The organism is Methylorubrum rhodesianum (assembly GCF_014199985.1).
GTDB lineage: Bacteria > Pseudomonadota > Alphaproteobacteria > Rhizobiales > Beijerinckiaceae > Methylobacterium > Methylobacterium rhodesianum.
This window is the reverse complement of the sequence record NZ_JACHOS010000005.1, coordinates 104,989-218,097: the sequence shown is the minus strand read 5'-3', so window position 1 is coordinate 218,097 and position 113,109 is coordinate 104,989. Positions and strand designations below refer to the sequence as shown.

Genomic DNA, 113,109 nt, shown 5'->3' with positions numbered 1-113,109 from the left:
CGTGTCCCATGCCGGCTACGTCAAGCGGGTGCCGCTCTCGACCTACCGGTCGCAGAAGCGCGGCGGCAAGGGCCGGACCGGCATGGCCACCCGCGACGAGGATTTCGTCACGCGGCTGTTCGTGGCCAACACGCACACGCCGGTGCTGTTCTTCTCCGACCAGGGCCAAGCCTACAAGGAGAAGGTCTGGCGCCTGCCGGTGGCCGCCCCGAACGCCCGGGGCAAGGCGCTGGTCAACATCCTGCACCTGCAGAACGAGGGCGAGCGCATCACCACGATCATGCCGCTGCCCGAGGACGAGGCGTCCTGGGAGACGCTCGACGTGATGTTCGCCACCGCCTCCGGCAATGTCCGTCGCAACAAGCTGTCGGACTTCGTCCAGGTCAACCGCAACGGCAAGATCGCGATGAAGCTCGATCCGGGCGACCACATCGTCCATGTCGAGATCTGCCGGCCCGACCAGAACGTGCTGCTCACCACGGCGCTTGGTCAGTGCATCCGCTTCCCCGTCGAGGACGTGCGCGTGTTCAAGGGCCGCGACTCGACCGGCGTGCGCGGGATCAACTTGGGCAAGGACGACACCGTCATCTCGATGGCGATCCTCAACGCCTTCGACGCCTCGCCCGAGGAGCGCGCCGGCTATCTGAAGATGCGCCGCGCCGTGATCGGCGAGGCCGAGGCCGAGGGCGATGCACCGGAGGCCGAGGAGGTGACCGCCGAGGCGGCGATCTCGCAGGAGCGCTACACCGAGATGAGCGCGCACGAACAATTCGTGCTGACGCTGTCCGAGCGGGGCTTCGGCAAGCGCTCGTCCTCCTACGAGTACCGCACCTCGGGCCGCGGCGGCAAAGGCATCACCGCGATGCGGGTCAATGCCCGCAACGGCAATCTCGTCGCCTCCTTCCCCGTCGAGGCCTCGGACCAGATCATGCTGGTCACCAATGCCGGCCAGCTCATCCGCGTGCCGGTGGACGACATCCGCATCGTCGGCCGCGCCTCGCAGGGCGTGACGGTGTTCAACACCGACAAGGCCGAGCGCGTCGTCTCGGTGGAGCATATCGAGGGCGAGGAGGAGAACGGCGAGGACGAGGCCTGAGGCCTGCTCTCGTCATCCCGGGGCCGCGCAGCGGAACCAGGATCCATCCGTGATGCGGAGCCGGAGCACACGGATGGATTCCGGGTTCGCCTGCGGCGCCCCGGAATGACGGAGGGGTGTGACGAGGCGGAAAGCCATCGGGTTCCGTTTGCGGGGAAAATGCTCTAGGCCCGTTCCCGTGACGACCCGCACCGCCCTCTATGCCGGCTCCTTCGATCCGGTCACCAACGGCCACCTCGACGTGGTGCGGCAGGCCTGCCGCCTCGTGCCGCGGCTGGTGCTGGCCATCGGCGTGCATCCGGGCAAGGCGCCGCTGTTCTCGGCCGAAGAGCGCGCCGCCCTGCTGCGCGAGACCTGCGGGCCGCTGGCCGCCGCCGAGGGAGCGAGCCTGGAGGTCGTCACCTTCGACGATCTCGCCGTCTCGGCCGCCCGGCGCTGCGGCGCCCGCCTGTTCATCCGCGGCCTGCGCGACGGCACCGATCTCGATTACGAGATGCAGCTCGCCGGCATGAACGGCGCCATGGCGCCCGAGGTTCAGACCGTGTTCCTGCCCGCCTCCACCGGGGTGCGGCCGATCACCGCCACCCTGGTGCGCCAGATCGCGGCCATGGGCGGCGACGTCTCGCCCTTCGTGCCGCCCCTCGTCGCCGCGCGGCTCGCCGCCCGCTTCGCCAAATCCTGACCCCCACCACGGAGCTTCCGCCCGCATGAACCGCCGCCACGCCGTCCTCGGCCTCGCCCTCTCCGCCATGCTCCTCGCCGCCCCGGCGCGGGCCGGCGAGAACACCGTCACCCTCGAGACCAAGGATGGGCGGGTGACGATCGAGCTGCGCCCGGAGATCGCGCCGAAGCACGTCAAGCAGCTCAAGACGCTGATCGGCCAAGGCTTCTACAACGGCTTGAAGTTCCACCGGGTCATCGACGGCTTCATGGTCCAGACCGGCGATCCCAAGGGCAACGGCACCGGCGGCTCCAGCCTGCCCAACATCCCCGCCGAGTTCTCCTCCGCCCCGTTCAAGCGCGGCACCGTCGGCATGGCCCGCTCGGGCGATCCGAACTCGGCCAACTCCCAGTTCTTCATCTGCATCGGCGACGCCGAGTTCCTGAACAACAACTACACCGTCGTCGGCGTCGTCACCTCCGGGATGGACGTGGTCGACAAGATCAAGAAGGGCTCCAAGGCCAATAACGGCACGGTGCAGGATCCCGACAAGATCGTGAAGATGACCCTCGGAGGCGGCCAATAGCGGCCGGACGCACCGCGTGTCGCCGGGCCGGCCGTCGCGCCGGCCTCTTCGCGGCCGGGCTTGCCGTGTCCGTCATCTCGCTCGCGGCCCCGCTCATACCGGGCAGGGCGAATGCGTTCGAGGGCATTGAACCCTGGCGCACCCTGCCCCAGACCTTGCGGGGCACGCAGCGGGTGCCGTTGCCTGCGGCGGGACCGGAGCCGGCCCCGGCCGATACCCTGCGGGCGCTCTATCCGGCGCTTGCCGCCTGCTGGCGGGTGCCCGAGGGTCTGAGCCGGTTCGAGCGGGCGGAGATCACGGCGCGGCTCTCGCTGCGCCGGGACGGCTCGGTGATCGGCACGCCGCAGATCACCTTCGCCAAGGCGCCGGGCGACGCCCGGACCCGGGACATCCTGATACGGGCGACGCTCGACGCGATCGCCCGCTGCACGCCGGTCCGGATCACCCCGGCTCTCGGCGGCGCCATCGCGGGGCGCCCCCTGGCGCTGCGCTTCATCTACGACGGACCCAGAGGACAGGGAATTTAAGCCATGGCAGAGACGAACGAGACCATCGTCCTGGAGACCACCAAGGGCCGCGTCGTCATCGCGCTTCGCCCCGATCTCGCCCCGAACCACGTCGAGCGGATCAAGACCCTGGCGTCGCAGGGCTTCTACGACGGCGTGCCGTTCCACCGCGTCATCGACGGCTTCATGGCCCAGACCGGCGATCCGACCGGCACCGGCTCGGGCGGCTCCGAGCTGCCCGACCTCAACGCCGAGTTCAACGCCGAGCCGCACGTGCGCGGCACCTGCTCGATGGCGCGCACCAACTTCCCGCACTCGGCGAACTCGCAGTTCTTCATCTGCTTCGCCGATGCCCGCTTCCTCGACCGCCAGTACACGGTCTGGGGCAAGGTGATCGAGGGCATGGAAGTGGTCGACACGATCAAGCGCGGCGAGCCCGTGCGCGATCCGGACCGGATCGTGAAGGCGACCGTCGCAGCGGCGTAAGCGAAATGAACCCTCCCCCTTCGCGGGGAGGGTGCCCTGCGGAGGCAGGGCGGGACTCGGGCGGGTTTCGCACGTTCCGGCGGTGGCCCTCGCCTTAACCCGATCCCCCTTCCGCGGCTCCCCTCTCCGGCAGAGGGAAGAGGAACGAAGCGGCGGCGCTCAGCCCTCCGGCGGATGCCTGAGGCCCGCGGCCTCCTCCAGCCACGTCAGGATCTCCGGCGCACGCCAGGGCTTGGGCATGAAGGTCGCGGTGACGCGCAGGTCGCTCGGCTGGTCGCCCGCATCGCCCGAGGTCAGCAGCATGCGGATGCGCGGCCAGGTCACGCCGATGATCCGTGCCAGCTCGAAGCCGCCGATCGTGCCCGGGGTGCGCACGTCGGAGAACACCACGTCGATCCCGTCGCCGCGCTGGCGCAGGATGTCGAGGGCGCGCTCGGCCGTCTCGGCCTCGATCACCTCGAAGCCCTTCTCCTCCAGGAGCTCGGCCGCGAGGTAGCGCTCGTCGGGCTCGTCCTCGACGACGAGGATGACGGGCCGGCGGTCTGTGGGTCGTGCGTCACTCATGACCGGTCACTCATGACCCTGGCTAATCTTGAGAGCCTGCGGAAAGACGCAAATTGCGCATTCCACGCGGCATCCTCCGGCAAAGTCCCCGGCAGACAATACGATAGAACGGTGGGGGCGAACGTCTGTCGTTCGGCGGCAACAGCAGGCGGTTTTGTTGCATCCGCCCCGGTGACACATGCGAATTCGAGGTGGGGTAAGCCGTCGCACCCGCGCTGCGTGCAGGGCTTCATTCGCGAAATTCCCGACGACTCGGTGGTCAAGTCAAAGTCCGGAATAAAATCCGCATTTTCAACAGGGATGGCAACGAATGGGCGGTTGACGGGTTACGGCTCAGGTGTGTTCACTCTTTGTTCTAAAAGCAGCCGCGAACGCCAACCCCCGTACCCGGACCCATGCCCCCTCCCCGCTCCCCCGACGCGCCGACGCTGGCCGAGCTTCGTCGGCTGACGGAACCCGCCGGGCTTGGTGCCGGGTCCGGCGCCGGGACCGAGGCCGTCCCCACCCTGCCCTTCGGCGTCGCGGAGCTCGACGCGGCCCTGCCCGGCGGCGGGCTGGCGCGCGGGGCACTCCACCAGATCCACGAGGGCGGCCCGCGCGGGCGCTACGCTGCCACCGCCGTGCTGTTCGCCGGCGGCATCCTGGCTCGGCTCGACGGTCCGGTGCTGTGGTGCCTGCACAGCCGCGACCTGTTCGCTCCGGCGCTGGCCCGCGTCGGCCTCCACCCCGACCGGGTCGTCTACTGCGAGACGTGGCGCGATGCCGAGGTGCTGCCGGCCATGGAGGAGGGCCTGCGCCATCGGGGACTGGCCGGCGTCGTCGGCGAGCTTACCCGCATGACGCTCACCCCCTCCCGCCGGCTGCAGCTCGCGGCCGAGGGGTCCGGCGTCACCGCGCTCGTCGTGCACCGCCTTTGCGCCGGCGAGGCCGCCGATCCGGAGCCCTCCGCCGCCCGAACCCGCTGGCGGGTGGCGCCCGCTCCCTCGGACAGCATGAACCGTCGCACGGACCGTCATATGGGCCGCCCGCGCTGGCGGCTCGAATTGCAGCGCAGCCGCGGCGGGTCCCCGGGCGCTTGGATCGTGGAGGCCTGCGATGCCCAGGGTCGTCTCGCTGTACCTGCCGGCCTGGCCGACCGACCGGCTGCGCCGGAGCAGGTCCAGCGCCGCGCCGCCCGATGAGCCGCTCGCCACCGTGGCGCAGGACGGCGCCCGGCGCGTGCTGGCCGGCGTGGACGCGGCCGCGCGCCGCCTCGGCCTGTCGCCCGGCATGAGCGCGGCCCATGCCGGGGCGCTGGTGCCGGGCCTCCACCTGGTCCCGGCCGCCCCCGAGGCGGACGCGGCGGCGCTGGAACGGCTCGGCCTGTGGTGCCAGCGCTACGCCCCGATCGTGGCGATCGATCCGCCCGACGGGCTCCTGATCGACGTCGCCGGCGCCGCCCATCTCTTCGGCGGCGAGGCATCCTTGCTCACCGATCTCTCCGCCCGCCTGGAGCGAACGGGCATCGCGGCGCGGCTCGCGCTCGCCGACACGCCGGGCTGCGCTTGGGCTCTGGCCCGCTTCGGCGCGGGCGGGATCGTGCCGCCGGGGGGCGCGGCGCAGGCCCTGGCACCCCTGCCGATGGCGGCCCTGCGGCTCGGCCTCGAGGCTTTGCGCGGTCTTCGGGATGTCGGCCTGACGCGCGTCGGCCAGCTCGTCGACAAGCCGCGGGCCGCCCTGCGGCTGCGCTTCGGCCCCGAATTGCTGTTCCGCCTCGACCGGGCGCTCGGCCGCGAGCCGGAGCCGCTGACGGCGCTCGCCGCGCCCGAGACCCCGCGCGCGGCCCTGCGCTTCGCCGAACCGGTCGGTGCCCGCGAGAGTCTGGAGCGGGTCACCGCCGATCTTTGCGCCCGGCTCGTTTCGGAGTTGGAGCGGCGCGGCCTCGGGACGCGACGGCTCGATCTCGTCTTCACCCGCGTGGACCGCCTCGACCAGGCGATCCGGATCGGCACGGCGAGGCCGAGCCGCGATGCCGCCCATCTCGCCCGGCTGCTGGCCGAGCGCCTCGCCCTCGTCGATCCCGGCTTCGGCATCGAGGAGGCGGTTCTGACCGCCTCCCGCGTCGAGCCGCTGGCCGAGACCCAGGAAAGCCATCTCGCGAGCCATCTCGCTGCCGGCCCGCAGGTGCCGGACCTCGCCGCTCTGGTCGATACCCTGCTGGTGCGCCTCGGCGCCGCCCGCGTCTACCGGTTGGCGCCGGTGGAGAGCGACCTCCCCGAGCGGGCGGTGCGGCGCGTGCCGGCGCTCGCCGCCCCTCTCGGCGCGGTCTGGCCCGCCGACCTGCCCCGCCCGGTCCGCCTCCTCGCGCCGCCCGAACCCGTCTCGGCCGTGGCCGAGATCCCCGACGCGCCGCCCCTGTTCTTCGTCTGGCGCAACATCCGTCACCGCATCGCGCGGGCCGACGGGCCGGAGCGCATCCTCGGCGAGTGGTGGGTGGCGGAGGCGGAGACCGACCTCACCCGTGACTATTACCGGGTCGAGACGGAAGACGGCGAGCGCTTCTGGCTGTTTCGCGACGGGCCGATGGAGGCGCAGGGGCGCTGGTGGCTGCACGGGCTCGGCGAGGCATGAAACCGGCCGGCGATGATCCATCGCTGGCCGCCCCCGCGACCGCGGGGCGGCGGTGGTCCGCCGAACGCATCACGTCCGACTTCGGTCGGACGTGATGCACATCAACATGACCATCCCGGAGCTTCAGGTCACGACGCACTTCTCCTTCCTGCGCGGGGCATCGAGCCCGGAGGAGCTTTTTTCCGCTGCGGCTCTGCTCGGCATCCCGTCTCTCGGCGTCACCGATCACGGTTCGCTCGCCGGGATGGTGCGGGCACATCAGGCGTCGAAGGTGACGGGCGTGCGCCTCGTCGTCGGCTGCCGGCTCGACCTCGACGACTCTTTGCCGGTGCTCGTCTATCCGACCGACCGCGCCGCCTATGGCCGGCTCTGCCGCCTGCTCAGCCTGGGCAAGGCGCGGGGTGGCAAGGGCCGCTGCCGCCTGACTTGGGCCGATCTCGAACAATGGCAGGAGGGGCTTCTCGCCATTCTGCTGGCCGAGCATCCGGAGCCCGGCCTCTCCGCAGCGCTCGTCCAACTCAAGAAGACGTTCGGCGCCCGCGCCTCCTGCGCGCTGACCCGACGCTTCCGGCCCGACGACGCGGACCGGCTCGATACGGTGGCCGCCGCCGCGCGGGCCGCCCGGGTGCCCACCGTCGCCACCGGCGACATCCTCTACCACGTCGCGGGACGGCGGCGCCTGCAGGATGTGGTGACCTGTATCCGGCTCGGGCTCACCATCGACCGGGCGGGCTTCGCCAAGGAGCGTCACGCCGACCGCTTCCTCAAACCCCCGGAGGAGACCGCGCGCCTGTTCGCCCGCTTCCCCGAGGCGCTGGCGCGGGCGGGCGAGATCAGTGCCGCCTGCACCTTCTCGCTGGACCACCTCGCCTACACCTACCCGACCGAGGTCCGCGAGGACGGGCTCTCGCCGCAGGAGCGCCTGGAGACGCTGGCCTGGGCCGGGGCCGAGACGCGCTATCCCCACGGCGTGCCGGAGGCGGTGGCGCGCCAGCTGCGCCACGAACTCGACCTGATCGGGCGCCTGGCTTACGCGCCCTACTTCCTCACGGTCGAATCGATCGTCCGTTTCGCGAACGAGCAGAAGATTTTGTGCCAGGGCCGCGGCTCGGCGGCCAATTCCGCGGTCTGCTTCTGCCTGCGGATCACCTCGATCGACCCGATGCAGCAGAACCTGCTGTTCGAGCGCTTCGTCTCCGAGGCGCGCCGCGAGCCGCCCGACATCGACGTCGATTTCGAGCACGAGCGCCGCGAGGAGGTGATCCAGTGGATCTTTCAGACCTACGGCCGCCACCGCTCGGCGCTCACCGCCATCGTCAGCCGCTTCCGCTCGCGGGGGGCGCTCCGCGAGGTCGGCAAGGTGATGGGCCTGCCCGAGGACGTGACCGGCGCCCTCAACCGCATGACCTGGTCCTGGAGCAGCGAGGGCGTCGGCGAGCGGGAGCTGCGCGAACTCAACCTCAACCCCGACGACCGGCGCCTGCGCCTGACGCTCGAGATCGCCCGCGAGCTGATCGGCACGCCGCGCCACCTCTCGCAGCATCCCGGCGGCTTCGTGCTGACGCTGGACCGCCTCGACGAGCTGGTCCCGGTCGAGCCCGCGGCGATGGCCGACCGTCAGGTCATCGAATGGGACAAGGACGACATCGACGCCCTGAAATTCATGAAGGTCGACGTGCTCGGGCTCGGCATGCTCGGCTGCCTGCGCCGCGCCTTCGACCTTCTGGCCGAGGTCAAGAACGACCCGTACGACCTCGCCTCGATCCCGCCGGAGGACGACGCGACCTACGCGATGATCCGGCGCGCCGATACCCTCGGCGTGTTCCAGATCGAGAGCCGCGCGCAGATGGCGATGCTGCCGCGGATGAAGCCCAAGACCTTCTACGACCTCGTGATCGAGGTGGCGATCGTGCGCCCCGGCCCGATCCAGGGCGACATGGTCCATCCCTACATCCGCCGTCGGGAGAAGCGTGAAGAGGTCACCTACCCCACACCTGAGCTGAAGGCGGTGCTGGAGAAGACGCTGGGCGTGCCGTTATTCCAGGAGCAGGCGATGCAGGTGGCGATGGTGGCCGCCGGCTTCTCGGCGACGGAAGCCGACGAGCTGCGCCGCTCCATGGCGACCTTCAAGTTCACCGGCGGCGTCCACCGCTTCCACGACCGCCTGGTCGAGGGCATGGTCGCCAACGGCTACGCGCGCGATTTCGCCGAACGCACCTTCAAGCAGCTCGAAGGCTTTGGATCCTACGGCTTCCCGGAGAGCCATGCCGCCTCCTTCGCACTCCTGGCCTACGCCTCCTCGTGGATGAAGTGCCACCACCCGGACGTCTTCTGCGCTGCGCTCCTCAACGCGCAGCCGATGGGCTTCTACGCCCCCGCGCAGATCGTCCGCGACGCCCGCGCCCACGGCGTCGTGATCCGTCCCCTCGACGTGAATTATTCGGAATGGGATTGCACCCTGGAATCCCTCGGTGATGGCCGAAAATTGTTCGCGGTGCGCCTGGGCCTGCGCCTCGCCGGCGGCCTGCCCGAGCGGGACGGGCAGCGCCTCGTGACGGCGCGCGGCCGGCGGCCCTTCGCTGCCCTGTCCGAGCTGTCGGACCGGGCGGGCCTTCCGGCGGCCTCCCTCACCTGCCTCGTGCGGGCCGACGCGTTCCGCTCGCTCGGCCTCAGCCGGCGCGAGGCGGCCTGGGCGGCCAAGGCCCTGCGTCCCGATCCCCTGCCCCTCTTCACCGCTTTATCTGAAACCAAGGGAGCCGACCCGGCGCAAGGAGCCGAACCCGCCGTGTCGCTGCCCGCGATGAGCGCGGGTGGCGAGGTGGTGGCCGATTACTGCGCCAAGGGCCTCAGCCTGCGCGCGCACCCCCTCGCCTTCCTGCGCGAAACCCTCACCGGTCTGGGCGCGCAGCCCTGCGCGGCGCTGGATCGGGCGCGCGACGGGGCGGGCATCGTCGTGGCCGGGCTCGTGCTGATGCGCCAGCGGCCGGGCTCGGCCAAGGGCACGATGTTCATGACCCTGGAGGACGAGACCGGCATCGCCAACCTGATCGTCCGCCCCGAACTGTTCGACCGGCAGCGCCGGGTCGTGCTCGGCGCCCGGCTGATGGCGTGCCGCGGACGGGTGCAGCGCTCCGGCGCGGTCGTCCACCTCGTGGCGGCGGAGCTCTACGACCGCTCCGGCCTGCTGCGGCGGATCGGCGAGGACGAGGAGACCATCGCGCTCCGCACCGGCCGCGGCGACGAGACCGGCCAGGGCGTCCGGCCCGACCCGAGGGCGTCCGCGCTGCCGGTGCGGGCGCGGAATTTCCGGTAGAACCGGCATCCGCTCGGCCTGACCCTACGGGGAGCCGCACGCGACTCGTCGCGTTGCAGCCCTCCCCCTTCATCCGGCGTTCCGAGCGCTCACCCCCGGCCTAGCCCCGACGGGGCTCAGTTCGCCCCCTCGTCGGGGATTTTCAGCAGGTTGCCGCAGGCCTTGCAGTGCACGGCGTCGGTCTCGTGGCGCTGCAGACCGCAGGCGTTGCAGGGGAAGCGCACTTTGTAGGGACGGAACAACACCTGGGCGAGACGGAAGAACAGCGTCACGCCGCAGATCATCACAAAAACCGAGAGCAGCCGACCCGTCGGTCCCGGCAGGGTGATGTCGCCGTAGCCCGTCGTCGTCAGCGAGGTGACCGTGAAGTAGAGCGCGTCGATCGGCGTGTGGATGGCCGGGTTGGTGTTGTGCTGCGTCGCGAAGACGATGCCGGTCATCGTGAACACGAACACCACCAGGTTGGTGGCGGCCAGAATGACGTCCTCGTTGCGGCGGAACAGCTTGCTGTCCTGCCTCAGTCGCTCCAGCAGGTGATAGGTCCGGAGCAGGCGCAGGGTGCGCAGGATCCGCAGGAAGCCGACGCCCTCGACAACCAGAGGAGCGAGGAACGAGGCGATCGCGATCACGTCGGTCCAGGTGCTCAGGTGCAGGAACTCGCGCAGGGGCGCGCGGCTGATGCGGAGACGGGCGGCGAAGTCGAGCAGCACACAGAGGCCCAGCAGCACGTCACAGACGATGATCCAGGGCATCAACGGCAGGAACGAGGTGACGATGACGAAGGCGATCGTCGCCACGTCGAACACGAGCAGAGCGTAACGGAAGCGGTGCGCCCGGCCCGTATCGCCTTCGTACAGGTCGTGCAGCGTCGCGGTCAGATTTGCCATGGGTCGCCGGATTGAAGGGAGCGGAGCCTACGAACTCCGTGTCGGCAGGTATCCGGCCACAAAGCCCTTTGCGTCGCCCGTCAGCCACGACAACAGCAGCAGGGTGACCGCCGCCAGCAGGACCACGCCCGAGATGGCCAGAAGCAATTCGGACAGACGAGTTTCCATGGCGCCCGGACGGCGCTTCGGCAACTGACGACGCATGGGGAGATCACCCCTGTTTCCAGAGAGAGAGGGACGGGCGGGGCTGCCCCCGCCGATCGATGCCGCGGAGACGGATCTCAGCGGCGGGCGGGGTGCTGCGGCGCCAACCGGAGCACGATGGCGCCGGCGGCCATGCAGACGAGCGAGCCGACCAGCACACCGATCTTGGTCTCTGCCTCCAGCTCGGGCCGCAGCGCGAAGGCCAGCAGGCCGATGAACAGGCTCATGGTAAAGCCGACCCCGCACAGCAGGGCGACCCCGTAGATCTGCATCCAGCCCGCCCCGGCGGGGCGCTGCGCCCAGCCGAAGCGGACGGCCGCCAGCACGCAACCGAACACACCGAGCTGCTTTCCGAGGAACAGGCCCAGCGCCACGCCCAGGGTGACCGGGTCGAGCAGCATGTGCGGGCTGAACCCCGCCAGGGACACGCCCGCGTTGGCGAAGCCGAAGATCGGCAGGACGAGGAAGGCCGACCAGGGCTGGATGGCGTGCTCGAGGATGTGCAGCGGCGAGGTCGGGTCGTCGGGCTTGCCGACGCTCAGCCGCAGCGGGATCGTGAGAGCCAGGAGAACGCCGGCGATGGTCGCGTGCACGCCCGACAGGAGCACGAAGCCCCACAGCACCAGCCCGAGAGCGAGGTAGGGCCACAGGCGGCTGACCCCGGCTTTGTTCAGCCCATAGAGCACCGCCAGGGTCAGGGCCGCTCCGCCGATCATCGGCAGCGACAGATCGGCCGTGTAGAACAAGGCGATGATGATCACCGCGCCGAGATCGTCGATGATGGCGAGCGCGGTCAGGAACACCTTGAGCGAAACCGGCACGCGGGAGCCCAGCAGCGCGAGCACACCCAGCGCGAAGGCGATGTCGGTGGCGGCCGGAATCGCCCAGCCGCGCAGCGTTTCCGGCGAGTGCCAGTTGACGGAGGCATAGACCAGCGCCGGGAGCAGCATGCCGCCGAGCGCGGCAAAGCCCGGCAGGATCCGGTCGGGCCAGGTGCGCAGCCGGCCGTCCAGCAACTCGCGTTTGATCTCCAGGCCGACGAGCAGGAAGAACACGGCCATGAGGCCGTCATTGATCCAGTGCAGCACCGATAACGGACCGAGATAGGTCTTGAGTGCGCCGAAATAGGCATCGGCCAGCGGCGAGTTGGCGACGATCAGGGCCAGCGCGGCACTGGCCATCAGCACGACACCGCCCCCTGCCGCACTCGTCAGCAAGGCACGCAGGGACGACAGAGGACGACGGGTGGGTGACGACACAGGCACAGCTTTCCTGCCGCTGGCGGCCCGACCAGCGCGAAAACCTGCCGGTCCGACTGTCGGACCGCGCACCCTGGCGGGGCTATTGCACCGATTTTCCTGCCCTGCAACCCGCGTCCTCGACCTTGCCCGCCCCGTGTCGAGGGGCGGGCCGAGGCTTGCTGCGACGATCCTCCACCGGCGCGACGGAAGACCGATCGGCAGAACAGGAAGGCGTCCCGCCGGGTTAGCCCGAGGGAAAGGGACGCCACGATGATGCTGCGGACGGGCGCGATCTGGTTCGGGCTGCTCGCCCTCTATCTGGGGCTGGCGGGCCAAGCCGGACTGCACGAGGCGCTGACCGGCGCGATCGTCGCGGGCCTGATGACGGCCTGGGCCGGGCGCATCCGGGGGCACGCGGCGCGGCGCTACGCCTTTCCGGCGGGCACGCTCCGCCAGGGCGGACGGGCGCTCGCCGGCCTCCTCCCGGCGACGGTACGGACCGGGCGGGTGCTTCTGCGCGCGGCGGTCTCCGGTGCGCAGCCGGGCCACGCGCTCCGCCGCGCCTTCGCGCACGGCCCCGAGACCGATCCGGGCGAGCGCGGGCGCCGGGCCTGCGCCGTGCTCCTCGCCTCGCTCACCCCCGACCGCTTCGTCCTGCGCGCCGATCCCGGCCGCGACGAGGCGCTGGTCCACTCGCTGGGCCGGCCCGGCCCCGCGCCCGATCCCAGATGGCTGGTATGAGGTGGCTGGCATGACCGGACTCTGGCTCGCCGCGGCCCTGGCGCTGCTGCCGCCTTTCGCCCTCGCCGTGGTCGCGAGCGGGCGCGCCGCCCTGCGGTTCCGCCTCGTCGCCGTGCAGTTCGCAACCTCGCTCGCGACGCTGCTCCTCGTCGCCTTGAGCTTCGCCCTCGATCAGCCCGCGACCATCGACCTCGCGCTGATTCTCGCGGTGCTGACGCTGCCGGGCACCCTGCTCTTCGCGCTGTTCCAGGAGCGCTGGCTGTGAGCCTGGGCGTCGCGCTCTGCCTCGCGCTGGCGGTCCTTTCCGCCTGGATCGCCGCGGCGGCCCTCTGGCGACTGCGCACGCCGCTGGAGCGGCTGCACGCCGTCACCTTCGTCAATGTCGCCGGGGGCGGCGCGGTTCTGCTCGCCGCCGGCCTGACCGACGGCCTCTCGCCGCGGGTGCTCAAATGCGCCGCGATCTGGCTCGCGATCCTGCTGATCGGCGCGCTCCTTGGCCACGTGACGGGACATGCCCTGCACATCCGCGATGGGGAGCGGCGATGACCCTGCTCGTTGCCGCGCTCCTGCTCCTCGCCGCCCTGTCGGGCCTCCTCGTGGTGCTGTCCCGCGATCCGCGGCGGCAGATCTTCGCGATGGCCGGCAACGGGCTCGTCCTCGGCTTGCTGTTCCTTGCGCTCCAGGCGCCCGACGTCGCCCTCTCGGAGATCGCCGTCGGCACCGCCGTCACGCCGCTGCTGTTCCTGGCCGCGCTGGCCGCCATCCGCATGGACCGCGCCAAGAGATGATGGCGCCGGGACGGCCGCGATGACGCCCCGCTGGCGTCTCCTCCTGCTCGCGCTGGCCCTGCTGGTCCTGGCGCCGGCCGTCCTGCGGGTCGCATTGACCTTGCCCGCATTCGGCGCGCCGACCGCCGCCCTCGGCCAGACGGTCAACGCCCTGGCGCCGGAGCTGCGCCACGTCGCCAACATGGTGGCGGCGGTCAATTTCGACCTGCGCGGCATCGATACGCTGGGCGAGGAATGCATGCTGCTCTGCGCCGTCACCGGGGCGACGGTGCTGCTGCGCGGGGCCCGCGGCGAGCACGACACCGCGCGGGCCGGTCGCCTGCCCGGCCGGCCGGTGACGCCACGGGCCGACGCCACGGTCCTGGTCTGCCGCATCTTCGCGACGCTGACCCTGATGGTCGGGCTCTCTGTGGCGCTCCACGGCATGACCACGCCCGGCGGCGGCTTCCAGGGCGGCGTGATCGCCGCCTCCGGCCTGCTGCTGCTCTATCTCGGCGAGGGCTACGCGGGCTGGCGCGCGCTCGTTCCGCCCCCGGTGCTCGTCGCGCTGGAAGGCGGCGGCGCCCTCCTGTTCGTGCTCTGCGCCGGCCTGCCGCTGCTCGCCGGCCATCCGGCGCTCCAGAACCGGCTGCCGCTCGGCGAGTTCAGGGATCTCTATTCCGGCGGCCTGATGGTCCTCGTCAACGCCGCGGTGGCCCTCTCGGTGGCGGGCAGCTTCGGCCTGCTGCTCGTCGAGTTCCTGGAGGAGACCCGCGAGGCCGGCGACGACCCCATCTCCGACGAGGAGGACCGATGAGCACCCTGTCGCCGGGCGCCCTGCCGATCAGTGCCCTTCCCTGGCTCGTCGCCGCGTGGCTGTTCGCGGTCGGCCTCTACGGCATCGTCACCTCGCGCCACTGTGTCCACCTCGTCGGCTGCCTGACGGTGTGCCAGTCGGCGACCTACGTGCTGCTTCTGGGACTCGGCTACGTCCGCGAGGCCGGGCCGCCGGTCTTCTACGACCACCCGCCCGGCACGCCCGCGGTCGATCCCGTGGTGCAGGCGCTCGTGCTCACCGACATCGTCGTCGGCGCCGCCGTCACGGCGCTCCTGCTCGCCATCGCGATCCAGGTGCAGCGCCGCCGCGGCACCCTCGACCCGCAGGCCCTGCGCCCCCTGCGCCCGCCGCCGCCTTCCGCCGAATGAGCCTCTCCGAGACGCTCCTGCCCGTCGCGGTACTGCTGCCGCTCGGGGCCGCGACGCTGATGCTGGCGCTCGCCCACTGGCTGCCGCCCCGGCTGCCGAAGATCGTGGCGATCTTCGTGGCGCTCGCCGTCTGCGCGATCTGCCTCGGCCTCGCCCATGCCAGCCTCGACGGGCCGGTGCGGCACTGGTTCGGCGGCTGGACGCCCGACGCCGCTCACCGGCCCGGCGTGGTCCTCGGTATCGGCTTCCAGGCCGATCCGGCGAGCGCGGCGCTCGCCGCCTTCTGCGGCCTGATGTTTTCCGCCTCCTTCGTCTTCGCCTGGGGCTATTTCGACACCGAGCACGCGCATTTCCACGTGCTGATGCTGCTCTTCCTCGCGGCCATGGTCGGCTTCTGCCTGACCCGAGACCTGTTCAACCTGTTCGTCTGGTTCGAGCTGATGAGCATCGCGGCCTTCGCGCTCACCGCCTATCCGCTCGGCCGCAGCGCGCTGGAGGGCGCCTTCACCTTCACGGTCACCAACGCGCTGGCGAGCTTCCTGATGCTCGCCGGCACCGGCCTGCTCTACGCCCGCACCGGCACCTTCGACTTCGCGACCATGGGCGAAGCGGTGGCCCGGACCGGCTCCGACCCGGTTCTCACCGGCGGTTTCGTGCTGGTGGCCGCGGCCCTGCTGACCAAGGCGGCGATCCTGCCCTTCCATCTCTGGCTCGCCGATGCCCACGCGGTGGCGCCGAGCCCGGTCTCGGTGATCTTCTCCGGCGCGATGGTGAGCCTCGGCCTGTTCGGCCTCGCCAAGCTCGTCGCCCAAGTCTTTTCCGGGAGTGCCGACGTGACCGGCCTCGTGCACGGCCTACTGCACGGGCTCGGGCTCGCCACGGCCCTGGTGGCCGGGGTGATGGCCTTCGCGCAGCGCCACCTGAAGCGGCTCCTCGCCTTCTCCACCATCTCGCATCTCGGGATCATGCTGACCGCGCTCAGCGCCGGAACCGACACCGCCACCGCGGGGCTGCTGCTCTACATCCTCGGCCACGGGCTCACGAAGGGCGCTCTGTTCATGGTCGCCGGCACGCTCCTGTCCCTGCGGCAATCGGCGGACGAGATCGTGCTCTACGGCCAGGGCCGGGGCCTGTGGGCGCCGGCGCTCGCCATGATCGGCGGCGGGCTCCTGCTCGGCGGGTTGCCGCTCGGACTGATGCACGGCGCGACCGGGCTCATCGAACGCTCGGCGAGCGCACCGGCCCAGGCGATCACCACGCTCGCCACTGCGCTCACCGGGGCGGCGATCCTGCGCGCCGCCGCCCGTATCTTCCTGCGCGCCAGCGGCGTGCCGGGACCGGAACTGCTGGCGCCGACCGAGCGCGAGCACGAGAAGCCCGACCGCCCGGTCTGGCTGATGGCGTTTCCCGCGCTCGCCCTCGTCGCCCTGGCGCTGGTGCCGCCGGGGGCCGCCCTGCCCTTCCTCGGCGCGGCGACGGCACGGCTGCACGACCCCTCCGCCCCGCCCCTCGCCCTGCCCGAGGGCGGCTCGGTCAACCTCGTCCCTTTGGGCCTTACCGCAGCCCTGTTCGCCCTCGCCCTGCTGCGCCGCCGCGCCCTGCACCGTCCGGCCCGGGCCGTCACGCGCGCGGAGCGGGCGGGCTTCCGCGCGCTCCAGGCGCTGCATAGCGGACTGGTGGGCGACTACGTGACGTGGATGGCGGTCGGGCTCGCGCTGTTCGCCCTCGCCAGCGCGCTGTGAGGCGGTGGGCTCAGGCCGCCTCCGGCCTGTCCTGCGTGGCGTCGACCGCCTTGAGGCAGGCCTCGACGCCGTCGCGCAGGGACGAGACGTAGACGTCCGCGCCGAGTTCCCGCCCCAGCGCCGCGTCGGTCAGCACCCGCTCGCCGACGGGCCAGAGCCCGACGAGGATCGTCACCTCGGGCGCCCGGCGGCGCAGACGCTCCAGCAGGTAGCGCAGATGCGCCGGGCTGCCGCTGATGTCGAGGTAGGAGATGCAGACCATCGCCACGCCCGACAGGTCGAGCTCGCCGATGCGGCCGCGGGCGACCGCCTCATGCGGCACCGTGCGGGCACCGAGGCCGTGCTTGCGCAGGAGCTGGGCGAGGATGGTCGAGGCGGCCTCGTCGAGCGGGCCGCGCCCGGCGATGCACAGGACGGGAGACTCGCCGCGCCAGGCCGGGGCGCGCTGCTCCGGAGGCGGCGCCAGGCCCGGCACCGCCTCGTTCTTCGGGTGCGCCTGCTCGGCGAGCGAGGGCACGTCCGCCGGGCCGCCGCTCTTGTCCTCCTGCTTCGGCTCCTCGTCCGGCCGCCCCTCGAAATCCTCGACGAGGTTCTGGCAGGAGGTCTTGATGTTCTCGAGCTGCGCCCCCGAGACGACGCCGCGGGCGTAATCGTTGGCGGCGAGCTGCAGGCCCTTCAGCGCCACCTCGTCGTAGTAGGAGGACAGCGAGCGCTCCTTCAGCATCTGCTCGCCGAGGTCGCGCGCCTCGTCCGGATCGCCCGCCAGCATGCGCTGGTAGAAATTCTCCACCGGCGTCAGCGGCGGCCTGTCGCCGAGCAGCACGTCGAAGAATTCCAGGCTCTCGACGTGGCGTCCGAGCACGACGAGGCAGACGGTGAAGGGCGTCGCCAGGATCAGGCCGACCGGCCCCCACAGGAAGCCCCAGAACAGGGTCGAGACGATCACCGCGAACGGCGACAGGCCGGTCGAGTGGCCGTAGAGCAGCGGCTCGATCACGTGCCCGAACAGCGGCTCGGCCACGAGGAACAGGAGGGCGGTCCAGACCGCCATCGACCAGCCCGGATCGACCGCCGCCGCCAGGGCCACCGGCAGCAGCCCGGCGATGAAGGCGCCGATATAGGGCACGAAGCGCATCAGCGCCGCGAACACACCCCACAGGATCGGGCTCGGCACGCCGATCAGCCACAGGCCGATCCCGATCAGCAGGCCGAAGGCCGCGTTCATCCCGAGCTGGGCCAGGAAATAGGTGCCGAGCCGCCCCGCGGCGTCGTCCATGGCCACGGTGGTGCGGTGCAGATCGCTCGATCCGAACAGGCGGATCAGGCGGTTGCGCAGATCCTCGCGCTGCATCAGCAGGAAGATCACCACGACCAGCACGATGCCGACGGTGGTGAGCGGTTCGACGATCGGGCCGAGGATGTTGTGGGCGAGGGTCAGCGGCGACGGATCGGGCTCCTGCACCCGCACCAGCTGCGCCTTCGGGGTCTCGCCGCCGGGATGGGTCGCGGCCGTCGTGCCGGCGGCCGAGGCTTTCTGCGAGGCGTCGTGGACCTGATGGTTGATCCGCTGCAGCAGGCGGTTGGCACGCCCGAGGACGCCCTCCTGCAGGCCGGCGATCTTCGTCTGTACGGTCGCCTGATACCGCGGCAGGTCGCCGGCCAGCGTCGCAACCTGGGTGCCGATCACGGCGCCGATGCCCAGGATGACGCCGAGCGCCAGCAGCACCGCCACGATCACCGAGGGCACCCGCCCGAGCCGGATCCGGCGCAGGAAGGCGACGACGGGGGCGAGGACGAAGCTGAGGAGCACCGCGAGCACGAGCGGAATGAACACCTCGCGCCCGAAATACAGCGAGGCGATCACCACGACGCCGACGGCCAGGGTGAGCAGGCCGCGCAGACCCGGCGTGACCGGTGGTGGAACCTGGGCGGGTTGACGCGGGGCCGGCGAGGACGGGACGGGCGTTCTGTGCGCGAGGGCCGGCGTGGACGACATCTCGAACTCCGATGTGGGCTTCCGGCGATCCGGTCGCTCCCATCGAAACTTCGCCGGGGGCATTTTGGCTCACGAAATCCTCGCCGGTCTGTCCGGTGTTCCGCCCACCCCGTACCGAACCCTGTCCCGCGCCGGCCGGTTAAACCGCCCGCCTAAGTGTGGGGCCACAGTGAAGATGAAAGGTTCGTCCGATCAATGCAGACCGAATCCCAACCGCGCGACATCGCCCTCGTCTTCGGCGGCGGCAATGCGCTCGGCGCCTACCATGCCGGGGCGTTCGAGGTTCTGCAGGCCCGCGGCATCCGGCCGGATTGGCTGGTGGGTGCGTCCATGGGCGCGATCACCGGGGCGATCATCGCCGGCAATGCGCCGGAGGACCGGATCGAGCGGCTCCACCGGTTCTGGAACGAGGCGACCCTGCAGACCGGCCTCTCCGGCACCGACCTCCTCAAGCCGCGGCAGTACTACAACGCCCTGCACTCGCTCCTGACGCTGGCCTGGGGGCGGCCGAGCATCTTCACGCACCGCTATCCCGGCCTGTGGTCGGCGCTGCCCTGGGTGCCCAACGACGTCGCCCTGTTCGATCACCGGCCCCTGCTCGACACGCTGGAGCGGCTGGTCGATTTCGAGCGCCTGAACCGGGCCGAGATCCGGCTCACGATCGCCTGCATCGACGTGGCGACCGGCGAGGAGGTCTTCTTCGACAACACCCGCCAGAGGATCCGGCCCGAGCACATCCTCGCGAGCGCGGCCCTGCTGCCGGCCTTTCCGCCGGTCGAGGTGGACGGGCGGCTGCTGTGCGATGCCGGCTACACCAACAACCTGCCCCTCGACCCGTTGTTCGAGCCCGAGCCGACCCGCGACCTGCTCTGCATCGCCCTCGATCTGTTCTCCCTGCAGGCCGACCCGCCGCGCTCGCTCGACGCGGTGCTGGAGCGGGCCAATGACCTCATCTTCGCCAGCGCCGCCCGGCGCGCGGTGGCGGGGCTCCGGCGCAACTACGCGCTGCGCGAGCGGCTCGATCCGGACGGGCCGGTCGCGACGCTGCTGCACCTCGTCTACCGGGCCGGCGCCGACCAGCTCGCGTCGAAGAGCTTCGACTTCTCGCCCTCCTCGATCCGCGACCGCTGGCAGGCGGGTGCCCGCGACATGGAGCGGGGACTCGATCGGCTCGCGGCCCTGCCGGCTGCGCGGGGACGCTTCCGCTACGCGTGTCCATGACGGCACGGCGGCAGCGCGTGCCAGTCGCCATCGTTTGAAAGGTCGGCGCCGGGATCCGACGACGCGAGGCGGCCGCAGCGCCGTCTCTCCGGGCGCGCGCGGCGCCTGAGCGGAGCCGAACCCACCTTCCTGGAGGATCAGGGAGGATCGGGCAGGCAGGCTGGCTTCCCGACCGGTGCCGCGCGTCGCCATCCTCCCCTCAATGTATCGTCTCACCGTATCGACCCGGAAATCGGGGCCAGGACGATGCGCCAGGCCGTTGCGGTGACCCGACTTTTCCGAGAGTCCGAAGGCCTCCGTTCGGGTTGGTCGTTCAGATCTCGATCCGCCCGCCGCCCGGCGCGCCTCCCGCATCGAGTGCCACGCTCTTCACGATCGCGAAGACCGGGCGCCCGACCGTGAGCCCCAGGTCGCGGGCGGAGGCGCGGGTCAGGCGGGCGGCGAGCGTCGCCTCCCCGCAGGTCACCTCGACGAGACAGGCCGTCCCTTCCTCCCGCAGCGCGGCGACGCGGCCCGGCAGGACGTTGCGGGCGCTCAGATCCCCGGGCCGGGCGAGCGCCAGCAGAACGTCGCGGGCAGGCACCCGCAGATTGAGGCGGCGGCCCTCGGGGGCGTCGATCAGAGGCAGGTCGAGGGGGCCGGCCGGTCCGGTCAGGCGCGTCAGGCCGATCTCGGGATCGTGGCGCTCGACCCGCATGGCGAGCACGCTGCCGGCTTCCGCGCCGTCGGGGATGAGGTCGGGCCGGCGCAGCACGGTGTCGACCGGGCCGCTCGCCGCCACGCGGCCGGCCTCCAGCACCACCACGGTGGAGGCGAGGCGCGCCACCTCCGCCACCGAGTGGCTGACATAGACGATGGGCAGGCCCGCCTCGTCGCGCAGCCGCTCGATATAGGGCAGGATCTCGCGCTTGCGGGCCTCGTCGAGGGCCGAGAGCGGCTCGTCCATCAGCAGCAGCCGCGGGCGCGCCAGCAGGGCCCGGCCGATCGCCACCCGCTGCCGCTCGCCCCCCGACAGGCCCGCCGGGCGCCGCTCCAGAAGCGGAGCGATGCCGAGGAGATCCGCCACCGCGTCGAGGGTCGGCCCCCCTGTTCCGCGGGCGAAGAAGCGGCCGAAGCGCAGGTTCTGCCGCACGCTGAGATGCGGCATCAGCCGCGCTTCCTGGAACACGCAGCCGATCCGCCTGCGATGCACCGGCACGCGGATGCCGTGCTCCGTGTCGAGCAGCACCGTGCCGTCGGCGACGATGCGCCCGCGCTGCGGCCGGATCAGGCCGGCGATCAGGTCGATCACCGTGGTCTTGCCCGAGCCCGAGCGCCCGAACAGGGCGGTGAGCCCGGCGCCGGCGCTGAAGGCGACGTCGAGCGCGAATCCGTCGCGGCGGAGGGAAACGTCGACGTCGATGGTCATGCAGCCTCGGCCCGGAACCGTGCGGCCGGCTTCTCAGCAAAACCGGTGCGGAGACAAGAGGCTCGATGTCCGGCCTGCCGCGTTGTCGGCGCAGGATCGAACAAGGCGCACGATGATCACCGTCCACCATCTGGAGAACAGCCGCTCGCAGCGGGTGCTGTGGCTGCTCGAGGAACTCGGGCTCGACTACACCGTGCAGCGCTACGCGCGGGACCCCGCGACGATGCTGGCGCCGCGGGCGCTTCGGGCGGTGCATCCGCTGGGCAAGTCGCCGGTGATCGAGGCCGATGGGCGGGTGGTGGCGGAGACCGGTGCCATCGTGGAATTCCTCACTGCCCGGGCCGACGGCGCGCTGGTGCCGCCGCCCGCCACGCCGGAGCGGGACCGCTACACCTACTTCCTGCACTACGCGGAGGGCTCGGTGATGCCGCCGCTCCTGCTCAAGCTCGTGTTCTCGCAGCTCGCTCCGCGAAGCCCCGCCCTGCTGCGCCCGCTGGTGCGGGCGATCGCGACCCGGGTGACGGGCGGCTTCGTCGATCCGGAACTGCGCCGCCACGCTGCCTATTGGGAGGCGGAGCTGGCCGAGCGAACGTATTTCTGCGGCGACGCCTTCACGGCGGCCGACATCATGATGAGCTTCCCGTTGGAGGCGTTCGCCGCCCGGGGGACGGGCGCGGGGCCGCGGGTGAGCGAGTGGCTGGCGCGTCTCCACGCGCGGCCGGCCTACGGGCGGGCGCTGGAGCGGGGCGGGCCCTACGCCTATGCGTGAAGCGGGCCGCCGATGACGACCCTCGCCGGCCTCGCCGCATCCTCTCCCGCGACGGTCGGTTCGGCGGGCATCGCACGTCCTGGGATCGGTCCTTGCCAGGGGCCGATCCCAGAGGGGCCGATTCCTGAGAGCCGGCCGCACGCGGTTTCAGGGTCTCGGACTGATGCGATCGCATTGCCGGCAGCAAGGCGCTGCGGGCCGCCCCCGATCACCTGCGGACCTTGTCGTTCGATGAGGATATCGCTCCGACAGGATCGGTGATCGTGTCACGCAATCCCGTTCAACAGCCGACGCAGATGTCCTTCATCAGGAAACTGTCCTTGAACTGGGTCTCGGGCTTCGGCACGGCCTCGCCACGCGTCTGCGTATCCACCATGCGCGGGCGCGGCATCACTCGCCCCGTCGGAGCGGTGTGTGGCGCTGTTATCGTCGTCTCCGGGCCACCGCCTGTGCCGGTCCGGGCCGGCTGATTCAGGGCCTGTGCGGCCGTGTTCGAGATCAGGCCGCACAGGCCGACGAGCGCGATTTTGAGAAGTCTCGTTGCGGTCACGCATCCCCTCCCGTGCTGGTGCCGAGTTGGCTCTCTCGTATGATTCCAGATGTGTTGATTGCACTACTGGGATCGTTCGCTAATACAGTGATAAAACATATCTTTTATCTTATTGAATGATCAGAATAAACCTGGTTGATATTCGTTGGACGTGTCCAAACATGTAGTTATGTATTGATAAATTTATCGGGTTCCGGGCAGATAGCAGATCAACGGGTTCGCTCGACGTCCGCCACTTTGATAGCTCTTTGCATGGCCAATGGAGCCGGTCATGTCCTGTGTCGGATTTCCGCCGGGGCGTTTCACGACGATGTCGCAGTAGGCGCGATTGGGATCGGATGCGCTGTGGAGATCCATCGTGCGCCGCGCCGTGGCCGAGGTCGGAAGCAGGGCCGATCCCGCCGCAACAAGCATAGCGAGGGCATAGGTCAATCCGCGAGGCAACAATTCTCTCCTGACTTGTAGAGCTAAGCCCAAATATGAGTCGTATTGCCCAAATATACATCTGGTTTTCTGAGCCAAGTGCGCAAGAACACATCCGGAATAATGCAATCATTTTGAGCATATCCTAAATTTTTGCACGGATTAAATCTTCATTTTGATCGTGGTGCCTGCTCATAGAGGCGCGAACAGTCGGACAATACGATTGGAGGCGCGGGGAGGCGGATAGGCTGCGCATCGGACCCGGCGGCGCTTCGAGCTGTTGGGTCCGGTCTCGGCGAGCGGCCTCGCGCCACGCCCGCCGTTGCCGCGCACGGTCGAGCCGGGGGACGAGGCTCTGCGGCTGAAGCCGTCGCCGGGATTGAGCTGCGCGGTTTCCTGTTCCGCGGGCATTCGCGCGCCTGCCGCGCTCGGGCGGTACGCGCCGCTGCCGGCCTCTTTTGTGGTGCACGGGTGTGGCCACGTCGGGACGTGTGGGAGAAGGTCGCCGGCCCGGTCGATGGGCCGCGTTCGCCGTCGCCCTGCCGATCGGACAGCCGCCCTCGGCTGTCCCTAACGCGCGGCCCCGATCCGCCGGCTCACCCGCCGCGCCAGCGCCTCCGAGGCCACGAGGGCCAGCATCGAGACTGCGACCGAGATCAGGGTGAGGCGCAGCGCGCCCGCCTCCCCGCCCGGTACCTGGGTCAGCGTGTAGATCGCCGAGGGCAGGGTCTGGGTCTCGCCGGGGATGTTGGAGACGAAGGTGATGGTCGCACCGAACTCGCCCATTGCCTTGGCGAAGGCGAGCACCGCGCCCGCCAGGATTCCCGGCAGACTGAGCGGCAGGGTCACGCTGAGGAACACCAGGGATGGTGGCGCGCCCAGCGTCGCCGCCGCCTGTTCGAGTCGGCGATCCACCGCCTCGATCGACAGGCGGATTGCCCGCACCATCAGCGGGAAGCCCATCACCGCGCAGGCGAGCGCCGCCCCGGTCCAGCGGAACGAGAATACGAGGCCGATCTCGGCCAGCCACGCGCCGAACCATCCGCGCCGGCCGAAGGCGAGCAGCAGCAGGTAGCCCGTCACCACCGGCGGCAGGATCAGCGGGAGGTGGACGAGGCCGTCGAGCAGGGCGTGGCCCGGAAACCGCCGCCGCGCCAGCAGCCACGCCGCCAGCAGGCCCAGCGGCAGGCTTGCCAGCGTCGCCACGGTGGCGACGCGCAGGGACAGCAGGAGGGCGGTCGTCTCATCGGGATTGAGGCCGAGCCAGTCCGGCAGGGCGCTCAAGGCGCCCTCCCCGGAGAGGGGCGCGCCGTCATGGGCCGAGCCTCGTCCTCACCGGCCGATGCCCGGCAACGCCCGCCTCGCCGCCCGCCTCATGGCTTCCGCCTCACAGTCCGGCGGCGGCCTTGAGGGCGGCGTTGATGCGGTCCTGCCAGCCGGGGCCGTCCTTCTGGAAGTGCTCCAGCACCGCCCGGTCGATGCGCAGGGAGACGGTCTCGCGCGCGCCGGGGACGACCGGCGCCCGGACGACCTCCGGTGCGGCCTCGGGAGTCTTGCGCGTCACCGCCCGGAAGGCGGCCTCGGCCGCTTGGCGGGGGTCGCTCGGGCGGCGGGTACGGTCGATGGCCATGGGTTCAGGCCGTCGCCTTCTTGCGGCCGCGCTTGGGCGCAGGCGGATTGGCGGCCCGCTCCGCCGCCTCCTCGGCTTCCTTGGCCAGACGCAGGGCCCGCAGGCGCACGGTGCGCTCGTCCACGGCCTTCACCGCGGCCAGATGCTCGGCCATGGCCTGCTGGCCCTCGCGGGCCATGCGCTCGGCCCGCTCGGCGCGCTCCGCTGCGCGGGTCTTGGCGTCGATGTCGTCGCTCATAAAAAATCTTTCGGCGAGAACTCGCGCCGCGTGAAATCCCGGCGGCGGCGCGCGGCGTCCCGACGCGGAAGGGATCGTGCGTGGGACGGCGAAAAACCCCGAGCGGGAACGTCGAGGATTCCTGCCCTCGGACTTAGCACGAAAGCGCCGGCAAAGACCAATTCGGCCGGAGCAGAGCCGGTTTTCCCCCGCTCTTCGCGCACCCGCTCGGAACGGAAGCGCGAACCCGTCGCGGCATCACCCGCCGCGCCCGGAACGCCCCGCTCAATCCCGGTCCGCCCGCCGCAGGGACCAGTGCAGGACGCCCTGCGCATCGACGAGCCAGAGCGCATTCGCCCGCTCGTCCTTGGTCGAGAGATCCTGTGCGTTGGCGAGGCGGACGGCCTCGTTCGGGTGGTCTGCCGTGATCGTCTCCTCGAACAGCGGCGGCCCGATCTGGCCGTCCGCCGTGCGGTGAGCGCCCCTGAGAACGAAAACCGGCATGCCTGTCTCCCTCATCCTCCCGGCAAACGCTGCATAGCCTCGGCCGCGTCGCCGGTCACCTCCGTCACCACGGAAGGGAGCGGGACCGGTCGCCTTGAGAGCGTCGGCGCCGACCGGCGGGCCCATCATCAGGGGGGAGCCGGTGCGGTGCTGCGCTGCCCCTGCAGCCGGGCGATGGCCGCCGTGGCTTGGCAGGCGAGGGCTTCGAGGCGCGACACCGTTGCGGTATCGAGCCAGACCATGGCGCACCAGTAGGCGCCGAGCGCGGCCACCGGCTCGGGCGCGCCGATCGGAACCATCACGAGGCTCCGGATCGCCTTTGAGGCATAGGCGCTGATCGGGATGCGGGGATCGGTGCCGATATCCGGCACCACGGCCGTCTTCCGGTTCAGCATCGCCCAGCCCGAGATGCAGGTCTCGAGCGGGAAGCGGCGTCCCTTCCACAGCGGTTCGATCGCGTCCTCGGCGACGTAGGCACAGACATCGTCCTCGCGCAGCACGACGGCGATCCCGTCGGAGCCCGCGATCCACCGGCCGGTCCGCGTCAGGATGGACACGACATCCGCGAGGGAGCCGGCCTCGGCCATCAGCTCGGCTGTTCGCGCCAGCTGCGGGTCGGCCTGGGAATGCTCCTCAAACATGAATGCAAACTAAGGGTTTTGACACGCTCCGTACAGGCGGCCCTCCGCGCCCAGGGGCGTACGGATCCGATCCGCAGGGCGCTGTAAGGGCAGCCATGGTCGCCGTATCGGCCTACGAACTGGTCGGCAGTCCGGGGCAGCGCCGCCACCGGCCGAAGGCGGATCGGGCGGAGGTCGGGCGCGATTGGCGCCGTGCCGCGAGCACGAGGTAGACGAGGGAGGCGAGGTGCCCCGCGCCCACCGCCGCCGCCGCGCCGCTGACGCCGCCGGCGCGTAGCAGCGGGACCACGACGGCGACCGATACGACCATGCTCACGCACAGCGACTCGAACAGCACCCGGGTGTTCTGCTTGGCCCGGAAATAATTGGCGGTGAGGTCCCGGGCGAGCACGATCACGACGCTGACCGAGAGGATGTGCAGGCAGTGCGCGTAGGCCGCGTATTCCGGCCCGAAGATCAGCCGCAGCCACATCTCGCCCGGAAGGGCGAGAACCGCCAGGATCGCGACGATCGGCACGCCGAGCTTCACGCCCGTGCGCAGCAGGTACGCCCGCAGGGCCGCATCCCCGCCCTCCGCGTGGGCGCGGGCCGCGGCCACCGGCAGGACGTTCTCCGTGGCGGACAGCAGCAGAAGCACCGTTCCGACGAGGTACTGCGCCGCCCGCAGGCCGCCGAGTTCCTCGAGGCCGAGCGTCGAGCCCGCCACCAGCCAGATGAGCTGCTCCTGCACGAAGGTGACGAAGACGATGGGCAGGAGCCAGCGCGCGAGCGGAATGTGGCGCCGGGTGACCGCCCCGATCTGCACGCAGCCGGGCCGGCGCAGGATCGGGCGTCCGAACGCGACGACGAAGGGAAGGCAGGTGGCGAACGAGGTCGCGGCGAGCAGCCAGACGAAGCCGTTGCCGCCGATGACGTCGTGTTCCAGCCAGATCACCACGGCGACGAAGGGGAAGCTCGCCGCGCGGGCGAAATCCATCAGCAGGGCCTGCATCCCCCGGCCCTTGGCGAAGAGCAGGCGGCGCAGGGTGAACTGGAGGTTCTGCGCCAGCATCAGGGCGCAGGCGGCCAGGAGCGTCTCGCCCGACATCCCGGCGATCAGGAGGGCGATCACCACGAAGACGGCGCCGGGCACCGAGAGCAGGACGGCGCCGGCGATGATGGTCGCGGCATAGGCCGTCGACACGCCGCTGCGGGCGCCGACGAGCGTCATCATCGGGGCGGTGATGAGGGCGTTGTGCAGGGCCTGGGCGAAGGTGAGCACGATCAGGATCATCGCGAAGTGCCCGAACTCGGCGATCCCGAGCAGCCGGGCGGCGGCGATGCCGCTGACGAAGCCGAAGCCGCTCACGACGCCCTGATCGGCCAGGGCCGTGAGCGCCGCCGGCGGATGCCGGACGAGGCCGGCGGCGCGCCGGAGCGGGCCGGTGGGGCGGAGAAACGCGCTCGAGGCCTTGGTCACGGCGGATCTCCTGCTCAGCGCGCGGCCAGGATGGCCGTCGCGGCGCGGCGCATCGACCGAGTCCGGCTGAAGAGCCAGAGCGGGTTGGCCGCGACGGCGTTGCGGCACACGCCGCGCTTGAACTCGTAGACGCCCGGGTTGCCGGCCGGGTCTATGCCGCCGAGATCGAGCACGGAGGCCCCCTCGCGCTGGGCCCGCTCGATCAGGCGCCAGAGCGCGAGGCGCCCGGCGCCGGTGACCTTGGCCCGTTCGTTCGAGGCGACGTAGAAATCGGTCCAGCGATGGACGGCCCGGTGGACGATGCGCACCAGGATCGGTTCGCCCCGCTCGCGAATCTCGAGGAACAGGAGGTTCGGGTCGTGGGCGGCCAGATCGCGGAAGGCCGCCGGGTCAAGGCTGTTGCGGAACCCCTTGCGCCGTTTCAAGGCGGCGTACAGGCGGCTGAAGGTTTCGAAGGCGGACAGCCGATCGGCCGGGTCCGTCGGGAAGCCGGTCGACAGGTCGGGGTTGGCCTCGGCCGCCTTGAGCACGTCGCGCCAGCGGCCCTCCATGCCGGCGCGGATCCGCTCCGCCTCTCGGGTCAGGTCGAGTTCCAGCGTGTGCGTCCGGGTGGTGACGACCGGTGCGAAGCTGTGGCCGAGCAGGGCGAGCATCGCCGCCGGCGTCTGGAACTGCTGGTAGTTCACGCCGAGCAGATCGAGGCGGCCGAGCCTGAGATGGTCGAGGAAGGCGCGGAACACCGCCTCCGCCCGCCGCTCGCCGAGGGGCGTCAGGATCGGACCGCCCTGTGCCAGAACGACGTGACCGAGCCAGCGGCGTCGGCGCTGGATCTGCGCGAAGGCGAGCGCCTGCCCGTCGCAGGAGCGGATCGCGAGCCGCCGCACGTCCCAGCCAATGCGGCGCTTGTACTCGCCCCAGCGACGCGACGCGTAGATGCTGGCGCCCGGTTGCTGCCAGATCGCCTCGTCCCAATCGGGATCGTTCGTCAGATCGACGACCGTCGCTTGACCCACTCTACAGACCCTTCGCGTGCTCGATGTCCCGAGCCGGGACACTCCATGGCCCGCCTCCCTCCACTCAGCAAGCGATGAGCCACGACGCTCGTACCAATAGCGAAACCAACAAGGCAGATTAACCACGGTATTCCGGGATTATTTATGCAGATGCCATCAGAACATTTTCGTGATAGCCGAGTGGTTCGGGGATGAGGGGCCGGATGAAGCATTGGGTCAAATCGACGTTGCGGCGGGCGCCGGGCGTGCGCGCGCTCGCCCTGCGCGGCGCCGCTCTGTTCAAGTCGCTGGCCTATGCCGAGTCCGGCCTCTACACCCTGTGCTACCATCAGGTGCCGGACGCCCAGCAGGATCTTTTCGCCGCGCAACTGCGCCATCTCGGCCGGCACGGAGACTTCATCGATGCCGACAGCGCCGTCGACCGTCTCGCCGCGGGATGGCCGGCCGGCGAGCGAGCCTTCCTGATCACCTTCGACGACGGCTATGCCGACACCTTCGAGGTGGCGCGACCGGTCCTGAAGGCCCTCGGCGTTCCGGGCATCGTCTTCCTCGTCAGCGATTGGATCGACGTGCCGCCCTCGACACCGCCCGGTCTCGATCGGACGCCGTCCCTCGCCCCGAGCGGGCGCCTCTACATGAACCGATCCGAGGTGGCGGCCTGGTGCGCCGACGGCCTCGATATCGGATCCCACACCGCCACCCATCCCCGCCTGAGCCGGCTCGGCCGCGATCGGGTCGCCGACGAGATTGCCCGTTCCCGGCGCGACCTCGCCGACCTCACCGGCCGGGAAATCCGCCATTTCGCGTGCCCCTGGGGCGTGGCCGGACACGATTTCCACCCGGAGCGCGACCCGGCGCTGGCCCTGGAGAGCGGCTACCGCACGTTCTTCACCACGCGGCGCGGCCGGGCGCTGAGCCCCGCCGATCTTCCGATGCTGCCCCGCCATGTGGTCGAGCCGCACTGGCCGGTCTCGGACTTCGACGCCCTGATGGGCGGCCGCAGGACGGGATGGCCGGCGGCGGGAACAGCAAAGGGAACGGCTTGAGAAGATTTCCGATCTATCGCTGATCATCGAAGCGAGACCGGTTCGCGCCCGCAACTCCCGACTCGAGGTCCCCGTCCATGGCAGCCGGAGCGAGGCCGTCCGACATCCTCCCCGATGCCTCCGGTCCGCGCCCGGTCGTCGTCGTGACCGGGGCGCTCGCGCCCTATACCCACGTCCTCTACGAGGGTCTGGCGGAGCGCCTCGCTGGGCGTGACGGACGGGCCCTGCATGTCCTGTCCTGCACGCCGCGCGAGCGGGCGCGGCAATGGGTGATGCCGCCGCCGCGCCTCTACCGGCACGCGGTGCTGCCGGGCCTGCGCTGGCACCGCTCCTCGATCCGCAACCTCTACGTCAACCCGGTGGTGGTGCCGCGGCTCGCCGCGCTTCGGCCGGCGGCCCTCGTACTCAACGACTTCTCGCCGACCATGCTGTTCGCGCGCGGCGCGGCGCGGCTGCGGCGCATCCCGACCCTGGTCCGCACCGACGGCGTGCCCGAGACCGATCCCGGGCAGCGCTCGGCCCCGCATCGCTGGCTGCGCCGCGCCATCGTCTCCGGGGCCGCCGCCGGGATCGGGCCGAGCGCGGGCAGCGGCGCCGTGCTCGCCCGATACGGGCTGCCGCCCGAGCGGTTCGTCCTGAGCCCGCTCTTCCCGGCCTGGACGCCGCCCGCCCCGCCGCCGCCCGATTCCGCGCGGCCCTACGACCTCCTGTTCTGCGGCATGCTGAACGAGGAGGTGAAAGGCGCCCGCTTCTTCACCGAGGTGGTGCTCGGCTGTCGTGACCGCGGCCGGCCCCTGTCGGTCCGTGTCGCGGGCGACGGACCGCTGCGGGCGGAGATGGAGGCGCGTTTCGCGCAGGCCGGCCTCTCCGCCCGGTTCGACGGCTTTCTGGGCCAGGAGGCGCTGCCCGAGGTCTACGCCTCGGCAAGGCTCTTCCTGTTTCCGAGCCGCGGCGACGTGTGGGGGATCGTGGTGCAGGAGGCCCTCCAGAGCGGGACACCGGTGCTGGCCTCCCCCCATTCCGGCGCGGGGCGCGGCCTGCTCGAAGCCCATGGCTGCGGCGCGGTGCGGCCGATGGTCGTGGCGGATTGGGTCGCGGCGGCCCTGCGTCTCCTCGACGACGGGTCGCTCCGCGAAGACTTGCGGCGCGCGGCCGAGCGCGTGCTCCCGCACTTCACGGCGGAGGCCGCCGTCGCGGGCTATCTCGCCGCTCTCGAACCGCTTCTGCACGGGCGCCCGTGATGTCGCCCGCCTGATCCGGCGGGGGCCGTGTCGAGGCTCGAGATCGTCGGGCCCGGCGGCCCAGGCTGCTGGAGTAACGCGAAACCGCGTTCGGAAAGATGCATAAATTACATTCGTGGTATTTTTGATACATCGGGCTGGAAGGTAAAACTCGGCAATTTAGCCATCGAAAATTTGTCTTGCCTCGGTACTTTGTCCTGCACGAATGTGGTGTTGCGGATCATTCCTCCCCCGCATGTATCGGCCCGGCCTCCATCTCGCGATGAAAGCTCTTGGAAATGGACATCGTCAAGAAAATGCGCTGGGAGCGTCCGCTCGAACTTGACCAGTTCGAGTCTCGAAATGCGACCATCGTGTCTCAAGACGACCAGAAGGCAGCGGATAGCCTGACGAGTATTCTGCGTCTCGTGCAATCGGATGCCGGGGCAGGCGCCGCCGCGGCGGTCGGGACGCCCTCGTCCCCCCAGGACTGGACGAGCCTGATCGAGCGCGTGAGGGCCGCCGCGCACCGGACCCGCGAGGTCGAGGCGCAGGCCCAGGAGCAGGAACAGCGGGTGCACGAGCTGCTGGAACGCGTTCGCGACGACATCAAGCTCGCCAGCGAGCGGGTGCGGGCGGCCGAGGCCAGGGCGGCCAATATCCAGGCCCTGGCCGAGCAGCGCATCCGGGCGGCGGAGGAGCGGGCGGACGCCGCCGAGGAGCGGGCGCGCATCGCCGAGGATTGGCTGAAGCAGGTTCACGAAGCCATCGTCAGCGAGTTCTCGACCCTGACGGAGGCACCGTCCAAGGCTGCGTGATCGTCCGTTCGACGGGAGGGATCTCAGCGCCGCGGATGGGTGAAGGGCGAGGGCGGCAGTTCGTCCCGCCGCAGGGTCTCCGGATCGGGTCCGAGCGCGATGCCGCGCCCGGCGGCGAGGCGGGCGAGCGCGGCGAGGTCGCCGGATCGCGGGGCCGGACCGTCGAGGCGGGTGTTGAACAGGATGATCTGCCGGCCCGCCTCCGCCTTTTCGCTGAAGGTGACGAGCTCGCCGCCGATGGTCACGTTGTCGACGATCTGGTTGTTGCGCGCCACGCCCGGATGATCGGAGAGGGCTTCCGCCAGCTTCGGAAACCGCATCCGCCAGGGCGGCGAGTCCAGCGGCATCGCGGCGAAGGCGGCACGGAACTCCGAATCCGCTTGCGTGAGCGACGGCGCCATCCAGGTCAGGCCGCGCGCATCGAGGGCCACCATCGGGCTCGACGCGACGAAGACGTTGCGGGTGACGGTGTTGTCGCTGCCGCCGCCGATGAAGACCGGCTGCTGGACATCGACGAACAGGTTGCGCCGGATGGTGAAGCCGCTCGCCATGTCGTCGAGGTAGACTCCCTTCACCTCCATCCCCGGCACGGTGCGGATGTCGTGGATGTAGTTGTCCTCGATGATCGAGCCGCGGGCGGTGAAGTCGCGGCCCGCATAGATCGCGCCGGTATCGCTCAGGCCGTGGATGAGCCGGGCCACCTCGTTGCGGCGGAACACGTGATCGTTGCCGCGCAGATAGACCGCGTAGCCGACCGCGTCGGCGATGAGGTTTCCGCTCGCTTCCGCACCGACGCCGTCGAGTTCGATCGCGGAACTCTGGGTCCGGCTCAGCCGCGAGAAGCGGGTGAAGCGGCAATCGCGCACGAAGAGCCCGCCGGGCCGGAGGGTGGCACGGTCGCCCCCGACGAGGCGGACCGCGCTCGCGCCGATGTCGTGGATCGCGCTGCCGGAGACGCCGCCCCGAGCAACATCCTCGAACACCACCGCGCGCCCCGCCGCCCAGGACAGGTCGCTCGCCCGGATCTCAATGTCCTCGCCGCCGCGGGCGACGATCAGGTCGCCGCGGGCACGCTCCAGCCGCAGGCGCTCGATGCGCAGGTGCCGAACGCCCTCCGCGAGGATCAGCCCCTCGGCGAGGCTCGCTTCCAGTTCGGTCGCGCCGGGGGACGGCCAAGCGAGCAGCAGGCCGCTGTCGCGGTCGCGCCACCATTCGCCGGCCTCGTCGAGGGCGGCGAGCGCGTGAACCAGCCGCATCCGGGCGCCCTCGCGGATTCCCTCATAGGGGGGCGCCTCCAGCTCGAAACGGCGGTGCCGGTCGACCCGCGCGACGGGCAGCGTCTCGAGAAGCCAGTCCCACCGCCAGAAACCCTCGGCCCAGAGCTCGCGCTCGCGAGTCAGATCGGGCAGAGGCGGCGCGTCTCCGAGGGTGAAGTCCAGACCTCCCGGTGCCGCGGTCGCGATCGTCGGCCAGACGCCATCCGGACCGGACTTCCCGGCATTCGGCCACTGCGCCGGCCGCAGGGCACCGCCGGGATCGAAGATCTCGGTGATGCGCGGATGCGTCTCGCGCAAGCGCCGCGGGGCGCGGAAGGCCGGCTCCCGGCGCAAGGCTTCCGGCAGGCGGTAGGCCCGCACCTCGTCGCGCGCGGCCGCGGGTAGGCGCTCGCGCAAGCGCGGCGGCAGCGGCGCGGACGGCAAGGGGACGCTGCCGACGAGCCGGCTGGATCCGTCGGCCGCGCCGCGCAGGGTCAGGGGCGTCCCGGCCGCACCCGAATGCTCGGGGCCGATCCGCACGGGCGCGGCGATCCGGTGCGTGCCGGGCTCCAGTTCCACGACGATCGCCCGCCCCTCGCCCTGCCGGCGCAGGGCCGCCACGCGGGCGAGCGCCTGCGGCAGGTCCGCGAAGCGGTCTTGCCGGCCGGTCCCGGTCGCTCCGGTGGGGGCGACGCGCAGGACCAGGGATGCCCGCGCGTCCCCACCCTGGACCGATCCGACGAAACCGGGAGCGCAGACGCCGGCGAGGACGGTCGCGGCGAGCGCAGCCCCGATCCGGAACGGCCCGAGGCTCACGCCTCGGCGTCCGCGTCGGTCATCACGAGATGCACCCGCGGGTCGCGGCCGATGGCATCGAGCGCCCGCCGCAACCGGCTCACGGCGCTGCGGGTGGCGCTCGCCGTCAGCAGCAGCGCGGGAAAGCGCTGGTCCTGGGCGAGGCGCTCGGCGGCGATGTCGGTGCCGATCAGCCCGATATCGACGAAGACCGTGTCGAACGCTGCCGCCGCCGTCAGGACCGCCCCGGTAAAGGCCGCGGTGCCGAGGCTCAGGGCCGCGTCGTCGAACGGCAGGATCTTGAATCCGGCCGGCCCGTCCACGAGTGCTTCGCCGAGCCCCGACTGCGTCCGCAGCGCCTCGGCGACGCCGCGTCTGGCCGCGCTTCGCAGATCGCGCGAGATCAACGCCTCCGGATCGGCATCGACGACAAGCACCCGCTGGCCGTCGAGCGCGGCCGAGGCGGCGAGGCTGCGCGCCAGTTCCGACTTGCCGGTCCGGTCGTCCGCCGAGGTGATGAGAACCACCGTCGGCCGCGGGGCCGCGAAGTCGCGCTGGAGACGGCTGCCGAGGCGCGCCACGGCCAGGTCGTAGGCGGTGTCGGCGCGCAGGGCCTCGCCGCCGGCCCGGCCCCGCGTCCGGGTTCGCACCCGGGCCGGCAACGCCGCGATGACCGGGAGGCCGGCGAGTTGCTGGAGCCGACGGCGCGAACCGACCCGCCCGGCAGCCGGCACCGCAAGGAGCGCGAGCGCGACGCCAATGCCGAGCCCGGCCGCGACCGCCGCCGCGAAGATCGCCGGGATCGGCGGGCCGAGCCGGCGGGCCGGGAGCGAGGCCGGCGAGATGATGCGCGAGGTGGAGGTGTCGAGGCGCTGCTGCTCCTGCAATTCCCTGGCACGGACGAGGAAGGCCTCGTAGACCGCGCGGCTCGCCTCGACCTGCCGTTCCAGTTCGCGCAGGCGCACGAAGCTCCTGTCGACGGACAGGGCCTCCTTCTTGCGGCTCTCCAGGGTGGCGGCCAGCGACGCCTCGTTGGCGAGCGCCGAGCGGTAGTCGTTGCGGGTCGCCGCGGCGATGCGCCGGATCTCGGCGTTGATGTCGTTGCGCAGGGTCTGCACCTGCAGCTCGCTGGTGCGCAGGGTGGGGTGGCGCGGCCCGAGATTGGACACCGTGTCGGCCCGCGCCGCCTCGATCTGGGCGAGCTGGGAGCGCAGCTGCGCGATGGTCGTCGATTGGACGATCTCGGTCACCGAATTGAGATCGGCCCGCCCGTTGGCGACCGCCTCGATCTGGGCGAGGCGTCCGCGCAGTTCACCGGCCCGGGCGCGCGCGGCGCCGAGCTGCTGGTTCAGCTGGGTCAGCGCCTGCTCGCTGACGAGCTGCCCGCGGGTTCCGACGAGGTTGTTGGCGGCACGGAATTTCTGCGCCTTGTCCTCGGCCTCGCGCAGGTCGTCCTGCAGCTCGCCGAGCCGGCCCGCCACCGCGTCGCCGGCCTTGCGGGTGACCTGCGCCTGCGCCTGCGAGACGGTGGCGAGGTAGGTCTCGGCGATCGCCTGGGCGAGATCGGCGGATTTCTGGCGCGACTGGGTGGTGACGGCGAGTTCGACCACGAAGCTGCGCTCCAGGCGTCGCGCCGCGGTGCGGTCGCGCAGGGTGCGCAGGGCCGTGAGCGTGTCGTCGGACGGGCCGCCGGAGGCACCGAGCAGCGAGGACAGGCTGCCCTTGAGGGCGTCCAGCGGCGACGAGGAGCGGACGAATTCCGGGTCCTGATCGAGCTTGAAGTGGCTCACGACCTGACGAAGGACATCATCGGAGATCAGGACGCGGACCTGGCTGTCGACGAGGAGCAGGCTCGCATCGCTCGCCTGATCGGAGGGCGTCACGCCGTCCTTGACCACCTGGATGCCGCGCGGGTCGATCAGGATCTGCGTCACGGCGGCGTAGAGCGGCGGCACCAGGGCGAGCCACGCCACCGCCCCCACCAGGAGCAGGACCATCGGGGTCAGCACGAGGGCCCAGCGCGCGCGCAACGCCCGCCCGATCTCGCGCGGATCGAGAAACCAGGGTTCCGGCGTCACGTCGGGCTTGCCCGGCTCGGTGCCGACGAAGAATCGCGAAGGCATCCGCTCGACCATCGTCATCGCAAGACTTTCGAACAAAGGGCTTCCGCGGGCTCAGCCGGCCCGCTGCGATCGATCCGGCCCGCTGTTTCCGTCCCGGAGCGGATCACTCGGGATGATCCTTCCCATTTCGGGACATCGGCCGCGCGCCGGATGTCGGTTCGGGGCTCAAGCTTCAAGATGCGCGCCAGCCCGCCTGCCCAGGGACGTCATGCGGGCGCCGCCCGTCGGACGGCAAAGGGAGCGGTGTCCCGCGCGAGCGCGCCCGCTGGCTCGCAGCGCAGGGCGCCGATGCGGGCATAGGCCAGCACGCCCACGAAGGTGAGGACGTTGATGTTCCAGTCCTGGAAGATGCCCGGCGTCGTCATGCCGTTGAGGATCAGGAAGAAAACGCAGGTGGCGACGAGGCGCCGCCCGGCACGGTCGAGCTTCATTCCCCAGCGCATTGCGGCGCCCAGCACCATCGCGCAGAGGCCGATTCCGATCACTCCGGTGCCGGCCCAGGCGCTCAGCAGCATGTTGTGCGAGCTCGAGATGAACACCGCGTCCCGGGCCAGCGTCTCCGCCAGCGCCGTGGTCGGGATCAGGAGCTGGATGAAGCGGTCGCCGGCCGCGTAGCCGGCGCCGACGAAGCGGTCCTTGGTGGCCTCGATGAAGACCGGCCAGAAGGTGCCGCGCCCGGTGGCGTCGGCCAGCTCCTCCGGCGGCTTCTGCAGCACGGTCGAGATCACGTCGAGAAGCGCGGGGAAAGCGGACAGGCCGCCCATCAGCACGACGAACGCGGCGAGGTAGACGGTGAAGCCGGCGTAGCCGAGGAGGCGCAGCCGGCGATGCTGCGACGCCACCATGATGCCGGGAACGGCCGCGACCAGGGCGGCGGTGCTCGCCGCCGAGCCGGCAATGACGAACCCGGCGAAGGCGAGGAGGAGGTGGGCGCCCCGATGCCGGATGCGATCGTCGAAGATGACGAGGAAGGCGTAGGTCGCGCAGAGATAGGGGACGAGGTTGTGCTTGGCCGACGAGAACACGATCCCGTGGGCCAGATTGTCGAGGATGATCGGTGCCGTGGCGATCAGCCAGAGGACGATGAACGTCGCGAAGAGGTTCGGCAGCCGCCGCTCGATGTCGCTGCGGTCGAAGATCATGATCGAGGCGAGGGTGAAGATCGCCAGCTCGACCGTGCGGTAGATCGTATAGGTCGGCACGATCGACCAGGCGGTGCTGACGCCGTTCACGAGGATCATCAGCGTGAACGGCAGATACGGCATCGAGAAGGCCACCAGCAGGACGCGCCGATCGACGGCGATGCGGACGGCCAGATAGAGCCCGGTCAGACCGGTCATGGCGACGAGGGCGATGTTGGAGGCCGTGAGCCCCTGGTCCAGCACGGCGTTGCCATCGTCCCGAGGGACGTTGAAGACGAGCGGCAGCAGCGCGAAGATCGACATCAGGGCGAACGGCACCGCCACGGGTCCGTTCAGCGGTCCGAGCCGGGTCTCGAGACGGTGGCGCGCCAGCGGGTAGAGCAGCGCGAACCAGACCACCACGGCGACGACCAAGAGCAGATTCAGCATTCCGGTGGTTCCATCGGCTGGTTTCTCGGGCTGAACCCCCGGACGTCTCCTCAGCTTGGCGGGACGAGAAGGAAGCCGACCGGATGCCGCGTCGATCCCGTGCCCGCCAACACTGCGTGGAGTCTTGGTTTACGGCGCCTTTCGGGCCGCCAGGGCCGCGCGTGACGCCGTGACCCTGCGGCTTCGGGCCGATATTTCGGTTAAGCCGGTTGCGGGCTTGCCGACATGCTTTCCAGAGCCGTAACCACCTCGATCGCGTGAAACCGACGTCGCAAGGTCCTTGCTCTGACGCGCCTCCGCACGACGGGCTGGCGAGCGCTTCGTCGAACGCTGCTCTAGGCGCCGAATAGGACGGCCTCGGTATAGGTGAGGTCGCCCGTTGCCGGCGGGTTGGGGCCGCGGGCATATTTCGGGGCCCGGCCGTCGAAGAAGCGCCCGGCGATCCCCGGCAGCTTCCCCACGGCATCGAGCACGAACCATGGCATGGCGTGGCGCAGGATGAGGTGCCGCCCGATCGCGCCGAGGAAGGCGGGCAGGTCGAGGGCGCTCGAGCGGTAGACGAGCTGGAGGCAGGGCAGGCGCGGCCAGCGGGTCTCCCCCGGCCGCAGCCTGATCGCGCGCCGCTGGAACAGCACGGCCCAGGCCCGGTCCCCCTCCGAGCAGACGAGGCCGATGCAGCCATAGGCGATGTGGTCGGCCACGAGCCGGGCCTCCGGCTCCGGCAGCAGGCGCAAAGTCTCGGCGTCGGCCGCCCGCACGCGGCGTCCGCGGCCGAAGCCGGCCAGCAACGGCATGACGAGCATCTGACCCGAGCAGACCGGCTTGAAGCCGCGCGCCTTGTGCATCTGCCACGTCTGCGGGGCGGGCGAGACGTTGGTGTAGGTCACGCGCCGGTCACGCATGGCGAAGCCGTCGAGCAGCGTGCCGAGCGCCCGGAATTCCGGCAGCACGTACCAGCTCGACAGGTTGCAGCGCAGATGCGTCCCGGCCTCGTCGGTGACCGTTCGATAGAGCGCGAGCAGGACGCCGACGATCGCACCGTCCCGATCCAGCACATAGCCGTAGCGCGGCACGTCGTCGGGCAGGGGCTGGCTGCGGTGCCGTTCGAGCCCGGTCCGCCAGTAGGCTTCCGAACGGTCGGGAAAGCCGATCCGCAGGAGCCGCACCACGGAATCGAGGTCGTCCTCCTCGATGTGGCGGCAGCGGACCTTCACCCGTGTGGCTCGAACGCCCTCCTCCTGGGCCGGGACATCGACCAGGGCGTCGTTCACTCGATCCATCGTTGGCCTCCTAGGGCTGATCGCGCTGCCCGGCATCGGTCCGGCTCAAGGATCGATGCAATCGTCCGATGGAGACGGACGCATTCTCGTCCCGCGCCCGGACAAGTCCGACATCAAGCGAAATCGATGCCGTCCGCCGAGTGCCGTTTCGAGACGGCTCTTCTCGGTGGATGATTGATCTGATCGATCGGGAATAAGGGGCACAGCGTGGTCGAATACTGATTTCAGGGATTTCGTTGCCGCCCCGTCTCGCGGAACGAGGCGGCACGGCCCCGCGGCGCACCTCACGCAGTGCTTCCGGCATCGATGGTGAGCACCGTCCCGGTGACGTTGCGGGCCCGGTCGGACATCAGGTAGGCGACGGCGTCGGCCACATCCTGCGGCTCGGCCAGCCGCTTGAGGGCGCTGCGATTGGCCACCCGCCCGCGCTCGGCCTCGTCCATCTCGCCGGTCATCGCCGTCTCGATGAAGCCCGGCGCCACCGCGTTCACCGTCACCCCGAGGCGCCCGACCTCGCGCGCCAGCGACTTGGTGAAGCCGATCATCGAGGCCTTGGTGGCGGCGTAGACCGAGAGCGCGTTGTAGCCGGTAAACGCGATGATCGAGCTGACGTTGACGATGCGGCCGGCGCCGGCCGTCATCATTCCGCGGGCGAGATACTTGGTCAGCACCATCGGCGCGAGAGTGTTGAGATGGACGAGTTCGGCGATCTTGCTTGCCGGCATCGTCGTGAGCAGGCCGGGCGTGCCGAGGGCCGCGTTGTTGACGAGGCCGTAGACCGGCCCGTGCTCGGCCCGGATCCTCTGAGCGAGCCGCTGGAGCGCGTCGATCTCGCCGAGATCGGCGGCCATGAACTCGATCCGGCCGGTGCCGGCGGCCCCTTGCGCCGCCTCCAGCGCCTCGCTCGAACGCCGGGCGAGCGCCACCACGCGAAACCCGTCGGCGGCGAGGGTGCTCGCCGTGGCGAGGCCGAGCCCGCGGCTCGCTCCCGTGACGACGACAAGGCGTCCGGATTTGAGATCGTCGCTCACGCGCCCCTCCGCACCAGCTTGCCGCCCGCGGTGATCGGCAGCGCGTCGACGAACTTCACGCTCGCCGGCACCTTGTGGCCCGCGAGCCTCGGGCGGCAATGGGCGATGATCGCCTTCTTGAGCGCCGCCAGGTCCGCGTCGGCCTCGGCGCACAGCACCACCTCCGCCTCGACCACGGCGCCGAGGATCGGGTTCGGCCGGGCGCGCACGCGGGACATCGACACGCCGGGAAAGACGTTGATGACGGTCTCGACCTCCTCCGGCTGCACCTTGGCGCCGCCGACATTGATCACGCCGCTGCGCCGGCCGAGGAAGTGGTAGCGCTCCCCCCTCCGCTCCACGAGATCGCCGGTATCGATGAAGCCGTCGGCGGCGATCAGCGTCTCCGGCGCCTCGCCGAGATAGCGCCGCCCGGTTCGGGAGGAGCGCACGAACAGGCTGTCGTCACGCACGGTGATCTCGATCCCCGAGCGCGACCCGATCAGGGTCGCCGGGAAACCCTCCTGCCCGTCTTCGACGGTGAAGCCGACCCCGCCCTCGGTCGAGGCGTAGGCGTGGGCGATGCGCGCCTGCGGGAAGGCGATGCGCAGGGCATCGAGGACAGTCTGGTCGGCGATCTCGCCGGAGAGCCGCACGTAGCGGGGGTTCAGCCGGTCGAGCGCCGCGCTCATCAGCGCGAGGCGCCAGTGGGAGGGCGTGCCGAGGATGTGGGTGACGTGCCGTTCGCCGACGCGGATCAGATAGTCCCGCACCGGCTCGCTCGCCTCGGACAGCACGAGCGAGGACGGGCCCAGCATCGCCCGCAGGAAGACCTGCAGCCCGCCGTAGCGGCGAATGTCGTAGAAGGTGCTCCACACCGTGCCCGCTTCCGGGGTCGCGGCGGTGTTGATGCCGCCGGCCAGCCCTTCGAGGGTGTGGGCGACGAGCTTCGGGGCCCCGGTCGTCCCGGAGGTGGCCAGAGCCCATTCCGTCTCGCGCGATGACGCCGAACCCGCGCGAAAGACGTCTTCGGCGTCGATGCGGGGCAGGCCCGGCAGTGCGCCGGGGGGCACCCCCTCGGCGTCGGTCACGCAGATCTCGGCCTCCGCGTCGGACGCGATCCGGGCGATATGCTCCGGCGCGAGCTTCGGCGGGACCAGGGCGAGCCGGGCGGCGAGGCCGTCCAGCGCGATCATGGCGCGGGCCGCCGCCATCTGCCCACCGACGGCGAGCAGCACCCGGCGGCCGGTAAGGGCCGCGGTGACGGTCGCGTCGCGCCCGCCGGAGACGATCCCGGCGAGATCCCGTTCGCTGCGGTGGTCGGACAGGAACAGGCCGTCGAGACCGCCCGCCGCCAGAAGTCTCTCGCGCAGGATCATCGCGGTCAGGCCGCCAGTCGGGTCGCGGCGCGGTCGTAGAGGGCGACGAGGTCGCCCACCGTCACCGGCAGGTCGGAGGCGTCCATCTCGCCGAACGGATCGGCGCCGGTGAGATCCTCCATCCGCGCCACCAGCAGGGCGAAGCAGAGCGAATCGAACTCGGTGTCGAGCATCACGAGGTCGTCGGTGATCGGCGGCATCCGCTTCTCCTGCTCGGCGGCGATGGCGGCGATCTCGGCGAAGACGGTGGAACGCAGGGACATGGGGCACTCCTCAGGGGTGGGCAGGAAGGATGGGGCGGGTGGAGGCGCCGCGAAGGCATTCGCCGAAGTCGCGGGCGATGGCCGACAGGATCGGTTGGCCGCGCGGCACGAGCCGCCCGAGGCCGTAGAAGAAGTGGATCATGCCGCCGTGGCACGTATGCGCGGACCCGACGCCCGCCCGCTCGAGGCGCTCGACATAGGCCGCGCCCTCGTCGCGGACGGGGTCGAATTCCGCCGTGTGGATGCGGGCCGGCGGCAGGCCGGTGAGGTCCGCCTCCCGCAGGGGCGAGAGCCGGGGCGAGGGCGCGGCGGCCGCAGGACCGCAGGCGGCGAGATCGCCCTGGATCGTCGCCTCGTCGAGGAGGTAGCCGCGGGCGAAGTCGCGGCGCGAGGCGCGGGCGCCGTGCACGTCGAGTACCGGACAGATCAGGAGCTGCGCCCGGATCGCGCCGCCGCGCCGCTCCTGACACACCCGTGCCGCGAGCCCCGCGCCGGCGGAATCGCCGCCGATCCCGAGCCGGGCGGGATCGATCCCGACTTCGTTCGCATGCGCGGCGACCCAATCCGTCGCCGCCAGCGCATCGTCGAGGGCGGCCGGGAACGGGTGTTCCGGCGCGAGCCGGTAATCGATCGAGACGACGCGGAACGAGCCGGCGGCGGCCAGAACCCGGCAGATCCCGTCATGGGTGTCGAGGTCGCCGGTCACCAGCCCGCCGCCGTGCAGGTAGACCAGGCCGGGACCGCCCTCGCAGCCCTCCGGCGCGTAGAGCCGCGCGGCGAGCGGCCCGGTCGGGCCCGGCAGGACGAGATCGCAGCTCCCCACGCCCTCCGCCGTCAACCCGGCGAGACGCGCGAGCCCGCGGATCGCCCCCCGGCGGCCGTCGAGGGTGAGGCCGTCCGCGCGTCCGAGCGCCATCATGTCGAGGAAGCGGCTGACATGCGGATCGAGCGGCATCGGACGGCTCCCGGCGCTTCGCGGGTCAGAGCTTGAGCGCCGAGCGGACCGAGGCCGGCCACGCGTCGATGCTGCCGCCGTGGGTCGCGAACAGGGCCACCGCGAGGCGGTCCATGCCGAAGGCGACGCAGCCGGTATGCGCGGGCTCGCCGTCCTCGAGGTTCAGCCCCCAGGTCGTGCCGAAATGCTCGCGGTGATAGTTGAAGCTCATGCAGGCGGTGCCGGCGGCCGCGCCCCGGAGCGGGATCAGCAACTCGAACTTCAGCGCCTGTTCGAGCTGGCTGAAGGCCATGATCTGGCCGAGGCGACCGAAGAACGGGTCGCTCGCGGTCTCGACCGTGTAGGGAAGCCCGAGCGTGTCGGCCATGGCGGTGGCGGTCTCGATCCAGCTCTCGCGGAAGGCGACGATCTGCTCCGGCGTGCCGATCCGGACGTATTCGCGCATCCGGAAGGATTGCAGCCGGTCGAGGTGGCGCGACGGCTCGCGGCGGAAGCAGTCGCAGGCAACGTCGAAACGGTAGCCGGTGGCCGGCACCGCGCCGCGGGCGGCGGCGATCGGGTAGACCGGGTAGCAGGCGGCCGGCGTCAGCACGAGGTCGGCGGTCTGCAGGTCCGCGGTCCAGTCGCCGCCGGCGAGATGCTTGTCGGCCGAACTGCGGATCTCCGTCTCGGTCCCGTCGAGGCAGGAGACGCAGCCGAGCAGGTTCGGGAAGCTCTTGAGATAGCCGTGCCGCTCCAGATGCGCCCGGCTCATCACCGGCGGGAAGCGGAACACCTCGGTGCCGTCCTCGCGCCGGGCCGAGATGAAGGCGGAGAGCGCCTCCACCACCGCCTCGTAGGCGCCAGTGCGGGCATAGACCCCTTGCGCGTTCATCGGCTTGAACATCACGTCGAACAGGGCGTCGAGCGGGTCCGTCGCGGGGGGCGAGGCCGGCGCGTTCATCACGGGCATGTTCATGGCGGGCAAGTCCTTCGTGCGGGAGAGCAGGCGCCGGTGTCAGGCGCCGAGCGAGGCGGCGACGGGGGACATCAGCGTCGCGGTGGCGAGGTTGGCCACGATCCGGTCGTTGTGGATCATGATCGGCGCCGAGAGGATGTCGCGCAGCGCCCGGCCGACGCTGAAGTCGCCATCCTGGCGATAGCCGGCCAGCCCGGTGGCGCGCAGCGCGCTCGACACCGTGGCGACGGCGAGTTCCGAGACCTCGACCTTGAGCATCGTCAGCGCGGTCTGCACGTCGAGGCCGGCGAGCGCGGCCGGGTCACCCTCGGCGCCCTCGAAGGTGTCGAGCGCCTGCGTGATCAGAGCGCGGGCCTGTTTCAGGCTGGAGACGGCCCGGGCATAGTGCAGCGCGCCGGGCGGGGCGACGCCGCCGGCGCCGCGCATCGCCGTGCGGGTGAAGGCCTGTGCGCGGTCGACGGCGGAAGCGCCGATCCCGGCCCAGGCGCTCGACCACAGGATGTGCGAGACCGGCGTCATGGTCTGGTTGTGGATGTCACCGTAGCGGGCGGCGAGCACCTGCTGAGGCAGCCCGCGCGCCTTGAGGCGGAAGCCGCTGCTGCACGTGCCGCGCATGCCGAGCGTCTCCCAGCCGCTCAGGCGCTCCAGGGTGTAATCCTCCTTGAGGAAGACGCAGAGCACCTGGTCGGACGGCCCGGCCTCGGGCGAGCGGCGGGCGACGGTGACGACGCCGTCGGCCTGGGCGCCGTAGGAGATCACGGTGGCGGCCCGTTCCAGGGTGACCGCCGCGCCGTCGGCCTCGATGGCGGCGGCGGAGGAGCGGACATTGCCGCCGCCCTGGCCCTCGGTCGTCGAGGAGGCCATCAGGAGCTGCTCGTCGGCGATGCGACGCAGCAGCCCGTCCTGCCAGGGCTCGCCGCGTCCGTGCCGGATCAGGCAGGCGACCTTGGTCTGGTGCATGGCGAAGATCATCGCCGAGGAGGCGCAGGCTCGGCCCAGCCGGTAGGCGATCTCGGCGAGCGTGCGCACCGAGGCGCCCTCCCCGCCGAATGCGATCGGCACGGCCGCGCCCAGCAGGCGTTGCGAGCGCAGGGCGGCGACGGCTTCCTCGGGGAAGCGTCCGTCACGGTCCACGGCCTCGGCATGGGCGGCGGCGGTCGCGGCGGCGGTGCTCGCACGGGTCAGGAGGTCGGCGGCACCGTCGGCGAGTCCGTCCGGCCGGGGCGTGGGCTGCATGGTCATGGCGGGGCTCCGTAGAACTGAAGCCGGCCGGGCCGGCGGCACGTCAGGGGTGTTCGTGAGGCGGCGCGGTGCGCGCGCCGTTCAGGCGTTCAGGCCGCGCACGCTCTCGACCATCCGGGCGATGGTCTCGATCGAGTAGAAGTTCTTCGGCGTCAGGCTCGCCGGCGGAATCATGATGTCGAACTCGGCCTCGACCGCGACCATCAGGTTGACGAGATCGAGCGAGGAGAGACCGACATCGACCAAGGCGTCCGCCTTGTCGAAGTCCGGCTTGATCGCGTGGCGGGCGGCGATCGCGTGCGCGAGGCTCATGGTGCGATCCGCGACGCTGACTGACAGCGCTTGGGTCATGACGTCGTATCCCCTCGGTCTGCTCTGACTGGATCGGCTTTCGGTATTTTTCGGTATCGTTGTGGTGTTGTCTGACAATTACTATTATAAGATGCTAATTGAAAGCAAATATTTGTGACGGTTGTGTCAATGGTTAATTTGAGTCTATTATAGATCAATTATCGACGGACTTGCCGAAACTTGTTCAGTCCGGCGGGATCCCGATGAAGCGACCGGCGCCATAGGCCAGGGCAGGCTGCTCCGCCTGATTCAGCCGCACCTCGCGAACCGCGCCGAGGAGAATGGCGTGGCTGTGCCGCTCGATGACCTCTTCGAGGGCGCAATCGATGATGGCCTGGGCCTCGGTGAGTCCCGAGGCGCCCGATGCCATGACCGTCCAGTCCGCGCCGAGATAGCGGGCGGCGCCCCGGTGCCCGCCGATGCCGGCGAAGCGCTCGGCGATCGCCCGCTGCCCTTCGCCGAGAATGCTGACGCAGAAGTGCCGCCTCCGGGCGATGACCGGCCAGGTCGAGGTGCTGCGGTTGACGCAGACCAGCATGGTCGGCGGATCGATGGAGAGGGAGGCGGCCGAGGTTGCGGTCAGGCCGATCCGGTCCTCACCGATGCCGGCGGTGACGACGACAACGCCGCCCACGAGGCGGCGCATCGCCTGCCTGAGGAGTGTGCCGTCCGCGGAGAGCGGGGGGAGCAGGGCGGCGGCGGCCATCACGCGCGCTCTGCGGCGAGGGGGGCTGGCGCGCGGACGGTCCATCGTCCGGCCGAAAGGCGGGATATCGGTGATCTCCGGCGCGCAATCATGGGTCGCAATCCGTTCGACGAACTGAAATCGGTCTTCGCGAAACCTGTCCGTTCCGGTCCGGCTGGGTGTCTCCGGCAAACCCCCGGTCCTGCCGCGCCCGAGTGCGGGACGATCGGCGACCGTGAGGTTTGCGAAGCACTCCGAAACCGGACGTTATCGGTTCATCTCTATGTCGTTGCCTGTCCTTGCGGCTCATCTGTGCAAGTCCAGGGCCCGGCCGGATCGGCCGGAAACTGTTCAGTTCCGGTACGGACCGGAGGATGAGCCGGGGGACGGTCCCGAACCGGGACGCGTCCTGCCGTCCAGCGAGATCCCGCCGATGTCCCAGAGCCGAGAAGCCCTCCCTGCCCGACGCAGCGGGCGGACCGCCGCCCAGGCGCTGGTGGATCAACTCGCGGCCAACGGCGTCACCCACGTCTTCGCGGTGCCCGGCGAGAGCTACCTGCCGGTGCTCGACGCGCTCTACGACTCGGGCATCGCGCTCACCGTCTGCCGCCAGGAGGGCGGCGCGGCGATGATGGCGGAGGCCCATGGCAAGGCCACGGGGCGCCCCGGTATCTGCTTCGTCACTCGCGGACCCGGCGCCACCAACGCGTCCGCCGGCATCCATATCGCCCAGCAGGATTCGACGCCGATGATCCTGTTCGTCGGGCAGATCGAGCGCGGTCTACGCGACCGCGAGGCGTGGCAGGAGGTCGATTACCGCGCCGCCTTCGGGCCGATCGCGAAATGGGCCACAGAGATCGAGACCGGCGCGCGGGTGCCGGAATACGTCTCCCGCGCCTTCCATACCGCCACCGGCGGGCGGCCGGGCCCGGTGGTGATGGCGCTGCCCAAGGACATGCTGAAGGATGCGTCCGAGGGCCCTCTGGCGCCGTCCTTCGAGCCGGTCGAGGCGGCGCCGGGCGCGGAGGATCTGGAGCGCCTCGCCGCCCTGCTGGCGGAGGCCCGAAATCCGTTCCTCGTCCTCGGCGGCAGCCGCTGGAGCGAGCAGGCCTATACCGAGATCCGCCGCTTCGCGGAGGCTTTCGATCTGCCGGTCGCCACGAGCTACCGCCGGCTGCCGCTGTTCGATCCGCTGCACCCGAACTACGCCGGCGATCTCGGGCTTGCCGCCAATCCGAAGCTCGTGGCCCGTGCCAGGGCCGCCGACCTGATGATCGTGCTCGGCGGCCGCCTCGGCGAGGTCGCGAGCCAGACCTATTCGCTCCTCGACATCCCCGCGCCCCGCACCCGGCTCGTCCACATCCATCCGGGACCGGAGGAACTCGGCCGGGTCTACGTGCCCCATCTCGGCATCACCGCCTCACCGGTTCGGATGGCGGCGGCGCTGGCGCGTTTCGAACCGCCGGCGGGTCTGCCGTGGTCGGCGGCGACGCGGGCGGCGCATGCCGAGTACCTGGCGTGGTCGGACGTGCCGACGCCGCAGCCCGGCCCGGTCAATCTCGGGGTGGTGATGGTGCATTTGCGCGATGCGTTGCCGGCGGATGCGATCCTGTGCAACGGCGCGGGCAATTACGCGGCCTGGATCCACCGCTTCTACCGCTTCCGGCGGCAGGCCACCCACATGGCGCCGACCTCGGGCTCGATGGGTTACGGCGTCCCCGCGGCGGTCGCGATGAAGCGGGTCTTCCCCGACCGTACCGTGATCTCGGTCAACGGGGACGGCGACTTCCTGATGAACGGGCAGGAGTTCGCGACAGCCGTGCAGTACGGCCTGAACATCGTCTGCATCGTCGCCGACAACGCGAGCTACGGCACGATCCGCATGCATCAGGAGCGGGATTTTCCCGGCCGCGTCCTTGCCACCGACCTCGTGAACCCGGATTTCGCCGCCTATGCCCGCGCCTTCGGCGGCGTCGGCTTCACCGTGGAGCGCACGGAGGATTTTCCGGCAGCACTGTGCGACGCCCTGGCGGCGCGGCGCCCGGCGATCATCCACGTGAAGATGTCGGTCGACGCGATCGCGCCGAGCATGAGCCTCACGGCGATCCGTGAGCGGGCGCTGGCGGGGACGTGAGCGCGGGGGCAAAACCCCTCTCCCCTCTGTGGGAGAGGGTGGCACCGAAGGGGTCGGGTGAGGGGAGCGCCGCTTCCGGAATGACCTGAGCCGACCCCTCTCTCCCACCTGCCCCGCAGGTGCCCTCCCCCGCGAAGGGGACGCTTGCCGGTGCGTTCTACGCCAGCCGCCCGTGCGCGAAATCCCAGTATAGTTGCCGCGCCTGCCGGAACACCGGTCCCGGCTCGAAGCGCATGTCGTCGAGCCCGGTGACGGGGGCGACCTTGGCGAAATTTCCGGCGGTGAAGACCTCGTCGGCGCCCAAAAAGTCCTCGTAGCGCAACGTCTTCTCCACCACCTCGACGCCGGCCCCGCGCAGGAGCGCGATGACGCGGGCGCGGGTGATGCCGGCCAGGAATGTCCCGTTCGGAACCGGCGTGTAGACCACGCCGTCCCGGGCGAAGAAGGCGTTGGCGTTGGCGAATTCCGCGACGTTGCCGAGCCCGTCGAGCATCAGGCAATTGGCGAAGCCGCGCGACAGCGCCTCGGTGAGCGCCCGCGCCCCGTTCGGATAGAGGCAGCCCGCCTTGGCATCGACCGGCGCCACCTCGATCGAGGGTCGTCGGAACGGCGAGAGCGTGGCCTTGATGCCGGAGGGCAGCGGCATCGGGGCGGTGTAGAGCGACAGGCACCAGTTGGTGGAAGCAGGATCGAAGCGGACGCCGCCGGCGAACCCGCTCTCGGCCCAGTACATCGGCCGGATGTAGAGTTCGGCCTCCGGCGCGAAGCGCGCCAGTCCCTCGGCGACGAGGCGAGCCCATTCCTCGAGCGCGACCTTGGGCGTCAGCCCGAGGGCGCTGGCGGAGCGGTTCACCCGGGCGAGGTGCAGGTCGAGATCGGGCGTGACGCCCTCGAAGGCGCGGGCGCCGTCGAACACCGTCGAGCCGAGCCACGCACCGTGGGTGCGCGGCCCCATGATCCGGACATTGCCGGGGTGCCACGCGCCCTCGAAGAACGTCCAAGTGTCGGGCGGCGGGTCGGCGGGCATCGAGGGATCGGGCGTCGAGGGGACGTGGTCCGGTGTCGTCATCGCAGCCGAGCCTCCGTGAAAACCTGCCTCAGGCGGCTTCCAATTGCCCGCCCGCGTGGCGGCTCAGCATCCGTTTGGCCCTGCCGGCGGCGCGCAGGGCGAGCGCGACGACCCTCGGCTGCGTCTTCCGGCAGAAGGCGACCTTCCGCACGTAGCTTTCGACATGCCAGTGGCAGACGGCGCCGCGGGGGATGAACAGCACGTCTCCGGCCCTGAAGGTCTTGGGTGGCGAGATGCCGTCGCTGATCGTGGCCGAGCCTTCGATGAAGTGAATCGTCTCGTCGATGTCGTAGTGCCACTCGAACCGGCCGGCGGTGCAGTCCCAGACCAGCGTCCAGGCCATGCCGTCGGCGCTGCGCGAGAGCATCGTGTTTCGGGCCATCGGCCGGCCCTCGTGGATCCAGCTCGGCTCGATCGGCGCGGAGCGCAGCTCGCCCGAGGTCACGGAGGGAATCATCGCTGTGGTCGCCACGTCATCCTCGCTGTGTGGGGCTGGTGCTCGGGTGAGACCCGCTGGCGTTCAAACGATCCGAAGCACGATCGTGGCCGGGTCACAAGTCGATCCTTGCAACATGACTAACGGGTGCGGGATTGATGATTGCTGAGTTCTCACGAATTAGAATATTCGGCAGAATAGATCCGAATTGGCACGCCTGATCCATTTCGGGACGGGCGGTGGAGAGGGGTCTTGCCGCCGGTTGGGGCGGTGGAACGCCGCCGCAACCGCGGGCCTGAGGCCGCTTTCCCTCACCGTCCGGAGAGGCGGATCTCGATCGTCGCCGAGCCGATGCCCGGTACAGGGCCGGCTCCGGTCATCCCGTTCCGGCACGGAACAGCGTGGTCCCGGCCTTGCGCCTGAGGCTTCGACTCCGCGGTTTCGGGACGGCTTCAAGACATGCGCAGCGAAACGATCGCCCTTCATGCCGGCTTCGAGCACGACCCGGCGACGCATGCGGTCGCGGTGCCGATCTACCAGAGCGTGGCCTATGCCTTCGACAGCGCCGACCACGGCGCCGCCCTGTTCAACCTGGAGGAGGAAGGTTTCCGCTACAGCCGGATCGCCAACCCCACCGTCGCGGTGCTGGAACGCCGGGTGGCGGAGCTGGAGGGCGGGCATGCGGCGCTCGCCGTCGCCTCGGGACAGGCGGCCCTGCACTACGCCATCGCGACGCTCGCCGACCACGGCGGCAACATCGTCTCGGTGCCGCAGCTCTACGGCACGACGCACACGCTCCTCGCCCACGTCCTGCCGCGCCAGGGCATCACCTGCCGCTTCGCCGCGAGCGACCGGGCCGAGGACATCGCCGCGCTGATCGATGGCGAGACCCGCGCCGTCTACTGCGAGTCGATCGGCAACCCCGCCGGCAACATCTGCGATATCGAGGCGCTGGCGGCGGTGGCCCACGCCCACGGCGTGCCGCTCGTGGTCGACAACACCGTGCCGACCCCGATCCTGATGCGGCCGATCGATTACGGGGCCGACATCGTTCTCGCCTCGCTCACCAAGTTCATGGGCGGCCACGGCACCACGCTCGGCGGTATCATCGTCGATTCCGGACGCTTCGACTGGACGGCGCAGGCCGACCGCTTTCCGATGTTCACCCGGCCGGACGCTTCCTATCACGGCCTCATCTACGCCGATCATTTCGGCCCCGGTGCCTTCGCGGCGCGGGCGCGCAGCGTCTACCAGCGCACCACCGGCGCGGTGCTGCCGGCGATGTCCGCCTTCCTGCTGCTCCAGGGCATCGAGACGGTGGTGCTTCGAGTGGAGCGCCACGTCGAGAACGCGCGCAAGGTCGCCGAGCACCTGCGGGCGCACCCCCGGATCGCCTGGGTGAACTATGCCGGCTTCCACGACAGCCCGAACCACGCGATGGCACGAAAGTACCTGCGCGGCGAGGGCTCCTCGCTCCTCACCTTCGGCGTCGCGGGCGGATTCGAGGGCGGCAAGGCGTTCTACGACGCGCTCAAGCTGGTGAAGCGCCTCGTCAATATCGGCGACGCGAAATCGCTGGCCTGCCATCCCGCCTCGACCACGCACCGTCAGATGACCCGCGACGAGCAGCGGATCGCCGGCGTGCTGCCGGAGACGATCCGGCTCAGCGTCGGCATCGAGCACATCGACGACATCCTTGAGGACCTCGACCAGGCGCTCGCGGCGGTCGTCCCGGCCGCGCTTGCGGCCTGACCCTTCCGACACCGTATCCGGAGGAGATCCGCCATGCTGGACCACGGCCCCTCGATCCTGCCGGCGAACCTGCCCGCGGTGACGCTGGATCTCGGCGGGTCTGCCGCCTCCTGGTCCGAGCCGGCCCGCGTGGCGCCGGTCCTGCGTGTCGGCCTCCTCAACAACATGCCCGACTCGGCTCTGGTGCAGACGGAGCGGCAGTTCCGGCGCCTGATCGGCTCCGGTGTCGATCTGCGCCTGTTCAGCCTCGAGACGGTGCCGCGCGGCCCGCTGGCCCGCGCCCATCTCGACCGCTTCTACGCGACGGAAGGCGCGCTGGCGGGCGCCGGCCTCGACGCCCTCGTCGTCACCGGCGCCGAGCCGCGAGCCCGGCAGCTTGCCGACGAACCGTTCTTTTCGGCGCTCACGGCAGTGGTGGATTGGGCGGCGTCGAACGCGGTCCCGACCCTGTTCTCGTGTCTCGCCGCCCATGCCGCCGTGCTGCACCTCGATCACATCGAGCGTCGTCCGCTCCCGGCGAAGCATTCCGGTGTCTATGCCTGCGCGGCGGTCGCCGACCACCCGCTGCTGGCGGGGATGCCGGCGAGCGTGCCGGTGCCGCATTCGCGCTGGAACGACCTGCCCGAGGCGGAGCTGACGGCGCGCGGTTACCGCATCCTGCGCCGCTCGGACGCCGTCGGCGTCGACCTGTTCATCCGGGAAAGGGCGGGCAGCGCCCCGATGGTCTTCCTCCAGGGCCACCCGGAATATGAGGGCGACACCCTTGCCCGCGAGTATCGGCGCGATATGGGCCGCTTTCTCGACGGCGAGCGCGAGACCTGTCCGGCCCTGCCGGAGAACTACTACACCGACCAATCGGTCCGGCATCTCGACGCCTTCGCCGCGACGGCACGGGCCTACAGGTCCTCCGCCCTGCACGCCGACTTCCCGACGATGGCCGAGACGCCACCCCGGCTCGCCGGCTGGCAGGAGGGAGCCGCCGGTCTGTTCCGCAATTGGCTCGCGTTCGCCTCGGCCCGCGCCGCGCTCGCCGCGTGAGGAGCACAGACGTGGACCAGTCGTTCCCCGCCCCGTCCCCGCCCGATCCGCGCGCCGAGGAGCGGGAGCCCGACGGCGCGGTCCCGGCGGCCCGCGCCTCCTCCACCGCCGGCTGGCTCGGGGCGCTTGCCCGGACGGCGCGGATCGACGCGCATCCGCAGCGCATCTTCCCGCTCGTGCTCGATACCGTCGCCGCCGAGCACCCCGGCGCGCCGGCCCTGATCGGCGGGGACGAGACCCTGAGCCATTCGGCGCTCGCCGCCCGCCGCAACCGCTACGCCCGCTGGGCACTGGCGCGCGGGCTCGCCAAGGGCGAAACGGTCGCCCTCCTGATGCGGAACTGCCCGGATTATCTCGCGGTCTGGCTCGGGCTCACCCGCGTCGGCGTCTGCGTGGCGCTGCTCAACACCAACCTGCGCGGCAGCGGCCTCGCCCACTGCCTCGCGGTGGCCGCGCCCCGCCTGATCATCGCCGCCGCGGACCTTGCCGAAGTCCTGGCATCCGCCCTGCCCCACCTCGCCGAGCAACCGGAGATCGTGTGGCAGGACCCGGCCGCGCAGGCGTCGCTGGCCGCGGCGTCTGCGGATTTCGGCGAGGATCCGCTTGGGCCCGACGAGGCGCCGTCCGTCACGCTGCGCGATCCGGCGCTGCTGATCTACACCTCCGGCACGACCGGCCTGCCGAAGGCCGCGCGGGTGAGCCACCACCGGGTGATGATGTGGACCCATTGGTTCGCCGGGCTGATCGACCCGACGCCCGACGACCGCATGTACGATTGCCTGCCGCTCTATCACAGCGTCGGCGGCGTGGTGGCGCCGGGCTCGGTGCTGCTCGGCGGCGGATCGGTCGTCATCCGCGAGAAGTTCTCCGCCAGCCGGTTCTGGGCCGATGTCGGCGAGAGCGGCGCGACCCTGTTCCAGTATATCGGCGAGCTGTGCCGCTACCTGACGCTCGCCGCCCCCGATCCGGCCGAGGCTCGGCACCGCCTGCGGCTCTGCACCGGCAACGGGATGCGCCCCGAGGTCTGGGAGGCGTTCCAGGCGCGCTTCGCGATCCCCCGCATCCTCGAATTCTACGCCGCGACCGAGGGCACGCTCTCGCTCTACAACGTCGAGGGGAAGGTCGGAGCGGTGGGACGCGTGCCGCCCTTCATGGCCCGGCGCTCGCCGGCCCTGATCGTGCGCCACGACGCGGCCACGGGTCTGCCCGCCCGCGATGCCCGGGGCCGATGCATCCCGACCGAGTTCGGCGAGGCGGGCGAGCTCCTCGGCCGGCTCTCGGACAGGGCGGAATACACCTTCGAGGGCTATACGAGCGCCGCCGAGAGCGCGCGCAAGGTGCTGCGCGACGTAATCGAGCCCGGTGACGCCTGGATGCGCACCGGCGATCTGATGCGCCGGGACGCGCAGGGCTTCTTCACCTTCGTCGACCGGATCGGCGACACCTTCCGCTGGAAGGGCGAGAACGTCGCCACCACGGAGGTCGCCGAGGCGCTTCACCGGGTCGCGGGCGTGCGCGAGGCCAACGTCTACGGCGTCGCCGTGCCGGGGACGGAGGGCCGGGCCGGCATGGCGGCCCTCTCGGTCGAGCCCGGTTTCGACCTCGCGCATCTGCACGCCGCGATGACGACCCGGCTGCCGGCCTATGCCCGGCCGCTGTTCCTGCGCCTGTGCGCGGAACTCGGCCACACCGAGACCTTCAAGCAGAAGAAGGGCGCGCTGGCCGAGGAGGGCTTCGATCCGGAACGGACCGACGACCCGCTCTACATCGACAGCGACGGCGCCTACCGCCGGATCGACGCTGCACTGTACGGGCAGATTGCCGGAGGTCGGCTGCGGCTGTGACCCGGTGCGGCGCTGCCCGAGCCGGGGTGGCGAGAGAAGACGGATCCTTCCGCCGGTTCTGGCAGAGTCCCGGCTGGAGGGCTGCCGCGGTCAGGCGGGCTGCAGCCGGCCCAGCGGCAGCGATGGGGCTCTGAGCGTCCGGCGCAGCAGCCCGGCGAGGACGAGGCAGACCAGCACCTCCGCCGTGATCGCGACGCTGAGCAAGCCTTGGATGCCGAACCAGCGCACCGCCGGATAGACGAGAGCGAGGTTGAGCGCCGCCGCCGCGGCCGTGGCGGCGAAGACCGCGCCGGTCCGCTCCAGGGCGCGGAAGGCGCAGATCTGCGCGAACGAGACCAATGAGACCGGAAACAGCAGCGAGTACCACGTCACGACCCAGGCATAGGCGGCCATGTCGGGTCCGAAGGCCACGGCGAGCAGGCTCTTGCCGGTGAGCGCCAGCAGCGCCGTGAAGCTGAGGCCCCCGACGAAGCCGATCGCGGCGGTGACGCCGATGACCGCTCGCAGGCCGTCGAGGCCGCGCGATGCCAGCGCCCGGCCGGCGATGGGCGGAACGGTGTTCTCCAGGGCGTCGCGGATCAGGTTGAGGACGCCGAGGATACTCTGCGCCGCCCGCAGCACGCCGATCAGCGTCACGCCGAGCAGCGCTCCGGCGATGAGGAGACCCGCGTAGCCGCTCAGCCACTGCATCAGCCCGGTCAGAACCAGCCAGCGGCCGGACTGCCATTGCCGCCGGCTCGCCGCGCCGAATTCGCCGGCCCGCCATGCCAGCCGCCCGCGGAACGGGATCGCGCAGACACAGGACAGGACGGCCGAGGCGGCGACGACCTCCAGGGCGCGGGCCGGCGAGAGCATGTCGCTGCGCGCGAGCAGCACCAGTAGCGCCAGCTTGACCCCCTGGTTGAGCGCGTCGATGCCGAGCACCACCGGCGGCCGGCCGCGGGCGAACAGGTAGCGGCGCGAAAAGTCCTGGGCGAGATGGGCGGCGCAGGCCGCGCCCGCCGCGAACGCGAGCGCCCAGTCGCCGAAGGCCAGGGCGAGCCCGACCGCGACGGCGCTGCCGGCGAGCGCCAGGAAGGCGGCCTCGTGGACGAGCACGATGGCGTAGTAGCTCTGCCCCGCCTCGCCCGGCAGGCCCGGCCCGATGCTGATCATCGGGCAGACGACGAGGCCGAGCTGCAGGCTGACGGTGAGCAGCACCACGATCCAGGCCGTCGAGAACAGGCCGAACGCCTCGAGGCCGAGGGCATGTGCCAGCACGATGGTGGTGGCGAAGTTGCACGCGCTCACCAGCGCCTGATCCGCCAACGAGAGCGCCGGCCCGGCCGCACCGCGCCCGACGACCATGCGCCCGATCGCCGAGCGGCAGGTGCCGGCCAGGGCACGGAGGTCGCGCGGAAGGGCGGGCATGCTGTGTCCGGGTGATGGCAAGGTGATGAGGGCGGCCGGGGGAATGGCCCGGCGACCCTAGACGAGGCGTGCGCCGGCACCACGCGGACATCGGGAGGTGCGGCGGGAAATCCTCGATCCTTCGGGGTACGTCCGAAGTACGGGCCGGCCCGCTCCCGATGCGCTGCCGGCCCCGATTGTCAGGAGGCGCCCTGCCCGCGAGATTCCCGTCTCGGGACTTCCCTCCGCAAGGCTTCCCTCCGCAAGGCTCGCCGCCCGACCGGACCGGTGAGCGGCGGTCGACGTGCACCTTCCGACGGGCGAGGGCTGATGGCGACGACGACGACCGTCCACGCTCTGCCGCGGGAGAGCCGCCTCGCCGAACTGTTTCTGGCCGCGCTCGGCATCGCGTTCGCCGGATACATGATCTTCGGCAAGAGCTTCGCCTATCTCGGCCTGCCACCGCTCTATGCCGGCGAATTGCTTTTCCTGTTGGGGCTGCTCGCGGTGTTCCGGGTCCGGACGGGGCTCAACCTCGCCGCCGGCCTCGCCACCGCACCCGCGCTCTGCGTCGCCGCGCTGATGGGCTGGGTGCTGCTGCGGACACTCGCCGGCCTGCGCGAATACAAGGTCGATGCCCTGCGCGACGGCGCGGTCGCGCTCTACGGCGGCTACGCCTTCGTCCTGATCGCCCTCCTGCTCGACGATCCGCGGCGGCTCGGTGTGCTCCTGCGGATGTTCCGCTGGCTCGCCCGCGTAGTGATCCCGTTCGCGATCATCGCCTTCATCCTCGGCGACGTCCCCTTCTTCGCGGCGCGGGCGGGCGAGCTCTCGGCCCATCTGGCGGGAGCCATCGTCCTGGCGCTGGTCGGCCTCGTGCGGGTCGGGCCGGGCTGGTTCGCCTTCGCCGGCCTGGGCGCGGTTCTGGCCGCCGCGCAGAACCGCGGCTCCATGCTGGCGATCGCGGTGCCGGTCTGTCTCGCCCTCGTGGCGATCGGCCAGTGGCGGCGACTGGCGGCGACGCTGATCCTCGGTGCGGGCCTTCTCGGCGCCGCCGCCGCCCTCGATGTCGAGGTGGAACTGCCCAACAGCGACCGGCCCGTCAGCGCCGCGGCGGTGGTGAACAACATCGTCAGCATCGTCGCGCCGAGCAGCGGCGGCAACCTCGACGACACCAAGCAGTGGCGGCTGCGCTGGTGGAACAGCATCGTCGGCTACACGGTGCACGGACCATACTTCTGGACCGGCAAGGGCTTCGGGCCGAACCTCGCCGAGACCGACGGATACGTGGTCGGGCTCGAGAACGGCGGGCCGACCCTGCGCAGCCCGCACAGCATCCACATGACCTACCTCGCCCGCGCCGGCGTGCCGGGCCTCACCCTGTGGCTTCTGACCTGCGCCGTCTGGATGGCGGCGATGCTCGCCGCCTTCTGGCGGGCGCGCCGGCTCGGCGAGCGGCGATGGGAGAGCTTCTTCCTGTTCATCGCCTGCTACGTCGCCTCGATCGTCATCGATGCGAGCTTCGACGTCGCCCTGGAAGGGCCGATGCTGGCGGTGCCGTTCTGGACGCTGATCGGCATCGGCATCGGCGCCGCGATGATCTTCCGGACGCAGGCCGAGCCCCTCCCGCCCGACACGCCGTCGCGGCCCGGACGCCGGCGCGGAGCCTCGTTGCGAGGAGCACGAGGAAGCGTTTTGAGTGCGCTCGTCGCCTTCGCGCTCCTCGCTCCCTGGTCCGCCGCCCCGGCGCGCGCGGAGGATGGCCGCGCGGCGGAGGCCCGACGCAGCCTCAGCAACCCGTCCGGCCCCTGTCTGGTCCTGAGCGAGATTTCCGACCGCACGATCGAGAATCTCGACCTCGGGCCCTGCGGCGGCGAAGGCGTGCGGATCGAACACGGGCGCAACGTGACGATCCGCAACCTCACCATCCGCGATACCGGGGATGTCGGGATCTATGTCGAGGGCAGCGACGGCGTTCGCATCGAGGAGAATACGATCGAGAACGCCCTCTCGGGCATCCGCGCCCTCTCCTCCACGGGTATCGAGGTTCGCTGCAACAGCGTGCGCAACGTGCGGGGGCCGATTCCCGCCGGCCAGTTCGTGCAGTTCGACAAGGTGACGGGGCCCGGCAACGGCATCAGTTGCAACATCGGCGAGAACGAGCCCGGTCGCGGCGTGCCCGAGGACGCGATCAGCCTGTTCCGGTCGCGCGGCGAGCCCGGCTCACCGATCCTGGTCAGCCGCAACCGTCTTGTCGGCGGCGGCCCGAGCCAGTCCGGCGGCGGCATCATGCTCGGCGACGGCGGCGGCGGCTATCTCGAGGCGCGCGACAACCTCCTGATCGATCCGGGCCAGTACGGGATCGCGGTGGCCAGCGGAGATCACATGACGATCGCCGGCAACGTCGTGATCGCCCGGCCCCAAGCCTTCACCAATGTCGGCATCTCGGTCTGGAACCAGTACGCGGAGCCCTGCCACACGGTCACGGTGAGCGCCAACAGCGTCGATTGGCGCGCCCGCACCGGCCGGGCCAATCCGTGGTGGGATGCCAAGAACTGTGCCGGCACGCTCTGGAGCCTCAACCGGACCCTCCCGCTCGATCCGCAGCGCGAGATCGCGGCTCAACCCCCCTGCGCCTGCCGGAACGCGGGGCGGACCGCGCCGCCCGAGAGCACATCCAAGACCTCGAAGGAAGCTGCCCGATGAACGACCCGGTGAACGAGGAGCGGCCCGACATCGCGGTGCTGGCCCTGGCGCGCAACTGCGCCGCCACCCTACCGGCCTTCCTGCGCTTCCTGGCCTCGCTGCGGGCGGCGGGGCTCGATTGCCATGCCTTCGTCGGCGAGAACGATTCGCGCGACGGCACCGGGGCGCTGCTCGCGGCGGCGCAGGCGCGGGGCGAGCTGCGCCACGTTCCCACCGGCTTCATGGCCGGGACGCCGGGCCGGCTGGCGCGGATGGCGCTCGGGCGCGAGCACCTCAAGCAGGTCCTCGACGCGCAGGGGCCGCCGCCGGCCTTCGTCTGCGTCGCCGATATCGACAATGTCATGGCCTGCCCACCCGGGGCGGACGCCGTCCTGACGGCCCTGTCGAAGCTGGAGCGGCCGGGTCTGTTCGCGGTCTCGGCGGCGTCGCGCCCGCACTACTACGACCTGCTCGCCTACGAGGACGAGGCGGTGAGCTACGAGCACCTGCTCGACGATATCGCCCGCCACCGCCGCGGGGCGCTGGGCTACTACCGCTTCTTCGCCGACACGATCTACCCGGCCCAGAGCGCGCTGACGCGCGAGCGCGAGACGACCTGCCTCTCGGCCTTCAACGGCCTGACGCTCTACCGCGGCGCCGATTACCGCCTCGGATCCTATCGCGACGAGGTTTACGCGCGCTGCGAGCACCTCACCTTCAACCGCCGCATCGCTGCCGCCACGGGCCGGCGGATGCTGGTCGATCCCGGGCTCGTCCTGCGCACCCCCGGCGACCATGCCCAGCGCGGCCTCGTCTCGTTCTACGCCAGCCGGGTGCGCAAGCTGGCGGTCGCGCGGCTGCGGGGATAGCGCCGGCCGCCCCGGAATCGTCGCGGCGAAGGCCGGCGGCGCCCGTGAGGTAGGGATCCTCCCAGGTCGGCGCGCCAAGACCCCAAGCTATGCGCGCCAATCGACCGCCGACGAAGGCGTCGATTTCGACGGACTACGCGTCCATCTGCGGGAGAGGAGCATGGGCCCCATCGTTCCCGGTCGCTCAGCCGCACGTGCCGGATTTGCGACCACAACAGCCGTGACGGCGAGCGCTCGTGCAACGAGCCACCTTCTCTCGCCCTCAGGATGTCCTCTGCATCATCACCCGTCACTCAAAACTCGCCGACGCCAGCGCGTCAGCGGTTGCTACCACCGCCGTCATCGGATTCTCATATTGATCGGACCGACATGCCAGTTCGAACTATGAGCGAGACCGAACTGGTCAGGTCGCGGCAACGTTTGTCTCATGGAAAATTTGTGCCATAGACTGGCTACTATATGCGAATCGTGCCCAGTAAGCATTATATTATTATGGGTATTGAACGGAGAAGCATGAAATCAAAGCACCCGGCGGGAGATTTGGGCCGGCGAAGGGCTCTCGCGACAGCTGCTGCATAGAGAGTTGCTGCTGCAAGCAGTCCCGGATGCCGAAAGCTTGGCTTTTTCGCGCCCGGTCTCCAAAACTTCGTTTTTCTGGTGCAACGGAGTAACGGATGGTAACAAATTTAAATTGACACTGCAGGATTGAGTGTATTGACTGTGAATCGCTTCGACGGACCGCTCGGACATCGTCTGGTTTGGGGTTGGGGAGGCGTCCATGAGCAATTCGAACGTTCCCGCTCAGGAAAATTATTGGCCATTAATCCAAGCGGCATTTTTCGATTACTGGATCATCGTGATTGGTCTGGTAACCCTTTATTTTTGGGGCCGCTACCATTTCAACACGCCAAACTATGCCCTTGGCGGCAACGCCGATACAGGGGATCGGTCATCATCAATCGATCCTACAATATCGAAAATAAATGGCCTTGTGCCGCCAATGTATACAACCACAATATCACAATACTGGAGATATATGTTTAGATACATTTTGATATTGCAAATCGTCTTCATACTAGTGACATTTTCTCGTGAATTTACAAGCGTGATCGGACAGTATGTCGGAGGTTCTAATTTCAAAGCGGAGCACGTTCCTGCGGCAATGCGAGAGCGCGCTGTTTGGGCCTTGTTTTTACTGACGGGACTCCTAACCTCATTTCCTGTCCTAAAACAACTTGATGGATTTATTCTTCGCACGCTGCATAAAAGTGCAAATGTGCCTGACGGCGTCGAAAATACAGCTCAATATTTGCTCGAAGCAAAATATAAACCTTCTCAGGCAATAAGCGATGATATATTTGCGAGCATAAGGACGCATCATTTTCGGGAAGTCATCGCCGGGCGTGAAATAGGTTCGCTCGAGAGTTCCTGGTTCGAATTGCGATGCATCCGCGAGGTCGTTAAAGACTATATTCTTGCCAATCAAATCCCTGTTTTGCAGAATGTACTGCAGTCCGATGTCGAAGAGGCCAGTCATCGCGTCGACGACATGCGAGATCACCTCTTCAGATATTCCAAAAACCAAGACAGGCTTCTTCCGGCATCAATCGACAATGTCGATGAATATCTCATGGAGCATACGGACGATCCTGAGATGCAGGACCTCCTCATTCAGAGGCGAAAATTCATATCTGAAGTTAAGGCTTTGAAGTTGAGATTTTGCAGGCTTTGTTCTCTGGCCGTCTTTGCAAATGAAAGGCGATCGGAAAGTATCGACCAAATCCTAAAAAATCTTGGATTTGGTGTTCGAGTTGTCGATGTCCCCCGATGGCATTGGGAGTCGATATTCAAGGTGGCGCTTCTTGTGCTGCTGGCAACTTCGATCCCGAGTGCAGTTTATGGAACAATCGCTCACATCTGGACGGGAGGCGATCTGGGAGACCTCAGTGTTCTTATTCCTGCCGGTCCACGACAAGTGTTTGTCTGGGCGATCATGGCTGCGACGCTCCATACAATTGCGGTTGTTGTTGCGCTCGCCGTGAAACGCTTCTATGCGCGGCGCCGCTCCCCGAGGCAGAGTTCGGATATTCCAGAGAACATCGTGTGCTTGGTGTCTTGCTATGTGGTCTGCTTGCTCATCCAGATATTTTTTACGTACATTTCCAAGGCGCCGATCGAGATGGCGTTCGCATGGGCCACGCTCCCAGCTGCTACCGGCTATTATGTGGGAAAATATATAGACAAATCGAGAGATGGACGTCCAATCTCGAATTTGCGTTCGATAAAGCAGGCTGGAGTGACAGCGGGTCTCGCCTTGTTTGCCAGTATCGTGACTCTCATCAATGATTTTAGTTTCGACGATGTTCCTCTGATCGTGAAGATCTTTATTGTCTATGCGCCGATCGTGGGTGGCTCCATCGGCTTCGCCGTGGGCCAGACATTCCAGCGGGCCTACAGTCACAGCATGTGGACAGAAGATCTAGCCGTGAGGCCTGACGTGATCGAACGATCCGGCGCTCGGATTATCGGAGACTTTATCGTCCAGAAATGCGATAACGACGCCCGTCCTCAGAGGATTCTGCCGCTATCAGGAGGAGCGGGAATTTAGCCCCGTTGTCGAGTCGCGGAGGCGTAGGAAGGCCTGCGGATCCGTGCACCTGACGGGCGAGTTCCTGCACCGAGGCCCCGCACTCGTCGGCCTCGGCGGCGACCGTGCCGGCGTCGGACGATACCGGCTTCGGCTGCTCGAGTTTGCCCGCGGTGCAACCGTTTGCCGGGCCGAGGCTCGCCGCCCGCCTTTCGCAGCCTTACGGCTCCGGCGGCGCGCCCGGGTTCTTCTCGGTGCGGTCGCGGTGGGCGGCGGCGCGGGCGAGCAGCAGCATCGTCACCGGCGTCGTGAGGGTGATGAACAGGCCGATCAGCGCGTCGCGCAGGACGATGTGGCCCTCAACCAACGACAGCAGCAGCATCGAGCCGGCCAGGATCAGGAAGGCGCCCAGCGTGGCCCCGAGCGTCGGAGCGTGGACGCGCTCGTAGAAGGTCTTCAGGCGGATCAGCCCCAGCGCCCCGGTCAGCGAGAAGCCGGCGCCGCCGAGCGCCAGCACCACCACGATCCACGCCGCCCAGGCGGGCAGGTCGGGGCCGTTCACTGGATCACCTCGCCCTGCATCAGGAACTTGGCCAGCGCCACGGTGGCCGTGAAGCCGATCATGCCGAGGATCAGCGCCGCCTCGAAATAGAGCCCGCTGCCGGTGCGCATGCCGTGGACGACGATGGCCAGCATGCCGTTGAGGTAGAGCGTGTCGAGGCCGAGGATGCGGTCCTGGGCGCGGGGGCCGCGCAGCATCCGCCACGCGGCGAGCGCCATCGCCAGCACCAGCATGCCTTGGGCGAGGCCGAGGCCCCAGTCGAGGACGGTGGAGGCGCTCACGCGAAGATCTCCATCAGGGGGCGCTCGTAGCGGTCCTTGACGCGGCGGACCCAGCCCGCGCTGTCGGTGCTGTCGATCAGGTGCATCAGCAGACGCCCGGTATGGGAATCGTACTGGACCCAGAGGGTGCCGGGCGTGGCGGTCAGGATGATCGACAGCAACGACAGGCCGAACGACGACGTCATGTCGAGGGGGATCGAGACGAAGCCCGTGCGCCGTTCGCCGCGGCGGAGGCCGAGGATGATCGCGGCCACGTCGAGGTTGGAGCGCAGCATGTCGTAGAGGACGGTGAACAGCAGCCGCACGGCGAGACCGGGGCGACGCACCCGGACCGGTGCGGGGCGCAGCGCCCGCATCACCGCGGGCACGATCAGCCCGATCAGGAGCGCGAGCACGATGCTGCCCGGGCTCGGCGGCGCGTTCAGCACCAGCCACATCAGGGTGAGGCCGGCGGAGAGGAAGGGGTGGGGCAGCAAGGTGCTCACGAGGCCGCTCCCGCCGTGCTTCGTGCCGCGCCTCTGTCGGAACCCTTGCTGGTGGCACCTTTGCCCGCACCCGCGTCGAGCACGGCGCGGACATAGTCCTGCGGCTGCGACAGCCAGCGCACCGTGGCCTCGGTAAAGGCCAATGCCGGCCCGGCCCAGAGGGCGAGCGCCACGCAGGCCGCGAGCAGAACGGTCAGGCTCGCGAATTCCGGCGAGCGCAGAACCGGAGGCGGGTCGTCGTGGGGCACCCAGAGGCTGAAGATGCCGAGCCGGACCAGGGGGATCAGGGTTCCGAGGCTCGACAGCGTGAGCACGGCGATCAGCCACCAGGCCGGAGCGGTCATGGTGCCGGAGGCGAGGCCCGAGAACATCGCCAGCTTGCCGACGAAGCCGGCGAGCGGCGGAATGCCGGCGAGCATCAGCGTGCAGAGCAGGAAGCCGCTGCCGAGGATCGCCACGGTGGCGGGAATCGCCCGGCCGATCTCGGTGGTGCCGGCATCGTCGAACGGGTCGCGGTACTCGTCGGCGAAGACGGGCTGTGTCGCATCCGCCGGGTCACGGCCGCGCTGAAGGATCTCGGCCAGCAGGAACAGCGCCGCGGCGGCGAAGGTCGAGCCGACGAGGTAGTAGAGCGCGCCCGAGAGCGCCCCGGCGCTGCCGGTGCCGAGCGCCGCGAGCACGGTGCCCGAGGAGATCATCACCGCGTAGCCCGCCGCTCGCGTCAGTTCGCGCGCGGCCAGGATGCCGACCGTGCCGAAGGCGATCGTCGCGAGCCCGGTGACGAGGATCCAGGTCTGGCCGAACCCTTCCGAGGTGCCGGCCCCGAACAGGAGCAGGCTCAGGCGGATCACCACGTAGACGCCGACCTTGCTGAGGATCGCCAGGACCGCCGCCGCCGGGGCGGTCGCGGCGGCGTAAGTGGTCGGCAGCCAGAAGCCGAGGGGCCAGGCGCTGCACTTGATGAGGAAGGCGACGCCGAGCACGGCGCAGCCGACCTCGAACAGCGCCGCCTCGGCCGGCGGGCTCGCCAGGCGCCGGGCGAGGTCGGCCATGTTGAGCGTGCCCATCGTGCCGTAGATCAGGCTGACGCCGACGAGGAAGAACAGCGAGGCGACGAGGTTCACGGCGATGTAGCCGAGGCCGGCGCGGATGCGCGTCTCGCCCGAGCCGTGCAGCACGAGCCCGTAGGAGGCCGCCAGCATCACCTCGAAGAACACGAACAGGTTGAACACGTCGCCGGTGAGGAAGGCGCCGTTCACCCCCATCAGGAGCAGCAGGAACAGGCCGTGGAAGCGCGGCCCCGCCCGGCTCCAGCGGGCGAAGGAGAAGACCAGGGCGGACAGCCCCAGCACGCCCGCCAGCGCCAGCATCATCGCCGAGAGCCGGTCGGCCACCAGCACGATGCCGTAGGGCGCGGCCCAGTCGCCGAGGCGGTAGACCTCCGGCGCCTGGGTGACGCGGGCGACGAGGACGAGGGCGGCGGCGAGCATCGCCAGCACGGTGGCGAGGCTGAGCGCCGCCTTCAGGCGATGCCGCCGCTCGTCCATCAGGAACATCGCGCCGGCGACCGCGATCGGCAGCACGATCGGCAGGACGATGAGGTGGTCGGACCACAGGACCGCGCCGGGTCCGCTCAGGAGGGGCGCGGTCATGGGTGCGGTTTCTCCGGCGTCGGCTCGGCATGGTGCGGTTCGCGGCCGTCGACGTGATCGTTGCCGGTCACGCCGCGGGCGGCGAGCAGCACGACGAGGAACAGGGCGGTGAGCGCGAAGCTGATGACCAGCGCCGTGAGCACCAGTGCCTGCGGCACCGGATCGTCGACCGAGACGGTCTCCGGCCCGGTCTTGAGCACCGGCGGGGCGCCGACGGTGAGCCGGCCCATGGCGAAGATGAACAGGTTGACGGCGTAGCTCAGCAGCGACAGCCCGAGTGCCACCTGGAAGGTGCGCGGGCGCAGCATCAGCCACACGCCGGAGGCGGCCAGGATGCCGATGCCCGCCGACAGCACGATCTCCATTACGCCGTCTCCTCGGCTGCCGGCTCGGCTTCCGCCTCCGCGCTGCGCGTACGGCGCAGGGATTGATGGGCGAGTGCCACCAGCATCAGGGCGCTCGCACCCACCACCAGCACCATGATCCCGAGATCGAACACCAGGGCGCTCGCCGCCGGCACCTTCCCGAGCAGAGGCAGCTCCCAATAGGCGAAGTAGGCGGTGAGGAAGGGCCGCCCGAACAGCCACGAGGCCGCGCCGGCCCCCGCCGCGATCAGCAGGCCGAGGCCGATCCACGCGATCGGCTGGATCCGCAGGCGCTCCTCCACCCACTGCGCGCCGCAGGCCATGTATTGCAGGATGAAGGCGATGGTGAGCGCGATGCCGGCGGCGAAGCCGCCGCCGGGCAGGTCGTGCCCGCGCAGGAACAGGTGCAGCGACAGGAGGATGATGAAGGGGAACAGCCACGTCATCACCACCCGCGGCACGAGCAGCGCGTCGGCGGCGGTGTCGCCGGGCTTGCGGCCCTCGCGGGCGCGGTCGTAGGCGTCGTGACTGTGCTGCTGCTTCGGCCGCTCCAGGCTGTCCGGCGCCGGGCGGAAACGGCGCAGCAGGGCGAACACCGTGAGCCCGACGATGCCGAGCACCGAGATCTCGCCCAGCGTGTCGAAGGCGCGGAAATCGACCAGCAGCACGTTGACGACGTTGCGTCCGCCGGCCTGCGGATAGGCCTCCTCGACGAACCAGCGGGCGATGCCGTCGCCGGCCGGACGGGTCATCACCGCGTAGGCGAGTCCGGCGAGTCCGAGGCCGGCGAAGGCGGCGATGCACAAGTCGATGATGCGGCGGCGGCGCGCACGCGCCCGCTCCGAGGGCGGAGCGGGGATCGCCGCGTCGCGCTTGGGCAGCCAGCGCAGGCCCAGCAGCAGCATGACCGTGGTGACGATCTCGACGAGGATCTGCGTCACCGCGAGATCCGGCGCCGAGAGCCAGAGGAAGGTCAGGCTGCTGACCAGCCCCGCCCCGCCGACGAAGATGGTGGCCGAGAGGCGATGATACTTCGCCCGCTCCGCCGCGCCGACCGCGCAGGCGGCGCCGACGATCCACATCAGGGCGAAGGCGGGATCGAAGGGCGTCAGCCGGCCCGGCGCGAACAGGTCGAGCCCGCGGGCGACGCCCGCCGCCAGCGCGGCGAGCAGGGCGGCGAGGAACAGGATGCGCAGCTGCGGCTGGAGCCGCTCGGCACCGAACCAGAGTTCGAGGGCACGCGCGCCCCTGGTCAGGCCGGTCATCGACCGCTCGAACAGCCAGCCGCCATCGAGCCGGTCCATCAGCCAGGGACCGCCGCGGGGATTGGTGTCGATGCGCTTGCCGAACAGGACATAGAGCAGCACGCCGCCGCCGAGCGCGATCATGCTGAGCACCAGCGGCAGGTTGAAGCCGTGCCAGATCGCCAGGCTGTAGGTCGGGGCGTCCGCGCCGAACACGGCGGCGACCGCGCGCCCGAGAGCCGGACCGATGGTCAGGTTCGGGACGAGGCCGATGGCGACGCAGGTGAGGACCAGAAGCTCGATCGGGATGCGCATCCAGCGCACCGGCTCGTGCGGCGTCTCCGGCAGATCGTGCGGCGGCGGGCCGAAGAAGGTCTGGCGGATGAACCGCAGCGAGTAGAGCATGGTGAAGGCGCTGGCGAGCGTCGCCAGAACCGGCAGGGCGATGTGGATCGGGTGGTCGCCCATGTTGTCGACCGCCTCGGACAGGAACATCTCCTTGGAGAGGAAGCCGTTGAGCAGCGGCACGCCGGCCATCGCCGCGGCGGCGACCATGGCGAGGGTGCCGGTATAGGGCATCGCCCGCCACAGGCCGGAGAGGCGGCGCATGTCGCGCGTCCCCGTCTCGTGGTCGATGATGCCCACCGCCATGAACAGCGACGCCTTGAAGGTGGCATGGTTCACCGTGTGGAAGATCGCGGCGACGACGGCGAGCGGCGAGTTGAGGCCGAGCAACAGCGTGATCAGCCCGAGATGGCTGATGGTCGAGTAGGCGAGCAAGCCCTTCAGGTCGTGCTGGAAGATCGCGCTCCACGAGCCGACCAGCAGGGTTGCCATGCCGGCGCTGCCGACGATCCAGTACCATTGCTCGGTGCCCGAGAGCACCGGCCACAGGCGGATCATCAGGAAGATGCCGGCCTTCACCATCGTAGCCGAGTGAAGGTAGGCGCTGATCGGCGTCGGCGCCGCCATGGCGCGCGGCAGCCAGATGTGGAACGGGAATTGGGCCGACTTGGTGAGCGCGCCCATGAGCACCAGCACCAGGGCCGGCAGATAGAGCGGGCTGTTGCGGATGGTGTCGCCGGAGGCCAGCACCGCGTCGAGGTCGTAGCTGCCGACGATGCGCCCGATCAGGATCGTGCCGACGAGTAGGCACAGGCCGCCCGCGGCGGTGATGGTGAGCGACATCCGCGCGCCGTCACGCGCGGCGGCGTTGTCGTACCAGTAGCCGATCAGCAGGAACGAGACGATGCTCGTCAATTCCCAGAACAGGACGAGCTGGATCAGATTGCCGGACAGCACGATGCCGAGCATCGCGCCGACGAAGGCGAGGAAGTAGGAGTAGAGCCGCGGCACCGGGTCGGCGGCGGCCATGTAGTAGCGCGCATAGAGCACCACCAGCGCGCCGATGGCGAGCACCAGAACACAGAACAGCCAGGCGAGGCCGTCGAGCCGCAGCACGAGGTTGACGCCGAGGCTCGGCAGCCACTCGACCGCATGGACGACGGTGTTGCCGCCGGACAGCTGCGGCGTGAGCGCGAGGATGCAGCCGAGGCTGGCGAGCGTCACGAGCCCGGCGAGGACGGCGGCGGGGGTACGGGCCCGGCTCGGCAGGGCGCCCGCGAGCACGGAGCCTGCGAAGGGTAGGATCGCGGCGGCGGCGAGAAGGGCGTTGGACGACATCAACCCGGGCGAGATGCAGGCTCGGGAGCGGCCTGTGTGGCGAGGAGGGGCGGCGCGTGCGAGCGAGGCCTCTCGCCCTGGCGGGCGCGGCGCTCGTGCTCGCACTTAAGGCATGCCCGAAGGTCCGACCGCAAGTGAAGCACGAGAAATGGCGAAATCGCTCCGGTGGTTGCGCGGCGTGAGAATCCACACGTCGCCGGTCAGCGCATCCGGGACCCGCGGTGCCGATGATCGCACCCCCTCCTCCCTCTCTCTTCCGCTTCCGGCCAGACATCTGCCCGCGTGCGCGGCGCGGTACCGGCCCTCGCCTCGACCCTAGAGTGGGAAGGCCGACAGCGCCTGCTCGAGCGCCCGCCGCGCCATCTGCCGCGCGGCGGCCTCGGTCTGCGCCTCCGATTCGATGGCGGGCACACGAACGGTCGCCGCGACCTCGACCACGTCGCGCCCGTCGTCCGGGGGGCCGAAATGGACCCGCACCACCACCTGCCGCCGGCCGTCGATCGCGTCCTGCGTTTCCTGAGTCATCCGAACCGGCATCCGCGTGTCCCTCCATAGGCGGCGGCGCCCGGCGCGCTCCGCCCTCTCCGGGAGGACGAACGAGGCGCGGTGCGTTGCGTTGCCTCCGCCGGGCGGGAAACGACTGAGGCTATGGGCCGCGCGCAGGAGGCGGGAAGGGCGCTGGCGGGCGCGACCGTCTGCGCGCACCGGCCGTCGATCAGCAAATACTCAGTCAGACGAAGGCCGGTCTTTTACCGTTCGAAGTCCCGAAATCTCCCGGTGGCGCGGTCGAAATGTCCGAAAATGGACCGTTGATCCCGGTTTGATACGAATTTTGAGGGGCACGCACCTTGCTGAAACGGCGTGACACCGTCGTCGGCTGTTTCGGTCGTCCGGGGATGGAGGATGACGCTCGGTCCGCCCGGCGCCGGATTTCAGGTCAGGTCGGAATTTCGAAGATCTTGCAGACGGGACCCAACATGGACGCGAGAAAAGCTCCGAACGTCGTCATCATCGGTCTCGGTTACGTCGGCCTGACCCTGTCCGTCGCCCTGGCGCGTCGCGGCGTTCAGGTCTACGGCATCGAGAAGCGGCCGGACGTCGTCGAGAAGACCAATGCCGGGGTCCCGCACTTCGCCGAAGTGGGGCTCAAGGCGGCCCTCGCCGACGTGGTGAAGAAAGGCCGTTTCGTCGCCAGCACGACGACGCGGGATGTGCCGCGGGCGGCGTACTACATCATCACCGTCGGTACCCCGCTCTATCCCGGCTCGCACGAGCCGCGCCTCGACATGATCGAGGAGGCGACCCGCGAGGTCGCCGAGCACTTCACCGAGGGGGCGACGGTAATCCTGCGCTCGACGGTGCGGATCGGGACCACGACGGGCGTGGTCAAGCCGATCCTCGACCGGACGGGGGTCGCCTATCACCTCGCGATGTGTCCCGAACGCACGCTCGAGGGCGACGCCATGCGCGAGCTCATCAACCTGCCGCAGATCATCGGCGGCGAGACGCCGGACGCGTCCGATGCCGCCGCCGCCCTGTTCAGCCGCCTGACCCACACCATCGTCCGGGTCGCGAGCCCGGAGACGGCCGAGATGATCAAGCTCGTCGACAACACCTCCCGCGACGTGCATTTCGCCTTCGCCAACGAGGTGGCGCGGGCCTGCGACGCGCTCGGCATCAACGCCAACGACGTGATCCGCTACGGCAAGCTCGGCTATGCGCGCACCAACGTCGCCGCCCCGGGCCTCGTCGGCGGCCCCTGCCTGGAGAAGGACCCGCACATCCTGCTCTCCTCGGTCTCGGGCAAGGGGGTGAATCTCGAGATCACCGCGGCCTCGCGCCTCGTCAACGAGCGCCAGCCGGCCGAGACGGTGGGAAGCCTCGTCGATCGTCTGCGGGCGCGCCGCCCCGGACCGTTCAAGGCGGTGGTTGCCGGCCTCGCCTTCAAGGGCCGTCCGGAGACCGACGACCTGCGCGGGTCGATGTCGCTCCATGTCATCCGCGAGATGATGGGAACCGAACAGTTCTCGGAGATCCGCGTCTACGACGGCGTGGTGCCGATGGACCATATCCGGGCGATCTCGTCGGGGCTGACCCCCTACGACACGCTGGCGGCGGCCTGCGAGGGTGCCGACGTGCTGGTGATCGCCAACAACCATCCGGAATATTCGAAGATCGATCTGGAAAAGATCATCGCGACGATGTCGCACGATGCCTTCGTCTACGATTACTGGAACAACCTCAGCGAGATGCCGGCGGAGGTTCTGGAGAATCGCTACGTCACCGTGGGCAACCTCGTAGGTAGATTTCAATGAGCAGGCTGGCTGTCACCGGGGCGGGCGGATTCATCGGCGCCCACCTCACCCGCGCGCTCCTGGCCGAGGGGCACGCGGTCGTCGCGATCGACAACTACATCCGCGGACAGGCCTCGCGCCTGGCCGGCGCGAAGGGGGCGATCGAGCGGGTGACGCTCGACGTGCGTGACCGGGAGGCGCTGGTCGAGGCGCTCCGGGGCGTCGAGTGCGTCTTCCACCTGGCCGCCGTCAACGGCACCGAGAACTTCTACACGCAGCCGCAGCTCGTGCTCGATGTCGGCGTGCGCGGCGCACTGGCCGTCACCGAGGCCTGCATCGAGGCCGGCGTGCCGGATCTCGTCGTCGCCTCCTCGGCCGAGGTTTACCAGACCCCGCGCGTGGTGCCGACGAACGAGGACATCGAGATGGTGATCCCCGACTCGCTCAATCCGCGCTACTCCTACGGGGGCTCGAAGCTGATCTCGGAGCTGATCGCCTTCAATTACGGCCGCGACAAGCTGCGCAAGATTCAGGTCTTCCGGCCGCACAACGTCTACGGGCCCGACATGGGCTGGAAGCACGTGGTGCCGCAGCTGATCGAGAAGATCGTGGCGGCCGGCGACGGCGGCACGATCACCCTTCAGGGCGACGGCAGCGAGACGAGGGCCTTCTGCTACGTCAGCGACGTGGTGGACGGCATCGTCCGGATGTGGCGCGACGGCGAGAGCATGAACGTCTACCACATCGGTTCGATGGAGGAGGTTGCGATCCGCGATCTCGCCCGGATCACGGCGGAAGCGCTCGGCACCCGCGTCGATCTCGTCGCCGGGCCGGCCGCCGCCGGGGCGACGCCGCGCCGCTGCCCCGACATCGGCAAGATGCGGGCGATCGGCTACGCCCCCTCCGTCTCCCTGGTCCAGGGCATCGAGCGCACGGTCGCGTGGTACCGCGAGCACCCGGCGCCGACCGATTCCAACCCGCTTCTGTGAGGGCCGACCCGATGGAGAGCTTGGCGGGCAAGACCGTCTTCGTGGCCGGACATCGCGGCCTCGTCGGCAGCGCCCTGGTCCGGCGCCTGGAGAGCGAGGATTGCGAGATCCTCACCGCCACCCGCGCGGAACTCGATCTGTGCGATCAGGCCGCCGTGCGGGCCTGGATGCGGGACCGCCGGCCGGACGCAGTGTTCCTGGCGGCGGCGAAGGTCGGCGGAATTCTCGCCAACGCGACCTATCCGGCCGACTTCCTCTACGAAAATCTGATGATCGAGGCTAACGTCATCGAGGCGGCGTTCCGCGCGGATGTCGACAAGCTGCTGTTCCTCGGTTCGAGCTGCATCTACCCGAAATTCGCCGAGCAGCCGATCGTCGAGGCGAGCCTGCTCACGGGGCCGCTGGAGCCGACCAACGAGTGGTACGCGGTCGCCAAGATCGCTGGGATCAAGCTGGCCCAGGCCTATCGCCAGCAGCACGGCCGCGACTTCATCTCGGCTATGCCGACCAACCTCTACGGGCCGGGCGACAATTTCGACCTCAATTCCAGTCACGTCCTGCCGGCCCTGATCCGCAAGGCGCACGAGGCCAAGCGCGGCGGCGCCAAGGAGATGGTGATCTGGGGCACCGGCTCGCCGCGCCGCGAGTTCCTGCACGTCGATGACTGCGCCGATGCCTGCGTCCACCTGATGAAGCACTACTCGCAGGCCGAGCACGTCAATGTCGGCTCGGGCGAGGACATCCCGATCTACGATCTCACCCGCCTCGTCTGCGACGTCGTCGGCTTCGGGGGCGAGATCGTGCGCGATCCGACGAAGCCCGACGGCACGCCGCGCAAACTGATGTCGGCGGACCGGCTGCGCGGCCTCGGCTGGGCACCGAAAGTCCCGCTGCGGGAGGGCATCGCGGCGACCTACGCGTGGTTCCGGGAGCATGTGGCCGATGCCTGAGATCGAGGGAAGCCTGCGCATGAGCGGGGCCGCTTCCGTTCCGACGTCGGAGCCCTACGCGCTTCGGATCAACCGGAGCGATCCCCACTTCGTGCCTGCGGACGGGGCGGCGCATCGCCTGCCGGCGACCCGCATCCTCGGCGTGCCGGTCAGCGTCATCGACATGCCGTTCGCCGTCCGCACCCTGAGCGGCTGGGCGCGGGCGCGGCGCACCAGCATGGTCTGCGTGCGCGACGTGCACGGCATCATGTGCGCCCAGGACCAGCCCGACCTGAGGGCGGCCCACGAGCGGGCCAGCATGATCACCCCGGACGGCGCGCCGCTGACCATCATCAGCCGGTTCTTCCGCGCGCACGGCACCGGCCGGGTGCCTGGCCCCTCGCTGATGGAGGAGATGTTCGCGGCAACCCAGAACACCGGCATCCGCCACTATCTCTACGGCGGCAAGGAGGGCGTGGCCGAGCAGGTCGCGGCCAATTTTGCCCGCAAGTATCCCGGCACGCAGGTCTGCGGGCTCGCCTGTCCGCCCTTCGGTGCCGTCGCGCCCGACCTCGACGCGCGGCTCACCGAGGCGATCAAGGCGGCCGAGCCGCATATCGTCTGGGTCGGCATGTCGACGCCGAAGCAGGACATCTGGATGAACGACCATCTCGACCGGCTTCCGGGCATGGTGCTGATCGGCGTCGGGGCCGCCTTCGATTTCCATTCCGGGGCGGTGAAGCGCGCGCCGAAGATCATGCAGGTGCTGGCCCTCGAATGGCTGCACCGGCTCCTCAGCGAGCCCCGGCGGCTGTGGCGGCGCTACCTCGTGATGGCGCCGGTCTTCCTCTGGAAGATGGCGCGGCAGCCCGAGCCGCGCCGGTCTTGAGGAGCGGAGCGTTGCGCGTCCTCATCGTTCACAATCACTACCAGATCCGGGGCGGCGAGGACGCGGTGGTGGAGCACGAGGCCGCGGCCCTCGCCGAGGCCGGCTGCACGGTCGAGACGCTGGCCTTCCACAACGACGACATCCGCACCGCGATCGACCGCCTGCGCACGGCCTTCGAGGCACCGCACGCCCCCCGCGGGATTGCCCGCGTCGTCGAGGCGGTGCGGCGGTTCCGGCCGGACGTGGTCCATGCCCACAACACCTTCCCCCTCATCTCGCCGGCCGTGCACGGGGCGGTCCGGGCGCTGGGGCCGGTCACGGTGCAGACGCTGCACAATTTCCGCCTCGCCTGCGCCGGCGCGATGCTGATGCGCGACGGCGCTCCCTGCGAGACCTGCCTCACCGGTTCCTCCTACGCCGCCGTTCGTCACGGCTGCTATCGCGGCTCGCGGCTGGGCACCCTCGCCGTGGCGCGGATGATCGACCGGCACCGCCGCACCGGCACCTGGACGCGGGACGTCGACGCCTTCGTCGCGCTGACCGAGTTCGCCCGCGGCCGCTTCGTCGCGGCGGGGCTCCCGGCGCACCGCATCTTCGTGAAACCGAACGGCCTGCCCGATCCGGGGCAGCCCGACGCCGGGCCGCGCGACGGCATCCTGTTCGCCGGCCGCCTCAGCCCCGAGAAAGGCGTCGAGATCTTGAAACAGGCCGCCGCGCGGCTCGCCGCACCGGTCGATGTCGCCGGCGAGGGGCCGCTGCGGGAAAGGCTGGAGGGGGCACCGGGGCTGACCCTCCTCGGTGCCCTGCCCCGCGGGGCGATGCGGACGCGGATCGGGCGGGCCGCCGCCCTCGTCGTGCCCTCCCTCTGGTACGAGGGGCTGCCGATGGTCGTGGCCGAGGCCTTTGCGGCGGGCACGCCGGTCATCGCCTCGCGGATCGGTGCCCTGGCCCATCTGGTCGAGGACGGCGTCACCGGCCTCCTGGTGGCGCCGGGCGATCCCGCCGCCCTTGCCGAAGCCATCGAGCGGCTGCGCGGACGGCCGGAGGAGGCCCGACGGATGGGTGCGGCCGCCCGCGCCGCCTATCTGCGCGATTGGACCGAAGAGGCGACGACCGCCGCGCTGCTGACGATCTACCGGAAGGCGCTCGCCGCGCGTCAGCGGGACCGGCGCGTGAGCGCGTGACGTCCCGGAGCGCTCAGCCGGATCGGTCAGGAGATCGCTCGACGACCGGGTTCACCGACAGGCCATGAGGCTGATCTTGGCGGCCATCACCCGGCATCCGGCCGCGGAGAAGGCGCCTTCGTGGCCGAAGCCGGGGACGCTGACGGATTCGCCGTTCTCGGCGAAGGCGCGCCAGCCCAGCATCGGGTCGAGCGCCGGGCCGACGGGGATGCTCTCGCTGCGCACGACAAGGACCGGCCCGGGATGAGGACGCGGCTCATAGGCCAGGGCCAGCGCGTCGAGATCGTCGGTCAGCTGCCAGAACGTCTCCTCGGGGTTCGGAGAGGCGAACCCCGCGCGATGCAGGATGCGCCGCATTCGCCGCCAAGCCCGGCTCGAGCGGAGCCGGAGATGCGTCCGCGAGACGAGGTAGGCGGCCCCGTCGCGGCGCAGATGGCGGAGGAGCGCGGCGAACCGTCCGCGCCGGTAGGCGGAGGCGGCCCGGACACGCTCGTGCGGCGCAAGACGGCGGAAGTAGCCGGGCTCCCAGCAATCGATGAGGACGACGAGCGCGACGTCACGGCCCCGTTCCGCGAACTGACGGGCGATCTCGAAGGCGAGGACGCCGGAGCGGCAGAAGCCGACGAGGCGGATCGGTCCTCGCGGCTGGGCGGCATCGATGGCGTCGCGATAGGCGCCCGCGAGCCGCTCCAGCGTCTCCTCCTGCGGAGGAAGCCGGCTCTCGAGCTGCAGGGTCGCGAAGGGCTGATCGGCGCCGAGGGCCTCGGCCAGCGGCCGGTAGAGTTCGTGGTCGGCGGCGGCGTGATGAATCGCGGTGAAGCCGGGCCGATCCGCTGCCCTCGGTACCTCCTGAAGCGAGCGGTGCCGTACGCCCGCCGTGGCCTCGCCCGCGAGCAGGGCGCAGAGCCGCGCCACCGTGCCCGCCTCGAAGAAGGACCAGAGCGGAACCGATCGGCCCGTCGCCGCCTCGATCCGGGCGACGAGGCGGGCCGCCAGCAGAGAGTGGCCGCCCGAGGCGAAGAAATCGTCGTCGTCGGAGAGATCCGGGCGGCCCAGCATCTCGCGCCAGATCGCCCGCACTTTGATTAGGAGCGCGTCGGATCCGCCGTCGGGCTCGGCCAGGGTTTCGGGGCGGTCGGGCGCGTCGTTGGCTGCGTCCATCGGACGATCCGGTGATGCGTCCAGGGGTGGGGGGCCAGCCGCTCCGCCCGAGGCCTCGCCCGCGAACGGCGCCGGATTGGGGAGGCGGGCGCCGACCGCCGCGTAGGCGGAGCGCTCGAAATCCGCGAGCAGGGCGGCCACGGTGGCGGCCTCGTAGAGGCCGGCGTCGTATTCGCAGACCAAGCTCCAGCCCGCCTCGGTCGGCGCCAGCTCGAGATCGAGGTCGAAGAAGCTGCCGCTGGCGGCATAGTCGAGATCGACGAGGCGGATCGGGGCCGATCCTTCGGCCGACGCGAGCGCCGGCCGCGTCGGTCCGGGCGCAGGGCGGAGCCGGATGTTGACCGACACCAGCGGCGGCCGCAATCCGTCGCGGCAGGGCGCCAGGGCCTGCACCACCCGGTCGAACGGGGCGAGCGCATGGTCGCAGGCGTCGAGGATCGTGTGCCGCATCGCCGCGAGCCGGTCGGCGAAGCTCTGCTCCGTCCGCAGATCGCTCCGGAGGACCAGCGTGTTCACGAAGGTGCCGACGACCCCTTCGAGTTCGACCTCGTCGCGCCCGAGCACCTGTGTGCCGATGGCGATGTCGCCGCGTCCGGTGCGCGCGTTCAGCAGACCGAACAGGATCGTGCAGGCGAGGACGAAGGGCGTGACGCCGTGCTCCCGTGCGTAAGCCTCCATGCGGGCGCCGAGTTCGGTGGGAAGCCGGCGGGTCTCGGCGGCGAAGCGCCGCTCCCGGCCCGGGCGGCGCGGATGGTCCGGCGGCAGCTCGAACGGTGCCAGATCGCGCAGCGACTGCGCCCAGAAGGCGAGGTCCCGCTCCGCCGCTGCGGCGATCCCGGGCGCGATCTCCCATTCGGCGAAATCGGCATAGTGCAGCGCCGGGGGCGCCGGAGCCGGTGTCTGCCCCCGGATCAGAGCGCCGTAGATCGCCACGAACTCCCGCGCCAGCACCACCATCGACCAGCCGTCGCAAATGCTGTGATGGGCGGTGACAAGCAGCAGGGAATCCCCGCGCCCGAGCCGCAGCAGCGTCACCCGGAGCAGCGGCGCCCGCGCCAGATCGAACGGCTTCAGGGCCTCCGAATCGGCGATCGCCCGGGCTTCCCCCAGCCGGTCGCCGGGCAGGCCGGACAGGTCGATTTCCGAGAACGGCAGCGGCACCGATGAGGCGATCCGCTGCACCGGCCGGCCGCCCTCCCCGACGATGGAGGTACGCAGGGCCTCGTGCCGATCGATGAGGATGCGGAAGGCGCGGGTGAGGGTTTCGGCGTCGAGGCGTCCGGCGATGCGCCAACGGGCGGCGACGTGCAGGCTCGGATCGCCCGGCCGCAGCTGGTCGAGCAGCCAGAACCGCGTCTGGCTGTGGGAACAGCGGGCGGTGAAGGCATCGCCGCCGTGCGCTTCGCCCGGCACCGCCGGTGTCTCCTGCGTGAAATGCCGCATGCCGCCGGCCCTCACCCCTGGCCGACCGCGGCGCGCTCGGTGTCCGCCGGCCGCGGGCGCCGGATCGGGGCGATCGGCACGCGGGGCGCCGAGGCGTCCCCGCCCTCCTCCATGCGGCCGTGCAGCAGCGCGGCGATCCGGGCGATGGTGCGTTCCTGGAACAGGTCGCTCGCCCCGACCGGCAGGTTCTCCCGCCGCGCCCGTGCGACGATGCGGAACACGGCCAGCGAATCCGCCCCGAGCGCGATCACGTCGTCGTCCCGCGCGACCGCGGACAGGCCGAGCACGTCCCGCCAGATCGCGGCCAGCCTCGCCTCCAAGCCCTCATCCGCCGTGCGCACCATCGCCGGCTTCAGCGGCAGCGGTGTCGCGGCGGGGGCCGGCTCGGCGGCAAGGCCGTGGGGCTGGGTCTCCGGGGCGGGCAGCGCCTTGCGGTCGATCTTGCCGCTCGCCGTCAGCGGCAGCTCCGGCAGCCGGACCCATTGCGAGGGGATCATGTAGTCCGGAAGCTCGCGGGCGAGCGCGGCGCGCAGGGTTCGTAGGGTCGGAGCCGCCTCGCCTTCGGCGCGGACGAAGTAGCAGACGAGGCGATCCTCCCCTGCCGCGTCGGCGCGCAAAACCACGACGGCGTGCAGTCCGGTCTGGCGCAGCAGCACCGCCTCGATCTCGCCCGGCTCGATCCGGTAGCCGCGCAGCTTGATCTGGTGGTCGGCCCGCCCCAGGATCTCGATGCGTCCGTCCGGCCGGTAGCGGGCGCGGTCGCCGGTCCGGTAGAGCCGCGCCCCGGCGCATTCCGGCAGGCGGCTTTCGATGAAGCTCCGCTGCGTCAGGTCTGGCCGCCCGAGATAGCCGCGGGCGAGCCCGACGCCGCCGATCAGCAACTCGCCCGTGACGCCGACCGGCACCGGCTCGCCCTGAGGGTCGAGGATGAACAGGCTCGTGTTGTCGATCGGCCGCCCGACCGTGATCGTCTCCGCGCCCGGATCGACCCGCTCGGCCGAGGACCAGATCGTCGTCTCGGTCGGCCCGTAGAGGTTCCACAAGGTGCCCCCGCCCGCGGTCAGGCGCCGGGCCAGATCGAGTGGGAGAGCCTCGCCGCCGCACAGCATCGTGAAGCCGGGGCGGGAGCGGAAGCCCGCCTCGAGCAGGAGCCGCCACGTCATCGGCGTCGCCTGGAGCACGGTGGCCTCGCTCGCTTCGAGGCAGGCGAGGAGCGCATGTCCGTCGCGCGCTTCCTCGGCGGAGGCCAGCACGATCTGGGCGCCGCGGATCAGCGGCAGCAGCAATTCCAGCCCGGCGATGTCGAAGGTCACCGTCGTCACCGCGAGCAGGCGGTCCTCGGGCCCGAGCCCCGGTGTCCGCGCCATCGAGAACAGCAGGTTCGACAGGCCGCGATGGAGCACCTCGACGCCCTTCGGCGCGCCGGTCGTGCTCGACGTGTAGATCAGGTAGGCGGCGCGATCCGCCGGGACGCGCGGAAACCGGGTGCGGGCCGGTCCGTCGAGCCGGTCGACCTCGATGACGCGCGGACCGCCCTCCGGCATGAGCGTGCGGTCGGCGGCGAGGGTGAGCATCGCTCCGATCCCGGCATCCGCGACGATTGCCGCGCGGCGGGCGGGTGGCATGGCCGGGTCGAGGGGGACGTAAGGGATGCCGGCGCGCAACGCGCCCAGCATCGCCGCGACCAGGCCGGGCGAGCGGCGCATGAGAAGGCCGACGCGGGCGCCCTCGGGCAGGGACCGCCCGAGCAAGGCGGCGGCGATGCGGTCGGCCCAGCGGTCGAGGGCGGCGTAGGAGACGGTCTCCTCGCCGAAGCGGATCGCGATCCGGTCGGGGGTGCGCCGCGCATGAAGCCGGAACGCGCGCATCGCCCCGACATGGAGCGGGTGAGCCCGCTCGGTCGCGTTCCAGTCCGAGAGCATGGTCTGCCGCTCGGCCGGATCGAGGAGCGGGGCCCGTCCGATCGGCTGCGCCGGATCGCGGGCGAGATGCCCGAGAAGGGTGAGGTAGTGGCCGATCCAGCGCTCGATCGTGGCAGGCTCGAACAGGGCGCGGTTGTAGGTAGCGTCGAGCGTCAGCCCGTCGGCCGTCTCGCTGAGACTGACGGTGAGCTCGAAGGTCGAGTATCGCTTTGGGGCCGGCGCCAAGACGCCGCGCAGCTCAGCCCCGAAATCGAGGGCCTCGGGCCAGCGCTGGAGGTTGAACTGCACCTGCGCCAGCGGCGGACGTGCGGGGTCGTGCGGCCGGTCGAGATGACGCAGCAGCCGACCGAGCGTGCAATCGGCATGGGCTCCCGCTTCGGCCAGGGCCGCGGCGGTGCGGGCGAGATGGGCGGCGAAAGGCTCTGCGGGGTCGAGCCGGGCCCGCAGCGGCAGGAGGTCGGCACGGTGACCGACGAGCCCGGGCTCGCCCAAGCGCGGCTGCCCCGCCACCGGCACGCCGACGACGAGATCGTCCTGGCTGGAGAGCCGCGCGAGCAGCACCTGGAAGGCCGCGAGCAGCGTGGCGGTCACGGTCTGCCCCTGCCGCGCCGCGAGTGCCCTCACGGCGGCGACCAGCGTCGGCGGCAGGGCCGCGCTCCGGGTGTCGCCGACAAAACCGCGCAGCTTCGGTCGCGCCCGGTCGGTCGGCAGGTCGAGCGGCTCGGGCGGGCGGGTATAGAGGTCGGCCCAGTAGCGCAGCGCCCGGTCCGCCTCCGCCTTTGGGGCGACGGCGCCATCGACTTGGGGAACCGGCGCCAGCTGATCCAGGCCGGCGCGATAGGCATGGGCGATCTCGTCGGCCAGGACCGCGAAGGACCAGCCGTCGCAGGCGATATGGTGGGCCGAGAGAACGAGGACGTGGCGCCGCTCGCCGAGGCGAAGAAGGTCGGCCCGCGCCACCGGGCCGGCGACGGGATCGAACGACAGGCCGGCCAGCCCGTGGAGCTCAGTGGCGAGCGCGGCCTCCGGCTCCACCTCGCACGAGAGATCGGCGGAGCGCACCGGTACGGTCCCGGCGGGATCGACCCGCACCGTTTCGCCGCTCGGGGAGAAGCGGCTGCGCAGGGCGCCGTGCCGGCCGAGCACGGCGCGCAGGGCGGTCAGAAGGCGCTCCGCGTCGAGGGGGCCGTTAATCCGCAGGGTGACGATCTCGGTCATCGCGGCGTTGGCCTCGGCGCCGAATTGTGCGGCCAGCCAGATCTCGGACTCGCCGTCGGTGAGCGGCCGCGGCTTTTCGCAATCCGCCCGCGCCGGAGCCGGGGACGGTTCCACCGATGCCCGCGGCCCGGACAGGTTCACTCGCGCGGCCATGCAGGTTCGGGTGAGCGTGCGAAGCTGCTCCTCCACGACCCGGCACACGGCATCGAGCTGGTGCCGGAAGACCTCCTGCAATTCCTGCGGCGTCATCGTTGCGGGTGGCGCGGCCGGTCGGCTCTCCTCCTCGGCAACGGGCACGGTGCGCGGGGCTGCGACCGCCTGGAAAACAGCCTCGCCATCGATGCAGGACATCCCGATCCTCGTCTGGCCGTGCGGCTCGTCGGCGACGGGCGGGGCGGCGGATACTCGATCCGCCGGGCATCCCTGACCGGACGCCCGCCGCGCCGCCGGATTCCAGCCGGGCGCTCGGCGATCGGGCGTCCGATGAGGCACACCTGCCGTCGCATCGTGAGCAGGAGCGTCATCGCGTCGCCAGGAGTGTGGCGGCCGTTGTCTCGGCCGGTCTCATTCAAGCCCCCGGAAGACGTCGCCGCGACCATAGCAGCGAGGAGAGGGCGATCATCTGCCTCGTTGGGAGTAGTGCTTCTCCTCTATCCGCGCGTCATCACGCCGGGACAGGCCGGTGCTCGCTGCGGCAAGTTCCTACAGCGCCGAGTTCGCTGGCGACTGTGACGAGGCGCTGCCGGAGAGGCGCGCCTCCAACCGCTCGATCGCCGCGCTGACGAGGGCTTTCGAGGCCTGCAGGGTGCCGAGTTCGACCGAAGACATCGCCAGCATCACGGGAAGGAGATTGTCGGTCGGGCGCCCGTCGTCGCGGAAGAGACGGAGATCGTCGTCGGGCTTGAGGCCGACGCTGCCGGCAATCCGCGCCGCGTAGTTGCGAATCCGCGTCTCGTCGCCGGCGCAGACCGGAGCCGGCAGGCTCAGATCGAGCAGGCTGCCCTTCGGCAGCGAAGCCGCGATCGAGGGCAGCGCCGCCGCTTCCGCGGCCAGCCGGTCGGGGGCCAGCAGGGCGGCGGGATCGGCCGCGCCGGCGGCGACGGACGAACGGATTACGGAGGCCGGCGGCGTCGGCGCCTTCGGGGCCGCCATATGCGCAATCTTCGGCGTCGCGGCGGCATTTCCGGCGCTCGTCCCGGTCAGGCCCGTCGCGATATCGGCGGCCGGCTTGGGCAGGGGGACGGCCGGTCTCGCCACGGCCCGGGCTGCGCGTCCGGGATGCCCGGCGAGCCGCGCACGGGCCGACCAGGGCTGCACCCGCAAGCCTCCCGTGGCGACGGGGGCCGCCCGCGCGACGCCGCCCCGTCCGTGCCGGGCGAGGAACCGGGCGCGCAACGTACCGCCGATGCCCTGCGGCGCGATCGTTTTCGAGACCGCGGCCACCGGCGTCCGCCGGGCCGGCCGCTTGGACGCTGCGCCGGACGACCCGGCCGCCGCGCTCGCCGCCACGACCGGGCGGGGCACACCGCATTCTGAGGGCGCCCAGCGGCGCACGATCGCGAGCGCCGAGCGCCGCCCGAAATCGCGCTGGTAGCGGCGAAGGAGCTGGACCGCCGCATCCGCCCCGTCGGCGGCGGTGGCGAAGCCGGTATGGCCCTCCGCGTCGCCGCCGAGTTCGCCGGACCAGCGCGCCTGCTTGATGCACCAGTAATTGTTGAGCCGCACGCAGCGGGCGACGAAGCTCGGCTCGGTCGCCGCGTGGCGGACGACGAAGGCGAGTGTGCCCGGCGCGAGGTTCTCGCCCGCCTGTTCCCGCCAGTTGGAGACGGCCCGTGCCACTTGGCTGAAGCTCGGAGCCGGCGCGGGCTCAGCCTCCGCGGCCTGCGGAAGAGCCGGCAGGCGGGCCCACGCGGCGTCGATCGCAGGCTCGATCCGCGGCACCAGGATCGTCACGGCAAGGAGCGTTTCGAGGAGCACGCCCGTCTTCCCTCACGCGGTGTCAGCTCGGCTGTTCTCGTCAGGGAACGGCGCGAGGCGGTGAAGGGTTCGATGGCCCCCTCCCGAAACCCGTCAATCGTCGTCCATCTCCGCCGCGAGCTGGCGCGGGCGCACGAATCGCACGAGACGCCCGGCGCCCGCAGCGATCGGCTCCCAGCCCTGCGCCTCGAATTCCAGCACGGCGAGCGCTGCCGTCGGGAATTTGTCGCGAAGGTCGTTTCGCAGCTCCTTCGGCCCCTCCCCCGCGAGCCGCAGAGCGAGATCGCCGAGGCCGGGATTGTGGCCGATCACGAGCAGGCTTCGCGCCTCGGCCGGGGCGGAGCGGATCGCGTCGAGGATGCGCCCGGCTGGCGCCTCGTAGATCGAGGGCACCGTCTCCATCGGCGTCTCGGGCCACTCCGCCCGCACCGCCTCCCAGGTTTCCTGCGTGCGGCGGGCCGGCGAGACCATGACATGGTCGGGCGTCAGCGACTCGCGGGCGATATAGGCGCCCATCAGCGGCGCGGCCTCGCGCCCGCGGGCATTGAGCGGGCGGTCGATGTCGCCCACGCCCTGCGGGTAGGCGGATTTGGCGTGGCGCAGGAGCAGAAGGCGGCGCATCACTGGAATCCGACCACGGCGTGAGGAACATAGGGGGCTTCGAGCCGCGCGATCTCGTCCGACGTCAGCTTCAGGTCGAGGGCCGCCGCCGCGTCGTCGAGATGCCCCGGCTTCGAGGCGCCGATGATCGGCGCCGCGACGCCCGGCTTCCGGATCACCCAGGCGAGCGCGACCTGCGCCCGCGGCACACCGCGGTTCTCCGCCACCTCGGCGACCGCCTCGACCACCTTGCGGTCGGCCTCGAGCGTGGCGTCGTAGAGATTTCTTCCGACGAGATCGCTCTCCTGGCGGGCGCTCCCGGCGTAGAAATCGCGGGTGAGCCGCCCGCGGGCGAGCGGGCTCCAGGGCAGGAGCGGGATGTCCTGGTCGGCGCAGAGCGGAATCATCTCGCGCTCCTCCTCGCGGTGGAGAAGGTTGAGATGGTTCTGCATGGTCGAAAACCGCGTCCAGCCGTTCAGGTCGGCGGTGTAGAGCGCCTTCGAGAACTGCCACGCGAACATCGAGGAGGCGCCGATATACCGGACCTTACCCGCCTTCACGACGTCGTGGAGCGCCTCCAGCGTCACCTCGATCGGTGTGGCGTAGTCCCAGCGGTGGATCTGGTAGAGATCGACGTAATCGGTGCCGAGGCGCTTGAGCGAAGCATCGATCGCGGAAAAGATCGCCTTGCGCGAGAGGCCGCCGGCATTGGGCTGATGCTTCAGCGGGTAGTACACCTTGGTCGCGAGCACGATGCTGTCGCGGTCGGCATAGTCCTTGAGCGCGCCGCCGACGATCTCCTCCGAGGTGCCGTCGGAATAGTAGTTCGCGGTGTCGAAGAAGTTGATCCCGAGATCGAGCGCCCGCTTGATCAGCGGCCGGCTCTCCTCCTCCCGCATCGTCCACGGATGCGGTCCCCGCTCCGGCACGCCGTAGGTCATGCAGCCGAGGCAGAGAGGCGAGATGTCGAGACCGGTGCGGCCGAGTTTTTTTGTCTGCATGGAGTGCATCACGCGGGAGGACGACGCGCCCTTACATGGGGCGTTGCCGCCGATCGTCACCGCAGGATCGCGCGGTTCGCACCATCGGAGATCGATCAACGAATGACGGCACCGTGACGGGCATCTTGCTTGCAAAAAGATTGCGCGCAACTCATGAAGAGGGGCGTACTGCTTGTCGCGATTCTAAACCGAGAGAGTGTCCCATGATCCGGCTTCGCATGCTCCTCGGTTGCACCGCTGCCATCGGCTGTCTCCTCGGCCCGGCCATTGCCGAGGAGGCCGATCCCGCCGCCATCGTCGCCGGGATGTTCGCTGCCGGCGGCAACCATACGGGCGTGCGCGCCAGCGGCGCCAAGGGCGTCTGCCTCAAGGGCGAATTCACTCCCGCACCCGGCGCCGCCGCCCTCTCGAAGGCACCCCAATTTCAGAAGCCAGCGCCGGTGACGGCCCGCTTCTCCATGGGTGGGAGCAACCCGAAGGTCTCCGACAAGGCCAAGCCCGTCACCCGCGGCTTCGCCATGCGGATGAACGATCCTGCCGGCGACATGGTGTTCGTGCTGATCTCCGCACCGGTCTTCTCGACGCGCACACCCGAGCAACTCCTCGCCTCTCTCCAAGCCCGCAAGCCGGGGCCGGACGGCAAGCCGGATGCCGAGAAGGTCAAGGCGTTCGTGGCAGCGAATCCGGAGACGACGCGGCAGGCGGCTTGGCTCAACGCACGGCCGGTGCCGGCGAGCTTCGCAGGCGTCGATTACTGGAGCGTCCACGCCTACACGCTCACCAACGCGAAGGGTGAGACCAAGACGGCAAGGCTCAAATTCGTGGCCGCCGATAAGGCCGGTCTCGGTGACGACGAACTGAAGGCCAAGCCTGACAGCTTCTACGCCGACGAGCTGAAGGAGCGCCTGGGCCGCGGGCCGGCCCGGTTCGACCTCGTCGCGATCCTGGCCGAGCCGGGCGATCCGACGAACGATGCGACCGTCCAGTGGCCGGAGGAGCAGCGGAAGACCGAGATGCTCGGCACCCTCGCGATCACGGCGATCGAGCCGGATGCCACCTGCGACGCGCGGACCTTCGACCCGGTGGCGGAGCTGCCGGAGGGGATCGCCGGCCCGGCCGACGACCCGATATTCGCGGTCCGCTCGCCGGCCTACGCCGTGTCGCTCTCCCGCCGGGCGAACTGAGGGGTACCGAAAGGGGTGGCTCAGCCGCCCCTGCCCTCCCGGCGCATCATGAAGGCGAGCTTCTCGAACAGGCCGACGTCCTGCTCGTTCTTGAGGAGCGCCCCGTGCAGCGGCGGGATCAGCTTGCGGCCGTCGCGCTCGCGCAGGGTCTCGGGCGCGACGTCCTCGGAGACGAGGAGCTTGAGCCAATCGAGCAGTTCCGAGGTCGAAGGCTTCTTCTTGAGGCCCGGCACCTCGCGGGTTTCGAGGAACACCCGCAGTGCCTCCTCGACGAGGCGATGCTTGATGCCCGGATAATGCACCTCGACGATGCGCTGCAGCGTCTCGGCGTCGGGAAACTTGATGTAGTGAAAGAAGCAGCGGCGCAGGAAGGCGTCCGGCAGCTCCTTCTCGTTGTTCGAGGTGATGATGACGATGGGGCGGTTTTCCGCCCGGATCGTCTCGCCGGTCTCGTAGACGTGGAACTCCATCCGGTCGAGTTCGGTCAGCAGGTCGTTGGGAAACTCGATGTCGGCCTTATCGATCTCGTCGATCAGCAGCACCGGCCGTTGCGGCGCGGTGAACGCCTCCCACAGCTTGCCGCGGCGGATGTAGTTGGCGATGTCCGAGACCCGTGGGTCGCCGAGCTGCGAGTCGCGCAGGCGCGAGACCGCGTCGTACTCGTAGAGGCCCTGCTGCGCCTTGGTCGTGGACTTGATGTTCCAGGTCAGCAGAGGCGCGCCCAGACCCCGGGCGATCTCTTCGGCCAGCACCGTCTTGCCGGTGCCGGGCTCGCCCTTCACCAAGAGTGGGCGCTCCAGCACGATCGCGGCGTTGACCGCCGTGGTGAGATCGGGAGGCGCGACGTAGGACTCGGTTCCGGTGAAGCGCATGGGGCCTCGCGTGGGGAGGGGAAGAGCCCGCAGTAACCCGGCGCGAAGCAGATCGGCAACCGGTCCGACAGCCGGTTCGAGGCGTCCCCCTCTACAGTGTCTTCCCGTCGTGCCACACGCAGTTGGTGGCGAGGATCCCGAGATTCACGTCCGATTTCTGCGGCTGGGGCAGGGTCTTGCCGTCCATGGCGAGGTCGATCTTGATCTCGACTTGCCCCTTCGTCTCATTCGAGCGGCGGGAGAAGTAGCAATATTGCTGGAACGGCCGCTCCTCGTTGGCCTTGAAGTTCCAGCCGGTGACGATCTGCCCGTCGAGATAGGGCACTTGCTTGAACACCGTGAAGGTCGTGTTCACCGGCGCCTGCGAGGCCGGTGCGGCGTCGGCACCGAGCTGCGCCTTAGTCGGCGTGGGCACGGCGTTGGCCTTCTGCGTTGGCAGGCCTTCGAGCTTCAGGGTGTTGTCGGTCAGCGTGACTTCGCCCTTGGTCTTGAGCGTCACGTCGGCGAGCGCCGTCTGCATCGCGCTGGCGATCTTCTCCGCCGCCGAGTCGAACTGGTTCATGTAGGCGTAGCCGTAGCAGGCCGCGCCGATGCCGATCCCGGCCAGCGCCGAGAAGGCGCCCGCCCCGATCGCCCGCAGCAGGAAGGCGCGGGCGAAGTGCATCCGCGCCTCCGCCCGCAGGCGGCCGTTGACGTGCTGTGCGAGCACGATGTTCTCGTGCGTGCCCTCGGTGTGGATGCTCATGGCCGGGCGCTCGACTTGAAAAGCTTACGCGGTCACGCCGGTCGGGGCGGTGCCGGAGGTGTTGGCGGGGGGCGGGGGCGGCGGCACCACCGGCGCGGTCCGCCGCTCCAGCGGGATCACTGAAGCGTCGCGCGCGAGCGGTCTCGGCTGGGCCAGCGCCATCTCCTGACGCACGCCCTCGGCGATGGACGCGAGCAGATAGGGCGTCGCTTCCGGGTTCACCGCGGCGCCGAGATCGTCCTCGTCCATGAAGGTCTTGCGCACCGAGACGGCGGAGAGCGCCAGGATCGTCGAGGCGAAGGCGGCGCAGAGCGCCGGCACGAACACGAAGATGCGCAGGAAGGCGTGGACCTGCGCGTCGCTCACGTCGATCGGATCGACCCCGTAGACCATGGCGGTGAAGGAGTGGAGCTGCGAGCGGTTGACCGAGTTGCGGTAGGCCTGCTCGGCATCGGCGACCTTGCGGTCGGCGGCGCCGCGGTCGAGGAGCCCGCGCGCCTTGCGCGCCTCCTCAAGCTCCTTGACGATGGCGCTGCGGTCGGTGCCGGCCTTGGCCACCGCGGCGTTGAGGGTCGCGGTGCGTGGGTCGGTGACGCATTTCAGGTTCGAGTAGCGCACACCCCGGCTGTTGGTGCCGTAGACCCGCTCACAGCGCTGCGCGGGAAGGCCGGCGAGCTGCGAGGAATTCTCGGCCGAGCGGCGCTCGATCTGCTCCAGCTCGTTCGTGTACTGCTCGACCCGGGCATTGGCCGCGGCGATGCGGGTGTCGATGCTGTCGCGGTCGGCCTGGGCGTCCTTGAGCGCGGTCTTGGCCTTGGCGGCGTCCATCAGGCGGGGATGGAACATCATCTCGCCGAGCTGCGACACCGACTTTGTGGTCACACCCGCAGCGAAGATGATGCCGATGATGGCCAGGCCCTTGACGAACCACGAGCGCTGCGTGCGCGCCAGGATGCCGAGCGGCACGCGGCACAGCTCCACCGCGGCGTAGACCAGCGGCGCGAGCAGCATGAAGTAGAAGGCCCGGTCGTCGCCGTCGCTGTAATAGCCCGCGAACAGCCATGCGCCGGCGAGCGAGGCGCCGATCACCATGAACTCGACCAGATAGGCGATGGCGACGTAGCCCCACTTGATGCGGTACCCGCGCTCGACGTCGCGCTGGTGCTTCCAGCGCTGCTGGTCGAGCACCCACTCGCGCCGCTCGCGCTGCACGTCCCGGATCGGAGGCTGTCTGCGGAAGAAATTCATGCGCTTCTTGGACTGCTGCGGGCCTCCGGAGGCGGCGGACCCGCCACCTCCTAACATCGCGTTACCCGAGCGTAAGCGCGTATTGTGCCGAAGTTGTGCCGGCTGGGACGATGAGTGGTGGATGACGGCGGCGCGGCCGTCCCAGAAGAGACCGGCGCGCGAAAACCGCGGCAGGGCGCGGAAAACGGTTGCTCCGCAACCGGCTCGCCGCCCATGATACGGCCCGGATCCGCCTGGGTCCGCCTGAATTTCTCGGCGGCACCGAAGCTGCAGGGAGCCGGGCCGCCCTCCTCCTCATCCAGCGTCAGCGTTCCGCCCCGATGACCGACCCCGTGCAGGCCGGAGCCCAGATCGCCGCGCAAGTGGGCGTGCAAGCCGGCGCGCATCCGGGCGGCTACCGGGAGGCGATCCTCTTTCTCGTCACCGCCGGCATCGTCGTGCCGCTGTTCCACCGCCTGCGGATCAGCCCGGTGCTCGGCTTTCTCGGTGCGGGCGCGCTGCTCGGTCCGTTCGGGCTCGGGCGCTTCGCCGACGCGCATCCGTGGCTTGCCCCCTTCACCATCGGCAACCGGTCGGAAATCGCGCATCTCGCCGAGTTCGGCGTCATCTTCCTGATGTTCATGATCGGGATCGAGCTGTCCTGGGAGCGCCTGCGGGTGCTGCGCCGACTCGTCTTCGGCCTCGGCGCGATCCAGGTGGCGGCGTCCGCGGCCGTCATCGCCGGGATCCTCGTCGTCTTGGATCAGCCGGTGGCCGGGGCGGTTCTGGTCGGTCTCGCGCTGGCGCTCTCCTCCACGGCGGTCGTGCTGCCGGTGCTGGCCGAGCAGAGGCGACTCGGCACGCCGGCCGGGCGCACCAGCTTCGCGATCCTGCTGTTCCAGGATCTGGCGGTCGCCCCGATCCTGTTCGCGATCGCCGTGCTCGGCCGCAAGGATGGCGGCGACCTCGGCGGCGCGCTCGCCCTGGCGCTCGGTCAGGCGGCGGTCGCCCTGCTGGTGATCGTGGTGGCCGGCCGCGTGGCGTTGCGTCCGCTCTTCCACCTCGTGGCGCGCACCCGCTCGCCGGAACTGTTCATGGCCGCCTGCCTGCTCGTCATCGTGGCGACGGCGCTGGTGGCAGCCGGCAGCGGCCTGTCGATGACGCTCGGTGCCTTCGTCGCCGGCCTGCTTCTCGCGGAGACGGAGTATCGCCGGGCGATCGAGGCGACGATCGACCCGTTCAAGGGCCTGCTGCTCGGCGTGTTCTTCGTCTCGGTCGGCATGAACCTCGATCCGGCCCAGCTCGTCGCCGCGCCGGGCGCGATCCTCGGCCTCTCGCTCGGGCTGCTTCTGATCAAGGGCGCGGTGGTGCTCGCCGGCGGGCGCATCATGGGGATCCCCCGCTCGGTTGCCCTGGAGACGGCTCTCTTGATCGGCCCGGGCGGCGAGTTCGCCTTCGTGCTGATCGGCGGTGCCATGGTCGCCGGCCTCGTTCCGGAGCCGGTGGGCGGGGCGGCGCTCATCGTCACCACCGTGACCATGATCGCGATCCCCGGTCTCGCGGCCCTCGGCCGCCGGATCGGACGGCGCGTGACGAAGGAGAGCCTCGGCCGGGCGCGGGCCGAGCCGGTGCCGGACCCGCAGCAGAACCGGGTCATCGTTGCGGGCTACGGCCGGGTCGGGCGGCTCGTCGGCGAGATGCTCAAGCGCCACGCCATCTCCTTCATCGCCCTCGACTCGGACCCGGCCCGCGTCGCCGAGCAGCGCCGGCTCGGCAGCCCGGTCTATTTCGGCGACTCGGCCAACACCGAGATGCTGCGCCGTTGCGACATCGCCACGGCCCGTGCCCTCGTGGTCACCCTCGACAATCCCCGCGCGGTGGAAGCCGTGGTTCAGGCCGCCCGCGCCGAGCGGCCGGACCTGACCATCGTCGCCCGCGCCCGCGACGCGCGCCACGCGACGCAACTCTACGAGATGGGCGTCGACGACGCGGTGCCGGAGACGATCGAGGCCTCGCTGCAACTCTCGGAGGCAGTGCTGGTCGACGTCGGCGTGCCGATGGGCCACGTCATCGCCTCGATCCACGAGCGGCGCGACGAGTTCCGCACCATGCTGAAGCGCAAGGAAGCGGAGACGCGGCCCGTCTTCCGCGCCCGCCGCACGGTCGGCAAGACGCGTCCGGCCGAGCGCGAGAGCGCCGCCGACCACAAAGCCGGCGAGGCGCCGGTCGAGGCGCGGCCGATCGGGAAGAGCGCCTGACCGCGCCGATCGTCGGGAGAGCGGGATGCTCAGTCCGAGGCGGTAGCCCGGCGCAGGGTGTCTCCGGCGGACAGGAAGGCCTCGACCTCCGGCGTCGCTTGCGGGCTGTGCGCAACGACGCCGATCGCTTCCATCAGACGATGCACGGGGACGAAGCTTCGCCGCTTCCGGTTGTACAGGCCCGCCTGAACCAGCGCGATCGCGGCGATCGTGTCGGTCCCCGCGGCGATCAGGCGATGTTCCATGACGACACGGGTGGCGTCCCAGTGCAGCAGCCGTGTTTCCAGATCGAAGGCCTGGAAGGGGCGGAGCTCCCGGCGGAAGCGGATCTGTCCGGCACTGACGACCGGGGTCCAGCCGTTCCGCAGCACGGGGCGCCACAATCCGGATCGGATCATCAGGTCGGTCCGGCCGAGATCCATCAGGGTCCAGTACCGGCCGTTATTGAGGTGCAGCGAGGTGTCGAGGTCGTGCGGCCAGACGCGGAACCTCAGGGACGAGTGGGCGAAGGGCAGGTCGATCCTCGGTCGCCGCCATGCGGTGGCGATCAACCAGAGGAGGCGGAGCCAGAGGTTCATGAATCACGACAGTGGTGGGCCGGACAGGATCCGGCACCTCCCCCGGCGGCCTCGCCTTGTCCAGTACTAAACCGCGTTTTCGTCGGGCAGCGCGGAGACCAGATCGCGAAACCGGTCGCCGCGGACCTCGAAGTTCGGGAACTGGTCGTAGGAGGCGCAGGCCGGCGAAAGCAGCACCACCGGCGCCTCCGTCCCGGACGTGCGGGCGGCCCGTGCCGCCGTCTCCGTCGCGACCTCCAGCGTGCCGCAGCGGGTGACGGCGACGCGTCCCTCCAGCGTCGCGGCGAAGGCGTCGCTCGATGCGCCGATCAGATAGGCGTGGGTGACGCGGTCGAAGAGCGGCGCGAGCGGTTCGATGCCGCCCTCCTTCGCCTTGCCCCCGACGATCCAGTGGATGTCGCGGAAGGCGAGCAGCGCCTTCTCGGTGGAATCGGCGTTGGTGGCCTTGGAATCGTTGACGAACAGCGTCGGGCCAATCCGGCGGAGGGGCTCCATCCGGTGCGCGAGCCCCGGAAAGCTCTTCAGGCCGGCGGCGATCTCCTCGCGGGAGAGACCGAGCCGGATCGCGGCGGCGACGGCCGCGGCGGCGTTCTGGAGGTTGTGGTCGCCGAGCAGGGATGGAACGCCCGAGATCTCCGCGATCACGGCGCCGTCGGGGCCGCGCACCGTGCCGTCCGCGCAGACGTAGTCGCCCGCCGCGTCGCCGTGGCCCTCGACATGGAGGCGGATGCGGTTCTCCGTGCGGCGCCCGGCGATGGCGGCACAGTAGGCGTCGTCGACGCCGATGACCGCGAGATCCGCACCCGCCACCAGCCGCTCCTTGATCGCGGCGTAGTTCTCCATGGTGCCGTGACGGTCGAGATGGTCCGGCGTCAGGTTGAGCAGGATGCCGACGCCGGATTTCAGCGAGGGGGTCAGGTCGATCTGGAACGAGGACAGCTCGACCACGTGGACGCGGTTCGCCGCCGGCGGCTCCAGCGACAGGATCGCGGTGCCGATATTGCCGCCCATCTGCACGTCGCGCCCCGCATGGCGCAGCAGGTGGGCCGTGAGCGCCGTGGTGGTGGACTTGCCGTTGGTGCCGGTGATGGCGACGAAGGGCGCCCCCGGTGCCAGCGACGCCCGCTCGCGGCAGAAGATCTCAATATCGCCGATGATCGGGGTACCGGCCGCCCGTGCCAATCCGACCGTCCAGTGCGGCTCGGGATGGGTCAGCGGCACGCCGGGCGCCAGCACCAGGGCGGCGAAGCCCGACCAGTCGGCCTCGTTGAGATCGGTGACGGTGATGCCCTGCTCGCGGGCGCGGTCGCGGCTGCCCGCGTTGTCGTCCCAGGCCAACACGTCCGCGCCGCCGGCGAGCAGCGAGCGGACGGTGGCGAGACCGGAGCCGCCGAGGCCGAACAGGGCGATCTTCTGGCCGGCGAAGGTGGTGGCTGGCGTCATGGTTCGTCCCTCGCGCTCCCGGCGCTCAGCGCAGCTTCAGCGTGGCGAGCCCGACCAGCGCCAGGATGACGGCGATGATCCAGAAGCGGATCACGACCTGCGGCTCCTTCCAGCCCTTCTGTTCGAAGTGGTGGTGAATCGGCGCCATGCGGAAGACGCGCTTGCCCGTGAGCTTGAACGACAGAACCTGGATGATCACCGACATGATCTCCAGCACGAACAGGCCGCCGACGATGGCGAGCACGATCTCGTGCTTGGCGGCCACCGCGATCGAGCCGAGCAGGCCGCCGAGCGCGAGCGAGCCGGTGTCGCCCATGAAGATCTGCGCCGGCGGGGCGTTGAACCAGAGGAATCCGAGACCCGCTCCGATCACCGCGCCGCAGACCACGGCGAGTTCGCCGGTGTCGCGCACGTAGTTCACCTGGAGGTAGCTGGCGTAGATGACGTTGCCGACGAGGTAGGCGATCACGCCGAAGGTGGCGCAGGCGATCATCACGGGGACGATGGCGAGCCCGTCGAGGCCGTCGGTGATGTTGACCGCGTTTCCAGCGCCCACGATGACGAAGGCCGCGAACGGCACCCAGAACCAGCCGAGGTTCAAGAGCGCGTCCTTGAAGACCGGGAAGGCAAGCTGGTTCTGCAGCGCCGGCGGCGAGTAGATCGAGATCATCAGGCAGGCCGCGCCGGCGATCGCGAATTCGAGCAGCAGCCGGAAGCGGCCGGAAAAGCCCTTGTGCGACTGCTTCGTCACCTTGAGGTAGTCGTCATAGAAGCCGATCGCGCCGAAGCCGAGGGTCACGGCGAGCGTCACCCAGACGTAGTGGTTGTGCGGGTTGGTCCAGAGCAGGATCGAGACCACGGCGCCGGCCAGGATCATCAGGCCACCCATGGTCGGGGTGCCGCGCTTGGTCAGGTGGGTCGCCGGGCCGTCCTCGCGGATCGGCTGGCCTTTGCCCTGGCGCAGGCGCAGCAGCGAGATGATCCAGGGGCCGAACCAGAACACGAAGAAGCCCGCCGTGAACAGCGCGCCGCCGGTGCGGAAGGTGATGTAGCGGAACACGTTGAGGGGCGTGAGCGTGCCGCTCAGTTCCGACAGCAGATAGAGCATGCGTTCGTCCGCCCGCGGCAGGTCGTTGTTCGGCGTGCCCGGCGACGCGCGCGGAGCGCGGCCGGCTGGAACGGCCGGGCGCGAGGGCCCGGTCGGTGGATGAAGCTCAGCGGACCGCGTTCAGCGAGGCTTCGCGCGGGTCCGGCGCGACCGCGTAGCGGGCTTTGACCGCTTCGACAATGCGGACCATGCGCATGGAGTTGGAGCCCTTCACCATCACGGCATCGCCCGGACGCAGGGTCGCAAGCACGGCGTCGGTGACGTCCGCGGCGGTGAGGCCGGCCGCTCCCCGCACTGCCATCGGCAACGCCTCGAACAGGTGCGCCATCAGCGGGCCGACGGCGAAGACGAGATCGATGCCGTTCGCGGCGACCGCCTCCGCAAGCTCGCGGTGGAGCGCCTCGCCGGCCGCGCCCAGCTCCTTCATGTCGCCGAGCACGGCGATGTGCCGGCCCTTGGCGCCGGTCTCGATCCCGGCAAGCGTCGCCAGGGCTGCGCGGATGGAGGCCGGGTTGGCGTTGTAGCTCTCGTCGATGAGGAAGGCCTCGGCTTCGCCGGCCCCTTGCTCGATCCGCAGGGCGGTGCGCTCGCCGCGCCCGACCGGTGGCTTCAGTCCCGCCAGCGACAGGGCGGCGCGGGCGAGGTCGGCGCCAAGGGCGTGGATGCAGGCCAGCACGCCGAGCGAGTTCATCGCCACGTGCCGGCCGGGCGTTCCGAGCTGGTAGGTGACAGGAACTCCCATCACGGTGGCGTCGACCACCGAGACGTCGGGCCGGGTCAGGATGCGGTTGGCCCGCACATCCGCCGCCGCGTGCTCGCCGAAGGTGATGATGCGTCCGGCCCGCGAGGCATGGGCGTGGGCGAGCATCCGCTCGTAGTTCGGGTTGTCGCGGTTGATCACCGCGACGCCTCCGGGCTTCAACCCGGAAAAGATTTCGCCCTTGGCGTCGGCGATGGCCGAGAGCGAGCGGAAATGCTCGATATGCACCGGCTCGACCGTAGTGATCAGTGCCACGTCCGGCCGCACCATCGCGGTGAGCGGCAGGATCTCGGCACCGTGGTTCATGCCGATCTCGAACACGCCGAAGCGGCTCTCCGCCGGCATCCGCGCCAGCGTCAGGGGCACACCCCAGTGATTGTTATAGGAGGCGACCGACGCGTGGGTCGCGCCCTGTGCCGAGAGCACGTGGCGCAGGGCCTCCTTGGTGCCGGTCTTGCCGACGGAGCCGGTCACCGCGACGATGGCGGCTCCGGTGCGGGCGCGGGCGGCCAGCCCGAGGCGGCGCATCGCCTCCAGCACCGGATCCTCGCCCTCCTCCGGTACGGCGAGGACCGGACCGTTTCTTTCGAATTCCGCGGCGCGCGAGGCCGCGACCACCGCCGCTCCGGCGCCTTTCTCCAGGGCAGCGGGCACGAAGTCGTGGCCGTCCCGCGCCTCGCCGCGGATGGCGAAGAACAGGTCGCCGGGCTCCAGGCTGCGGGTGTCGATCGAGGCGCCGGTGACCGCGCGGGGCGCGCCGATCAGGCGTCCGCCGGTGGCCTCTTCCAGGGAATCCGGGGTCCAGAGGGGGGCGTCGCTCATCCGTTCAACTCCGCGATCGCGGCGCGCAGGGTGTCGTGATCCGAGAACGGGAGCACGCGTGACCCGACGATCTGGCCGGTTTCATGACCTTTGCCGGCCACCACCAGCACGTCGCCGGCGCTCAGAGCGCGCACGCCGGCCCGGATCGCCTCGGCCCGGTCGCCGATCTCTTCCGCGCCCGGCGCCGCGGCGAGGATCGCGGCGCGGATCGCGGCGGGCTCCTCGTTGCGGGGGTTGTCGTCAGTGACGATCACCCGGTCGGCGAGGCGCTCGGCGATGGCGCCCATGATCGGCCGCTTGCCGGCGTCGCGGTTGCCGCCGCAGCCGAACACCACGACGAGGCGTCCGCTGGCGAAGGGGCGCAGCGCCGTCAGCACGTGCTCCAGCGCCTCCGGCTTGTGGGCGTAATCGACGAGGCAAAGCCCGCCCTTTGCCTCGCCGATCCGCTCCATGCGGCCCGGCACGCCAGTCAGTCCTTCGAGCGCCGCGAAGACGCCTGCCGGATCGGCCGCGCCCGCCGGCGTCGCCAGGGCGAGACCCGCCGCGAGGAGCGCGTTCTCGACCTGGAAGCCGCCGACGAGCGGCAGGCGCACGCGGTATTCCCGGCCGCCATGGGCCAGCATCAGGCTCTGCGAGAAGCCGTCCGTGCCGGCCTCGATGAGGCGGATGAAGTCGCCGCCGCGTCCCGTGGTCCGGACAATGTGCCCGGCGGCGTCGGCCGCGCCGATGACGCGCTCGGCATAGGCGCCGTCGGCGTTGACGATGGCGGGGCGGCCCTCGGGCAGCAACGTTGTGAACAGCCGGAGCTTGGCCTCGAGATAATCCTCGATCGTCGGGTGATAATCGAGGTGGTCGCGGCCGAGATTGGTGAAGGCGGCGGCCGTCAGCTCGACCCCGTCGAGGCGGCGCTGCTCGATGCCGTGGGAGGAGGCCTCCATGGCGAGATCGGTGATGCCCTCCTCCGCCAGCCGCGCCAGGGTCTCGTGCAGCGTCACGGGATCGGGGGTCGTCAGGGAGCCGTAGGCCGCGCCCCGGTTCGTGACGATGCCGACGGTGCCGAGGCTGGCCGCGTCCCGGCCGAGACGCGACAGGATCTGCCGTACGAAATCGGCGACCGAGCTTTTGCCGCTCGTGCCGGTGACCGCCACCACCGTCTCCGGCTGGCGCCCGGACAGGCGGGCGGCGGCGAGGGCGAGCGCCCGGCGGGCATCCGCCACCGCGATCCAGGCCGTCGCGCCGGGCAGATCCGCCGGGCGCGTCCCCTCCCCGACCACGGCGACCGCGCCGGCGGCCGCGGCGGCGGCGGCGAACAGGCGGCCGTCGGCGGTGGTTCCGGGCACGGCCACGAACACGCCGCCGGGGACGACCCGGCGGCTGTCGGCGGTGAGGCCGGCGACGGGGCGGGCGGCGATGGTGGCCTCCGCCTCCGGGAACAGGTGGCCGAGAGACCGTTCGCCGAGAATCCGGTCGTCTGGCGTCGGCTGACTCATGGAGAGAAGATCCTCGGAGGCGTCCTTGCGGGTCAGGCCGACCGGGTACAGGACGCCGTCACTGCCCGTCCACCATGGTCGCGTGATAGGCGCCGAGCTTCACCATCAGCGGGAACGGCTTCACCGGCGGATCGAAGCGCGGCGCCAGTCCGAGGATCGGCGCGGCCCGCTCGATGATCTTGCCCGTCACCGTGCCGGAATTGTAGGCCGCGGTGGCGTAGCCGCCGGTCTCGGGCAGGCCCTGCGGCTCGTCCATGATGGTCAGGAACAGGTATTTCGGCTTGTCCATGGGAGCGGCCGCCATGAAGGTCGTGAACAGGCGGTTCTTGGCGTAGCGCCCGTTGATGACCTTCTCCGCCGTGCCGGTCTTGCCGCCGACATAGTAGAGCGGGACCGAAGCCTTCTTGGCCGAGCCCTCGGTCGCGTTGAGGCGCATGATGAAGCGCATCGCCTCGCTGGCCTCCGGCTTGATCACGTGGCTGGCCTTGGCCCGCGCGGTCGGCTCGTCGGTCTTGAGGAAGGTCGGCGTCATGAGGTCACCGCCGTTGACGATCGCCGCCACCGCCGCCGCGGCCTGGATCGGCGCCACCGCGATGCCGTGGCCGAAGGCGATGGTGATGGTGTTGATCTCGGCCCAGCGCGGCGGAAGGATCGGCGCGGCCGATTCCGGCAGCTCGGTCCGCATCCGGTCGAGCAGGCCCATCTTCTTGAGGAAGGCGCGGTGGCCGGGCACGCCGACGCCGAGCGCCATCTTGGCCGAGCCGATGTTGGAGGAGTGGGTGAACACCTCCGGCATGGTCAGCACGCGACCGGTGGCGTGGTAGTCGTGGATCTTCTGCCGGCCCCAGTGCAGCACGCCGCCGCGGGTGTCGAAGGTCGAGTTGACGTTGTACTTGCCGGAATCGAGCGCCATGGCGAGCGTCATCGCCTTGAAGGTCGAGCCCATCTCGTAGACGCCGACATTCATCCGGTTGATCCGGTCGTCGGACAGCGCGTCCTTCGGCTCGTTGGGATCGAAATCCGGGTAGGAGGCCAGAGCGACGACCTCGCCGGTGGTCACGTCGAGGATCATCGAGGCGCCGGCCTTGGCCTTGAACTTCTCCACGCCCTTCACGAGCTCGTCGCGCACGGCGAATTGGGCACGCAGGTCGAGGGAGAGCTGGATCGGCGAGAGGTCGGTCTGCTTGGCCACGAGGCCGAACTCGTTGAGCGCCTTGTTGCCGCGGTTGTCGATGTACTTCTCGATTCCGGCGATACCGATATTGTCGAGGTTCGTTGCGCCGATGATGTGCGCCGCCGCCACCCCGTTCGGGTAGACCCGCTTGTGGTCGGGCAGGAAGCCGACGCCGGGAATGCCGAGGCGGTGGACTTCGAGCTGCTGCTTGGGGGTGATCTCGCGCTTGATCCAGACGAAGCCCTTCTTCGAGGACAGCTTGGCGCGCAGCTCCGCCGCATTCAGCTCCGGCAGAACGGCGGTCAGGAGTTCGACCGCCTCGTCGGTGTCGAAGGTGCGCGCCATCCGCTTCGGCTCGGCGAAGACCGAGACGGTGCGGATGTCGGTGGCCAGGATCTCGCCGTTGCGATCGATGATGTCGGGGCGGATCGCGGTGGTGGCCGCCGCCGCAACGCGGTGCTCGTCGCTGTTGTTGGCGGGCGTGGCCGCGATCACGATCAGGCGCACGCCGATCGTCATGAACACCGCCGTGAAGGCGAGGCCGACCAGCGCCACGCGGGCGTGGGAGCGCTCGATCGCGAGACGGAACATCATCCGGGCGAGGCGCATCAGCGAAGAGGCCGGCGGCTCGCTCGCCACCACGCGCTCCGGAATCGCCTCCGCCGCCGAAACGGCTGCCGCAGGGGTCGTATCCTGCGCAAACGTCTCCGGTTCCTGCTGCGCGGGATCGGGCAAGGGCGCAGGCAAGGGCGCAGGCAGGGGCGCAGCCAACGGATCGTGCGTCGGATCTTGAGACACGGGGACGCTACCTCGAAACCGCCGGCGGGCGGGTGGAGACGGTGCGGGTGGTGACCGAGCCCGTCGTGCGCGGCTCGTCTCGGGCGCTCGCCGGCTTGTCCTTCGGCGTCACGGTCGGGGTCGCCGTGGAGGCCAGGAGGCGGCCGATCTCGTCGCCCCGGTCGGGCCGGTTCGGCAGGTCGGAGAGGCGCGCGAGATGCCCGTCGCCGATGGGCTCGAGGCTGAGATGCCGCTCGACCGCCGCCTGGAGGCGGTCGGGCCGTGTCAGGAGCTGCCACTCGGCGCGCAGCACCGCGATGGCCTGCCGTTCCTTGTGCAGGGCGGTCTTCAGCTTGGAGACCTGTCCGGCCTGATAGAGCGTGTCGTACTTGATCGAGTAGGCGTAGACCGCCGAGCCGATCAGGCCGACGATCGCCAGCACGTTGAGAAGCCGGATCACCGCCGTGCCCCCCGTCCCTGCGCCGCCGGCAGGCTCGCCAGCGTCTCGATGGCGCTCAGCGGCGGCGGCGGCGGCGCCTCCGTCCGCTCCCCGGCACGCAGCTTGGCCGAGCGCGCCCGCGGATTGACATCCGTTTCCGCCTCCGAGGGCAGGACCGGGCCCTTGGTCACGAGCTGGAAGCTCCTGGGCGCCGGCCGCTCAACGCCCGGCAGGTGGCGGGAGGCCTGTGCCGCCCGGCCGCTCCGGGCGGAGAAGAACTGCTTCACGATGCGGTCTTCGAGCGAGTGGAAGGTCACTACGGCGAGCCGGCCGCCGGGCTTGAGCACACGCTCGGCGGCGTGCAGGCCGCGCACCAGTTCGCCGAGTTCGTCGTTCACCGCGATCCGCAGACCCTGGAAGCTCCGGGTCGCCGGGTGGATCGGGCTGCCGGGCTCGGGCCGCACCACGCCGGCGATGAGATCGGCGAGCTGTGCCGTCGTCTCGATTGGGGCGCGGCGGCGCGCCTCGACGATGGCGCGGGCGACCGCGCGCGAGCGGCGCTCCTCGCCGAAATGGTAGAGGATGTCGGCGAGCCTGCTCTCCTCCTCGCCGTTCACGAGATCGGCCGCGCTCGGGCCCTCGTTGCCCATGCGCATGTCGAGCGGGCCGTCCTGGCGGAACGAGAAGCCGCGCTGCGCCTCGTCGAGCTGCATCGAGGACACGCCGATATCGAGCACGACCCAGTCGGCCTGCGCATCGCCCTGCTGGGCGATCAGGGTATCGAGTTCGCCGAAGCGGCCCTGCACCAGCCGCAGGCGGCCGGCAGAGGCGTCTACCAGACCGGCGCCGGCCCGGATCGCGGTGGGGTCGCGGTCGATGGCGATCACCCGGATCTCGGGTGCGGCATCGAGGAGGGCGCGGGTGTAGCCGCCCGCACCGAAGGTGCCGTCCACGGCCAGTCCCGGCCGGTCGAGGGCGAGCGCGGCGAGGACTTCGGCGAGAAGAACCGGAATGTGGCGAACGGGCTCGGCTGCCGACGTCTCAGCCTTCGACGTCTCCGCTTTCACCGTGCGCGGCGTCCGGCTCATCGCCACCGCCCCGCGGCGCTCTCGCGGAATCCGGAGAAAGCTCGGGCGCCATCCGGCGAGGGACGAGTCATGAAGGCCTGCTGAGTGGACGGACCGCGCGGCGGCCCGGTCGGATGTGGCGACGCCGATCCGCGAACGGCTCCGGCCATGCGCGCGCAGTCCCGCGAGGCAACCTGAGCGAGTGTTGGCCGATCCAGAATAGGGCGTCAACGGGATGGCTCGGGGTAACATGGGCCCTCGAAACGCGTCAACGAGCTTGACCGTGCAGGCTGCTCTGATCTGACCGCATCAAGGTTAACCGAGCGTCAATAGACCGGCCGTTTTCTTGAGGTTTACAGGCGGGATGGCCTGCAACTCATGCCGCGGCATCAGCGCCGCGCTCTCGCATTTTTGCGAATTTCGGAAAGCACTTGGCCGTATCAGAAATGGAAAGGAGTGTTCGGCTGCGCCGGGTGGATCAGCCGGCCTGTAAGCCGGGTTCTGTAGGGCCCGCGAGCAAGCTCACGGACGTGGCAGCCATTCCTCTGGGACGTCCGTTACCGGCCGCCTCGAGCAACCAACCCGGGCGACGAGCCTGGAGAGCGGGCCTGCCCTCCCCTCGCGGGAAGAAGCGTGTCGCCCCTATTCGGTTTTGCTCCCGGTGGGGTTTGCCGTGCCGTCCGCGTTGCCGCGTCCGCGGTGCGCTCTTACCGCACCCTTTCACCCTGACCTCGCAAAGGACGAGCCCTTGCGAGGCGGTCTGCTCTCTGTGGCACTGTCCCTGGGGTCGCCCCCGCCGGAGGTTATCCGGCACCGCCTCTCCATGGAGCCCGGACTTTCCTCCCCGTCTGACGACGGAGCGGCCGCCCGGCCGGCTGATCCGGCGCACGGATTGCGCCCCGAGGGGCGCGGGGTCAAGGCTCAGAGGCGAATTTAGGCCTCCGCCAGCATCCCCAGCCAATCGTCCTCCGAGACCACCCGCACGCCGTGCCGTTCGGCGTCCTTGAGCTTCGAGCCTGCACCGGGGCCTGCAACGACGAGGTCGGTCTTGGCCGAGACCGAGCCCGAGACCTTCGCACCGAGCCGCTCCGCCGTGGCCTTGGCCTCGCTGCGGGTCATCTTTTCGAGGGTTCCGGTGAAGACCACGGTCTTGCCGGCGAACGCCGCCGCCGAGGCGGTCGGGGCCGCGAGCGGCTCGGTGCTCACCTCTTCGAGCAGCGCCCGCACCGCTGCATCGTTGTGCGGCTCGGAGAAGAACTGGATCAGCGAATCCGTCGCCACGGGGCCGATCTCGCCGTCGTCGGCGAACAGGCGGTAGGCGTCTCCGGGCCGCTGCGTCGCCGCCCGTTCGAGAGCGGCGTCGGCTTCCGCCTCACCGCCATAGTGGGCGAGCACCGCCTCGCGCTGTGAGGGCGTGAGCCGTTCTCGCAGTCGCGCGCCGAGGCTCAGATCCTGCATCGCTTCTCCGGGAAGCGGGTCCAGGGTCTCGAACAGTCGGTCGCGGGTGCCCGGCCCGATCCGGGGAAGCGCCGAGAGTTCGAGCCAGTCGCGTCCCGCCTGCTCCCGCGTCGCCGCCGCGAGCGCCGCCATCAGTGCCGGCATGTCGGGAAAGCGCTTGGCCAGGGCCTTGGCGGTCGATTCGCCGATCTGGGGGATGCCGAGCGCGAACAGGAAGCGGTTGAGCGGGATCGTTCGGCGCGCCTCCAGCGAGGCGAGCAGGTTCTTGATCGCCTTGTCCTCCTCCTCGCCCTTCTTCTTGGTCGGCTTCTTCGGCGTCGGCTCACCCTCGGCCCGGCGCTGGGCCGAGAGCGCCTCGCGCCGGGCGACGATCGCCGCCTTCAGCGGTTCGAATTCGAGCCGGAACAGATCGGCGGGCTGCTTCACGAGACCGGCCTCGAACAGCACCTCGATATAGGTTTGTCCGAAGCCCTCGAGGTCGAAGCCGTTGCGCGAGACGAAGTGCTTCAGCCGCTCCACCCCTTGCGCCGGGCAGATCAGACCGCCGGTGCAGCGGCGCACCGCGTCGAGTTTTTTCGTGCGCGGGTTCAGCTCGCGCACCGCCCGACTGCCGCAGGCCGGGCAGGTTTCGGGGAAGACGTAGGGCACGGCGTCACTGGGGCGCTTGTCGAGCACCACGTCCATCACCTTCGGGATCACGTCGCCGGCGCGGACCACGATCACGGTGTCGCCGACACGGATGTCGCGTCCCTCGCGGATCGGCTCGCCGTCGGCGCCGACGCCCTGGACGTAACCCTCGTTGTGCAGCGTCGCGTTCGAGACCACCACGCCGCCGACGGTCACCGGCTTGAGGCGCGCCAACGGGTTGAGCGAGCCGGTACGGCCGACATTGATGTCGATGGCGACGAGTTCGGTGATCGCCTCCTGCGCCGCGAACTTGTGAGCGAGCGCCCAGCGCGGTGCCCGGCTGACGAAGCCGAGCCGGCGCTGGAAGCCGAGATCGTCCACCTTGTAGACGACGCCGTCGATGTCGTAGCCGAGACCGGCCCGCTCCGCCTCGATGGCGCGGTAATGGGCGATCATCTCCTCGGCCGAGCGGCACAGCTTGGTCCGCGGATTGACCGGCAGGCCCCAGCCCCGGAACCGCTCCAGCACCGCCGACTGCGTGTCGGCGAAGGGGTCGGACACCTCGCCCCAGGCATAGGCGAAGAAGCGCAGGGGGCGCGCGGCGGTGATCGCGGGGTCGAGCTGGCGCAGCGAACCGGCGGCGGCGTTGCGCGGGTTGGCGAAGAGCGGCTTGCCCGCTGCCTCCTGCCGCGCGTTGATGGCGGCGAAATCCGCGTGCGAGAGGTAGACCTCGCCGCGCACCTCCAGCACCTCGGGGATGTCCCTGCCGGACAGCGTCTCGGGGATGTCCTCTACGGTCAGGGCATTGGCGGTGACGTTCTCGCCGACCTCGCCGTCGCCGCGCGTCGCCGCGGTCACGAGCCGGCCGGCCTCGTATCGCAGCGACAGCGACAGGCCGTCGATCTTCGGCTCGGCGGTGAAGGCGACAGGCTCGTCGGCCGTCAGGTTGAGGAAGCGGCGCACGCGGGCGACGAATTCCTCCACGTCCTCGTCGGCGAAGGCGTTGCCCAGCGAGAGCATCGGCACCGCGTGCCGGACCTTGGCGAACTTTTCCGAAGGCTTGGCGCCAACGCCGGCGCTCGCCTCGGTCGTGCCGGTCAGTGTTGGAAAGCGCGCCTCGATCGCCTCCAGCTCCTGGCGCAGGGCGTCGTACTCGGCATCGGTGAGCTCGGGCGCGTCCTCGTTGTAGTAGAGGTGGTTCGCCCGCTCGATCGCCCGGGACAATTCCGCGTGGCGCGCCTGGGCGGCGTCCTCGCTCAGGGATTCGACGGCGGCGGAGAGGGGCATGCGCGGCATGGGCCGCGTTCTAGCCGATCTCGCGCGACGGTGCGTTAACGCTGGCGCCACGGCGACCCCATTCCCGCCACAACTCGGCGGGCAGAACCGTCGAAACGAGAGCTCGGGCGAAGCTTTGGGAGCGGATCATGGCAGGACGCATCATCACGGCTTTGGCGCTGGCCGGCTTCGCGGGGCCGGCGCTCGCCGCCCCCTGCACGCCGCCGACGCCCCCGCCGGCCGAGGCGCGGCCGGAAAAGCCGAAGCTTCCCGAAAAGCCCGCCTGCCTCGACAAGAAGGACGGCTGCCCCGGCTGGGAGGCCTACAGCTACAACGACGCGATCAAGGCCTACAACGCCCAGGCACAGGCTTTCCAATCAATCGCAGGAGCTTACGTCCAGAAGCTCAACGCGTATGTGAAGGCGAGTTCGGACTACGCGCAATGCGAGGTGAAGGCGCTGCAGCAGTAGCCTCCCGCCTTCGCCAGCATCGGGAATGGTGATAGGCTCAAGCCTATGAGCGTGCAGCCCAAAGTCCGCATGACCGCCGATGAATTCATGGCTTGGGCCGAGGGCCAGCCAGGACGGCACGAACTCGCCGATGGCGAGGTCTTCTCGATGTCGCCGGAGCGTGTACGGCATGCGGTGACGAAATTCGCGGCGCAGACGGCCTTGCGCGATGCGATCCGCGCTTGCCGCGTCCCTTGCGAAATGCTGCCGGACGGTCTGTCCGTTCGGGTCGACGAGCAAACGGTCTTCGAGCCGGATGCTCTCGTCCATTGCGGCGGGCGACTCGATCCCGATGCCACGACGGTCCCCGAACCGCTCATCGTCGTCGAGGTTCTCTCACCGAGCACGAAGCAGGTTGATACCGGCTTCAAGTTCCTCGGCTACTTCCGCCTGCCGAGCGTGCAGCACTACCTCATCCTCGACACAGAACGACGTACGGTGATCCATCACCGCCGCGGCGCAAGCGACTTGATCGAGACGCGCATCGCCGCCTCCGGTGATCTCTCGCTCGATCCGCCCGGGCTCACGCTCCCCGTCGCGGCCCTGTTCGCGGAGCCTTGAGACGGCCCTTGCTTGACGCTTGTCGAGTGGGGTGCGACAGGCCCGGCTCATCTGTCACGCGAGACCGGACGGCCCGATGTCCCAATCCCTCGACCTTCTCGTCCTCGGCAACGCCATCGTCGATCTCATCGCCCATGCCGATGAGAAATTCCTGACCGAGCAGGGCGTGACGAAGGGCGCGATGCAGCTCATCGACGAGCCGCGGGCCGAGAACCTCTTCGAGGTGATGGGCCCGGCCACCGTCGTCTCCGGCGGCTCGGGTGCCAATACCGCGGTCGGCGCGGCGCTGCTCGGCGCCAAGACCGGCTTCGTCGGCAAGGTTCACGAGGACGAACTCGGCCGTCTGTTCAGCCACGACCTGAAGGCGACCGGCGTGCGTTTCGACGTCGCGCCGACGACCGAGGGACCGGCCACGGCCCGCTGCTTCATCCTGGTGACGCCGGACGGCGAGCGCACCATGAACACCTATCTCGGCGCCTGTCAGGGTCTCTCGCCCGACGACGTGGACGAGGCCACCGTCCGCTCGGCCCGCGTCACCTATCTCGAGGGCTATCTGTGGGATCCGCCGGCCGCAAAGGACGCGTTCCGCAAGGCGGTGAAGGTCGCGCATTCCGCTGGAAACGCCGTGGCGCTGACCCTGTCCGACGCCTTCTGCGTCGGCCGCTACCGCGAGGAATTCCTCGAACTGATCCGAAACGGCAGCATCGACATCCTGTTCGCCAATATCGGCGAGCTCCAGAGCCTCTATCAGACCGACGACCCGGAAGCGGCCGTCGCGGCTCTGCGCGAGGAGCGGGGTGTCAAGGGCACGCACCTGCTCGGCCTCGTGACCCGCTCGGCCCAGGGCGCGCTGGTGGTGCGCGGCGGCGAAGTGCGGGCGGTGGAGGCCTTCCCCGCCCGCGAAGTGGTCGACACGACGGGGGCGGGGGATCTGTTCGCGGCGGGCTTCCTGGCCGGCTACACCCGCGGCATCGATTACGTGGCCTCGGCCCGTCTCGGTGCGCTGGCGGCGGCCGAGGTCATCGAGCATATCGGCGCCCGGCCGCAGCGGGATCTTCCGGCGCTGGCGCGCGAGCACCGGCTCATCTGAAGCCGTGCGGCAGAGGTCCGGCGCCCCTGCGGGCGCCGGATTTCTGCGATCAGCGCGAGCCGATCAGCTCCACGTCGAAGATCAGCGTGGCGTTCGGCGGGATCACGCCGCCGGCGCCGCGGGCGCCGTAGCCGAGATCCGGCGGGATCGTCAGGATGCGCCGGCCGCCGGCCTTCATCGTGGCCACGCCCTCGTCCCAGCCGCGGATCACCTGGCCCGCGCCGATGGTGAACGAGAAGGGCTGCCCGCGGTCGCGCGACGAGTCGAACTTCTTGCCCCGCTTGCCGCCGCCCTCATCGAGCCAGCCGGTGTAGTGGACGGTGACCTGCTGGCCGGTCTTCGGCTCGGGGCCGGTCCCGACCACCTCGTCGGTGTAGCTGAGGCCCGAGGGCAGCGTCACGGGCTGGGCGGCGGAAGCGGCACTGGTCATGGCGAGGGCGATGGCTCCGGCGATGGGAAGGATCGAGCGCATGATGATCGTCTCGGCACGTCGTCGCTGACGACGGGGCAGGCGGGTTAGCACGCACCCGCCCGCAAGGCTAATAGCGGGCGCTGAGCGCGGCGCGCTCCGTCTCCGGGCAGGCGCCGGCCTGGGGGCCGACCACGAGGTCGCCCTGGCGCGGATTGTTGAGGGCGAGCGGCCCCGTCTCCTTCCGGCCGAGGAAGCCGCCGCCGAGCTGGTCCTCGAAGAAGCCGTCGCCGAAGCGGATGTAGCAGCGGTCGATGATCGCCACCGTGTCGTAGCTCGCCCGGAAGGAGGCCTGTTCCGGAAGGGCACCCGGTCCGCAGGTCAGTGCCACGTCGATGCGGCCGGACTGATAATAGTTGATCGTCTGCGAGCGGCCGGGCCGCACCGCGACCCAGGGACCGCCGTCGCGGCTGACGAGGGCGATATAGCCGGACTTGTTGACGATCCGGCGGGCGCAGGACGCGTTGGCGGAGGTGATTCCCGTCGACGCGACGGCGAGGGCCGCCGCAAGTCCGAGTGCCGTGCTCAATCCACGCATCAATCCCTCCGCTCGCTCACGTAACGCTCGCCGACGCCGGAAAGGAGCGCTTCCCGACGGCCACGCTTTCGCCGACAACCGGGAGCCGGCCCACCCGTTCCATCGCTCGTCTCGGAACCGGCTTGTTCCCTGTTTCGACGAGGTGAATCGCATGCAAAACGGGTTGCCATGGCCTTCGAGCGACCCGTAAAACCGATTCAAAATGCGGGCGGGCCGGATCCAGCTCGGCAAGAGATCGGCGCCGTCGCGGCGCGGCTCGCTCAACAAGGGAGATTCGTCCGATGGGCCGCCTTCAGGCATTCGATCGATCCGGCGACTCGGCTTTCGCGTGTGAATCCATCGTGGAGCGCGGCTGAGTCGATGGCGGAGGTTGCGAAATCCGGCCCGCTCGCCGGGGTGAAGGTCGTCGAGCTCGCCCACATCATGGCCGGGCCGGTCTGCGGGCTGATGCTCGGCGACATGGGCGCCGAGGTGATCAAGGTCGAGAAGATCGAAGGCGGCGACGACACGCGCCGCTCGGTCCCGCCGGCGATCGAGGGCGAGAGCGCGGCCTACATGATGATGAACCGCGGCAAGCGCGGCATCGCCCTCGATCTCAAGAGCGCGGACGGCAAGGCGATCCTTCGCCGCCTGCTCGCCGATGCGGACGTGCTGATCGAGAACTATCGCGCCGGCACGATGGAGCGCCTCGGCCTCGGCTACGAGGTGCTCAGACAGGAATTTCCGGGGCTGATCTACTGCTCGCTCTCGGGGTTCGGCCGATCGGGGCCCTATGCCGAGCGGGCGGGATTCGACCTCGTGGCGCAGGGCATGAGCGGTCTGATGAGCATCACCGGCGAGGGGCCGGGCCGTCCGCCGATGAAGTGCGGCCCGCCGGTGACCGATATCACCGCCGGCATCCTGGCGGCGATGGGCGTGCTCGCGGCCCATGTCCACAAGCTGAAGACCGGCGAGGGGCAGGTGGTCGACACCTCGCTGTTCGAAGCCGGCATCACCCTCACCTACTGGCAATCGGCCATCGCCATGGCGACCGGCGCGGCGCCGGGGCCGATGGGCTCGGCCCACCCGCTGAACGCGCCCTACGAGGCGTTCGAGACGGCCGACGGCTGGATCACCATCGGTGCCGCCAACCAGACCAACTGGCTGCGCCTGCTCGCGGTGCTCGGCGCCGAGGATCTCGCCGCCGATCCACGCTTCTCGGCCAACCGCGACCGCATGGCGAACCGGGAAGCGCTGGCCGCGGCGCTCGCCCCGCATTTCCGCACCGCGGCCTCGGCCGACTGGCTCGCGCGGCTGGAGGCCGGCGGCGTGCCGGCCGGACCCGTTCTCGACGTGCTCGCCATGCAGGCCGACCCCCAGGCGCGCGCCCGGGAGATGGTGGTCGAGGTCGAGCACAGGCGCGCCGGGCGGATGAGCACCCTCGGCCTGCCGGTCAAGTTCTCGGCGACGCCAGGACGTGTGCACGGGCCCGCACCGCTGTTGGGCGAGCACAGCCGCGCCATCCTGGCGCAAGCCGGCTATGACGAGTCGGCGATCGACGATTGGATCGCCCGGGGCGTGGTTCGCGAAACGACGGCCTGAGAGACGCTTGACGAGGAACCGCCGCATGAACGCCGACACCGCCTCGACCGACGAACTGCTCTTCGCGGTGGACGCAGAGGGCATCGCCCGCATCACCCTCAACCGGCCGAAGGCGCGCAACGCGCTGACCTTCGCCATGTATCGCGGCCTGGTCGAGCTGTGCGAACGGATCGAGGCGGACCGCGCGATCAAGGCCGTGATCATCACCGGTGCCGGCGACAAGGCGTTCGCGGCGGGCACCGACATCGCCCAGTTCCGCAGCTTCAGCAAACCGGAGGACGCGATCGGCTACGAGCGCTTCATGGACCGCGTGCTCGGAGGGTTGGAGCGCCTGCGCGTGCCGACCATCGCGGCCATCGCCGGGGCCTGCACCGGCGGCGGCGCGGCGATTGCCGCCGCCTGCGACATGCGCATCGCCAGCCGCGACGCCCGCTTCGGTTTTCCGATCGCCCGCACGCTCGGCAACTGCCTGTCGCAGAACACCCTGCGGCGGCTGGCGAACCTCATCGGTGCTCCCCGGGTGAAGGACATCCTGTTCACCGCCCGGCTCGTCGAGGCACAGGAGGCGCTGGCGATCGGCCTCGTCAATGAGGTGGCCGAGGATGCGGCCGCCGTCGCGGCCCGCGCCGACGCGCTCGCCGCCCTGCTCGCGGGTCACGCGCCGCTCACCCTGCAGGCGACCAAGGAAGGGCTTCGCCGCATCGCCGAGGAAGGCGCGCCGGAGTCCGGCGAGGGCGAGCAGCCCGGCGATGACCTGATCCTGATGACCTATATGAGTGAGGATTTCCGCGAGGGCATGGAAGCCTTCCTCGGAAAGCGTCCGCCGAACTTCAAGGGGCGGTAAGACGCTTCGTCTGCGTCCCTGCTTCGGCACCGCTTTGCGGTGCCGGCGCCGTTCGCAGCCCGCCTCAGTTCCCTTCCTCGCCGTACATCGCCGCGATCACCGGCTTCTTCGACCGGATGTGCCGGCGCATCAGCGCGGCGAGTTTGTCGCCGTCGCGGGCGCGCAGCAGCGAGATCATGCTCTCGTGCTCCTCGACCGCCTGCGCCCATTGCGCCTCGGTCTGGTGGGCGCTGTAGCGGGAGCGCTGGATGCGGCCGGTGAGGCCGAGATAGAGGCTGCGCAACTTGCTGTTGCGGCTCGCCAGCATGATGGCTTCGTGAATCTCGCGGTTGAGGCGGAAGTAGTTCACCTCGTCGCGCGTCTGCCACGCCGCCACCATATCGCGATGCATCGCCTCGATCGCGGTCAACTCCTCCTCGGTCACCGACCGGCAGGCGAGTTCGCAGGCCGTCGCCTCCAGACCGGCAATGACCTCGATCATCTCCTCGAGCTCGTTGCGCGAGATGCTCGCGACGCGGGCGCCGCGATTGGGCAGCAGTTCGAGGAGACCCTCCGTCGCGAGAATCTTGATCGCCTCCCGCAGCGGGGTGCGCGAAATCCCGAACCGTTCGGTCAACTCGCTCTCGTTGACGCGCGCGCGCGGCTCCAGTTCGCCCTCATTGATCAATTCGCGCATGCGGTCCGCCACCTCGTCGTGAAGGTAGCGGCGGTTGATCCCGATACTGGGCTCAATTCTATTCATCGAGATCTCAAAGAATTTTAAATGCGAGACTTCGCGTCGTAATTCTTAGGCTTGCTGCTCCCGCCTGTCGAGATACGTGACCGATCCCACCTTCGTGAGCCACATGGAAAGTGTTGTGTCCTCGGACCAGGATGGATTCGTGGACTTCCAGGGATCGCGATCCCAGCTTGCGATCGATTGAATTTTTCATGCATTTAGCCGCGGCATGGAAGCCTGAGCGTCGAGGGCGACGCCGGGGCCGGCCGGACGTCCGACACCGCATGGATGCACCATGATTGACCTGTTCAGCGACACTCAGACGCGACCGACGCCCGGCATGCGCGCGGCCATGGCGCGGGCGCAGGTCGGCGACGAGCAGTCGAACTCCGATCCCAGCACCAATGCCTTGTGCGAGCGGGTGGCCGAGATGCTCGGTCAAGAGGCAGCCGTGTTCATGCCGTCGGGCACGATGTGCAACCTTGCCTCGATTCTCGTCCATTGTCGGGCCGGCGACGAGATCATCGTCGACGACCAGTCCCACATCTACAACACCGAGGCCGCCGGCGCCGCGGCGATCGGCGGCGTCTCGGTGAAGGCGTTGCCGACCCGGGTCGGCTTGTTCAGCCTCGCACAGGTCGAGGCGGCGATCCGTGTTCCGCAGCGCACGGCGCCGCGGTCACGGCTGGTCTCGATCGAGCAGACGACGAGCTTCTCCGGCGGAACCGTCTGGGACATCGGCGAGATGCGCCTGATCCGGGACCATGCCCAGGCGCGCGGCCTCAAGGCCCATATCGACGGGGCGCGCCTGCTCAACGCGGTGGTGGCCAGCGGCATCCCGGCGGCGGACTATGCGGCCGGCTTCGACAGCGCGTGGATCGATCTCAGCAAGGGGCTCGGCTGCCCGGTGGGAGCGGTCCTGTGCGGAACGCGGGACTTCATCGAGCAGGCGTGGCAGTGGAAGTACCGGCTCGGCGGTGCCATGCGCCAGTCGGGCGTGCTCGCGGCGGCAGGGCTCTACGCTCTCGACCACCATATGACGCAACTCGCCGAGGACAACGCCAATGCCGGCCGCCTGCACCGGCTGATCGCCGATGCACCGGGCTTGGCCTTCGACCCGACGGCGGGCCAGTCGAACATCCTGTGCTTCACGGTGGCGGACTTGGGCATCACCGCCTCGACCTTCGCCGCGGCCTGCCTTGCGGAGGATGTGCGCGTGCGGGCGATCGGCGCGCATCAGATCCGCGCGACCGCCAATCTCGATGTCGACCGCGCCGGCATCGAACGGGCGGCGGAGGTCATTCGCGCGAAGGCCGCCGAGTTCGCGGCAAGAGCCGAGTGACACCGACATCCCGGGCCCGCGACCGAGCCGCGCCGAACTCCGGAGACGGGACTTACATCGGGCAGCGCTCCCTCAGGAGCGCCGCCCAAAGCGGAAAGAACTACTTCTTGCCGGCGAGGTCCTGAGCCATCTTCAGGTGCTCGTCGAGATGCGGCTTGGTCTTCAGGGCGAAGGCCTTGAGCGCCGCGTTGTCGCCGCCCTCGGCGTAGCGCTTGTAGAGGTCGGTGGCGTTCTTGTGTGCCGTCACCTGATCGTCGTGGTACTGCTTGGTGAAGTCCTCGCCGCTGAGGCTCTTGAGCTTGTCGAGCTTGCTCTGATGGCTCGAGTCGAGGGCGGTCGGGATGTTGAGCTTCATGTCGCCGGTCTGGACCACGGATTTCAGCTCGTCCGAGGTCTTCTTGTGGTCCTCGATCATCTTCTTGGCAAAGGCCTTGGTCTTCTCGTCGGACTTCTCCAAGGCGAGCTTGCTCGATTGATCCTCGAACATGTCGCTGATCGCGGCCTGCGTCACGAAGTCCTGACTTGAGGGGGCGACGCCGATCAGCGAATTGACGCCGGTCTTCTCGCCGACCGATTGGGCATGGGCCGGCATCCCCGCAGCGCCCAGCAGGAGCAGGCAGGCGGCGGCGGTGATTGGCGTTCTCATGGACGTCTCCTCAGGCAATTTCGGACCTGTCGGAGCAACCGGAGCGGGCGGGCGATGTTCCTGGCTGAGCGGGTCCGTCGCAGCCGGGCGGCGGCGTCACCCGTCGCAGTCGGCCGTCTCGCGGGCGAGCCAGTCGATGACGCAGGAGAGCGCCTTGCGCTCGCTGCCGCCCGCGGCGAGGGACGCTTCGTAAGCGCGGATCTGCCCGTCGGCGCTGGAGCCGCACTCGGCGATGGTCAGCGCGTGGGCGACCTGGGCGGCGCAACCCAGGGCCGCAGCATCCTCCGCGACGAGGTCGAGCATCCGCTCGACGAGGTGCCGCACCGGCACCGCCTCCTCCTTCGCCTCGTCGATCAGGGCGGCATGGGTCCCGTCGCGCTGCGCCCGCCACAGGTTCTCCATCACGAAGCCCCGCGAGGCGCCGGTCGGCTTCGCGTTCAACTCGGGCCGGCGCACGCAGAGCCGCACGAGGCAACGGTAGAGCGCGGCGATGGCCAGCGTGTCCTTGAGACGGGTGCAGCTGTCGGCGACCCGTAATTCGAGGGTCGGGTAGCGGATCGAGGGGCGGATATGCCACCAGAGATAGGTCGCATCCTCGATCGCGCCGGCCCGCGTCATCACCCGCACGTAGCGCTCGAAGTCGTCCCGGCCGTCGAACAGTTCGGGCAGGCCGGTGCGCGGCAACTCGGCATAGGCCCGCAGGCGGTAGCCGGCGAGCCCCGTGCGGTGCCGCTCGTAGAAGGGCGAGGAGGTGGAGAGCGCGAGCAGTACGGGCAGGAAGGGCATCAACCGGTTGATCAGGGCGATGCGCTGGTCCGGCTCCGGCACCTCGACATGCACGTGCAGGCCGCTGACGATGGAGCGTCGCCCCACCATCTGCAGCGTCTCGATCATCTTGCGGTAGCGGACCTTGGCGGTCTCGCGCTGGTCGGTCCAGATCGCGGTCGGGTGGGTGCCGGCGGCGAAGACCTTCAGGCCGTGCTCGCGGCCGATGGCGCACAGGCCGGTGCGCAGCTTGGCCAGCGCCTCGTGGGTCTCCGCGAAGCTCGCCGAGGGCTTGGAGCAGATCTCGGCCTGGCTCTCCAGCATCTCGCGCTCGACGCCCTCCAGCCGGCCTCGCGCCGCCTTGTGGAAGGCGGAGACGGATTCGCGCGGTGCCGCCCGGGTCCGGCTGCTCGCCAGGAACAGCTCCTCCTCGATGCCGAACCGGTACTCGTGTGCCATCGTGTGTCCCGCCTGCCCGTCCGGAGCGGAAGCAAGTGCGGGCCCAATCGATCCGCGCGTTAACGAACGATACGATCGAGCCGGTTGTTCACGAAGAAATACAGCTCCTTGGCGCCGGGCTCTGTGTAGAGCACCTGCACCTCGCGGCCGGACCGGCCCTCGCCGACCAGAACATCGGTCGGCGGCCGGCCCTTGAGCCGCACGAGATCGCACTCGGCGATACCGGTTTCGATGGCCGTGGCGGTTCCCGGTGCTGGACCGGTGCAGGCGCCGCTCCCATCGAGCACGGGGCCGAGGGCGGCGGCCGGCGCCCTCGGCGGCGCGGGCAGCACCGCGCTCGGCGGCGGCGGGGCCTGGATCGGTTCGCGGCGCTCAGCGCTGTTGCAGCCCGCCAGCAGCAGGGCGGGCAGAAGTCCCAGAACGATTCTCAAGGCGTCGGTCTCTTCTCCGGTTCCTTCGTGTCCGACGCGTCCACGCCCTTCGCGCTCCCGTCGGAGCGTGTTTCCAGCGCCCGGGCGAACAGGTCGGCGGCGTCGTCGTGGAAGGCGTTTCGCGAGTCCGGCCGCGTGTAGAACATGTGGCCGCCGGGATAAACCGAGAGCTTGAGGCGATCGGCCGAGCCGTAGACCGGCATCTGGTCGAGAAGCATCTTCGAGGTGAAGTAGGGCGTCACGAGATCGGTGAAGCCGTGGGCGACGAGCACCCGCATCCGCCCGTCGAGCGCCAGCACGTCCTTCAGTGCGCCCATCGCCTCCGGCGCCGAGCGGCCCGAGCCCCAGTTCCAGCCGCGGTTGACCGCGCCGTTGAGCAGTTCGTAGCGCATGTTCTCCACGCGCCAGTTCAGGCGGGTCTGGTAAAGCTGCACCATGGCGGTTGTGAGCGGGGCCTGCAGCGCATCGAGCACCGGATCCTCGAAGCCCGATTGCGGTGCGGTCGGGTCCGGATCCCAGCCCGTCACGCCGGTATCGTAGGCCGAGAGGACGCGGCCGGCGTCGCGCCCGATCTCGCGCTGGTAGCTGTGGGTGGTGAGCCGCCCGGCCTGGCGCCGTACCGTCTCCGGATCGAGGCCGGTCAGCGCCGAGACGCGTTCCGCCAGCCGTGCCACCGCCTCCCGGTCGGCCGGCCCCTTCAGCAGATCGGTGAGGAAGGCGCCGCTGGCGTAGGCCTCGACCTCCTTCATGAGGTCGCGGCTCGGCGTCGTGCCCGCG

General features: G+C 70.1%; 100 protein-coding genes and 1 other RNA gene (2 of these 101 cut by a window edge). 40 read left to right on the top strand and 61 right to left on the bottom strand.

Going from position 1 to position 113,109, the window contains the following annotated elements:
• The 5 genes from gyrA to HNR01_RS09485 form a co-directional block, all read left to right on the top strand.
• Positions 1-1,096, top strand: the 3' end of a protein-coding gene (gene gyrA, locus HNR01_RS09505) for a DNA gyrase subunit A (protein ID WP_183667532.1). It extends 1,625 nt beyond the left edge of the window; the window shows 1,096 of its 2,721 coding nt (coding positions 1,626-2,721); the start codon falls outside the window, past its left edge; it ends in the stop codon at positions 1,094-1,096.
• Positions 1,097-1,274: 178 nt separating this feature from the next.
• Positions 1,275-1,778, top strand: coding sequence for a pantetheine-phosphate adenylyltransferase (gene coaD, locus HNR01_RS09500; protein WP_183667531.1), 504 nt, complete (start codon positions 1,275-1,277; stop codon positions 1,776-1,778).
• 25 nt (positions 1,779-1,803) lie between these two features.
• Positions 1,804-2,343 (top strand): peptidylprolyl isomerase, encoded by a 540-nt coding sequence (locus HNR01_RS09495; protein ID WP_017483540.1) that lies wholly within the window; start codon positions 1,804-1,806, stop codon positions 2,341-2,343.
• 65 nt (positions 2,344-2,408) lie between these two features.
• Positions 2,409-2,870, top strand: a complete 462-nt coding sequence (locus HNR01_RS09490) for a UCP034077 family protein (RefSeq protein ID WP_017483539.1) — start codon at positions 2,409-2,411, stop codon at positions 2,868-2,870.
• A 3-nt stretch (positions 2,871-2,873) separates the two neighbouring features.
• Positions 2,874-3,335 carry a peptidylprolyl isomerase gene (locus HNR01_RS09485; RefSeq protein ID WP_017483538.1) on the top strand — a complete coding sequence of 154 codons (462 nt, stop codon included), beginning with the start codon at positions 2,874-2,876 and terminating at the stop codon, positions 3,333-3,335.
• A gap of 159 nt (positions 3,336-3,494) precedes the next feature.
• On the opposite strand, the gene HNR01_RS09480 is transcribed toward HNR01_RS09485, so the two are convergent.
• Positions 3,495-3,899: a response regulator gene (locus HNR01_RS09480; RefSeq protein ID WP_017483537.1), complete on the bottom strand. Its 405-nt coding sequence runs from the start codon at positions 3,897-3,899 to the stop codon at positions 3,495-3,497.
• A gap of 395 nt (positions 3,900-4,294) precedes the next feature.
• On the opposite strand from HNR01_RS09480, the gene HNR01_RS09475 reads away from it, so the two are divergent.
• From HNR01_RS09475 to HNR01_RS09465, 3 genes are all read left to right on the top strand, one after another.
• Positions 4,295-5,080 (top strand): ImuA family protein, encoded by a 786-nt coding sequence (locus HNR01_RS09475; RefSeq protein ID WP_183667530.1) that lies wholly within the window; start codon positions 4,295-4,297, stop codon positions 5,078-5,080.
• Entirely contained in the window at positions 4,995-6,509 is a 1,515-nt protein-coding gene (locus tag HNR01_RS09470; protein ID WP_183667529.1) for a DUF6504 family protein, read from the top strand. Before HNR01_RS09475 ends, HNR01_RS09470 begins: the two co-directional genes overlap by 86 nt.
• Before the next feature lie 106 nt (positions 6,510-6,615).
• The gene (locus HNR01_RS09465; protein WP_246753330.1) at positions 6,616-9,822 is read left to right on the top strand and encodes an error-prone DNA polymerase; all 3,207 of its coding nucleotides are present in this window, start codon (positions 6,616-6,618) and stop codon (positions 9,820-9,822) included.
• A 116-nt stretch (positions 9,823-9,938) separates the two neighbouring features.
• Here the strand turns inward: HNR01_RS09465 and HNR01_RS09460 are convergent, their stop codons facing one another.
• The 3 genes from HNR01_RS09460 to nhaA form a co-directional block, all read right to left on the bottom strand.
• Entirely contained in the window at positions 9,939-10,709 is a 771-nt protein-coding gene (locus tag HNR01_RS09460) for a potassium channel family protein (RefSeq protein WP_183667527.1), read from the bottom strand.
• A gap of 27 nt (positions 10,710-10,736) precedes the next feature.
• A complete protein-coding gene (locus tag HNR01_RS09455) occupies positions 10,737-10,913 on the bottom strand; it encodes a hypothetical protein (protein WP_183667526.1) in 177 nt (58 codons plus the stop codon).
• A 77-nt stretch (positions 10,914-10,990) separates the two neighbouring features.
• A complete protein-coding gene (nhaA, locus tag HNR01_RS09450) occupies positions 10,991-12,178 on the bottom strand; it encodes a Na+/H+ antiporter NhaA (protein ID WP_183667525.1) in 1,188 nt (395 codons plus the stop codon).
• A 246-nt stretch (positions 12,179-12,424) separates the two neighbouring features.
• Between nhaA and HNR01_RS09445 the strand changes: the two genes are divergently transcribed.
• Genes HNR01_RS09445 through HNR01_RS09415 form a run of 7 tightly spaced genes read left to right on the top strand, consistent with a single transcriptional unit; the run spans position 12,425 to position 16,610 of the window.
• Entirely contained in the window at positions 12,425-12,895 is a 471-nt protein-coding gene (locus HNR01_RS09445) for a hypothetical protein (protein ID WP_183667524.1), read from the top strand.
• A gap of 10 nt (positions 12,896-12,905) precedes the next feature.
• Complete coding sequence (locus HNR01_RS09440; RefSeq protein WP_017483529.1) at positions 12,906-13,160, top strand: monovalent cation/H+ antiporter complex subunit F; 255 nt, start codon at positions 12,906-12,908, stop codon at positions 13,158-13,160.
• The gene (locus HNR01_RS09435; protein WP_017483528.1) at positions 13,157-13,441 is read left to right on the top strand and encodes a monovalent cation/H(+) antiporter subunit G; all 285 of its coding nucleotides are present in this window, start codon (positions 13,157-13,159) and stop codon (positions 13,439-13,441) included. Before HNR01_RS09440 ends, HNR01_RS09435 begins: the two co-directional genes overlap by 4 nt.
• A complete protein-coding gene (locus HNR01_RS09430) occupies positions 13,438-13,683 on the top strand; it encodes a hydrogenase subunit MbhD domain-containing protein (RefSeq protein WP_153873127.1) in 246 nt (81 codons plus the stop codon). Before HNR01_RS09435 ends, HNR01_RS09430 begins: the two co-directional genes overlap by 4 nt.
• A gap of 19 nt (positions 13,684-13,702) precedes the next feature.
• Complete coding sequence (locus HNR01_RS09425) at positions 13,703-14,479, top strand: MnhB domain-containing protein (protein WP_183667523.1); 777 nt, start codon at positions 13,703-13,705, stop codon at positions 14,477-14,479.
• The gene (locus HNR01_RS09420) at positions 14,476-14,868 is read left to right on the top strand and encodes a sodium:proton antiporter (RefSeq protein WP_183667522.1); all 393 of its coding nucleotides are present in this window, start codon (positions 14,476-14,478) and stop codon (positions 14,866-14,868) included. Before HNR01_RS09425 ends, HNR01_RS09420 begins: the two co-directional genes overlap by 4 nt.
• Entirely contained in the window at positions 14,865-16,610 is a 1,746-nt protein-coding gene (locus HNR01_RS09415) for a complex I subunit 5 family protein (protein WP_183667521.1), read from the top strand. The genes HNR01_RS09420 and HNR01_RS09415 overlap by 4 nt, the downstream gene beginning before the upstream one ends.
• 10 nt (positions 16,611-16,620) lie before the next feature.
• On the opposite strand, the gene HNR01_RS09410 is transcribed toward HNR01_RS09415, so the two are convergent.
• Positions 16,621-18,606 carry an AI-2E family transporter gene (locus HNR01_RS09410; protein ID WP_183667520.1) on the bottom strand — a complete coding sequence of 662 codons (1,986 nt, stop codon included), beginning with the start codon at positions 18,604-18,606 and terminating at the stop codon, positions 16,621-16,623.
• A 195-nt stretch (positions 18,607-18,801) separates the two neighbouring features.
• On the opposite strand from HNR01_RS09410, the gene HNR01_RS09405 reads away from it, so the two are divergent.
• On the top strand, positions 18,802-19,827 hold the full coding sequence (locus HNR01_RS09405) for a patatin-like phospholipase family protein (protein ID WP_183667519.1): 1,026 nt from the start codon (positions 18,802-18,804) through the stop codon (positions 19,825-19,827).
• A 313-nt stretch (positions 19,828-20,140) separates the two neighbouring features.
• Here HNR01_RS09405 and modC read toward each other — a convergent pair whose 3' ends face one another.
• A complete protein-coding gene (modC, locus tag HNR01_RS09400) occupies positions 20,141-21,235 on the bottom strand; it encodes a molybdenum ABC transporter ATP-binding protein (protein WP_183667518.1) in 1,095 nt (364 codons plus the stop codon).
• 112 nt (positions 21,236-21,347) lie between these two features.
• Between modC and HNR01_RS09395 the strand changes: the two genes are divergently transcribed.
• Positions 21,348-22,004, top strand: a complete 657-nt coding sequence (locus tag HNR01_RS09395; protein ID WP_183667517.1) for a glutathione S-transferase — start codon at positions 21,348-21,350, stop codon at positions 22,002-22,004.
• A gap of 280 nt (positions 22,005-22,284) precedes the next feature.
• On the opposite strand, the gene HNR01_RS09390 is transcribed toward HNR01_RS09395, so the two are convergent.
• The 8 genes from HNR01_RS09390 to HNR01_RS09355 form a co-directional block, all read right to left on the bottom strand.
• The gene (locus HNR01_RS09390; protein WP_183667516.1) at positions 22,285-22,554 is read right to left on the bottom strand and encodes a hypothetical protein; all 270 of its coding nucleotides are present in this window, start codon (positions 22,552-22,554) and stop codon (positions 22,285-22,287) included.
• A 993-nt stretch (positions 22,555-23,547) separates the two neighbouring features.
• Positions 23,548-24,252: a molybdate ABC transporter permease subunit gene (modB, locus tag HNR01_RS09385; RefSeq protein WP_153873345.1), complete on the bottom strand. Its 705-nt coding sequence runs from the start codon at positions 24,250-24,252 to the stop codon at positions 23,548-23,550.
• Positions 24,253-24,364: 112 nt separating this feature from the next.
• Positions 24,365-24,607, bottom strand: coding sequence for a BrnA antitoxin family protein (locus tag HNR01_RS09380; RefSeq protein ID WP_017483518.1), 243 nt, complete (start codon positions 24,605-24,607; stop codon positions 24,365-24,367).
• 4 nt (positions 24,608-24,611) lie between these two features.
• On the bottom strand, positions 24,612-24,845 hold the full coding sequence (locus tag HNR01_RS09375; RefSeq protein ID WP_003605770.1) for a hypothetical protein: 234 nt from the start codon (positions 24,843-24,845) through the stop codon (positions 24,612-24,614).
• 264 nt (positions 24,846-25,109) lie between these two features.
• The gene (locus tag HNR01_RS09370) at positions 25,110-25,328 is read right to left on the bottom strand and encodes a hypothetical protein (protein WP_017483517.1); all 219 of its coding nucleotides are present in this window, start codon (positions 25,326-25,328) and stop codon (positions 25,110-25,112) included.
• 128 nt (positions 25,329-25,456) lie between these two features.
• Entirely contained in the window at positions 25,457-25,969 is a 513-nt protein-coding gene (locus tag HNR01_RS09365; protein ID WP_183667515.1) for a GAF domain-containing protein, read from the bottom strand.
• A 112-nt stretch (positions 25,970-26,081) separates the two neighbouring features.
• Complete coding sequence (locus tag HNR01_RS09360) at positions 26,082-27,428, bottom strand: MATE family efflux transporter (protein ID WP_183667514.1); 1,347 nt, start codon at positions 27,426-27,428, stop codon at positions 26,082-26,084.
• 14 nt (positions 27,429-27,442) lie between these two features.
• Positions 27,443-28,441, bottom strand: coding sequence for a GNAT family N-acetyltransferase (locus tag HNR01_RS09355; RefSeq protein ID WP_183667513.1), 999 nt, complete (start codon positions 28,439-28,441; stop codon positions 27,443-27,445).
• 203 nt (positions 28,442-28,644) lie between these two features.
• On the opposite strand from HNR01_RS09355, the gene HNR01_RS09350 reads away from it, so the two are divergent.
• The 3 genes from HNR01_RS09350 (at position 28,645) to HNR01_RS09340 (ending at position 31,525) form a co-directional block, all read left to right on the top strand.
• On the top strand, positions 28,645-29,487 hold the full coding sequence (locus tag HNR01_RS09350) for a polysaccharide deacetylase family protein (protein ID WP_183667512.1): 843 nt from the start codon (positions 28,645-28,647) through the stop codon (positions 29,485-29,487).
• 77 nt (positions 29,488-29,564) lie between these two features.
• The gene (locus HNR01_RS09345; RefSeq protein WP_183667511.1) at positions 29,565-30,728 is read left to right on the top strand and encodes a glycosyltransferase family 4 protein; all 1,164 of its coding nucleotides are present in this window, start codon (positions 29,565-29,567) and stop codon (positions 30,726-30,728) included.
• A gap of 353 nt (positions 30,729-31,081) precedes the next feature.
• Positions 31,082-31,525: a hypothetical protein gene (locus HNR01_RS09340; protein WP_246417447.1), complete on the top strand. Its 444-nt coding sequence runs from the start codon at positions 31,082-31,084 to the stop codon at positions 31,523-31,525.
• Between the two features lie 23 nt (positions 31,526-31,548).
• Here HNR01_RS09340 and HNR01_RS09335 read toward each other — a convergent pair whose 3' ends face one another.
• The 12 genes from HNR01_RS09335 to HNR01_RS09280 all read right to left on the bottom strand — a co-directional run bounded on the left by HNR01_RS09335 (position 31,549) and on the right by HNR01_RS09280 (position 45,414).
• Positions 31,549-33,597 (bottom strand): right-handed parallel beta-helix repeat-containing protein, encoded by a 2,049-nt coding sequence (locus tag HNR01_RS09335; protein ID WP_183667510.1) that lies wholly within the window; start codon positions 33,595-33,597, stop codon positions 31,549-31,551.
• Positions 33,594-35,699: a GumC family protein gene (locus HNR01_RS09330; RefSeq protein WP_246417446.1), complete on the bottom strand. Its 2,106-nt coding sequence runs from the start codon at positions 35,697-35,699 to the stop codon at positions 33,594-33,596. Before HNR01_RS09330 ends, HNR01_RS09335 begins: the two co-directional genes overlap by 4 nt.
• 206 nt (positions 35,700-35,905) lie before the next feature.
• A complete protein-coding gene (locus HNR01_RS09325) occupies positions 35,906-37,270 on the bottom strand; it encodes an O-antigen ligase family protein (protein ID WP_183667508.1) in 1,365 nt (454 codons plus the stop codon).
• A gap of 335 nt (positions 37,271-37,605) precedes the next feature.
• Positions 37,606-38,550, bottom strand: coding sequence for a GNAT family N-acetyltransferase (locus tag HNR01_RS09320; protein WP_026105376.1), 945 nt, complete (start codon positions 38,548-38,550; stop codon positions 37,606-37,608).
• 284 nt (positions 38,551-38,834) lie between these two features.
• Positions 38,835-39,581, bottom strand: a complete 747-nt coding sequence (locus tag HNR01_RS09315) for an SDR family NAD(P)-dependent oxidoreductase (RefSeq protein WP_017483506.1) — start codon at positions 39,579-39,581, stop codon at positions 38,835-38,837.
• The gene (locus HNR01_RS09310; protein WP_017483505.1) at positions 39,578-40,939 is read right to left on the bottom strand and encodes an AMP-binding protein; all 1,362 of its coding nucleotides are present in this window, start codon (positions 40,937-40,939) and stop codon (positions 39,578-39,580) included. The genes HNR01_RS09315 and HNR01_RS09310 overlap by 4 nt, the downstream gene beginning before the upstream one ends.
• A gap of 5 nt (positions 40,940-40,944) precedes the next feature.
• On the bottom strand, positions 40,945-41,202 hold the full coding sequence (locus HNR01_RS09305) for a hypothetical protein (RefSeq protein ID WP_017483504.1): 258 nt from the start codon (positions 41,200-41,202) through the stop codon (positions 40,945-40,947).
• 10 nt (positions 41,203-41,212) lie between these two features.
• Positions 41,213-42,157: an alpha/beta hydrolase gene (locus HNR01_RS09300; RefSeq protein ID WP_183667507.1), complete on the bottom strand. Its 945-nt coding sequence runs from the start codon at positions 42,155-42,157 to the stop codon at positions 41,213-41,215.
• 25 nt (positions 42,158-42,182) lie between these two features.
• Complete coding sequence (locus HNR01_RS09295) at positions 42,183-43,115, bottom strand: amino acid--[acyl-carrier-protein] ligase (RefSeq protein ID WP_183667506.1); 933 nt, start codon at positions 43,113-43,115, stop codon at positions 42,183-42,185.
• A 39-nt stretch (positions 43,116-43,154) separates the two neighbouring features.
• Complete coding sequence (locus HNR01_RS09290; protein ID WP_183667505.1) at positions 43,155-44,357, bottom strand: acyl-CoA dehydrogenase family protein; 1,203 nt, start codon at positions 44,355-44,357, stop codon at positions 43,155-43,157.
• Between the two features lie 81 nt (positions 44,358-44,438).
• Entirely contained in the window at positions 44,439-44,708 is a 270-nt protein-coding gene (locus HNR01_RS09285; RefSeq protein WP_017483500.1) for a phosphopantetheine-binding protein, read from the bottom strand.
• Positions 44,709-44,892: 184 nt separating this feature from the next.
• Positions 44,893-45,414, bottom strand: coding sequence for a flavin reductase family protein (locus HNR01_RS09280; protein WP_183667504.1), 522 nt, complete (start codon positions 45,412-45,414; stop codon positions 44,893-44,895).
• 412 nt (positions 45,415-45,826) lie between these two features.
• On the opposite strand from HNR01_RS09280, the gene HNR01_RS09275 reads away from it, so the two are divergent.
• A complete protein-coding gene (locus tag HNR01_RS09275) occupies positions 45,827-47,527 on the top strand; it encodes a thiamine pyrophosphate-binding protein (RefSeq protein WP_183667503.1) in 1,701 nt (566 codons plus the stop codon).
• A 157-nt stretch (positions 47,528-47,684) separates the two neighbouring features.
• Here HNR01_RS09275 and HNR01_RS09270 read toward each other — a convergent pair whose 3' ends face one another.
• Both HNR01_RS09270 and HNR01_RS09265 read right to left on the bottom strand, forming a co-directional pair.
• Positions 47,685-48,554, bottom strand: coding sequence for a branched-chain amino acid aminotransferase (locus tag HNR01_RS09270; protein WP_183667611.1), 870 nt, complete (start codon positions 48,552-48,554; stop codon positions 47,685-47,687).
• A gap of 70 nt (positions 48,555-48,624) precedes the next feature.
• Positions 48,625-49,053 (bottom strand): cupin domain-containing protein, encoded by a 429-nt coding sequence (locus HNR01_RS09265; protein ID WP_017483496.1) that lies wholly within the window; start codon positions 49,051-49,053, stop codon positions 48,625-48,627.
• A 438-nt stretch (positions 49,054-49,491) separates the two neighbouring features.
• Here HNR01_RS09265 and HNR01_RS09260 point away from each other — a divergent pair, with 438 nt between their 5' ends.
• The 3 genes from HNR01_RS09260 to HNR01_RS09250 are packed head-to-tail and all read left to right on the top strand — an operon-like array spanning position 49,492 to position 53,666.
• Complete coding sequence (locus HNR01_RS09260) at positions 49,492-50,784, top strand: O-acetylhomoserine aminocarboxypropyltransferase/cysteine synthase family protein (RefSeq protein WP_183667502.1); 1,293 nt, start codon at positions 49,492-49,494, stop codon at positions 50,782-50,784.
• A 33-nt stretch (positions 50,785-50,817) separates the two neighbouring features.
• Entirely contained in the window at positions 50,818-51,822 is a 1,005-nt protein-coding gene (metA, locus tag HNR01_RS09255) for a homoserine O-succinyltransferase MetA (protein ID WP_183667501.1), read from the top strand.
• An 11-nt stretch (positions 51,823-51,833) separates the two neighbouring features.
• Positions 51,834-53,666, top strand: a complete 1,833-nt coding sequence (locus HNR01_RS09250) for a long-chain-acyl-CoA synthetase (protein WP_183667500.1) — start codon at positions 51,834-51,836, stop codon at positions 53,664-53,666.
• 90 nt (positions 53,667-53,756) lie between these two features.
• Here HNR01_RS09250 and HNR01_RS09245 read toward each other — a convergent pair whose 3' ends face one another.
• Positions 53,757-55,076 (bottom strand): lipopolysaccharide biosynthesis protein, encoded by a 1,320-nt coding sequence (locus HNR01_RS09245; RefSeq protein ID WP_183667499.1) that lies wholly within the window; start codon positions 55,074-55,076, stop codon positions 53,757-53,759.
• Positions 55,077-55,385: 309 nt separating this feature from the next.
• On the opposite strand from HNR01_RS09245, the gene HNR01_RS09240 reads away from it, so the two are divergent.
• The 3 genes from HNR01_RS09240 (at position 55,386) to HNR01_RS09230 (ending at position 61,217) form a co-directional block, all read left to right on the top strand.
• On the top strand, positions 55,386-57,761 hold the full coding sequence (locus tag HNR01_RS09240; RefSeq protein ID WP_183667498.1) for a right-handed parallel beta-helix repeat-containing protein: 2,376 nt from the start codon (positions 55,386-55,388) through the stop codon (positions 57,759-57,761).
• On the top strand, positions 57,758-58,609 hold the full coding sequence (locus tag HNR01_RS09235) for a glycosyltransferase family 2 protein (RefSeq protein ID WP_017483490.1): 852 nt from the start codon (positions 57,758-57,760) through the stop codon (positions 58,607-58,609). Before HNR01_RS09240 ends, HNR01_RS09235 begins: the two co-directional genes overlap by 4 nt.
• Before the next feature lie 778 nt (positions 58,610-59,387).
• Positions 59,388-61,217 (top strand): hypothetical protein, encoded by a 1,830-nt coding sequence (locus HNR01_RS09230; protein ID WP_183667497.1) that lies wholly within the window; start codon positions 59,388-59,390, stop codon positions 61,215-61,217.
• A gap of 199 nt (positions 61,218-61,416) precedes the next feature.
• Here HNR01_RS09230 and mnhG read toward each other — a convergent pair whose 3' ends face one another.
• The 7 genes from mnhG to HNR01_RS09195 all read right to left on the bottom strand — a co-directional run bounded on the left by mnhG (position 61,417) and on the right by HNR01_RS09195 (position 67,993).
• The gene (mnhG, locus tag HNR01_RS09225) at positions 61,417-61,758 is read right to left on the bottom strand and encodes a monovalent cation/H(+) antiporter subunit G (RefSeq protein ID WP_017483487.1); all 342 of its coding nucleotides are present in this window, start codon (positions 61,756-61,758) and stop codon (positions 61,417-61,419) included.
• Positions 61,755-62,039: a K+/H+ antiporter subunit F gene (locus HNR01_RS09220; protein ID WP_017483486.1), complete on the bottom strand. Its 285-nt coding sequence runs from the start codon at positions 62,037-62,039 to the stop codon at positions 61,755-61,757. Before HNR01_RS09220 ends, mnhG begins: the two co-directional genes overlap by 4 nt.
• Entirely contained in the window at positions 62,036-62,524 is a 489-nt protein-coding gene (locus tag HNR01_RS09215; RefSeq protein ID WP_017483485.1) for a Na+/H+ antiporter subunit E, read from the bottom strand. The genes HNR01_RS09220 and HNR01_RS09215 overlap by 4 nt, the downstream gene beginning before the upstream one ends.
• Positions 62,521-64,176 (bottom strand): monovalent cation/H+ antiporter subunit D, encoded by a 1,656-nt coding sequence (locus HNR01_RS09210; RefSeq protein WP_183667496.1) that lies wholly within the window; start codon positions 64,174-64,176, stop codon positions 62,521-62,523. Before HNR01_RS09210 ends, HNR01_RS09215 begins: the two co-directional genes overlap by 4 nt.
• Positions 64,173-64,541: a Na+/H+ antiporter subunit C gene (locus HNR01_RS09205; RefSeq protein WP_017483483.1), complete on the bottom strand. Its 369-nt coding sequence runs from the start codon at positions 64,539-64,541 to the stop codon at positions 64,173-64,175. The genes HNR01_RS09210 and HNR01_RS09205 overlap by 4 nt, the downstream gene beginning before the upstream one ends.
• A complete protein-coding gene (locus HNR01_RS09200; RefSeq protein ID WP_183667495.1) occupies positions 64,541-67,468 on the bottom strand; it encodes a monovalent cation/H+ antiporter subunit A in 2,928 nt (975 codons plus the stop codon). Before HNR01_RS09200 ends, HNR01_RS09205 begins: the two co-directional genes overlap by 1 nt.
• Positions 67,469-67,783: 315 nt before the next feature.
• Entirely contained in the window at positions 67,784-67,993 is a 210-nt protein-coding gene (locus tag HNR01_RS09195; protein ID WP_246417445.1) for a hypothetical protein, read from the bottom strand.
• A gap of 452 nt (positions 67,994-68,445) precedes the next feature.
• Between HNR01_RS09195 and HNR01_RS09190 the strand changes: the two genes are divergently transcribed.
• Genes HNR01_RS09190 through HNR01_RS09170 form a run of 5 tightly spaced genes read left to right on the top strand, consistent with a single transcriptional unit; the run spans position 68,446 to position 73,753 of the window.
• A complete protein-coding gene (locus HNR01_RS09190; RefSeq protein WP_183667494.1) occupies positions 68,446-69,783 on the top strand; it encodes a nucleotide sugar dehydrogenase in 1,338 nt (445 codons plus the stop codon).
• Positions 69,780-70,751: an NAD-dependent epimerase/dehydratase family protein gene (locus tag HNR01_RS09185; RefSeq protein WP_153873158.1), complete on the top strand. Its 972-nt coding sequence runs from the start codon at positions 69,780-69,782 to the stop codon at positions 70,749-70,751. Before HNR01_RS09190 ends, HNR01_RS09185 begins: the two co-directional genes overlap by 4 nt.
• Before the next feature lie 11 nt (positions 70,752-70,762).
• Positions 70,763-71,701, top strand: a complete 939-nt coding sequence (gene fcl / locus HNR01_RS09180) for a GDP-L-fucose synthase (protein ID WP_183667493.1) — start codon at positions 70,763-70,765, stop codon at positions 71,699-71,701.
• On the top strand, positions 71,694-72,569 hold the full coding sequence (locus tag HNR01_RS09175) for a WecB/TagA/CpsF family glycosyltransferase (protein ID WP_026105373.1): 876 nt from the start codon (positions 71,694-71,696) through the stop codon (positions 72,567-72,569). Before fcl ends, HNR01_RS09175 begins: the two co-directional genes overlap by 8 nt.
• Positions 72,570-72,580: 11 nt before the next feature.
• Complete coding sequence (locus HNR01_RS09170; RefSeq protein WP_183667492.1) at positions 72,581-73,753, top strand: glycosyltransferase; 1,173 nt, start codon at positions 72,581-72,583, stop codon at positions 73,751-73,753.
• A 51-nt stretch (positions 73,754-73,804) separates the two neighbouring features.
• On the opposite strand, the gene HNR01_RS09165 is transcribed toward HNR01_RS09170, so the two are convergent.
• From HNR01_RS09165 to HNR01_RS09145, 5 genes are all read right to left on the bottom strand, one after another.
• Positions 73,805-76,357 carry a condensation domain-containing protein gene (locus tag HNR01_RS09165; RefSeq protein WP_183667491.1) on the bottom strand — a complete coding sequence of 851 codons (2,553 nt, stop codon included), beginning with the start codon at positions 76,355-76,357 and terminating at the stop codon, positions 73,805-73,807.
• Between the two features lie 11 nt (positions 76,358-76,368).
• Positions 76,369-79,848: a non-ribosomal peptide synthetase gene (locus tag HNR01_RS09160; protein ID WP_183667490.1), complete on the bottom strand. Its 3,480-nt coding sequence runs from the start codon at positions 79,846-79,848 to the stop codon at positions 76,369-76,371.
• A gap of 351 nt (positions 79,849-80,199) precedes the next feature.
• The gene (locus HNR01_RS09155) at positions 80,200-81,474 is read right to left on the bottom strand and encodes a hypothetical protein (protein ID WP_183667489.1); all 1,275 of its coding nucleotides are present in this window, start codon (positions 81,472-81,474) and stop codon (positions 80,200-80,202) included.
• A gap of 93 nt (positions 81,475-81,567) precedes the next feature.
• Positions 81,568-82,095 carry a SixA phosphatase family protein gene (locus tag HNR01_RS09150; RefSeq protein ID WP_183667488.1) on the bottom strand — a complete coding sequence of 176 codons (528 nt, stop codon included), beginning with the start codon at positions 82,093-82,095 and terminating at the stop codon, positions 81,568-81,570.
• Positions 82,095-83,075 carry an aldo/keto reductase gene (locus HNR01_RS09145; RefSeq protein ID WP_183667487.1) on the bottom strand — a complete coding sequence of 327 codons (981 nt, stop codon included), beginning with the start codon at positions 83,073-83,075 and terminating at the stop codon, positions 82,095-82,097. The genes HNR01_RS09150 and HNR01_RS09145 overlap by 1 nt, the downstream gene beginning before the upstream one ends.
• Positions 83,076-83,278: 203 nt before the next feature.
• Here HNR01_RS09145 and HNR01_RS09140 point away from each other — a divergent pair, with 203 nt between their 5' ends.
• Complete coding sequence (locus tag HNR01_RS09140; protein WP_183667486.1) at positions 83,279-84,259, top strand: catalase family peroxidase; 981 nt, start codon at positions 83,279-83,281, stop codon at positions 84,257-84,259.
• Positions 84,260-84,279: 20 nt separating this feature from the next.
• Here the strand turns inward: HNR01_RS09140 and HNR01_RS09135 are convergent, their stop codons facing one another.
• The 3 genes from HNR01_RS09135 to HNR01_RS09125 form a co-directional block, all read right to left on the bottom strand.
• Positions 84,280-85,131, bottom strand: a complete 852-nt coding sequence (locus tag HNR01_RS09135; protein ID WP_017483469.1) for an AAA family ATPase — start codon at positions 85,129-85,131, stop codon at positions 84,280-84,282.
• 91 nt (positions 85,132-85,222) lie between these two features.
• Positions 85,223-85,876 (bottom strand): glycoside hydrolase family 25 domain-containing protein, encoded by a 654-nt coding sequence (locus HNR01_RS09130; protein WP_017483468.1) that lies wholly within the window; start codon positions 85,874-85,876, stop codon positions 85,223-85,225.
• A 24-nt stretch (positions 85,877-85,900) separates the two neighbouring features.
• Complete coding sequence (locus tag HNR01_RS09125) at positions 85,901-87,124, bottom strand: ATPase (protein WP_183667485.1); 1,224 nt, start codon at positions 87,122-87,124, stop codon at positions 85,901-85,903.
• A 320-nt stretch (positions 87,125-87,444) separates the two neighbouring features.
• Between HNR01_RS09125 and HNR01_RS09120 the strand changes: the two genes are divergently transcribed.
• Positions 87,445-89,361 (top strand): cation:proton antiporter domain-containing protein, encoded by a 1,917-nt coding sequence (locus HNR01_RS09120; RefSeq protein ID WP_026105371.1) that lies wholly within the window; start codon positions 87,445-87,447, stop codon positions 89,359-89,361.
• A 29-nt stretch (positions 89,362-89,390) separates the two neighbouring features.
• Here the strand turns inward: HNR01_RS09120 and HNR01_RS09115 are convergent, their stop codons facing one another.
• From HNR01_RS09115 to ligA, 10 genes are all read right to left on the bottom strand, one after another.
• Positions 89,391-89,939, bottom strand: a complete 549-nt coding sequence (locus HNR01_RS09115; RefSeq protein ID WP_183667484.1) for an acyl-CoA thioesterase — start codon at positions 89,937-89,939, stop codon at positions 89,391-89,393.
• Between the two features lie 66 nt (positions 89,940-90,005).
• Positions 90,006-91,382, bottom strand: coding sequence for a UDP-N-acetylmuramoyl-L-alanine--D-glutamate ligase (gene murD / locus HNR01_RS09110; protein WP_183667483.1), 1,377 nt, complete (start codon positions 91,380-91,382; stop codon positions 90,006-90,008).
• Positions 91,383-91,407: 25 nt separating this feature from the next.
• On the bottom strand, positions 91,408-92,490 hold the full coding sequence (gene mraY, locus HNR01_RS09105; protein WP_017483463.1) for a phospho-N-acetylmuramoyl-pentapeptide-transferase: 1,083 nt from the start codon (positions 92,488-92,490) through the stop codon (positions 91,408-91,410).
• 106 nt (positions 92,491-92,596) lie between these two features.
• Entirely contained in the window at positions 92,597-94,072 is a 1,476-nt protein-coding gene (locus HNR01_RS09100; protein WP_183667482.1) for a UDP-N-acetylmuramoylalanyl-D-glutamyl-2,6-diaminopimelate--D-alanyl-D-alanine ligase, read from the bottom strand.
• Positions 94,069-95,562 (bottom strand): UDP-N-acetylmuramoyl-L-alanyl-D-glutamate--2,6-diaminopimelate ligase, encoded by a 1,494-nt coding sequence (locus HNR01_RS09095; protein WP_183667481.1) that lies wholly within the window; start codon positions 95,560-95,562, stop codon positions 94,069-94,071. The genes HNR01_RS09100 and HNR01_RS09095 overlap by 4 nt, the downstream gene beginning before the upstream one ends.
• Positions 95,563-95,620: 58 nt before the next feature.
• Complete coding sequence (locus HNR01_RS09090; RefSeq protein ID WP_246417458.1) at positions 95,621-97,345, bottom strand: peptidoglycan D,D-transpeptidase FtsI family protein; 1,725 nt, start codon at positions 97,343-97,345, stop codon at positions 95,621-95,623.
• A gap of 196 nt (positions 97,346-97,541) precedes the next feature.
• On the bottom strand, positions 97,542-97,973 hold the full coding sequence (gene ftsL / locus HNR01_RS09085; RefSeq protein WP_183667480.1) for a cell division protein FtsL: 432 nt from the start codon (positions 97,971-97,973) through the stop codon (positions 97,542-97,544).
• Positions 97,970-99,040 carry a 16S rRNA (cytosine(1402)-N(4))-methyltransferase RsmH gene (gene rsmH / locus HNR01_RS09080; RefSeq protein WP_183667479.1) on the bottom strand — a complete coding sequence of 357 codons (1,071 nt, stop codon included), beginning with the start codon at positions 99,038-99,040 and terminating at the stop codon, positions 97,970-97,972. Before rsmH ends, ftsL begins: the two co-directional genes overlap by 4 nt.
• 453 nt (positions 99,041-99,493) lie before the next feature.
• Positions 99,494-99,898: RNase P RNA component class A (gene rnpB / locus HNR01_RS09075), an RNA gene on the bottom strand.
• 54 nt (positions 99,899-99,952) lie between these two features.
• Positions 99,953-102,400, bottom strand: a complete 2,448-nt coding sequence (ligA, locus tag HNR01_RS09070; protein ID WP_183667478.1) for an NAD-dependent DNA ligase LigA — start codon at positions 102,398-102,400, stop codon at positions 99,953-99,955.
• A 128-nt stretch (positions 102,401-102,528) separates the two neighbouring features.
• Between ligA and HNR01_RS09065 the strand changes: the two genes are divergently transcribed.
• The 3 genes from HNR01_RS09065 (at position 102,529) to HNR01_RS09055 (ending at position 104,539) form a co-directional block, all read left to right on the top strand.
• Positions 102,529-102,849, top strand: coding sequence for a hypothetical protein (locus HNR01_RS09065; protein ID WP_183667477.1), 321 nt, complete (start codon positions 102,529-102,531; stop codon positions 102,847-102,849).
• A gap of 45 nt (positions 102,850-102,894) precedes the next feature.
• Entirely contained in the window at positions 102,895-103,449 is a 555-nt protein-coding gene (locus tag HNR01_RS09060) for a Uma2 family endonuclease (protein WP_183667476.1), read from the top strand.
• A 76-nt stretch (positions 103,450-103,525) separates the two neighbouring features.
• Positions 103,526-104,539: an adenosine kinase gene (locus HNR01_RS09055; protein ID WP_017483454.1), complete on the top strand. Its 1,014-nt coding sequence runs from the start codon at positions 103,526-103,528 to the stop codon at positions 104,537-104,539.
• Positions 104,540-104,588: 49 nt separating this feature from the next.
• Here HNR01_RS09055 and HNR01_RS09050 read toward each other — a convergent pair whose 3' ends face one another.
• Entirely contained in the window at positions 104,589-105,011 is a 423-nt protein-coding gene (locus HNR01_RS09050) for an FKBP-type peptidyl-prolyl cis-trans isomerase (protein ID WP_012456877.1), read from the bottom strand.
• A 67-nt stretch (positions 105,012-105,078) separates the two neighbouring features.
• Positions 105,079-105,546 (bottom strand): hypothetical protein, encoded by a 468-nt coding sequence (locus tag HNR01_RS09045; protein ID WP_183667475.1) that lies wholly within the window; start codon positions 105,544-105,546, stop codon positions 105,079-105,081.
• 360 nt (positions 105,547-105,906) lie between these two features.
• Here HNR01_RS09045 and HNR01_RS09040 point away from each other — a divergent pair, with 360 nt between their 5' ends.
• Together HNR01_RS09040 and HNR01_RS09035 are read left to right on the top strand one after the other, a co-directional pair.
• Positions 105,907-107,127 carry a CaiB/BaiF CoA transferase family protein gene (locus HNR01_RS09040; protein ID WP_183667474.1) on the top strand — a complete coding sequence of 407 codons (1,221 nt, stop codon included), beginning with the start codon at positions 105,907-105,909 and terminating at the stop codon, positions 107,125-107,127.
• A 25-nt stretch (positions 107,128-107,152) separates the two neighbouring features.
• Positions 107,153-107,971: an enoyl-CoA hydratase/isomerase family protein gene (locus HNR01_RS09035; RefSeq protein ID WP_183667473.1), complete on the top strand. Its 819-nt coding sequence runs from the start codon at positions 107,153-107,155 to the stop codon at positions 107,969-107,971.
• A 64-nt stretch (positions 107,972-108,035) separates the two neighbouring features.
• Here the strand turns inward: HNR01_RS09035 and HNR01_RS09030 are convergent, their stop codons facing one another.
• Entirely contained in the window at positions 108,036-108,713 is a 678-nt protein-coding gene (locus HNR01_RS09030) for a GntR family transcriptional regulator (RefSeq protein ID WP_017483450.1), read from the bottom strand.
• Between the two features lie 271 nt (positions 108,714-108,984).
• Here HNR01_RS09030 and HNR01_RS09025 point away from each other — a divergent pair, with 271 nt between their 5' ends.
• Positions 108,985-110,031, top strand: coding sequence for a threonine aldolase family protein (locus HNR01_RS09025; RefSeq protein WP_153873179.1), 1,047 nt, complete (start codon positions 108,985-108,987; stop codon positions 110,029-110,031).
• Between the two features lie 100 nt (positions 110,032-110,131).
• On the opposite strand, the gene HNR01_RS09020 is transcribed toward HNR01_RS09025, so the two are convergent.
• From HNR01_RS09020 to HNR01_RS09005, 4 genes are all read right to left on the bottom strand, one after another.
• Positions 110,132-110,677, bottom strand: coding sequence for a DUF4142 domain-containing protein (locus tag HNR01_RS09020; RefSeq protein ID WP_017483448.1), 546 nt, complete (start codon positions 110,675-110,677; stop codon positions 110,132-110,134).
• A gap of 96 nt (positions 110,678-110,773) precedes the next feature.
• Positions 110,774-111,901, bottom strand: coding sequence for a carboxylate-amine ligase (locus tag HNR01_RS09015; protein ID WP_017483447.1), 1,128 nt, complete (start codon positions 111,899-111,901; stop codon positions 110,774-110,776).
• A 59-nt stretch (positions 111,902-111,960) separates the two neighbouring features.
• Positions 111,961-112,332 (bottom strand): hypothetical protein, encoded by a 372-nt coding sequence (locus tag HNR01_RS09010; RefSeq protein WP_017483446.1) that lies wholly within the window; start codon positions 112,330-112,332, stop codon positions 111,961-111,963.
• Positions 112,329-113,109, bottom strand: partial view of a S10 family peptidase gene (locus HNR01_RS09005; protein WP_183667472.1) — the final stretch only. It continues 872 nt past the right edge of the window; the window shows 781 of its 1,653 coding nt (coding positions 873-1,653); the start codon falls outside the window, past its right edge; its stop codon occupies positions 112,329-112,331. The genes HNR01_RS09010 and HNR01_RS09005 overlap by 4 nt, the downstream gene beginning before the upstream one ends.

What these genes read in the sequence shown, in the direction of transcription:
- HNR01_RS09395 (WP_183667517.1), top strand. Translation starts at nt 21,348, where the DNA reads ATGATCACCGTCCACCATCTGGAGAACAGCCGCTCGCAGCGGGTGCTG.
- HNR01_RS09120 (WP_026105371.1), top strand. Translation starts at nt 87,445, where the DNA reads ATGACCGACCCCGTGCAGGCCGGAGCCCAGATCGCCGCGCAAGTGGGC.
- HNR01_RS09200 (WP_183667495.1), bottom strand. Translation starts at nt 67,468, where the DNA reads ATGTCGTCCAACGCCCTTCTCGCCGCCGCCGCGATCCTACCCTTCGCA.
- HNR01_RS09145 (WP_183667487.1), bottom strand. Translation starts at nt 83,075, where the DNA reads ATGCAGACAAAAAAACTCGGCCGCACCGGTCTCGACATCTCGCCTCTC.
- mraY (WP_017483463.1), bottom strand. Translation starts at nt 92,490, where the DNA reads ATGCTCTATCTGCTGTCGGAACTGAGCGGCACGCTCACGCCCCTCAAC.
- fcl (WP_183667493.1), top strand. Translation starts at nt 70,763, where the DNA reads ATGGAGAGCTTGGCGGGCAAGACCGTCTTCGTGGCCGGACATCGCGGC.
- HNR01_RS09190 (WP_183667494.1), top strand. Translation starts at nt 68,446, where the DNA reads ATGGACGCGAGAAAAGCTCCGAACGTCGTCATCATCGGTCTCGGTTAC.
- HNR01_RS09065 (WP_183667477.1), top strand. Translation starts at nt 102,529, where the DNA reads ATGGCAGGACGCATCATCACGGCTTTGGCGCTGGCCGGCTTCGCGGGG.
- HNR01_RS09265 (WP_017483496.1), bottom strand. Translation starts at nt 49,053, where the DNA reads ATGATTCCCTCCGTGACCTCGGGCGAGCTGCGCTCCGCGCCGATCGAG.
- HNR01_RS09425 (WP_183667523.1), top strand. Translation starts at nt 13,703, where the DNA reads ATGACGCCCCGCTGGCGTCTCCTCCTGCTCGCGCTGGCCCTGCTGGTC.
- murD (WP_183667483.1), bottom strand. Translation starts at nt 91,382, where the DNA reads ATGACGCCAGCCACCACCTTCGCCGGCCAGAAGATCGCCCTGTTCGGC.
- HNR01_RS09440 (WP_017483529.1), top strand. Translation starts at nt 12,906, where the DNA reads ATGACCGGACTCTGGCTCGCCGCGGCCCTGGCGCTGCTGCCGCCTTTC.
- HNR01_RS09275 (WP_183667503.1), top strand. Translation starts at nt 45,827, where the DNA reads ATGTCCCAGAGCCGAGAAGCCCTCCCTGCCCGACGCAGCGGGCGGACC.
- modC (WP_183667518.1), bottom strand. Translation starts at nt 21,235, where the DNA reads ATGACCATCGACGTCGACGTTTCCCTCCGCCGCGACGGATTCGCGCTC.
- HNR01_RS09030 (WP_017483450.1), bottom strand. Translation starts at nt 108,713, where the DNA reads ATGAATAGAATTGAGCCCAGTATCGGGATCAACCGCCGCTACCTTCAC.
- HNR01_RS09405 (WP_183667519.1), top strand. Translation starts at nt 18,802, where the DNA reads ATGCAGACCGAATCCCAACCGCGCGACATCGCCCTCGTCTTCGGCGGC.
- HNR01_RS09100 (WP_183667482.1), bottom strand. Translation starts at nt 94,072, where the DNA reads ATGAGCGACGCCCCCCTCTGGACCCCGGATTCCCTGGAAGAGGCCACC.
- HNR01_RS09420 (WP_183667522.1), top strand. Translation starts at nt 14,476, where the DNA reads ATGAGCACCCTGTCGCCGGGCGCCCTGCCGATCAGTGCCCTTCCCTGG.
- HNR01_RS09140 (WP_183667486.1), top strand. Translation starts at nt 83,279, where the DNA reads ATGATCCGGCTTCGCATGCTCCTCGGTTGCACCGCTGCCATCGGCTGT.
- HNR01_RS09240 (WP_183667498.1), top strand. Translation starts at nt 55,386, where the DNA reads ATGGCGACGACGACGACCGTCCACGCTCTGCCGCGGGAGAGCCGCCTC.
- HNR01_RS09195 (WP_246417445.1), bottom strand. Translation starts at nt 67,993, where the DNA reads ATGACTCAGGAAACGCAGGACGCGATCGACGGCCGGCGGCAGGTGGTG.
- HNR01_RS09270 (WP_183667611.1), bottom strand. Translation starts at nt 48,554, where the DNA reads ATGCCCGCCGACCCGCCGCCCGACACTTGGACGTTCTTCGAGGGCGCG.
- HNR01_RS09470 (WP_183667529.1), top strand. Translation starts at nt 4,995, where the DNA reads ATGCCCAGGGTCGTCTCGCTGTACCTGCCGGCCTGGCCGACCGACCGG.
- HNR01_RS09370 (WP_017483517.1), bottom strand. Translation starts at nt 25,328, where the DNA reads ATGCCGGTTTTCGTTCTCAGGGGCGCTCACCGCACGGCGGACGGCCAG.
- HNR01_RS09175 (WP_026105373.1), top strand. Translation starts at nt 71,694, where the DNA reads ATGCCTGAGATCGAGGGAAGCCTGCGCATGAGCGGGGCCGCTTCCGTT.
- HNR01_RS09350 (WP_183667512.1), top strand. Translation starts at nt 28,645, where the DNA reads ATGAAGCATTGGGTCAAATCGACGTTGCGGCGGGCGCCGGGCGTGCGC.
- HNR01_RS09475 (WP_183667530.1), top strand. Translation starts at nt 4,295, where the DNA reads ATGCCCCCTCCCCGCTCCCCCGACGCGCCGACGCTGGCCGAGCTTCGT.
- HNR01_RS09015 (WP_017483447.1), bottom strand. Translation starts at nt 111,901, where the DNA reads ATGGCACACGAGTACCGGTTCGGCATCGAGGAGGAGCTGTTCCTGGCG.
- HNR01_RS09055 (WP_017483454.1), top strand. Translation starts at nt 103,526, where the DNA reads ATGTCCCAATCCCTCGACCTTCTCGTCCTCGGCAACGCCATCGTCGAT.
- HNR01_RS09040 (WP_183667474.1), top strand. Translation starts at nt 105,907, where the DNA reads ATGGCGGAGGTTGCGAAATCCGGCCCGCTCGCCGGGGTGAAGGTCGTC.
- HNR01_RS09280 (WP_183667504.1), bottom strand. Translation starts at nt 45,414, where the DNA reads ATGGCCGCCGCCGCCCTGCTCCCCCCGCTCTCCGCGGACGGCACACTC.
- HNR01_RS09415 (WP_183667521.1), top strand. Translation starts at nt 14,865, where the DNA reads ATGAGCCTCTCCGAGACGCTCCTGCCCGTCGCGGTACTGCTGCCGCTC.
- HNR01_RS09285 (WP_017483500.1), bottom strand. Translation starts at nt 44,708, where the DNA reads ATGACCCAAGCGCTGTCAGTCAGCGTCGCGGATCGCACCATGAGCCTC.
- HNR01_RS09025 (WP_153873179.1), top strand. Translation starts at nt 108,985, where the DNA reads ATGATTGACCTGTTCAGCGACACTCAGACGCGACCGACGCCCGGCATG.
- HNR01_RS09445 (WP_183667524.1), top strand. Translation starts at nt 12,425, where the DNA reads ATGATGCTGCGGACGGGCGCGATCTGGTTCGGGCTGCTCGCCCTCTAT.
- HNR01_RS09300 (WP_183667507.1), bottom strand. Translation starts at nt 42,157, where the DNA reads ATGCCGCTCGATCCGCATGTCAGCCGCTTCCTCGACATGATGGCGCTC.
- HNR01_RS09045 (WP_183667475.1), bottom strand. Translation starts at nt 105,546, where the DNA reads ATGCGTGGATTGAGCACGGCACTCGGACTTGCGGCGGCCCTCGCCGTC.
- HNR01_RS09235 (WP_017483490.1), top strand. Translation starts at nt 57,758, where the DNA reads ATGAACGACCCGGTGAACGAGGAGCGGCCCGACATCGCGGTGCTGGCC.
- HNR01_RS09165 (WP_183667491.1), bottom strand. Translation starts at nt 76,357, where the DNA reads ATGCGGCATTTCACGCAGGAGACACCGGCGGTGCCGGGCGAAGCGCAC.
- metA (WP_183667501.1), top strand. Translation starts at nt 50,818, where the DNA reads ATGCTGGACCACGGCCCCTCGATCCTGCCGGCGAACCTGCCCGCGGTG.
- HNR01_RS09125 (WP_183667485.1), bottom strand. Translation starts at nt 87,124, where the DNA reads ATGAATTTCTTCCGCAGACAGCCTCCGATCCGGGACGTGCAGCGCGAG.
- HNR01_RS09410 (WP_183667520.1), bottom strand. Translation starts at nt 18,606, where the DNA reads ATGTCGTCCACGCCGGCCCTCGCGCACAGAACGCCCGTCCCGTCCTCG.
- HNR01_RS09365 (WP_183667515.1), bottom strand. Translation starts at nt 25,969, where the DNA reads ATGTTTGAGGAGCATTCCCAGGCCGACCCGCAGCTGGCGCGAACAGCC.
- HNR01_RS09325 (WP_183667508.1), bottom strand. Translation starts at nt 37,270, where the DNA reads ATGCTGAATCTGCTCTTGGTCGTCGCCGTGGTGGTCTGGTTCGCGCTG.
- HNR01_RS09050 (WP_012456877.1), bottom strand. Translation starts at nt 105,011, where the DNA reads ATGCGCTCGATCCTTCCCATCGCCGGAGCCATCGCCCTCGCCATGACC.
- HNR01_RS09210 (WP_183667496.1), bottom strand. Translation starts at nt 64,176, where the DNA reads ATGACCGCGCCCCTCCTGAGCGGACCCGGCGCGGTCCTGTGGTCCGAC.
- HNR01_RS09345 (WP_183667511.1), top strand. Translation starts at nt 29,565, where the DNA reads ATGGCAGCCGGAGCGAGGCCGTCCGACATCCTCCCCGATGCCTCCGGT.
- HNR01_RS09295 (WP_183667506.1), bottom strand. Translation starts at nt 43,115, where the DNA reads ATGAACATGCCCGTGATGAACGCGCCGGCCTCGCCCCCCGCGACGGAC.
- HNR01_RS09090 (WP_246417458.1), bottom strand. Translation starts at nt 97,345, where the DNA reads ATGCGCCTCGCCCGGATGATGTTCCGTCTCGCGATCGAGCGCTCCCAC.
- HNR01_RS09430 (WP_153873127.1), top strand. Translation starts at nt 13,438, where the DNA reads ATGACCCTGCTCGTTGCCGCGCTCCTGCTCCTCGCCGCCCTGTCGGGC.
- HNR01_RS09035 (WP_183667473.1), top strand. Translation starts at nt 107,153, where the DNA reads ATGAACGCCGACACCGCCTCGACCGACGAACTGCTCTTCGCGGTGGAC.
- HNR01_RS09135 (WP_017483469.1), bottom strand. Translation starts at nt 85,131, where the DNA reads ATGCGCTTCACCGGAACCGAGTCCTACGTCGCGCCTCCCGATCTCACC.
- HNR01_RS09245 (WP_183667499.1), bottom strand. Translation starts at nt 55,076, where the DNA reads ATGCCCGCCCTTCCGCGCGACCTCCGTGCCCTGGCCGGCACCTGCCGC.
- HNR01_RS09290 (WP_183667505.1), bottom strand. Translation starts at nt 44,357, where the DNA reads ATGACCATGCAGCCCACGCCCCGGCCGGACGGACTCGCCGACGGTGCC.
- HNR01_RS09020 (WP_017483448.1), bottom strand. Translation starts at nt 110,677, where the DNA reads ATGAGAACGCCAATCACCGCCGCCGCCTGCCTGCTCCTGCTGGGCGCT.
- HNR01_RS09310 (WP_017483505.1), bottom strand. Translation starts at nt 40,939, where the DNA reads ATGATCCTGCGCGAGAGACTTCTGGCGGCGGGCGGTCTCGACGGCCTG.
- HNR01_RS09095 (WP_183667481.1), bottom strand. Translation starts at nt 95,562, where the DNA reads ATGAGTCAGCCGACGCCAGACGACCGGATTCTCGGCGAACGGTCTCTC.
- HNR01_RS09465 (WP_246753330.1), top strand. Translation starts at nt 6,616, where the DNA reads ATGACCATCCCGGAGCTTCAGGTCACGACGCACTTCTCCTTCCTGCGC.
- HNR01_RS09375 (WP_003605770.1), bottom strand. Translation starts at nt 24,845, where the DNA reads ATGAGCGACGACATCGACGCCAAGACCCGCGCAGCGGAGCGCGCCGAG.
- rsmH (WP_183667479.1), bottom strand. Translation starts at nt 99,040, where the DNA reads ATGAGCCGGACGCCGCGCACGGTGAAAGCGGAGACGTCGAAGGCTGAG.
- HNR01_RS09185 (WP_153873158.1), top strand. Translation starts at nt 69,780, where the DNA reads ATGAGCAGGCTGGCTGTCACCGGGGCGGGCGGATTCATCGGCGCCCAC.
- HNR01_RS09305 (WP_017483504.1), bottom strand. Translation starts at nt 41,202, where the DNA reads ATGTCCCTGCGTTCCACCGTCTTCGCCGAGATCGCCGCCATCGCCGCC.
- HNR01_RS09260 (WP_183667502.1), top strand. Translation starts at nt 49,492, where the DNA reads ATGCGCAGCGAAACGATCGCCCTTCATGCCGGCTTCGAGCACGACCCG.
- HNR01_RS09320 (WP_026105376.1), bottom strand. Translation starts at nt 38,550, where the DNA reads ATGGATCGAGTGAACGACGCCCTGGTCGATGTCCCGGCCCAGGAGGAG.
- HNR01_RS09060 (WP_183667476.1), top strand. Translation starts at nt 102,895, where the DNA reads ATGAGCGTGCAGCCCAAAGTCCGCATGACCGCCGATGAATTCATGGCT.
- HNR01_RS09460 (WP_183667527.1), bottom strand. Translation starts at nt 10,709, where the DNA reads ATGGCAAATCTGACCGCGACGCTGCACGACCTGTACGAAGGCGATACG.
- HNR01_RS09205 (WP_017483483.1), bottom strand. Translation starts at nt 64,541, where the DNA reads ATGGAGATCGTGCTGTCGGCGGGCATCGGCATCCTGGCCGCCTCCGGC.
- ligA (WP_183667478.1), bottom strand. Translation starts at nt 102,400, where the DNA reads ATGCCGCGCATGCCCCTCTCCGCCGCCGTCGAATCCCTGAGCGAGGAC.
- HNR01_RS09160 (WP_183667490.1), bottom strand. Translation starts at nt 79,848, where the DNA reads ATGTCCTGCATCGATGGCGAGGCTGTTTTCCAGGCGGTCGCAGCCCCG.
- HNR01_RS09485 (WP_017483538.1), top strand. Translation starts at nt 2,874, where the DNA reads ATGGCAGAGACGAACGAGACCATCGTCCTGGAGACCACCAAGGGCCGC.
- HNR01_RS09330 (WP_246417446.1), bottom strand. Translation starts at nt 35,699, where the DNA reads ATGCCTTCGCGATTCTTCGTCGGCACCGAGCCGGGCAAGCCCGACGTG.
- HNR01_RS09495 (WP_017483540.1), top strand. Translation starts at nt 1,804, where the DNA reads ATGAACCGCCGCCACGCCGTCCTCGGCCTCGCCCTCTCCGCCATGCTC.
- HNR01_RS09150 (WP_183667488.1), bottom strand. Translation starts at nt 82,095, where the DNA reads ATGCGCCGCCTTCTGCTCCTGCGCCACGCCAAATCCGCCTACCCGCAG.
- HNR01_RS09480 (WP_017483537.1), bottom strand. Translation starts at nt 3,899, where the DNA reads ATGAGTGACGCACGACCCACAGACCGCCGGCCCGTCATCCTCGTCGTC.
- HNR01_RS09455 (WP_183667526.1), bottom strand. Translation starts at nt 10,913, where the DNA reads ATGCGTCGTCAGTTGCCGAAGCGCCGTCCGGGCGCCATGGAAACTCGT.
- HNR01_RS09130 (WP_017483468.1), bottom strand. Translation starts at nt 85,876, where the DNA reads ATGAGCATCCACACCGAGGGCACGCACGAGAACATCGTGCTCGCACAG.
- HNR01_RS09115 (WP_183667484.1), bottom strand. Translation starts at nt 89,939, where the DNA reads ATGAACCTCTGGCTCCGCCTCCTCTGGTTGATCGCCACCGCATGGCGG.
- HNR01_RS09380 (WP_017483518.1), bottom strand. Translation starts at nt 24,607, where the DNA reads ATGGCCATCGACCGTACCCGCCGCCCGAGCGACCCCCGCCAAGCGGCC.
- HNR01_RS09230 (WP_183667497.1), top strand. Translation starts at nt 59,388, where the DNA reads ATGAGCAATTCGAACGTTCCCGCTCAGGAAAATTATTGGCCATTAATC.